General features: G+C 75.1%; 113 protein-coding genes and 3 tRNA genes (1 of these 116 cut by a window edge). 35 read left to right on the top strand and 81 right to left on the bottom strand.

All coding sequences use genetic code 11. The annotated features are described in order from the left end of the window. The 4 genes from MY520_RS09370 to dxr form a co-directional block, all read right to left on the bottom strand. Positions 1-330 carry the 5' portion of a GNAT family N-acetyltransferase gene (locus tag MY520_RS09370; RefSeq protein ID WP_436691816.1) on the bottom strand. The gene continues 522 nt to the left of window position 1, outside the view, so the window shows 330 of its 852 coding nt (coding positions 1-330); its start codon is at positions 328-330; its stop codon lies beyond the left edge, outside the window. An 8-nt stretch (positions 331-338) separates the two neighbouring features. Further along, positions 339-1,499 carry a flavodoxin-dependent (E)-4-hydroxy-3-methylbut-2-enyl-diphosphate synthase gene (gene ispG / locus MY520_RS09365; RefSeq protein ID WP_436691815.1) on the bottom strand — a complete coding sequence of 387 codons (1,161 nt, stop codon included), beginning with the start codon at positions 1,497-1,499 and terminating at the stop codon, positions 339-341. Positions 1,500-1,564: 65 nt separating this feature from the next. Then, entirely contained in the window at positions 1,565-2,995 is a 1,431-nt protein-coding gene (locus MY520_RS09360) for a M50 family metallopeptidase (protein WP_436691814.1), read from the bottom strand. After that, positions 2,934-4,130: a 1-deoxy-D-xylulose-5-phosphate reductoisomerase gene (gene dxr, locus MY520_RS09355; protein ID WP_436691813.1), complete on the bottom strand. Its 1,197-nt coding sequence runs from the start codon at positions 4,128-4,130 to the stop codon at positions 2,934-2,936. Before dxr ends, MY520_RS09360 begins: the two co-directional genes overlap by 62 nt. A 90-nt stretch (positions 4,131-4,220) precedes the next feature. Between dxr and MY520_RS09350 the strand changes: the two genes are divergently transcribed. The 3 genes from MY520_RS09350 to MY520_RS09340 all read left to right on the top strand — a co-directional run bounded on the left by MY520_RS09350 (position 4,221) and on the right by MY520_RS09340 (position 6,603). Next, entirely contained in the window at positions 4,221-4,547 is a 327-nt protein-coding gene (locus MY520_RS09350) for a DUF2631 domain-containing protein (RefSeq protein WP_436691812.1), read from the top strand. A gap of 115 nt (positions 4,548-4,662) precedes the next feature. Next, positions 4,663-5,553 carry an LCP family protein gene (locus MY520_RS09345; RefSeq protein ID WP_436691811.1) on the top strand — a complete coding sequence of 297 codons (891 nt, stop codon included), beginning with the start codon at positions 4,663-4,665 and terminating at the stop codon, positions 5,551-5,553. Positions 5,554-5,682: 129 nt separating this feature from the next. Continuing rightward, positions 5,683-6,603 carry an LPXTG cell wall anchor domain-containing protein gene (locus tag MY520_RS09340; RefSeq protein WP_436691810.1) on the top strand — a complete coding sequence of 307 codons (921 nt, stop codon included), beginning with the start codon at positions 5,683-5,685 and terminating at the stop codon, positions 6,601-6,603. Positions 6,604-6,679: 76 nt separating this feature from the next. Here the strand turns inward: MY520_RS09340 and MY520_RS09335 are convergent, their stop codons facing one another. From MY520_RS09335 to MY520_RS09325, 3 genes are all read right to left on the bottom strand, one after another. Then, positions 6,680-7,396, bottom strand: a complete 717-nt coding sequence (locus MY520_RS09335) for a VIT1/CCC1 transporter family protein (RefSeq protein ID WP_436691809.1) — start codon at positions 7,394-7,396, stop codon at positions 6,680-6,682. Then, positions 7,393-8,568 carry a 23S rRNA (adenine(2503)-C(2))-methyltransferase RlmN gene (gene rlmN / locus MY520_RS09330; RefSeq protein WP_436691808.1) on the bottom strand — a complete coding sequence of 392 codons (1,176 nt, stop codon included), beginning with the start codon at positions 8,566-8,568 and terminating at the stop codon, positions 7,393-7,395. The genes MY520_RS09335 and rlmN overlap by 4 nt, the downstream gene beginning before the upstream one ends. Before the next feature lie 64 nt (positions 8,569-8,632). After that, positions 8,633-9,616: a hypothetical protein gene (locus MY520_RS09325; RefSeq protein ID WP_436691807.1), complete on the bottom strand. Its 984-nt coding sequence runs from the start codon at positions 9,614-9,616 to the stop codon at positions 8,633-8,635. 162 nt (positions 9,617-9,778) lie between these two features. Here MY520_RS09325 and MY520_RS09320 point away from each other — a divergent pair, with 162 nt between their 5' ends. Then, entirely contained in the window at positions 9,779-10,441 is a 663-nt protein-coding gene (locus tag MY520_RS09320) for a TrmH family RNA methyltransferase (RefSeq protein ID WP_436691806.1), read from the top strand. Positions 10,442-10,464: 23 nt separating this feature from the next. Beyond that, a complete protein-coding gene (locus MY520_RS09315) occupies positions 10,465-11,235 on the top strand; it encodes a polyphosphate kinase 2 family protein (protein WP_436691805.1) in 771 nt (256 codons plus the stop codon). 11 nt (positions 11,236-11,246) lie between these two features. Here MY520_RS09315 and MY520_RS09310 read toward each other — a convergent pair whose 3' ends face one another. The 5 genes from MY520_RS09310 to rpsB all read right to left on the bottom strand — a co-directional run bounded on the left by MY520_RS09310 (position 11,247) and on the right by rpsB (position 15,713). Continuing rightward, a complete protein-coding gene (locus MY520_RS09310; RefSeq protein ID WP_436691804.1) occupies positions 11,247-12,257 on the bottom strand; it encodes a phosphatidate cytidylyltransferase in 1,011 nt (336 codons plus the stop codon). Positions 12,258-12,277: 20 nt separating this feature from the next. Then, the gene (gene frr / locus MY520_RS09305) at positions 12,278-12,835 is read right to left on the bottom strand and encodes a ribosome recycling factor (RefSeq protein ID WP_436691803.1); all 558 of its coding nucleotides are present in this window, start codon (positions 12,833-12,835) and stop codon (positions 12,278-12,280) included. Between the two features lie 74 nt (positions 12,836-12,909). Then, positions 12,910-13,695, bottom strand: a complete 786-nt coding sequence (pyrH, locus tag MY520_RS09300; RefSeq protein WP_436691802.1) for a UMP kinase — start codon at positions 13,693-13,695, stop codon at positions 12,910-12,912. Between the two features lie 160 nt (positions 13,696-13,855). After that, complete coding sequence (gene tsf / locus MY520_RS09295) at positions 13,856-14,671, bottom strand: translation elongation factor Ts (protein ID WP_436691801.1); 816 nt, start codon at positions 14,669-14,671, stop codon at positions 13,856-13,858. 112 nt (positions 14,672-14,783) lie between these two features. Then, entirely contained in the window at positions 14,784-15,713 is a 930-nt protein-coding gene (gene rpsB, locus MY520_RS09290; RefSeq protein ID WP_436691800.1) for a 30S ribosomal protein S2, read from the bottom strand. A gap of 304 nt (positions 15,714-16,017) precedes the next feature. On the opposite strand from rpsB, the gene MY520_RS09285 reads away from it, so the two are divergent. Then, entirely contained in the window at positions 16,018-16,509 is a 492-nt protein-coding gene (locus MY520_RS09285; RefSeq protein WP_436691799.1) for a murein hydrolase activator EnvC family protein, read from the top strand. A 71-nt stretch (positions 16,510-16,580) separates the two neighbouring features. Here the strand turns inward: MY520_RS09285 and whiG are convergent, their stop codons facing one another. The 15 genes from whiG to rpsP all read right to left on the bottom strand — a co-directional run bounded on the left by whiG (position 16,581) and on the right by rpsP (position 27,959). Further along, a complete protein-coding gene (gene whiG, locus MY520_RS09280) occupies positions 16,581-17,375 on the bottom strand; it encodes an RNA polymerase sigma factor WhiG (protein WP_436691798.1) in 795 nt (264 codons plus the stop codon). A 116-nt stretch (positions 17,376-17,491) separates the two neighbouring features. Then, positions 17,492-18,427, bottom strand: coding sequence for a tyrosine recombinase XerC (locus MY520_RS09275; RefSeq protein ID WP_436691797.1), 936 nt, complete (start codon positions 18,425-18,427; stop codon positions 17,492-17,494). An 85-nt stretch (positions 18,428-18,512) separates the two neighbouring features. Beyond that, positions 18,513-19,757, bottom strand: a complete 1,245-nt coding sequence (gene dprA, locus MY520_RS09270) for a DNA-processing protein DprA (protein WP_436691796.1) — start codon at positions 19,755-19,757, stop codon at positions 18,513-18,515. Beyond that, positions 19,754-21,274, bottom strand: a complete 1,521-nt coding sequence (locus tag MY520_RS09265; RefSeq protein ID WP_436691795.1) for a YifB family Mg chelatase-like AAA ATPase — start codon at positions 21,272-21,274, stop codon at positions 19,754-19,756. Before MY520_RS09265 ends, dprA begins: the two co-directional genes overlap by 4 nt. Further along, on the bottom strand, positions 21,271-21,630 hold the full coding sequence (locus MY520_RS09260; RefSeq protein ID WP_436691794.1) for a YraN family protein: 360 nt from the start codon (positions 21,628-21,630) through the stop codon (positions 21,271-21,273). Before MY520_RS09260 ends, MY520_RS09265 begins: the two co-directional genes overlap by 4 nt. Before the next feature lie 131 nt (positions 21,631-21,761). Further along, positions 21,762-22,082: a DUF2469 domain-containing protein gene (locus tag MY520_RS09255; RefSeq protein ID WP_091445653.1), complete on the bottom strand. Its 321-nt coding sequence runs from the start codon at positions 22,080-22,082 to the stop codon at positions 21,762-21,764. After that, positions 22,079-22,855 (bottom strand): ribonuclease HII, encoded by a 777-nt coding sequence (locus tag MY520_RS09250; protein WP_436691793.1) that lies wholly within the window; start codon positions 22,853-22,855, stop codon positions 22,079-22,081. Before MY520_RS09250 ends, MY520_RS09255 begins: the two co-directional genes overlap by 4 nt. Positions 22,856-23,020: 165 nt before the next feature. Then, positions 23,021-23,725, bottom strand: coding sequence for a LuxR C-terminal-related transcriptional regulator (locus MY520_RS09245; RefSeq protein WP_436691792.1), 705 nt, complete (start codon positions 23,723-23,725; stop codon positions 23,021-23,023). Between the two features lie 259 nt (positions 23,726-23,984). Beyond that, a complete protein-coding gene (lepB, locus tag MY520_RS09240) occupies positions 23,985-24,932 on the bottom strand; it encodes a signal peptidase I (protein WP_436691791.1) in 948 nt (315 codons plus the stop codon). A gap of 65 nt (positions 24,933-24,997) precedes the next feature. Continuing rightward, positions 24,998-25,354: a 50S ribosomal protein L19 gene (rplS, locus tag MY520_RS09235; protein ID WP_436691790.1), complete on the bottom strand. Its 357-nt coding sequence runs from the start codon at positions 25,352-25,354 to the stop codon at positions 24,998-25,000. A gap of 146 nt (positions 25,355-25,500) precedes the next feature. Continuing rightward, a complete protein-coding gene (locus MY520_RS09230) occupies positions 25,501-26,001 on the bottom strand; it encodes an NUDIX hydrolase (protein ID WP_436691789.1) in 501 nt (166 codons plus the stop codon). Next, positions 25,998-26,741, bottom strand: coding sequence for a tRNA (guanosine(37)-N1)-methyltransferase TrmD (gene trmD / locus MY520_RS09225; protein WP_436691788.1), 744 nt, complete (start codon positions 26,739-26,741; stop codon positions 25,998-26,000). The genes MY520_RS09230 and trmD overlap by 4 nt, the downstream gene beginning before the upstream one ends. Next, on the bottom strand, positions 26,738-27,271 hold the full coding sequence (rimM, locus tag MY520_RS09220) for a ribosome maturation factor RimM (protein ID WP_436691787.1): 534 nt from the start codon (positions 27,269-27,271) through the stop codon (positions 26,738-26,740). The genes trmD and rimM overlap by 4 nt, the downstream gene beginning before the upstream one ends. A 13-nt stretch (positions 27,272-27,284) precedes the next feature. Further along, on the bottom strand, positions 27,285-27,521 hold the full coding sequence (locus MY520_RS09215) for an RNA-binding protein (RefSeq protein ID WP_091329504.1): 237 nt from the start codon (positions 27,519-27,521) through the stop codon (positions 27,285-27,287). A gap of 3 nt (positions 27,522-27,524) precedes the next feature. Beyond that, the gene (rpsP, locus tag MY520_RS09210; protein WP_436691786.1) at positions 27,525-27,959 is read right to left on the bottom strand and encodes a 30S ribosomal protein S16; all 435 of its coding nucleotides are present in this window, start codon (positions 27,957-27,959) and stop codon (positions 27,525-27,527) included. A gap of 159 nt (positions 27,960-28,118) precedes the next feature. Between rpsP and MY520_RS09205 the strand changes: the two genes are divergently transcribed. Beyond that, on the top strand, positions 28,119-28,517 hold the full coding sequence (locus MY520_RS09205) for a VOC family protein (protein ID WP_436691785.1): 399 nt from the start codon (positions 28,119-28,121) through the stop codon (positions 28,515-28,517). Here the strand turns inward: MY520_RS09205 and MY520_RS09200 are convergent. Next, a complete protein-coding gene (locus MY520_RS09200) occupies positions 28,514-30,250 on the bottom strand; it encodes a proline--tRNA ligase (protein WP_436691784.1) in 1,737 nt (578 codons plus the stop codon). The two genes, MY520_RS09205 and MY520_RS09200, sit on opposite strands and share 4 nt — an antisense overlap. 103 nt (positions 30,251-30,353) lie before the next feature. Continuing rightward, entirely contained in the window at positions 30,354-31,025 is a 672-nt protein-coding gene (locus tag MY520_RS09195) for a hypothetical protein (RefSeq protein ID WP_436691783.1), read from the bottom strand. Between the two features lie 124 nt (positions 31,026-31,149). On the opposite strand from MY520_RS09195, the gene MY520_RS09190 reads away from it, so the two are divergent. Together MY520_RS09190 and MY520_RS09185 are read left to right on the top strand one after the other, a co-directional pair. Beyond that, on the top strand, positions 31,150-31,836 hold the full coding sequence (locus MY520_RS09190) for a response regulator transcription factor (protein WP_436691782.1): 687 nt from the start codon (positions 31,150-31,152) through the stop codon (positions 31,834-31,836). Next, positions 31,833-33,089 (top strand): sensor histidine kinase, encoded by a 1,257-nt coding sequence (locus tag MY520_RS09185; protein ID WP_436691781.1) that lies wholly within the window; start codon positions 31,833-31,835, stop codon positions 33,087-33,089. The genes MY520_RS09190 and MY520_RS09185 overlap by 4 nt, the downstream gene beginning before the upstream one ends. Here the strand turns inward: MY520_RS09185 and MY520_RS09180 are convergent. From MY520_RS09180 to MY520_RS09155, 6 genes are all read right to left on the bottom strand, one after another. Further along, positions 33,061-34,185 (bottom strand): amidohydrolase family protein, encoded by a 1,125-nt coding sequence (locus tag MY520_RS09180; RefSeq protein WP_436691780.1) that lies wholly within the window; start codon positions 34,183-34,185, stop codon positions 33,061-33,063. The genes MY520_RS09185 and MY520_RS09180 overlap by 29 nt on opposite strands. Further along, complete coding sequence (gene ffh / locus MY520_RS09175; protein WP_436691779.1) at positions 34,182-35,774, bottom strand: signal recognition particle protein; 1,593 nt, start codon at positions 35,772-35,774, stop codon at positions 34,182-34,184. The genes MY520_RS09180 and ffh overlap by 4 nt, the downstream gene beginning before the upstream one ends. Positions 35,775-35,938: 164 nt before the next feature. After that, entirely contained in the window at positions 35,939-36,076 is a 138-nt protein-coding gene (locus MY520_RS09170) for a hypothetical protein (RefSeq protein WP_436691778.1), read from the bottom strand. A 165-nt stretch (positions 36,077-36,241) separates the two neighbouring features. Beyond that, positions 36,242-38,608, bottom strand: coding sequence for a [protein-PII] uridylyltransferase (locus MY520_RS09165; RefSeq protein WP_436691777.1), 2,367 nt, complete (start codon positions 38,606-38,608; stop codon positions 36,242-36,244). A gap of 146 nt (positions 38,609-38,754) precedes the next feature. Next, the gene (locus MY520_RS09160; protein WP_436691776.1) at positions 38,755-39,093 is read right to left on the bottom strand and encodes a P-II family nitrogen regulator; all 339 of its coding nucleotides are present in this window, start codon (positions 39,091-39,093) and stop codon (positions 38,755-38,757) included. Beyond that, complete coding sequence (locus MY520_RS09155) at positions 39,090-40,445, bottom strand: ammonium transporter (RefSeq protein WP_436691775.1); 1,356 nt, start codon at positions 40,443-40,445, stop codon at positions 39,090-39,092. The genes MY520_RS09160 and MY520_RS09155 overlap by 4 nt, the downstream gene beginning before the upstream one ends. Positions 40,446-40,785: 340 nt before the next feature. On the opposite strand from MY520_RS09155, the gene MY520_RS09150 reads away from it, so the two are divergent. Genes MY520_RS09150 through MY520_RS09135 form a run of 4 tightly spaced genes read left to right on the top strand, consistent with a single transcriptional unit; the run spans position 40,786 to position 43,335 of the window. Then, on the top strand, positions 40,786-41,487 hold the full coding sequence (locus tag MY520_RS09150; protein WP_436691774.1) for an energy-coupling factor ABC transporter permease: 702 nt from the start codon (positions 40,786-40,788) through the stop codon (positions 41,485-41,487). Beyond that, the gene (locus tag MY520_RS09145; RefSeq protein WP_436691773.1) at positions 41,484-41,807 is read left to right on the top strand and encodes a PDGLE domain-containing protein; all 324 of its coding nucleotides are present in this window, start codon (positions 41,484-41,486) and stop codon (positions 41,805-41,807) included. Before MY520_RS09150 ends, MY520_RS09145 begins: the two co-directional genes overlap by 4 nt. 2 nt (positions 41,808-41,809) lie before the next feature. Further along, positions 41,810-42,592, top strand: a complete 783-nt coding sequence (gene cbiQ / locus MY520_RS09140; protein ID WP_436691772.1) for a cobalt ECF transporter T component CbiQ — start codon at positions 41,810-41,812, stop codon at positions 42,590-42,592. Continuing rightward, positions 42,589-43,335, top strand: coding sequence for an energy-coupling factor ABC transporter ATP-binding protein (locus tag MY520_RS09135; RefSeq protein WP_436691771.1), 747 nt, complete (start codon positions 42,589-42,591; stop codon positions 43,333-43,335). The genes cbiQ and MY520_RS09135 overlap by 4 nt, the downstream gene beginning before the upstream one ends. A gap of 51 nt (positions 43,336-43,386) precedes the next feature. Here the strand turns inward: MY520_RS09135 and ftsY are convergent, their stop codons facing one another. Further along, positions 43,387-44,595, bottom strand: a complete 1,209-nt coding sequence (ftsY, locus tag MY520_RS09130) for a signal recognition particle-docking protein FtsY (protein WP_436691770.1) — start codon at positions 44,593-44,595, stop codon at positions 43,387-43,389. 72 nt (positions 44,596-44,667) lie between these two features. On the opposite strand from ftsY, the gene MY520_RS09125 reads away from it, so the two are divergent. After that, complete coding sequence (locus tag MY520_RS09125) at positions 44,668-46,347, top strand: alkaline phosphatase D family protein (RefSeq protein WP_436691769.1); 1,680 nt, start codon at positions 44,668-44,670, stop codon at positions 46,345-46,347. A gap of 4 nt (positions 46,348-46,351) precedes the next feature. Then, positions 46,352-47,152, top strand: coding sequence for an endonuclease/exonuclease/phosphatase family protein (locus MY520_RS09120; protein WP_436691768.1), 801 nt, complete (start codon positions 46,352-46,354; stop codon positions 47,150-47,152). A 69-nt stretch (positions 47,153-47,221) separates the two neighbouring features. On the opposite strand, the gene smc is transcribed toward MY520_RS09120, so the two are convergent. The 12 genes from smc to MY520_RS09060 form a co-directional block, all read right to left on the bottom strand. Then, entirely contained in the window at positions 47,222-50,785 is a 3,564-nt protein-coding gene (smc, locus tag MY520_RS09115; protein ID WP_436691767.1) for a chromosome segregation protein SMC, read from the bottom strand. 86 nt (positions 50,786-50,871) lie between these two features. After that, a complete protein-coding gene (locus MY520_RS09110) occupies positions 50,872-51,063 on the bottom strand; it encodes a hypothetical protein (RefSeq protein WP_436691766.1) in 192 nt (63 codons plus the stop codon). Positions 51,064-51,213: 150 nt separating this feature from the next. Further along, the gene (locus tag MY520_RS09105; protein ID WP_436691765.1) at positions 51,214-51,483 is read right to left on the bottom strand and encodes an acylphosphatase; all 270 of its coding nucleotides are present in this window, start codon (positions 51,481-51,483) and stop codon (positions 51,214-51,216) included. Further along, a complete protein-coding gene (gene mutM / locus MY520_RS09100; protein WP_436691764.1) occupies positions 51,480-52,373 on the bottom strand; it encodes a bifunctional DNA-formamidopyrimidine glycosylase/DNA-(apurinic or apyrimidinic site) lyase in 894 nt (297 codons plus the stop codon). Before mutM ends, MY520_RS09105 begins: the two co-directional genes overlap by 4 nt. Positions 52,374-52,379: 6 nt before the next feature. Beyond that, the gene (gene rnc, locus MY520_RS09095; RefSeq protein WP_436691763.1) at positions 52,380-53,171 is read right to left on the bottom strand and encodes a ribonuclease III; all 792 of its coding nucleotides are present in this window, start codon (positions 53,169-53,171) and stop codon (positions 52,380-52,382) included. A 20-nt stretch (positions 53,172-53,191) separates the two neighbouring features. Continuing rightward, positions 53,192-53,371 (bottom strand): 50S ribosomal protein L32, encoded by a 180-nt coding sequence (gene rpmF, locus MY520_RS09090; protein ID WP_436691762.1) that lies wholly within the window; start codon positions 53,369-53,371, stop codon positions 53,192-53,194. A 2-nt stretch (positions 53,372-53,373) separates the two neighbouring features. Beyond that, positions 53,374-54,021 carry a YceD family protein gene (locus tag MY520_RS09085; protein WP_436691761.1) on the bottom strand — a complete coding sequence of 216 codons (648 nt, stop codon included), beginning with the start codon at positions 54,019-54,021 and terminating at the stop codon, positions 53,374-53,376. A 143-nt stretch (positions 54,022-54,164) separates the two neighbouring features. Beyond that, positions 54,165-54,854 (bottom strand): hypothetical protein, encoded by a 690-nt coding sequence (locus tag MY520_RS09080; protein WP_436691760.1) that lies wholly within the window; start codon positions 54,852-54,854, stop codon positions 54,165-54,167. Then, complete coding sequence (coaD, locus tag MY520_RS09075; RefSeq protein WP_436691759.1) at positions 54,851-55,333, bottom strand: pantetheine-phosphate adenylyltransferase; 483 nt, start codon at positions 55,331-55,333, stop codon at positions 54,851-54,853. Before coaD ends, MY520_RS09080 begins: the two co-directional genes overlap by 4 nt. Beyond that, positions 55,330-55,884 carry a 16S rRNA (guanine(966)-N(2))-methyltransferase RsmD gene (rsmD, locus tag MY520_RS09070; RefSeq protein WP_436691758.1) on the bottom strand — a complete coding sequence of 185 codons (555 nt, stop codon included), beginning with the start codon at positions 55,882-55,884 and terminating at the stop codon, positions 55,330-55,332. Before rsmD ends, coaD begins: the two co-directional genes overlap by 4 nt. Beyond that, positions 55,881-58,064, bottom strand: a complete 2,184-nt coding sequence (recG, locus tag MY520_RS09065) for an ATP-dependent DNA helicase RecG (protein WP_436691757.1) — start codon at positions 58,062-58,064, stop codon at positions 55,881-55,883. The genes rsmD and recG overlap by 4 nt, the downstream gene beginning before the upstream one ends. Then, the gene (locus tag MY520_RS09060) at positions 58,064-59,668 is read right to left on the bottom strand and encodes a DAK2 domain-containing protein (protein WP_436691756.1); all 1,605 of its coding nucleotides are present in this window, start codon (positions 59,666-59,668) and stop codon (positions 58,064-58,066) included. The genes recG and MY520_RS09060 overlap by 1 nt, the downstream gene beginning before the upstream one ends. Positions 59,669-59,849: 181 nt before the next feature. Between MY520_RS09060 and rpmB the strand changes: the two genes are divergently transcribed. Beyond that, on the top strand, positions 59,850-60,041 hold the full coding sequence (gene rpmB / locus MY520_RS09055) for a 50S ribosomal protein L28 (RefSeq protein WP_012950027.1): 192 nt from the start codon (positions 59,850-59,852) through the stop codon (positions 60,039-60,041). Between the two features lie 94 nt (positions 60,042-60,135). Here rpmB and MY520_RS09050 read toward each other — a convergent pair whose 3' ends face one another. The 3 genes from MY520_RS09050 to MY520_RS09040 are packed head-to-tail and all read right to left on the bottom strand — an operon-like array spanning position 60,136 to position 62,304. Further along, positions 60,136-60,762 carry an AAA family ATPase gene (locus tag MY520_RS09050; protein WP_436691755.1) on the bottom strand — a complete coding sequence of 209 codons (627 nt, stop codon included), beginning with the start codon at positions 60,760-60,762 and terminating at the stop codon, positions 60,136-60,138. Then, positions 60,750-61,280 carry a GNAT family N-acetyltransferase gene (locus MY520_RS09045; protein WP_436691754.1) on the bottom strand — a complete coding sequence of 177 codons (531 nt, stop codon included), beginning with the start codon at positions 61,278-61,280 and terminating at the stop codon, positions 60,750-60,752. The genes MY520_RS09050 and MY520_RS09045 overlap by 13 nt, the downstream gene beginning before the upstream one ends. Further along, entirely contained in the window at positions 61,264-62,304 is a 1,041-nt protein-coding gene (locus tag MY520_RS09040) for a thiamine-phosphate kinase (RefSeq protein ID WP_436691753.1), read from the bottom strand. The genes MY520_RS09045 and MY520_RS09040 overlap by 17 nt, the downstream gene beginning before the upstream one ends. Positions 62,305-62,396: 92 nt before the next feature. On the opposite strand from MY520_RS09040, the gene MY520_RS09035 reads away from it, so the two are divergent. Beyond that, positions 62,397-62,630, top strand: a complete 234-nt coding sequence (locus tag MY520_RS09035; RefSeq protein WP_436691752.1) for an Lrp/AsnC ligand binding domain-containing protein — start codon at positions 62,397-62,399, stop codon at positions 62,628-62,630. Continuing rightward, positions 62,609-63,250 (top strand): DUF3515 domain-containing protein, encoded by a 642-nt coding sequence (locus tag MY520_RS09030; RefSeq protein WP_436691751.1) that lies wholly within the window; start codon positions 62,609-62,611, stop codon positions 63,248-63,250. Before MY520_RS09035 ends, MY520_RS09030 begins: the two co-directional genes overlap by 22 nt. A 2-nt stretch (positions 63,251-63,252) precedes the next feature. On the opposite strand, the gene MY520_RS09025 is transcribed toward MY520_RS09030, so the two are convergent. Both MY520_RS09025 and MY520_RS09020 read right to left on the bottom strand, forming a co-directional pair. Further along, the gene (locus MY520_RS09025) at positions 63,253-63,915 is read right to left on the bottom strand and encodes a hypothetical protein (protein ID WP_436691750.1); all 663 of its coding nucleotides are present in this window, start codon (positions 63,913-63,915) and stop codon (positions 63,253-63,255) included. Next, positions 63,912-65,060: a D-alanine--D-alanine ligase family protein gene (locus MY520_RS09020; protein WP_436691749.1), complete on the bottom strand. Its 1,149-nt coding sequence runs from the start codon at positions 65,058-65,060 to the stop codon at positions 63,912-63,914. Before MY520_RS09020 ends, MY520_RS09025 begins: the two co-directional genes overlap by 4 nt. Before the next feature lie 101 nt (positions 65,061-65,161). Between MY520_RS09020 and MY520_RS09015 the strand changes: the two genes are divergently transcribed. Then, a complete protein-coding gene (locus MY520_RS09015; protein ID WP_436691748.1) occupies positions 65,162-65,935 on the top strand; it encodes a CDP-alcohol phosphatidyltransferase family protein in 774 nt (257 codons plus the stop codon). 2 nt (positions 65,936-65,937) lie between these two features. Here the strand turns inward: MY520_RS09015 and MY520_RS09010 are convergent, their stop codons facing one another. Genes MY520_RS09010 through MY520_RS08995 form a run of 4 tightly spaced genes read right to left on the bottom strand, consistent with a single transcriptional unit; the run spans position 65,938 to position 70,578 of the window. Further along, positions 65,938-67,596, bottom strand: coding sequence for a TIGR03767 family metallophosphoesterase (locus tag MY520_RS09010; RefSeq protein WP_436691747.1), 1,659 nt, complete (start codon positions 67,594-67,596; stop codon positions 65,938-65,940). Then, positions 67,593-68,744, bottom strand: a complete 1,152-nt coding sequence (locus tag MY520_RS09005; protein ID WP_436691746.1) for a cystathionine gamma-lyase — start codon at positions 68,742-68,744, stop codon at positions 67,593-67,595. The genes MY520_RS09010 and MY520_RS09005 overlap by 4 nt, the downstream gene beginning before the upstream one ends. Next, a complete protein-coding gene (locus MY520_RS09000; protein ID WP_436691745.1) occupies positions 68,741-69,769 on the bottom strand; it encodes an NAD(P)H-dependent glycerol-3-phosphate dehydrogenase in 1,029 nt (342 codons plus the stop codon). Before MY520_RS09000 ends, MY520_RS09005 begins: the two co-directional genes overlap by 4 nt. Next, on the bottom strand, positions 69,766-70,578 hold the full coding sequence (locus MY520_RS08995; protein ID WP_436691744.1) for a lysophospholipid acyltransferase family protein: 813 nt from the start codon (positions 70,576-70,578) through the stop codon (positions 69,766-69,768). The genes MY520_RS09000 and MY520_RS08995 overlap by 4 nt, the downstream gene beginning before the upstream one ends. Before the next feature lie 132 nt (positions 70,579-70,710). Between MY520_RS08995 and cofC the strand changes: the two genes are divergently transcribed. Genes cofC through MY520_RS08980 form a run of 3 tightly spaced genes read left to right on the top strand, consistent with a single transcriptional unit; the run spans position 70,711 to position 74,393 of the window. Next, positions 70,711-71,361: a 2-phospho-L-lactate guanylyltransferase gene (gene cofC, locus MY520_RS08990; protein WP_436691743.1), complete on the top strand. Its 651-nt coding sequence runs from the start codon at positions 70,711-70,713 to the stop codon at positions 71,359-71,361. Positions 71,362-71,400: 39 nt separating this feature from the next. Continuing rightward, positions 71,401-73,476 (top strand): RNA degradosome polyphosphate kinase, encoded by a 2,076-nt coding sequence (locus tag MY520_RS08985; RefSeq protein WP_436691742.1) that lies wholly within the window; start codon positions 71,401-71,403, stop codon positions 73,474-73,476. Further along, positions 73,476-74,393 carry an NUDIX hydrolase gene (locus tag MY520_RS08980; protein WP_436691741.1) on the top strand — a complete coding sequence of 306 codons (918 nt, stop codon included), beginning with the start codon at positions 73,476-73,478 and terminating at the stop codon, positions 74,391-74,393. Before MY520_RS08985 ends, MY520_RS08980 begins: the two co-directional genes overlap by 1 nt. A 64-nt stretch (positions 74,394-74,457) precedes the next feature. Here the strand turns inward: MY520_RS08980 and leuD are convergent, their stop codons facing one another. After that, positions 74,458-75,063 (bottom strand): 3-isopropylmalate dehydratase small subunit, encoded by a 606-nt coding sequence (gene leuD / locus MY520_RS08975; protein ID WP_436691740.1) that lies wholly within the window; start codon positions 75,061-75,063, stop codon positions 74,458-74,460. A gap of 4 nt (positions 75,064-75,067) precedes the next feature. Next, a complete protein-coding gene (gene leuC, locus MY520_RS08970) occupies positions 75,068-76,492 on the bottom strand; it encodes a 3-isopropylmalate dehydratase large subunit (protein ID WP_436691739.1) in 1,425 nt (474 codons plus the stop codon). A 110-nt stretch (positions 76,493-76,602) separates the two neighbouring features. Between leuC and MY520_RS08965 the strand changes: the two genes are divergently transcribed. Then, the gene (locus MY520_RS08965; protein WP_436691738.1) at positions 76,603-77,280 is read left to right on the top strand and encodes an IclR family transcriptional regulator; all 678 of its coding nucleotides are present in this window, start codon (positions 76,603-76,605) and stop codon (positions 77,278-77,280) included. Positions 77,281-77,323: 43 nt separating this feature from the next. Beyond that, on the top strand, positions 77,324-78,430 hold the full coding sequence (locus MY520_RS08960; protein WP_436691737.1) for a sulfite oxidase: 1,107 nt from the start codon (positions 77,324-77,326) through the stop codon (positions 78,428-78,430). Positions 78,431-78,490: 60 nt separating this feature from the next. Here the strand turns inward: MY520_RS08960 and galK are convergent, their stop codons facing one another. The 8 genes from galK to MY520_RS08920 form a co-directional block, all read right to left on the bottom strand. Further along, positions 78,491-79,648 (bottom strand): galactokinase, encoded by a 1,158-nt coding sequence (gene galK / locus MY520_RS08955; protein ID WP_436691736.1) that lies wholly within the window; start codon positions 79,646-79,648, stop codon positions 78,491-78,493. Then, on the bottom strand, positions 79,648-80,733 hold the full coding sequence (gene galT / locus MY520_RS08950) for a galactose-1-phosphate uridylyltransferase (protein ID WP_436691735.1): 1,086 nt from the start codon (positions 80,731-80,733) through the stop codon (positions 79,648-79,650). The genes galK and galT overlap by 1 nt, the downstream gene beginning before the upstream one ends. A gap of 139 nt (positions 80,734-80,872) precedes the next feature. Further along, positions 80,873-80,945 (bottom strand) — tRNA-Glu (locus MY520_RS08945). Positions 80,946-81,043: 98 nt separating this feature from the next. Further along, positions 81,044-81,116, bottom strand: a tRNA-Glu gene (locus tag MY520_RS08940). 32 nt (positions 81,117-81,148) lie between these two features. Continuing rightward, positions 81,149-81,220, bottom strand: a tRNA-Gln gene (locus MY520_RS08935). Continuing rightward, a complete protein-coding gene (locus MY520_RS08930) occupies positions 81,206-82,549 on the bottom strand; it encodes a CPBP family intramembrane glutamic endopeptidase (RefSeq protein WP_436691734.1) in 1,344 nt (447 codons plus the stop codon). Before MY520_RS08930 ends, MY520_RS08935 begins: the two co-directional genes overlap by 15 nt. A 10-nt stretch (positions 82,550-82,559) precedes the next feature. Beyond that, complete coding sequence (gene gltX, locus MY520_RS08925; protein WP_436691733.1) at positions 82,560-84,035, bottom strand: glutamate--tRNA ligase; 1,476 nt, start codon at positions 84,033-84,035, stop codon at positions 82,560-82,562. Beyond that, complete coding sequence (locus tag MY520_RS08920) at positions 84,032-84,844, bottom strand: fumarylacetoacetate hydrolase family protein (protein WP_436691732.1); 813 nt, start codon at positions 84,842-84,844, stop codon at positions 84,032-84,034. Before MY520_RS08920 ends, gltX begins: the two co-directional genes overlap by 4 nt. An 80-nt stretch (positions 84,845-84,924) precedes the next feature. Between MY520_RS08920 and MY520_RS08915 the strand changes: the two genes are divergently transcribed. From MY520_RS08915 to MY520_RS08900, 4 genes are all read left to right on the top strand, one after another. Further along, positions 84,925-85,308, top strand: a complete 384-nt coding sequence (locus MY520_RS08915; protein WP_436691731.1) for a VOC family protein — start codon at positions 84,925-84,927, stop codon at positions 85,306-85,308. A 63-nt stretch (positions 85,309-85,371) separates the two neighbouring features. Continuing rightward, positions 85,372-86,490, top strand: a complete 1,119-nt coding sequence (locus tag MY520_RS08910; protein ID WP_436691730.1) for a sensor histidine kinase — start codon at positions 85,372-85,374, stop codon at positions 86,488-86,490. Next, positions 86,487-87,143, top strand: a complete 657-nt coding sequence (locus tag MY520_RS08905) for a response regulator (RefSeq protein ID WP_436691729.1) — start codon at positions 86,487-86,489, stop codon at positions 87,141-87,143. Before MY520_RS08910 ends, MY520_RS08905 begins: the two co-directional genes overlap by 4 nt. Positions 87,144-87,223: 80 nt before the next feature. Next, positions 87,224-87,631: a hypothetical protein gene (locus MY520_RS08900; RefSeq protein ID WP_436691728.1), complete on the top strand. Its 408-nt coding sequence runs from the start codon at positions 87,224-87,226 to the stop codon at positions 87,629-87,631. A gap of 50 nt (positions 87,632-87,681) precedes the next feature. Here MY520_RS08900 and cimA read toward each other — a convergent pair whose 3' ends face one another. From cimA to serA, 3 genes are all read right to left on the bottom strand, one after another. After that, positions 87,682-89,268, bottom strand: a complete 1,587-nt coding sequence (cimA, locus tag MY520_RS08895; RefSeq protein ID WP_436691727.1) for a citramalate synthase — start codon at positions 89,266-89,268, stop codon at positions 87,682-87,684. A gap of 192 nt (positions 89,269-89,460) precedes the next feature. Beyond that, the gene (locus MY520_RS08890; RefSeq protein WP_436691726.1) at positions 89,461-90,483 is read right to left on the bottom strand and encodes a 3-isopropylmalate dehydrogenase; all 1,023 of its coding nucleotides are present in this window, start codon (positions 90,481-90,483) and stop codon (positions 89,461-89,463) included. 16 nt (positions 90,484-90,499) lie between these two features. Next, positions 90,500-92,101 carry a phosphoglycerate dehydrogenase gene (serA, locus tag MY520_RS08885; protein ID WP_436691725.1) on the bottom strand — a complete coding sequence of 534 codons (1,602 nt, stop codon included), beginning with the start codon at positions 92,099-92,101 and terminating at the stop codon, positions 90,500-90,502. Between the two features lie 183 nt (positions 92,102-92,284). On the opposite strand from serA, the gene MY520_RS08880 reads away from it, so the two are divergent. Together MY520_RS08880 and MY520_RS08875 are read left to right on the top strand one after the other, a co-directional pair. Continuing rightward, on the top strand, positions 92,285-93,049 hold the full coding sequence (locus MY520_RS08880) for a hypothetical protein (RefSeq protein WP_436691724.1): 765 nt from the start codon (positions 92,285-92,287) through the stop codon (positions 93,047-93,049). A gap of 65 nt (positions 93,050-93,114) precedes the next feature. Continuing rightward, a complete protein-coding gene (locus tag MY520_RS08875; protein ID WP_436691723.1) occupies positions 93,115-93,510 on the top strand; it encodes a hypothetical protein in 396 nt (131 codons plus the stop codon). A gap of 70 nt (positions 93,511-93,580) precedes the next feature. On the opposite strand, the gene ilvC is transcribed toward MY520_RS08875, so the two are convergent. The 6 genes from ilvC to ilvD all read right to left on the bottom strand — a co-directional run bounded on the left by ilvC (position 93,581) and on the right by ilvD (position 104,521). After that, positions 93,581-94,609, bottom strand: coding sequence for a ketol-acid reductoisomerase (gene ilvC / locus MY520_RS08870; protein WP_436691722.1), 1,029 nt, complete (start codon positions 94,607-94,609; stop codon positions 93,581-93,583). 65 nt (positions 94,610-94,674) lie between these two features. After that, entirely contained in the window at positions 94,675-95,202 is a 528-nt protein-coding gene (ilvN, locus tag MY520_RS08865) for an acetolactate synthase small subunit (RefSeq protein WP_436691721.1), read from the bottom strand. Between the two features lie 14 nt (positions 95,203-95,216). Next, positions 95,217-97,085, bottom strand: coding sequence for an acetolactate synthase large subunit (locus MY520_RS08860; RefSeq protein ID WP_436691720.1), 1,869 nt, complete (start codon positions 97,083-97,085; stop codon positions 95,217-95,219). 282 nt (positions 97,086-97,367) lie between these two features. Further along, positions 97,368-100,088 carry a putative bifunctional diguanylate cyclase/phosphodiesterase gene (locus tag MY520_RS08855; protein ID WP_436691719.1) on the bottom strand — a complete coding sequence of 907 codons (2,721 nt, stop codon included), beginning with the start codon at positions 100,086-100,088 and terminating at the stop codon, positions 97,368-97,370. After that, positions 100,085-102,718 (bottom strand): putative bifunctional diguanylate cyclase/phosphodiesterase, encoded by a 2,634-nt coding sequence (locus MY520_RS08850; protein WP_436691718.1) that lies wholly within the window; start codon positions 102,716-102,718, stop codon positions 100,085-100,087. The genes MY520_RS08855 and MY520_RS08850 overlap by 4 nt, the downstream gene beginning before the upstream one ends. A 105-nt stretch (positions 102,719-102,823) precedes the next feature. Further along, positions 102,824-104,521 carry a dihydroxy-acid dehydratase gene (gene ilvD / locus MY520_RS08845; RefSeq protein WP_436691717.1) on the bottom strand — a complete coding sequence of 566 codons (1,698 nt, stop codon included), beginning with the start codon at positions 104,519-104,521 and terminating at the stop codon, positions 102,824-102,826. 90 nt (positions 104,522-104,611) lie between these two features. On the opposite strand from ilvD, the gene MY520_RS08840 reads away from it, so the two are divergent. Beyond that, the gene (locus MY520_RS08840; RefSeq protein ID WP_436691716.1) at positions 104,612-105,430 is read left to right on the top strand and encodes a helix-turn-helix transcriptional regulator; all 819 of its coding nucleotides are present in this window, start codon (positions 104,612-104,614) and stop codon (positions 105,428-105,430) included. A gap of 24 nt (positions 105,431-105,454) precedes the next feature. Continuing rightward, positions 105,455-105,823, top strand: a complete 369-nt coding sequence (locus MY520_RS08835) for a PH domain-containing protein (RefSeq protein ID WP_436691715.1) — start codon at positions 105,455-105,457, stop codon at positions 105,821-105,823. Here MY520_RS08835 and MY520_RS08830 read toward each other — a convergent pair. Then, positions 105,820-106,776: a 2-hydroxyacid dehydrogenase gene (locus MY520_RS08830; protein WP_436691714.1), complete on the bottom strand. Its 957-nt coding sequence runs from the start codon at positions 106,774-106,776 to the stop codon at positions 105,820-105,822. The genes MY520_RS08835 and MY520_RS08830 overlap by 4 nt on opposite strands. A 77-nt stretch (positions 106,777-106,853) precedes the next feature. Here MY520_RS08830 and MY520_RS08825 point away from each other — a divergent pair, with 77 nt between their 5' ends. Then, positions 106,854-107,978: a PQQ-dependent sugar dehydrogenase gene (locus tag MY520_RS08825; RefSeq protein ID WP_436691713.1), complete on the top strand. Its 1,125-nt coding sequence runs from the start codon at positions 106,854-106,856 to the stop codon at positions 107,976-107,978. A 32-nt stretch (positions 107,979-108,010) separates the two neighbouring features. Here the strand turns inward: MY520_RS08825 and gatB are convergent, their stop codons facing one another. From gatB to gatC, 4 genes are read right to left on the bottom strand one after another with little or no spacing between them, the layout of a single operon-like run. Continuing rightward, positions 108,011-109,525 (bottom strand): Asp-tRNA(Asn)/Glu-tRNA(Gln) amidotransferase subunit GatB, encoded by a 1,515-nt coding sequence (gatB, locus tag MY520_RS08820; RefSeq protein WP_436691712.1) that lies wholly within the window; start codon positions 109,523-109,525, stop codon positions 108,011-108,013. After that, positions 109,522-109,725, bottom strand: a complete 204-nt coding sequence (locus MY520_RS08815) for a hypothetical protein (RefSeq protein WP_436691711.1) — start codon at positions 109,723-109,725, stop codon at positions 109,522-109,524. The genes gatB and MY520_RS08815 overlap by 4 nt, the downstream gene beginning before the upstream one ends. Then, on the bottom strand, positions 109,722-111,239 hold the full coding sequence (gatA, locus tag MY520_RS08810) for an Asp-tRNA(Asn)/Glu-tRNA(Gln) amidotransferase subunit GatA (RefSeq protein ID WP_436691710.1): 1,518 nt from the start codon (positions 111,237-111,239) through the stop codon (positions 109,722-109,724). Before gatA ends, MY520_RS08815 begins: the two co-directional genes overlap by 4 nt. Further along, complete coding sequence (gene gatC / locus MY520_RS08805) at positions 111,236-111,571, bottom strand: Asp-tRNA(Asn)/Glu-tRNA(Gln) amidotransferase subunit GatC (RefSeq protein ID WP_436691709.1); 336 nt, start codon at positions 111,569-111,571, stop codon at positions 111,236-111,238. Before gatC ends, gatA begins: the two co-directional genes overlap by 4 nt. Positions 111,572-111,787: 216 nt before the next feature. On the opposite strand from gatC, the gene MY520_RS08800 reads away from it, so the two are divergent. Both MY520_RS08800 and MY520_RS08795 read left to right on the top strand, forming a co-directional pair. Then, complete coding sequence (locus MY520_RS08800; protein WP_436691708.1) at positions 111,788-112,456, top strand: ACT domain-containing protein; 669 nt, start codon at positions 111,788-111,790, stop codon at positions 112,454-112,456. Between the two features lie 184 nt (positions 112,457-112,640). Continuing rightward, positions 112,641-112,937 (top strand): hypothetical protein, encoded by a 297-nt coding sequence (locus MY520_RS08795; protein ID WP_436691707.1) that lies wholly within the window; start codon positions 112,641-112,643, stop codon positions 112,935-112,937. Positions 112,938-113,092 lie beyond the last annotated feature (155 nt).

Genomic DNA, 113,092 nt, shown 5'->3' with positions numbered 1-113,092 from the left:
CCACAGCGGCTCGACGGCGCCGGCCGGGCCGACGATCGTCGAGCAGCGCCGGCCGGCCCTCCGGGCCCGCTCGGCGAACGCCGCGGCGGCGGCCCGCTCGGCGCCCGGGGCCGTGAAGGGGATGAGGTTGGCCCCGGCCAGGCACACCCCCTCCAGGGAGCGGCCGGTGCCGAAGCCCCACAGCGGCGCGCCGAGGGAGGCGGCCGCGGTGCCGGCGGCCTCCACCCGGGCGGCGATCACGCAGGCGGCGACGGGGTCGGTGGCGAGGAGCCGGCGGACGGCCGGCTCGTCGCCCTCGTCGAGGACCCGGGCCGTCGGCGTGCGGAGCACCGGCGCGGTCAGCCGACGGTGACGACGGGCGAGCCGGAGGGGGTGCCGGCGTCGGTGTGCTCGCCGGCGAGACGCATGGCCTCCTCGATGAGGGTCTCGACGATCTGCGACTCCGGCACGGTCTTGACGACCTCGCCCTTGACGAAGATCTGGCCCTTGCCGTTGCCCGACGCGACGCCGAGGTCGGCCTCGCGGGCCTCACCCGGGCCGTTGACGACGCAGCCCATGACGGCGACCCGCAGCGGCACCTCGAGCCCGTCGAGGCCGGCGGTCACCTCGTCGGCCAGCTTGTAGACGTCGACCTGCGCGCGGCCGCAGGACGGGCAGCTGACGATCTCCAGGCCGCGCTGGCGCAGGTTGAGCGACTCGAGGATCTGGTTGCCGACCTTGACCTCCTCCACCGGAGGGGCCGAGAGGGAGACGCGGATGGTGTCGCCGATGCCCTGGCTGAGCAGGGCGCCGAAGGCGACGGCGGACTTGATCGTGCCCTGGAACGCCGGCCCCGCCTCGGTGACGCCCAGGTGCAGCGGGTAGTCGCACTGCGCGGCCAGCAGCTCGTAGGCGCGGACCATCACGACCGGGTCGTTGTGCTTGACCGAGATCTTGATGTCGCGGAAGTCGTGCTCCTCGAACAGCGAGCACTCCCAGAGCGCCGACTCGACCAGCGCCTCCGGGGTGGCCTTGCCGTACTTGGCCAGCAGCCGCTTGTCGAGGGAGCCGGCGTTCACGCCGATCCGGATGGGGATGCCGGCGTCCCTGGCCGCCTTGGCGATGTCGCCGACCTTGTCGTCGAACTTCTTGATGTTGCCGGGGTTGACCCGGACCGCGGCACAGCCGGCGTCGATCGCGGCGAACACGTAGCGCGGCTGGAAGTGGATGTCGGCGATGACCGGGATCTGCGACTTCCTGGCGATCGCCGGGAGCGCCTCGGCGTCGTCGGTGTCGGGGACGGCGACCCGCACGATCTGGCAGCCGGCGGCGGTCAGCTCGGCGATCTGCTGGAGCGTGGCGTCGACGTCGGCGGTCTTGGTCGTCGTCATCGACTGCACGCTGACGGGCGAGTCGCTGCCCACCCCGACGCCGCCGACGTCGAGCTGGCGGGTCGTCCGGCGCGGGGCCAGGACGGGTGGAGGTGCAGCGGGCATGCCGAGACTGACGGGGGTCGCCATGACGCCCAGTATCGCCCGGCGTGCACGGCGCTGCCGCCGCCGCGGCTGTGACCCCGCCCGCGTGGCTACTGCAGCGTGATCGGGTTGACGATGTCGGCGACCAGCAGCAGGCCGGACAGCACGATGAACAGCCCGGCGACGGCGTAGGCCACCGGCATGAGCCGGGCGATGTCGAACGGGCCGGGGTCGGGGCGGCCGCGGAGCCGGGCGACGACCGAGCGCGCCTTCTCGTACAGCGCCCCCGCCACGTGCCCGCCGTCGAGCGGGTAGACCGGCAGGAGGTTGAACAGGAAGAGCACCAGGTTGACGCTGGCCAGCAGGCTGAGGAAGAAGCTGAGCTTCTCCATCCCGGAGAACTGCTCGATCGCGAACACCTCGCCGGAGATCCGGCCCACGCCCACGACGCCGATCGGCCCGTTCTCGTCCCGCTCCTCCCCGAGGAACGCGGCGCGGAACAGCTGGGGGATCTTCTCGGGGATCTCGACCAGCCGCTCCACCGAGTTGACCACGATCATCCCGAAGTAGCCGGGCAGGTCGCCGGCCGACTGCCGGGCCAGCTCGACCGTCGGGGAGACGCCGAGGTACCCGGCGGTGGTGGTCTCGTCGCTGCCGCCCTCGACGTAGACGGTGTTGGGGATCGGGGTGACGGTGAGCTCGCGCCGCTCGCCGTCCCGGTCGATGGTCAGCGCGACCGGGACGCCGGGGTTGCTGCGGATCGCCTCCTGCACCACCGTCCAGCTGTCGTACGCCGTCCGGTCGACGGTGGCGCCGTCGATCGCGACGATCGTGTCGCCGGGGCGCAGCCCGGCCGCCGCCGCCGGGCTCTGCTGCGGCAGCCCGCAGCCGTCCGCGCCGGCCTCGCACAGCGCGCCGTCGGCCGTGATCGGCACGGCGCACGGATCCTCGGCGCCGGCGCTGGCCGCGCCGGCGGGCAGCACGCAGGCGGGCACCTGGCCCACCGTCGTGGTCAGGACGTTGGTGCCGATGGCGCTGAGGGTGATCGTGAAGAAGACGGCGGCCAGGACCAGGTTGTGGAACGGGCCGGCGAACATCACGACGACCCGCTGCCACCACGGCTTGCCGTAGAAGACCCGGCCGGCGTCGCTGGGCAGGACGTCGTTGAGCGCCTGGCCACGGACCTCGGCGATGAAGCTGCGCATCCGGGTGGCGCGCTTGCTCTCGCCCTCCTCGGCCGGGGGGATCATCCCGACGATCCTGATGTAGCCGCCGAGCGGGACGGCCTTGAGGCCGTACTCGGTCTCGCCGGTGCGCCGCGACCAGATCGTCGGGCCGAAGCCGACCATGAACTGCGGCACCCGCATGCCGAACTTCCGGGCCCAGTAGAAGTGCCCGGCCTCGTGGAAGGCGATGGAGAACAGCAGGCCGACGGCGAACGCGGCGATCCCCAGGACGGTCAGCAGGAACCCGCTCAGCTCAGCCTCCGGCGATGGCGGCGCGGGCGTGCTGCCGGGCCCACCGCTCAGCGGCCAGGACATCGTCCACGCAGGTGGGGGCGCCGAGGTCCGGCGCGTCGTCGAGGGTACGCGCGACGAGGTCGACGATGCCGGGGAAACGCAGGCGGCCGCCCAGGAAGGCGGCGACCGCCTCCTCGTTGGCCGCGTTGAACATCGCCGGCACCACGCCACCGGCCGCACCGGCCGACCGGGCCAGCCCGACGGCGGGGAAGGCCTCGGCGTCCAGCGGCGCGAACTCCCAGCTGCTGGCCGTCGACCAGTCCAGCGCGGGCTGGACGACCGGCAGCCGGTCGGGCCACGCCAGCGCGAGGGCGATCGGCAGCCGCATGTCCGGAGGGCTGGCCTGGGCGATCGTCGCGCCGTCGGTGAAGGTCACCATCGAGTGCACGATCGACTGCGGGTGCACCACGACGTCGATGTCGGCGTACGGGACGCCGAAGAGCAGGTGCGCCTCGATGAGCTCCAGCCCCTTGTTGACCAGCGTCGCGGAGTTGATGGTGACCACCGGCCCCATCGCCCAGGTGGGGTGGGCGAGGGCCTGGTCGACGGTGACGTCGGCGAGGTCGGCGGCGCTGCGGCCGCGGAACGGGCCGCCGCTGGCGGTGAGCACCAGCCGGGCGACCTCGTCGCGGGCGCCGCCGCGCAGGCACTGGGCGAGCGCGGAGTGCTCGGAGTCGACGGGCACCAGCTGCCCGGGAGCGGCTGCAGCGGTGACCAGGTCGCCTCCGGCCACCAGGGACTCCTTGTTGGCCAGGGCGACGGTGCGGCCGGCCCGGAGCGCGGACAGGGTGGGGCCGAGCCCGATCGACCCGGTGATGCCGTTGAGGACGACGTCGGCGGGGCGGGCGGCGAGCTCCTCGGCGGCCCGGGGCCCGGCGAGGATCTCCGGGAGGCTGTACTGGCCGGTGGCCCATCCGCGCTGCGACGCCGCCGCGTAGAAGGCCAGCTGGAGGTCCTGCGCGGCGGTGGCCCGGGCCACCGCGACGGTGCGGACGCCGAGCGTGAGCGCCTGCTCGGCGAGCAGGGCGATGTCCCCGCCGCCGGCGGCCAGCCCGGTGATGCGGAGCCGGTCGGGGTTCTGCGCGGCCACCGCGATCGCCTGCCGGCCGATCGAGCCGGTCGACCCCAGGACGGTCACCTCTCGCAGGTCGCTCACGGGTCCATCCTCCCCGACGGCGCCCCCCGTCGCGGCGCGCCGTCCCACCTCGACGGGTGCCCGGGAACCGGGGCTGCCAGAATGCGCATCGTGAGTGAGCAGACCCACCGCGAGCGGATCGCCACGGACAACCCCGCGACCACGCGGGTCAACCAGCCCGGGCGCGAGGAGGCCGTCGTCCGCCACGACGCCCACCCCGTCGAGCACGAGCGCCCGGAGGACTGGGGCTGGCACGGCGAGACCGGCCGCGCCGGGCGGATCGCCTCCTGGATCGCGATCCTCTTCCTGCTCGCCTACCTGGTGGGCAACCACGAGGGCCGCATGGAGGACTACTGGCTCATCGCCATCGCGGCCCTGATGATCCTGCTCAAGGTCTACGACTACTTCCGGCGGAAGAACGCCTGGCGCAGCCAGTGACCGCCCGCTGCGTCTGACGAGAGGCCCGCTCCCCACGGAGCGGGCCTCTCGTCGGTCGGGGGCAGCCCGCCGCGGACGACCGTCGTGCGGACACCTGGCGAGACCGGAGACCACCATGACCGCCCTGCGCGTCGCCCTGGTCGCCCTCGTGGCGGCGGTGGCAGTGCTCGCCGGGGACGCCGCCCTGCTCGTCACGCGGATCGACCGGGTGACCGTCGACCTGCACCCCGGGACCGGGACGACGTGGGTGCTCCTCGGCCTGGACTCCCGGGCCGCGCTGCCCGAGGGGGCCGCGGCTTCGGAGTTCGGGACGACCGAGCAGGTGCCCGGCAGCCGGGCCGACGTCGTCCTCGTCGTGCACGACGGCGGCGTGCTCTCGATCCCCCGCGACCTCCTCGTCCGGGGCGCGGGCGGCCCCGGCCGGCTGGCCCTGACCTGGCTGGACGGCCCGCAGTCGACCGTCGACGCGCTCTGCGACCTCGGCGTCCCGACCGACCACCTCGTGACCGTCGACCTGGCCGGCTTCGCCGCCGTCGTCGATGCGGCCGGCGGCCTCGACCTCGACGTCCCGCGGCCCGTGCGGGACCCGGCCGCGGGGCTGCTCATCGCGGAGGCGGGCAGGCAGCACGTCGACGGCCGGACCGCCCTGGCCCTGGTGCGGTCCCGGCACCCCGAGCACCTGGTGGACGGCGCGTGGCAGCCGGCACCGGTCGACCCCGACGGCCGGGCGACCGCGGCAGGGACGGTGCTGACCGCCCTGGTCGGCGCGGTGCGGGAGGCCGGGCTGCGGCCCTGGCTGCTCCAGCGCGTCGCGTGGGCGGCGTCCGGCTCGCTCACCGTGGACGCCGCGACCTCGGCGACCGACCTGGCGTCCCTCGCCGGGGCCGACCTCGGGGACATCGAGGTGCTCCCGGCCGGCGAGCCGAACCCCCAGGTGCCGGTGCGGATCGCCACCGCCGGGACGGCGGCGGCGCTCGCCGCCGCTGGGCTCTCCTGCTCCCGCTGAGCGTTACTGAACCGTTACGTCCCGTTGTCGAGAACTGCCCGCTTCCAGCTCCATCTCGGCCAACTCCCTGCCGATAAGCAGCTCAGAGAAGTCCGGAGCACCGGACTCCTGACGAGCGGAGAGCCGCCGATGTCCCGCACCACGACCCGTATCGCCGCCGGGGCCCTCCTCGGCCTGGCCGTCACCGGCTCCACGCTGGTCGCCGCGCCGGCCGCCCTCGCCGTGCCCACCCCCGCCGCGCCCGTCGTGAACCCCACGTCGGTCAAGGCGGGCGAGGACTTCACCGTCTCCGGCGTCGACTGCGACCAGAGCTCCGACCCCGCCAACCCGATCGGCGCGGTGGCGTTCCTCGACCTCGGCCCGGACGCCCAGATGGGCATCGGCAACGGCGGCGAGGCCGACCCCGACGGCGCGTGGACCCTCACCCTCGGCATCCCCGAGGGGTTCGCCCCGGGTGTCTACGACGTCATCTCGCTGTGCGTGTCGTACATGGGTGACTACGAGGTCGAGTACCCGACCACCACGGTGACCGTCGTCGACCCGGCCGCCAAGCCCTCGACCCCGGCCACGAGCACCCCGGCCGCCCCGGCGGCGACGCCGGCCGTCGGCGCGATCCGCGGCACGGCCGCCAACACCGCCGGGGTGACCAGCCCGGACACCGGCGCCGCCACCGGTGACCGCTCCGCCCCCGGCGCCGTGGTCGTGAAGGTCCTCCGCGGCTTCAAGCCCTTCGAGAAGGTCACCGTCACCCTGCACTCCACCCCGTGGGTCGCGGGCACGTTCACCGCGGACGCCCAGGGCGTCGTCCGGGTGCAGTTCACCGTCCCGGCCGGGACGCCGGTGGGCCAGCACACCCTGGTCTACAACGGCGACCAGAACACCTACTTCCAGGAGGCGTTCACCGTCGCCCGCACCGGCTCGGGCTCCCAGCTGGCCTACACCGGCGCTGACGTGAAGCTCCCGCTGTTCGCCGGCGCCGGCCTCGTCGCCCTCGGCGGTGCCACCGTCTTCGCCGCCCGTCGTCGCAAGGCCGAGGCCACCCAGGCCTGACCTCCCTCACCGCACCACCGGCGGACGCCGGCCAGGACCTCCTGGCCGGCGTCCGCTGCGTCGTGCCCGGGAGCGGTCAGCTCGCGGCGACGCCGATCGCCGTTCCGACGAGGTACGTGGCGCCCGCCGCGGCCGCGCCGAACAGCAGCTGGCGCAGCGCGGCGAACCACCACGGCCGGGGCGTGAAGCGCGACGACAGCGCCCCGGCCAGCGCGAGCCCCACCCCGCCGCAGACCAGGGCCACCCACAGCAGCGAGAAGCCGAGCAGGTACGGCAGCAGTGGGATGACCGCGCCGGTCGCGAAGGTGAGGAACGAGGAGACCGCCGCCGTCCACGGCGACGGCTTGTCCGCCGGGTTCAGCCCGAGCTCCGCGACGACGTGCAGCCGCAGCGCGGTGTCCGGGTCGCGGTGCAGCTGGACGGCGACCTGCTGGGCCAGCTCGGGCTCCACCCCGCGCACCCGCAGCATCTCGACCAGCTCGGCGAGTTCCCCGCGCGGGTTGCGCTGGAGCTCGCGGCGTTCCTTGTCGACCTCGAGGTCGAGCTGCTCGTTCTGCGTCTTGACCGAGGTGTACTCCCCCAGCGCCATCGAGATGGCACCGGCGACCAGGCTGGCCACCCCGGACAGCACGATCGCCCGCGGCGCGGCCCCGCCGCCGCCCACGCCCGCGACCAGGGCGGTGTTGGTCACCAGGCCGTCCATGGCGCCGAAGACGGCGGCCCGCAGCCACCCGCCGGAGACGTCGGCGTGGCTGTGCTCGTGCGCCTCGGCCGCCGGGGCCTCCGAGGTCACTCGTCCGCCTCGGCGCCCAACTCCACCGGCGGCTCCAGGGACGGCACCGGGACGGCGACGCTGGGGACACCCGCCACCCGGTCGGCCGCGGCCAGCTGACCGCAGGCGCCGTCGATGTCCTGCCCCCGGGTGTCGCGGACCGTCGTCGGCACCCCGGCCGCGCGCAGCCGGGCGACGAACTCGCGCTGCGCGGGCAGCGGGCTGGCGTCCCAGGGACTGCCCGGGGTGGGGTTGAGCGGGATGAGGTTGACGTGCGCCCGGCGCCCGGCCAGCAGCCGGCCGAGCAGGTCGGCCCGGTGCGGCTGGTCGTTGACGTCGCGGATCAGCGCGTACTCGACCGAGTAGCGGCGGCCGGTGCGCTCGGCGTAGGCGTCGGCCGCGGCGACGACCTCGCCGACCTTCCAGCGGGTGTTGATCGGCACGAGGGTGTCGCGCAGCTCGTCGTCGGGCGCGTGCAGGCTCACCGCGAGAGTGACGTTGAGGCCCTCCTCGGTCAGCCGGCGGACGGCCGGGACGACGCCGACCGTGGACACGGTGATCGACCGCTGGGAGAGGCCGAGCCCGTGCGGGGCGGGGGTGACCAGCGCGTCGAGGGTCTTGCGCACCCGCGCGTAGTTGGCGAGGGGCTCCCCCATCCCCATGAAGACGACGTTGGACAGCCGCCCCGGCCCGCCGGGGATCTCGCCGTTCGCCATCGCCGCGGCGGCCGCGACCGCCTGGCCGATGATCTCCGCGGCGGACAGGTTGCGGGTGAGCCCGCTCTGACCGGTGGCGCAGAACGGGCAGGCCATGCCGCAGCCCGCCTGGCTGGAGATGCAGACGGTGGCGCGGTCCGGATAGCGCATGAGCACGCTCTCGACCAGCGCGCCGTCGTGCAGCCGCCACAGGGTCTTGCGGGTGCGCCCGGCGTCGGCGGACTGGTGCCGGACGGGCGTCAGCAGCCCGGGGAGGAGCTCGCCGGTGAGGGTCGCCCGGACGCCGGCCGGCAGGTCGGTCATCTGCGCCGGGTCGGTGACGCCGCGGTAGAAGTGCCGGGCGAGCTGGTCGGCGCGGAAGGCCGGCTGGCCGAGTTCGGCGACCGCCGCGCGGGCCTCCTCGCGGCTGAGGTCGGCGAGGTGGCGCGGCGGCTTGCCCCGGCGGGGGGCGTCGAAGACGAGCGGCAGGGCAGTCATGGCGGCTCCCATGGTCCCACCCCCACCGGCCCGGCCGCAGTGACGTCGCTCCCTCGCAGCCCGCCTACGCCCGGGGTCCGGGGCGGGCCGCCGCCGGGGGAGGTGTGGCCGGGTCCTGCCCGTCCGTCGCGGTGGGCGGGATGACGGAGGTCGGCGGAGACGTGTCCGTCGGTGTGGGCTGAGGGTCCTCTGCCGGATCGCCGGTGGGGTCGTCGGCCGGGTCGCCGGGGGTGTCGTCGGCCGGGTCGCCGGTCCCCGTGGGCGTCGGCGTCCCGGTCGGCACCGGGGTGACGGTGTTCGGGGACGTCGGTTCCGCCGTGGGCAGGGCGGTCGGCGCCGCCACGGCGACGGCGTCCGGCGCCGGGACCTCGGCCGGCACCGTCACGGGGTCCGGGAGGACGTCGCCGGGCGGCGGCTCGTCGGCCGGCCGAGCGGCCGCGACCGCGGCCGGTGGCACCGTCTCGACCGGCGGGGGATCCGGCGTGGGGGCCTCGGGCCTGGGTGGCAGGGGGCTCGGGACCGGCACGACGGTCGGAGCGGCCGCCCAGGCGGCGTCCCCGATGCCGGCGGACCGCGGGGTCGAACCGGCCCGGGTGGGGACGGAGATCTCGGCGTCGGCGGAGTGCCGGTCGGCGGCGGCGACCGCGCCGGGCGAGGACGTCGCCAGGACGGCCGCGCCCGCGATGCCGCCCGCGGCGAGGAGGCCGATGCCCAGGGCGAGCCCGGCCCGGCGCCGCGGCCGCACCCGTGGCCCGACGACGACCCGCGGCAGGAGCCCCTCGTCGACGGCTCCGGCGCCGGCGGGGAGGTCCGCCTCGGCGGCGGGCGCCGGCTCTCGCTCCGGCGTCGTACCGCCGGGGACCGCCTCCTTCCCGGCGTCCGCCGCCGTGGGGGTCACCCAGCCCGGGAGCCAGGCCCGGTCCCAGTCCCCCACCTCGGACCGCTCCGCGGTCTCCGGGCCGGGAGCCGCGTCGGCCGGCGGTGCGCCGGAGGCGTTCCCGGGCACGGTCGGCAGGTCGGTGTCCCGCCCGTCTTCCAGGTCAGCCACTCAGTGTTGCTCCTTGCTGACAGAGAGTGCAGTCGGGCCATGGTGACGGACCTGTCCTGGCGATGGGCGGAGGCGCGGCCGGGTGTCGCGCGCGAGTCCGCCCACACGGCCCACGGGCCGGGCCGCGGAGCGGCTGCAGGGAGCGGCACTAGCGTCGGCCCGGTGACCGAGGCCGAGAGGGAAGCCGCGCCGCTGGACAGCGTGGGCGTCGGCCCCTGGGCGGGGCCCTGGCCCGACGACCCCCGCTACGACCCCGAGCTGCTGACCGCCGGCGACCGCCGCAACGTCGTCGACCGGTACCGGTACTGGACGGTCGAGGCGATCGTCGCCGATCTCGACACCCGCCGGCACCCGTTCCACGTCGCGATCGAGAACTGGCGGCACGACCTGAACATCGGCACCGTGGTGCGGACCGCCAACGCGTTCCTCGCCTCCGCGGTCCACGTGGTCGGGCGCAAGCGGTGGAACCGGCGCGGGGCGATGGTCACCGACCGCTACCAGCACGTGCGCCACCACCCCGACGTCGGCGCGCTCGCCGCGTGGGCGCGGACCGAGGGCCTGCCGCTGCTCGCCGTCGACAACCTCCCCGGCGCCCGGCCGCTGGAGACCGAGCCGCTCCCCCGCGCCTGCGTGCTGGTCTTCGGCCAGGAGGGGAGCGGGCTCACGCCCGAGGCGCGGGCGGCCGCCGACGGGGTGCTGTCCATCGCCCAGTTCGGCTCGACGCGGTCGATCAACGCCGGTGTCGCGGCCGGCATCGCCATGCACGCCTGGATCCGCCAGCACGGGAGGGGAGGTCAGGGCACCTTCGACACCGCGCCGCGCTGACCGGCTCCTGTCAGGCTGCACGCATGAGCCGTCTCGCCGACGCCGACCTCAGCGCCCGCCTGTCCAAGTCCGACGCCAAGAAGCAGCTCGCGGAGGCCCAGCGGCGCCTGGTGCACCTGCGACTGCTGCTGGGCGGTCAGATCGGCAGCGGGGAGCTCGGGCCGCCGCTGTGCGTGCTCTTCGAGGGCTGGGACGCCTCCGGCAAGGGCGGGGCGATCAAACGGCTGGTCGACGAGCTGGACCCCCGGCACGTGCGGGTCGCCCAGTTCGCCGCCCCCACCTACGACGAGAAGCGGCACCACTTCCTGTGGCGGTTCTGGCCGGTGCTGCCCGGCTGGGGCGGCATGGCCGTCCTCGACCGCACCTGGTACGGCCGGGTGCTGGTGGAGCGGGTCGAGGGCTTCGCCTCCGAGGACGCCTGGCAGCGCGCCTACGAGGAGATCGTCGACCTGGAGACCACGCTGGCCGCCGAAGGCATGATCCTGGTCAAGTTCTGGATGCACGTCTCCCCCGAGGAGCAGCTGCGCCGCTTCGAGTCGCGCCGCCGCGACCCCTACCGGGCGTGGAAGCTCACCGACGAGGACTGGCGCAACCGGGAGCAGCGGACCGCCTACGAGGCCGCCGTCGAGGAGATGCTCGAGCGCACCGACCACGACGGTGGGCGCTGGCACGTGGTCGCCGGCGACGACAAGCGGTCGGCCCGCGTGGAGGTGGTCCGCACCGTCTGCGAGCAGATCGAGGCCGCGCTCGCCGCCGCCGGCATCGACCCGGATCCGCCGCTGGCCGGCGCCTGACGGCGCAGCCGTCAGGCCGGCGCCACCCAGGTGAGCAGCAGGTAGGCCACCGCGGCCGAGGGCAGCAGCGAGTCCAGCCGGTCCATGATCCCGCCGTGGCCGGGCAGCAGCGCGCCCATGTCCTTGATCCCGAGGTCACGCTTGATCAGCGACTCCCCGAGGTCGCCGGCGGTGGCGGTGACCGCCAGTGCGGCGCCGAAGGCGACCCCGCCCCACCACGGGCCGTCGAGGGCGAGCGTGACGATCGGGGTGGCGACGAGCACGCAGGCCAGCACCGAGCCCGCCATGCCCTCCCACGACTTCTTGGGGCTGACCGTGGGGGCCATGGGGTGCTTGCCGAACAGCACGCCGGCGGCGAACCCGCCGACGTCGTTGCCGACCACGGTGGCGATGAACAGCAGCACGCGCGCGACACCGTCGTCCGGGACCAGGAGCAGCACGGCGAAGCCGGCCAGCAGCGGGACGTAGAGGACGACGAGGACGCCCGCCGAGGCGTCTCGGAGGTAGCCCTCGGGCCCGTCCCCCAGCCGCCACAGCAGCACGGCCAGGACGGTGAGCAGGAACGCCACGACCAGGCCCGAGGTGCTGCGGGTCCAGGCCAGGCCGAGCATCGCCACAGCGCCCACGAGCACCGGGGCCAGCGGAGCGCGGGCGCCGCCGGCCTCCAGGGCGCGGGTGAGCTCCACGATGCCGACCAGGATCGCGGCCAGCACCACCAGCAGGAACGCCGGCCGGTAGACCAGCAGCGAGGCGACGATGACCGCGGCGAGCCCCACGCCCACGCCGACGGCGGCGACCATGTCCCGCCCGGCGCGCGAGGACTTCCGGGCCTCCGGGACGAGCGTGGGCCCGATCGACTCGGTGGTGGACGTCGGCACCGGCGCCTCAGTGGTCGCCGGCTCGTCCACGCCGAGCTCCGCCGTCCGGAGGTCGGCCTCCGATCGCGCCGCCTGCGGCGGTGGCGGTGGTGCGGGACGCCGGCCGGTGACGGGGATCGGCCCGGTGTCGGGGTCGGGAGTCATCAGCGGGGATGCGGTCGCCCTCAGACCTCGAGGAGCTCGGCCTCCTTGTGCTTGACCGCCTCGTCGATGGCGTGGGTGTGCTTGGAGGTGAGGTCGTCGAGCTCCTTCTCCGCGCGGCGCACGTCGTCCTCGCCGGCCTCGCCGTCCTTGGCGATGCGGTCCAGCTCCTCCTTGGCCCGGCGCCGGACGTTGCGGATGGCGACCCGCGCGTCCTCCCCCTTGGACCGGGCCACCTTCACCAGGTCGCGCCGGCGCTCCTCGGTGAGCTGCGGGAACACCACCCGGATGATCTGGCCGTCGTTGGTCGGGTTCACGCCGAGGTCGCTGTCGCGGATGGCCTTCTCGATCGCCGAGAGCTGGCCGGTGTCGTAGGGCTTGATGACCGCCATGCGCGCCTCGGGCACGGTGATCGAGGACATCTGCGGCACGGGGGTCGGGGTGCCGTAGTAGTCGACCAGGACCTTGTTGAACATCGACGGGGCGGCGCGGCCGGTGCGCACCGAGCCGAGGTCCTCCCGCGCGACCGACAGGGCCTTGTCCATCCGCTCCTCGGCGTCGAGCAGGGTGTCGTCGATCACGGGTCTCTCCTCCTGGGGCGGCGGACGGGTCCGCCGCGGGTGTCGCGGGTCTGCGGGCTCTCTGCCCCGACGGGTCAGGCCGGGTCGCTGATCAGCGTCCCGATCCTCTCACCTGCCACGGCGCGCGCGATGTTGCCGTCGCTCAGCAGGTTGAAGACGACGATCGGCATGCGGTTGTCCATGCAGAGGCTGATCGCGGTGGCGTCGGCCACCTTGAGCTGCTTGGCCAGGACGGTGGCGTAGTCGAGGTCGTCGTACATGACGGCGGCCGGGTTGTGCCGCGGGTCGTCGTCGTAGACGCCGTCCACCCCGTTCTTGCCCATGAGCAGCACCTGGCACTCGATCTCCAGGGCCCGCTGGGCGGCCACGGTGTCGGTGGAGAAGTACGGCATGCCGGCGCCGGCGCCGAAGATGACCAGGCGCCCCTTCTCCAGGTGCCGGATCGCCTTGCGGGGGATGTAGGGCTCGGCGACCTGGCCCATCGTGATCGCCGACTGCACGCGGGTCTCGAGGCCGGCCTTCTCGCAGAAGTCCTGCAGCGCCAGGCAGTTCATGACCGTGCCGAGCATGCCCATGTAGTCGGCCTTGGTGCGGTCCATGCCGGCCTGGGACAGCTCGGCGCCGCGGAAGAAGTTCCCCCCGCCCATGACGACGGCGACCTGCGCGCCCTTGCCGACGACCTCGGCCAGCTGGGTGGCGATGCCCCGGACGATGTCGGCGTCGACGCCGACCTTCCCGCCGCCGAAGGTCTCCCCCGACAGCTTGAGCAGGACCCGCTTGTAACCGGCCCGGTCGGCGGGCTGGAAGGCGGTCGGCGCGGAGAGGGGCACGGCGGCGCCCGTCGTGGCGGTCTCGGTCAACGGTTCTTCCCTCGCTCGGCGGCGTTCACCTGATCCTGCCGCATGGGCGTGCGGCCGGTGGTCGCGGGCGGGGGTACCCGCGCCCGGCCCCGGACAGACCACTGGCCCCGTCCCACGAGCGGGACGGGGCCAGAGGTCGGCGTGCTGCGGTGGTGCTCGTTCAGGCCTGGCCGACCTCGAAGCGGGCGAACCGCTCCACGGTCAGGCCGGCCTCGTCGACGATCTGCTTGACCGTGCGCTTGGGCTCGGTGATCGACGGCTGCTCGAGCAGGACGAAGTCCTTGTAGTAGGCGTTGACCCGCCCCTCGACGATCTTGACGATCGCCTGCTCGGGCTTGCCCTCCTCCTTGGCCGTCTGCTCGGCGACGCGCCGCTCGGTCTCGACGGCCTCGGCCGGGACCTCCTCGCGGCTGAGGTAGCGCGGGCGCGCGGCGGCGATGTGCATCGCCAGGCTGCGCGCGGCGTCCTCGCTGCCACCGCTGTACTGCACCGCGACACCGATGGCCGGGGGCAGGTCGGTGGCCCGCTTGTGCAGGTAGGTGGCGGTGGTGCCCTCGAAGACGGCGAAGCGGCTCAGCACCAGCTTCTCGCCGATGCGGGCGGACTCGGACTCGACCAGCGCGGCGACGGTCTGGCCGTCGACCTCGGTGCCCAGCAGCGCCTCGACGTCGGCCGGGCGCTTGTCCAGGACGATGTCGAGCAGGCGGTCGGCGAGCGTCACGAAGTCGGCGTTCTTGGCGACGAAGTCGGTCTCGCAGTCCAGCTCGAGCAGCGCGCCGTCCTTGCTGACGACGACACCGTTGGTCGTCGAGCGCTCGAGGCGCTTGCCGACGTCCTTGGCGCCCTTGATGCGGAGGAACTCGACGGCCTTGTCGTAGTCGCCGTCGGCCTCGGTGAGGGCCTTCTTGCAGTCCATCATCCCGGCGCCGGTGGCGTCACGGAGACGCTTGACGTCGGCAGCGGTGAAGCCAGCCATGTCACTTCCCTCTGGGTCTGGAGTGGGTGTGGTGCGCGCGTCTGTGGGTTCCGGACGGGGTCCGGACGTGCCGGGGCGCCGTCCCCGCACCAGCGGGGACGGCGCCACGCGGTCAGCCGTTCTGGGCGCCCTGCGTGCCGGTGGACGCGTCGCCGGTGGCGGGGACGCCCTCGACCGGGGCGACCTCGTCCGCGGTGACCTCGGGCGGCGCGGCCGGGGTCTCGGGCAGCTCGGTGGCGCCGGCGGCGTCACCCTGCTGACCGGTGAGGAGCTCCCGCTCCCAGTCGGCCAGCGGCTCGTCGCCACCGATGGCCGGCTGCTCGCCGGCCTCGCGGCCGGCGTTGGCCTGCGCGGCCGAGCGGGCCATGAGGCCCTCGGCGACGGCGTCGGCGATCACGCGGGTCAGCAGGGCGGCGCTACGGATGGCGTCGTCGTTGCCCGGGATCTTGTAGTCGACCTCGTCGGGGTCGCAGTTGGTGTCGAGGATCGCGACGACCGGGATGTTGAGCTTGCGGGCCTCGCCGACGGCGATGTGCTCCTTCTTGGTGTCCACGATCCAGACGGCGCTGGGCACCTTCTGCATGTCGCGGATACCGCCGAGGCTGCGCTCCAGCTTGGCCTTCTCCCGGGTCAGGCCGAGCTGCTCCTTCTTGGACAGGCTGACCAGCACGCCGGTCTGCTCCATGTCCTCGAGCTCCTTGAGCCGCTGGAGGCGCTTGTGCACGGTCTGGAAGTTGGTGAGCATGCCGCCCAGCCAGCGCTGGTTGACGTAGGGCATGCCGACGCGCTGCGCCTGCTCGGCGATGACCTCCTGCGCCTGGCGCTTGGTCCCGACGAACAGGATCGAGCCGCCGTGCGCGACGGTCTGCTTGACGAACTCGTACGCGTTGTCGATGTACCCGAGCGTCTGCTGCAGGTCGATGATGTAGATGCCGTTGCGCTCGGTGAAGATGAACCGCTTCATCTTCGGGTTCCACCGTCGGGTCTGGTGCCCGAAGTGGACGCCGCTGTCGAGCAGCTGCTTCATGCTGACGACTGCCATGGTCGCCCTTCTGTCGCGCGCGGCCGCCGGGCGGCCGCGCTCCTCGGTTGTCGCGGGCACCGGGTGGTGCACCGCCCTGGCGTCCGAGGCGCCACACCACCCCGCGGGGAGCTCCCGCGGGGACCGAGGTGGCGACTGACCCGCCGGACCGGCGGGACTGAGGACGCGCGAAGTCGACCCGTTCGAGACGGATCGCACCGAGCAGCATACGCCTCGTGGGACGTCGACCTCCCCAGCGGCCGGCGTCGTCCACAGCCACCGGCCGACGGGGCGCCGCCGGCTGTCGCGGCTGCAGGCTCCTCGCATGCGTGCGCTCGCCGTCCTGCTGCTGGTCACCGCCTGGGGGTCCGCCCCGGCGGCCGCGGTCGCCGAGCCCGCCGCGGGGGTCGGCGCGCTGTGGGTGCGGCCGGTCGACGGCCCGGTGACCCGGCCGTTCGACCAGCTCCCGGACCCCTATGCGGCCGGGCACCGCGGCGTGGACGTCGCCGGTCCCCCCGGCGCCCCGGTGCTCGCCGCCGGAGACGGCGTCGTGGTCTTCGCCGGGATGGTGGCCGGGCGCCCGGTGGTCAGCGTCGACCACGCCGGCGGGCTGCGGACGACGTACGAGCCGGTCGAGCCCGCGGTGGGCGCCGGCCAGGTGGTGGCCCGGGGGTCGCCGATCGGCACGCTGGCCGCGGGGCACGAGGGCTGCCCGGTCGCGGCCTGCCTGCACTGGGGACTGCGCCGGGGCGAGGTCTACCTGGATCCGCTGGCGCTGCTCGAGCCGCCCGAGGTCCGGCTGCTGCCGATGAGCTGACGCCTCAGCCCTGGGCGGCGACGTCCCGGGCGCGACCCCGCGCCGTCGTCATGCGATGGCCCGCGCGCGACTCACGCGATGTCGGCGAGCTTGGTGCGCAGGTGCAGCACGGCCTTGGTGTGCAGCTGGCAGATGCGGCTCTCGGTCACCCCGAGCACCCGGCCGATGTCGGCGAGGGTCAGGCCCTCGAAGTAGTAGAGGCTGACGACGACCTTCTCGCGCTCGGGCAGCTGCTCGACCGCGCGGGCCAGCAGCTGCCGCGCCTCACCGTGCTCGGCCATCGCCTGCGGGTCCAGCGCGCTGGTGTCCTGCAGGGTGTCCACCAGCCGGGGGGCGCCGCCGTCGTCGTCGGACAGCAGCTCGTCCAGCGCGACGACGTTGACCAGGGAGAGCTGGCCGAGGAACTTGCGGACCTCCTCGACGTCCATGTCCATCTCGGCGGCCACCTCCTCCTCGCTGGGGCTGCGCTGCAGCCGGCTCTCCAGGTCGGCGACGGTGCGCTCGAACTGCCGGGCCTTCATCCGCACCGACCGCGGGATCCAGTCCGTGCTGCGCAGCTCGTCGATGATCGCGCCGCGGATGCGCGCCATCGCGTAGCTCTCGAACTTGACCTCACGGGAGGGCTGGTACCGGGTGATGGCGTCGATGAGCCCGAACGTGCCGTAGGACACCAGGTCGGCCTGCTCGACGTGGGCCGGCAGGCCGCTGCCGACCCGTCCGGCGACGTACTTGACCAGCGGCGCGTAGTGCAGGATCAGCCGGTCCCGCAACGCCGGGTCCCGGTCCTCGACGTAGGTGGCCCAGAGCGCGGCCAGCGCGGCGTCGGCATCGGCCTCGTCGAGCCGGTGGATGGTGGCCTCGGGCACGGTCTGCACTCCCGTACGTCGGAGGCCTGCCGTGGGAGGCCTCGGGGTGGGCACTGCGGCGGTGGTCGATTGCATCGCGCGCACGACCACTGTCTCAGACACCGGCGGTACTCCTGTCAGGCGCGCGGGTGCGCCTGGGCGTGGACCGCCCGCAGCCGGTCGACGGTCACGTGCGTGTAGATCTGCGTGGTGGCGAGGCTGGCATGCCCGAGCAGCTCCTGCACCGAACGCAGGTCGGCGCCGCCCTCCAGCACGTGCGTCGCCGCCGAGTGCCGCAGGCCGTGGGGGCCGATGTCCGGCGCGCCGGGGGCCGCGGCGACCGCGGTGTGCACGGTGCGCCGCACCTCCCGCGGGTCCAGCCGGCCCCCGCGCAGGCCCAGCAGCAGCGCGGGGCCCGACCGGTCGGTGGCCAGGGCCGGCCGCCCGCGGGTGAGCCACGCGTCGAGGGCCCGCTCGGCCGGGGCGCCGTAGGGCACGCTGCGCTCCTTGCGCCCCTTGCCGAGCACCCGCAGCAGCCGGCGTCCCCGGTCGACGTCGTCCACGTCGAGTCCCACCAGCTCGCTGACCCGGATGCCGCTGGCGTACAGCAGCTCGAGGACGACGGCGTCGCGCAGTCCGACCGGCTCCTCGGCGCCGGCCGCGGACTCGACGACGGCGCGCGCCTGGTCCGGGGCCAGGACGTCGGGCAGGGTGCGCCGGGCCTTGGGGCTGACCAGCCGCAGGCCGACGTCCTCGGGGATGAGCCCCGCCCGGCGCAGCCAGGCGGTGAACGACCGGGCGGAGGCCGCCCGCCGGGCGGTGGTGGCCCGCTCGGCGCCCCGGGTGCGCCCCTGTGCGAGCCAGCTGCGCAGGGTGCCCAGGTCGAGCTCGCCGACCCCGGTGCCGCCGCGCCGGACGAGGTGGTCGAGGAGCCACACGACGTCGGTCACGTAGCCGCGGACGGTGTGCTCGGACAGGTCCCGCTGGGTGCGCAGGTGCTCCTCGTAGCCGGCCAGGGCCTCGGCCAGCGGCGGCGGCAGGGCCGCGCGCGCGTCAGCTGTCCGGGCGGTCACCGGGGAACCGTCCGACGGCGGGCGCCGGGGGTCAAGCCGCCGCGCCGCCCGTCGAGCGGGCCCACCCGGCCCTCGGGTCCACCGGTCACCCCCGCGTCTGCTGCTCCGGCGGTCTCAGCCGCCAGCCGGTCCCGGTCCACTGGACCAGGTCCGCCAGCTCCAGCGCCGGCAGCACCCGAATCACGTCGAGCACGTCGCAGCCGGCGATCGCGGCCAGCCGCTCCGGGCCGACCCCGACGCGGACCGGACAGGCGTCGAGCACCCGGCAGGCCAGGTCGGAGAGGCCGTCCCGGGGGCCGGAGGGGCGGTCCGGCGGATCGGCCAGGCCCTCCCCCACCCGGCCGACCTCCTGGACGACGTGGGCCGCGCTGCCCACCAGCACCGCGCCGAGCTCCGCCTCGCGCAACAGCTCGTGGCAGCCCACGGACATCGCCGACGTCACCGGACCCGGGACGACCATCACCGGCCGGCCGAGCTTCTGCGCGCGGCGGGCCGTGGCCTGGGCGCCGGACCGGGCCGCGGCCTCCACGACGACCGTTCCCCGCGTCAGCGCGGCGATCAGCCGGTTGCGCACCAGGAAACGGTGCTTGTGCGGCGCGGCACCGGGTGGCCACTCGCTGACCAGCAGCCCCTCCTCCGCGATGCGGTGGAACAGGGCGCTGTGCGCGGCGGGGTAGGCCCGGTCGACGCCGCAGGCGAGCACGGCGATGGTCGGTGCGTCGGCAGCCAGGGCACCGCGGTGGGCGGCGGCGTCGATGCCGAAGGCCCCACCGGAGACCACCGTCCAGCCCCGCTCCCCCAGCTGGTGCCCGAGCTCGCCCGAGACGTGCTCTCCGTAGGCGGTCGAGGCGCGGGACCCGACGATCGCCACCGACCGGTCGGCCAGCTCGTCGAGCCGACCCGGCCCGCGCACCCACAGCGCCAGGGGCGGCACCGGGGCGGTCGTCCGCGGCGAGTGGTGCCGCGGGTCGTCCGGCTCCTCGCTGGTGGCCACCGTCAAGCCGTGCAGCAGGAGTCCGGGCCACTCGTCGTCCTCCGGCACCACCAGGCGCGCACCGCTCCGCTCGGCACGGAGGAGGTCGGCCGGCGTGGCGTCCTGCTCGGCCCGGGCCCCCACCATCGCCCGGACGACGTCCGGCGCCCGGCCGGCGCGCAGCCGGCGCACCGCCTCCACCGGGCCGGCGTCCTCGACGAAGCGCCAGAAGGCGACGCTGCCCGGTTCCGCGGCTCGGCTCAGCCAGGCCCGGGCCCGCCGCACCGCCGGCGAGGCCGCCGCACCGTCCACCAGCCCCTGCTCCATGTCCTCGTCGAGGCTCGGCACGGCGCTCATGCCGCCGCCCGCTGCAGGCGCATCCCGAGGGCCTCGGCCACGTCGTCGGAGCCGGGCAGCGGGCGGCCGGCCAGGTCGGCGAGGGTCCAGGCCACGCGCAGCACCCGGTCGTAGCCGCGCACCGACAGGACGCCCCGTTCCAGCGCCCGCTCGACCAGCCGGAGGGCCGGGCGGGGCGGCGACCAGCGCTCCCGCAGCATCCGGCCGGGCACCTGGCTGTTCACGGTGAGGCCGGTGCCACGGAGGCGCTCCGCCGCGGCGTCCCGGGCGTGCTGCACCCGTCGGGCGACCATCGACGTCGGCTCGGCGACGGTCCCGGCCTCCAGCCAGGCCGCCCGCGTGACCGCCGGGAGGTCCACCCGGAGGTCGATGCGGTCGAGCAGCGGCCCGGACAGCCGCGACTGGTAGCGGCGTCGTTCCACCGGGCTGCAGGTGCACGCGGCATCGCCGGCCGCGCTCGCGCACGGGCACGGGTTGGCGGCCAGCACGAGCTGCGCGCGGCACGGGAAGGTGCTCGCGCCACTGGCCCGGGAGATCGTCACCTGGCCCCGCTCGAGCGGCTGGCGGAGGGTGTCGAGCACCGCGCGGGGGAACTCCGGTGCCTCGTCGAGGAAGAGCACGCCGCGATGGGCCCGGCACAGCGCGCCCGGCCGGATCAGCCCCGAGCCGCCCCCGACCAGCGCCGCCATCGTCGCCGAGTGGTGCGGCGCCTCGAACGTCGGCCGGGTCACCAGCGGCGCCCCGGGCGGCAGCGTCCCGGCCACGGAGTGGATCGCGGTGACCTCCAGGGCCGCCTGCTCGTCCAGCGCCGGGAGGAGGCCGGGCAGCCGCTCCGCCAGCATCGTCTTGCCCGCCCCCGGCGGACCGGTGAGGAACAGGTGGTGCGCGCCGGCGGCGGCGACCTCCACGGCCCGGCGGCCGACCGCCTGACCCACCACGTCCCCGAGGTCCGGCCCCGGGGGTGGCGGGGGCAGCGGGCTCCGCGTGTGCCGGGGCAGCGCCGCCGCACCCCGGAGGTGGGTGACGAGCTCGGCCAGCGTGCCCGCGGCCAGCACCTCGACGCTGTCGACCAGCGCCGCCTCGTCGGCGTTGCCGGCCGGGACGACCACCGTCGGGTGCCCGGCCCGGGCCGCGGCCAGCACGGCGGGGAGGACGCCGCGGACCGCCCGGACCGAACCGTCGAGGCCCAGCTCGCCCAGCAGCACGAGGCGACCGACCGACTCCGCGGGCACCGCGCCGTCGGCGGCGAGCACGGCCGCGGCCAGCGCCAGGTCGAAACCGCTGCCCTGCTTGGGCATCGCCGCCGGGGACAGGCCGATCGTGATCCGCCGCAGCGGCCACCGGCCGCCCGCGTTCGCCACGGCCGCGCGCACCCGGTCCACCGACTGGCGCACGACCGCGTCGGGCAGACCGACCAGCACGACCTGCGGAACGCCGGCGGACATGTCGACCTCGACGTCGACCATCGCCCCGAGCACCCCGGAGAGCCCGACCGACCACGTCCGCGCCAGCGTCATGAGAACGCTCCCCGGAGATGGGTGACCAGCGCCGGCCCCTCGGGCCGCACGAGCACGCCGACGACGTCGAAGCGGAGGTCGGGAGCGTGTTCGTCGTGGGTGGCCAGCCAGCGCTGCGCCAGCGCCCTCAGGCGGCGCTGCTTGACCCGGCCGACCGCCTCGACCGGGTGCCCGAAGCCCACGGCGCGGCGGGTCTTCACCTCGCAGAAGACGAGGGCGTCGCCGTCGCGGGCGACGATGTCGAGCTCGCCGTCGCGGCAGCGCCAGTTCCGGTCGAGGACCCGCAGGCCCACGTCGGTGAGGTAGGCGGCGGCGATGCGCTCCCCGCGGGAGCCGAGGTCCGATGTCGTTGGCACCGGCCGACCGTCGGCCCGCGGCCGCCCGGGCACCAGGCCCGGGCGCGGTCTGTGGACGGACGGCCGACCTGTGGACGCTCAGCCGGAACCGGACACCGGGACGGTGCAGGCTGCCCGGCGTGGCACGGAGATCAGGTGAGTCGGGGACCCTCGGGCAGCTCGAGGTCGGGCTTGTCCAGCTCCTCGACGTTGACGTCCTTGAAGGTCAGCACCCGCACGTTGCGCACGAAGCGCGCCGGCCGGTACATGTCCCAGACCCACGCGTCGGAGAGCTTGAGCTCGAAGTAGACCTCGCCCCCGGCCTCGCGCACCTGCAGGTCCACGGAGTTGGCCAGGTAGAAGCGCCGCTCGGTCTCCACCACGTAGGTGAACTGCCGCACGATGTCCCGGTACTCGCGATAGAGCTGCAGCTCCATCTCGGTCTCGTACTTCTCCAGGTCCTCGGTGCTCATCGTGGCTCTCCGGACACAGGGCGCATGGCCCCATCATCGACCATGAGCGCCGAGCCGGTCAGGTGGGATACCCGCCGGGTGTGTGCGGCGTGAGCGCGGGCGACGTTGATGAACCGCATGCGGTGCTCGGGACAGGGCCCGTGACGGTCGAGCGCGGCGCTGTGGGCCTCGGTGATGTACCCCTTGTGGACGGCGAAGTCGTACTCCGGCCACCGCTCGTGCAGGTCGACCATGATCCGGTCCCGGGTGACCTTCGCCAGCACGGACGCCGCCGCCACGCACGCCGCCACCCGGTCGCCCTTCCACACCGCCAGGGTCGGCCGCGCCAGGCCCGGCACGGGGAAGCCGTCGGTGAGCACGTAGTCCGCGCCCGGCTCGAGGTTCCACACCGCCCGGCGCAGCGCCTCGATGTTCGTCACGTGCATGCCGCGGGCGTCGAGGTCCTCGACGGGGATGACGACGACCGACCAGGAGACGGCGCGGTCGAGGACCTCCTCGTAGACCCGCTCGCGCGTGGCCGGGGTCAGCAGCTTGGAGTCGGCCAGGCCCGGCACCCGCCCCCTGCGCCCCGCGGGGAGCACGCAGGCGGCCGCCACGAGAGGGCCGGCGCACGCGCCGCGCCCCGCCTCGTCGGCGCCGGCCACGGCGGAGAAGCCGCGGCGGCGCAACGAGCGCTCCATGTCCCACAGGGCGTCGGAACGGTCGTCGGCGAGCGGGACGGACCGGGTGCGGACGGTCCGCTCGACGGGAGGAGTGGTGGTGCGGACGGCCATCGGGATTCGACAGTACGACGGCCCGGTGACCGGACGGCGCACCTCCCGCCACGGGTCCGCCAGACGCCGCAGGCCGGCCCCCGGGGTCAGAGGGGACCGGCCTGTGGCGGTGGCCGCGGAGCGGCCGGCTCACCGTGCCGCGGTGCGGCCCGGAGTCGGGATCGATCAGACCTCGGCGGCGGCCAGGCTGTGCGCACCGCAGGAGCAGCCCGGGGTCCGCGAGGAGAGCACCAGGGAGACCGCGTGGGCGCGGTCCCGGGCACCCAGCTTGCGCAGGATGGCCTTGACGTGGGACTTGACGGTGTCCTCGCTGATGAACAGGTTGCGGCCGATCTGCCGGTTCGACTGACCCTGGATCAGCTCGTCGAGCACGTCGGACTCCCGCCGGGTGAGCGGCACCTCCGGCGCGAACGGCTTCGCGGCCGGGGTCGCGGAGGGCTCAACGCGGCGGATCTGCGGGTCGACCACGGTGCGGCCGGCGCGGGCGGCGAGGATGGCCCAGCCCAGCAGGGTCGGCGACGTGTTGATCAGGAGGTAACCGCGGACACCGGCGGCCAGCGCCTCGTTCACGATGGCGGGGTCCTCGGAGGTGCCCAGCGCCACGATCGTGACCTGCGGGAACCGGCGACGGAGGTCCCGGCAGGCGTTGAGGGTGGCGGCCCGGCCGGAGCCCAGCTCGACCACGACGGCGTCGGGGCGGGCGGTCTCGGCGAGGGTGAGCGCGCGGCGCAGCTCGCCCGGCGTACCGACCGACTGCATGCCGGCGGTCTCGTTGATCATGCTGACCAGACCGCGGCGCAGGACCGGGGCGTCGGCGAGGATGAGCACGCGGGTGACGCCGCGGGGGGCACTGGCCAGGGGTGCGGACACAGCTGACTCCGTTTCACACAATCGGGGGGGCTTACACCATCTCCATCGGACGAGTGAGACCATTGCTTAACGCTTTGCGGAGATTTCTTTTTCGAATGCCGTCCCGTTACTCAGTCACCGGTCGCGCCCCACTGGAAACACCGTGAATGTCCGGTCGCACTCATTGTCGACATGGCGACGCCATTCCGGACATCGGTGGAAACGACTCGACCCGCACTCCCCGGTCGGGGACGTGCGGGTCGAGGGGCAGCGGAGAGCCTCAGCGGGATCGTCGTCGGCGTCGCCGCCAGGCGGTCAGTGGCACCGCGCCCACCAGGCCCAGGGCGTACGGGGCCGCCACGGCTGCGGCCCCGGTGTCCTGGACGACGACGCCGGCACCCCCGGGGACAGCCGCCGCCTCCACTCCCTGGATGTCGGGTGAGTCGAGCAGGCCGAAACGGTCGAGCGGCCAGACGATCAGCGCGGCCTTGCCGATGACGTCGTCCACACCGATGGTGCCGTCGTACGTGTCACCGGCGTGCGATCGGGAGTCCGCCGACGCGGAACGGTGGTCTCCCATCACCCACAGCCGGCCCTCGGGCACCGTGACCGGGCCGAAGACGCGGCGCTCGAGCGGCGAGTCCTCGAAGATGTACGGCTCGTCGAGCGGCACGCCGTCCACCAGGACCCGGCCCTGGGCGTCGCAGCACTCCACGGTCTGCCCCTCGGTGGCGATCACCCGCTTGACGAAGTCGTCCTCGCTGGGCGGCGCGACGCCGACCGCGCGGCCGAGCCACAGCAGCCCGCCGGCGAACCAGTTGGTGGGCTCGGTGACGCTCACCTCGGGCGACCAGGTGTCCGGGCCCTCGAAGACCACGATGTCGCCCGGTTGGGGCTCGCCGAACCAGTACGGCACCTTGTTCACCAGGACCCGGTCCCCCGTGCACCCGGGGCAGCCGTGCAGCGTCCGCTCCATCGAGCCGGACGGGATGAAGAACGCCTGCACCAGGAAGGTCTTCACCAGCAGCGCGAGCACGAACGCCACGAGCAGCAGGACGGGCAACTCCCGGAGCAGCGACCCCTTCTTCTGCTCCTTCTGCCGGTCCAGCCGTCGCCGGCGCCGGGACGGCGCGGAGACGGGGCCGGTGTCGTCGCTGCCGGCCTCAGGACGGGGCTCCTCACCGTCTGGAACGACATCGGCGGGCCCCCCGGGCCGGTCGCTGCTCATCGGAGCCAGCGTACGGCCGTGGGGGACCCGCCGTGGTCAGGCCGGGAGGACCGGCCCGGAGCGTGTCAGCGAGAGACGGTCTCGCGCTTCTCCTTGATCTTGGCGGCCTTGCCGCGCAGCTCGCGGAGGTAGTACAGCTTCGCGCGGCGCACGTCACCGCGGGTGACGACCTCGATCTTCTCGACGACCGGGGTGTGCACCGGGAAGGTGCGCTCCACGCCCACGCCGAAGCTGACCTTGCGCACGGTGAAGGTCTCGCGGATCCCCCCGCCCTGGCGGCGGATGACCACACCCTGGAAGACCTGGATGCGGGAGCGGTTGCCCTCGATGACGCGCACGTGCACCTTGACGGTGTCGCCCGGGCGGAACTCGGGGATGTCGGCGCGCAGCGAGTCGGCGTCGAGTACGTCCAGGGTGTTCATCGCGGCAGTCCTGTCCTAGCGGTTGCGTCGTTCACGGTGCGGACAGCGAGCGGCCCCGGCTGTCCGATCCGGGGAGCTGCACTCCGGGAGGAGTTCGGAGTCGAACGGGCCGACGGTCCGCAGCAGCTCTCTACTGTGCCACATCTTCAGCCGACGAAGCGCGGCGGCCCCGTCCACGGGCCGTCGAGCAGCTCCGGCAGGAGCGAGGCCAGTTCGCGGGGCGCGAACTCGACCGGGTCCGAGGCGATCTCCGCGGCGCTCCACCAGCGGTGCGGCTCCTCCCCGAGGACCTCCAGCTCCGTGCGGCCACGGGGGTCGACCTCGTGCACGACGTCGCGCAGCACGAAGAAGGTCTCCCGGGAGTCGATCTCGATGCCGGCGAACGGTCCGACGTGTCGCCGGAACCACACCGGGCCCTCGAGCGCGGCGGGCGCCACGTCCAGCCCGATCTCCTCGGCCAGCTCCCGGACGGCGGCCTCGCGCACGCTCTCCCCCGGCTCCACGCCGCCACCGGGCGTGTACCAGAACAGCACGTCGCCGGGTGGCACGGCGGGGTCGGTCAGGCGGGCGCCGAGCAGGAGGACCCGCCGGGAGGGGTCCAGCACCACGACCCGCGCCGTCGGCCGCACCCAGGGCCGGTCGGTCACGGGCCGCCCAGCGCCGCCCGGTCGGCGGGCGAGAGCGCGTCCTCCGGCAGGGCGGCGAGCAGGTCGGGACGTCGGACCGCGGTCCGCCGCAGCGACTCCGCGCGCCGCCACCGGGCGATCGCCGCGTGGTCGCCGGACAGCAGCACCGGCGGCACGTCGTGGCCCCGCCACGACGCCGGACGGGTGTAGGAAGGGCCCTCCAGCAGGCCGTCGGCGTGCGAGTCGAACTCGACGGACTCGCTGTTCCCCACGACGCCGGGCAGCAGCCGGGTCACCGCCTCGACCATCACGAGCACCGCGGACTCCCCACCGGCGAGCACGTAGTCGCCGATCGAGACCTCCGACACCGGCCCGGCGTCGGCCGCCCAGTCGGAGACCCGCTGGTCGATGCCCTCGTACCGGCCGCAGGCGAAGACCAGGCCCGGCTCCCGCGCCCACTGCGCGGCCACCGCCTGGGTGAACGGGCGGCCGGCCGGGGTCGGCACCACCAGGCGAGTGCCGGGCGGGCGGACGGCGTCCAGCGCGCGGCCCCAGGGCTCGGGGCGCATGACCATCCCGGGGCCACCGCCGTACGGCGCGTCGTCGACGGTCCGGTGGACGTCGTCGGTCCACTGCCGCAGGTCGTGCACGCCGATGCTGACCAGGCCGCGCTCGGCGGCCCTGCCCAGCAGCGACTGGCCCAGCGGCGCCAGGTACTCGGGGAAGATCGTGACGACGTCGATGCGGAAGCCGGAGCTCACAGGTCCAGCAGCCCCTCGGGCGGGTCGAGCACGACGAAGCCGCCGGCGACGTCCACGGTCGGCACCATCGCGGTCACGAACGGGACCAGCAGCTCCCCACCTCCAGAGCGGCGGACGACGAGCAGCTCGGAGCCCTCGTGGCGGACGGCGGACACCTCGCCGACGACGGTGCCGTCGGTCAGGCGGGCGGTCAGGCCGACCAGCTGGTGGTCGTAGAAGACGTCGGGGTCCTCGAGCTCGGGGAGGTCGGCGAGCGGGACGTGCAGCTCGGTGTTGCGGACCGTCTCGGCCGCCTCACGGCTGTCGATGCCCTCGAGCTGCAGCAGGAGCACCTCGCGGTGCCAGCGGCGGCCGGCGACGGTCAGCGGGCCCCGGTCGGCGGGTTCGGTCAGCAGCACCGCGCCGGGGACGAACCGGAGGTCGGGGTCGTCGGTGCGGACCTCGACGGTCACCTCACCACGGACACCGTGGGGCCGGCCGATGCGGCCGACCACCACGGTGTCGGTGGGCTCGTCGGCGTGTGCGCTCAACGAGGGGAAGGACTCAGCGCCCGTCGGTGTCGACGACGTCGACCCGCAGGCCGCGCCCCCCGACCCCGGTCATGACGGTGCGCAGCGCCTTGGCGGTCCGGCCGCCGCGGCCGATGACCTTGCCGAGGTCGTCGGGGTGCACCCGGACCTCGAGGGTCTTGCCACGACGGCTGTTGAGCAGGTCGACCGTGACGTCCTCGGGGTGGTCGACGATGCCCTTGACCAGGTGCTCGAGCGCCTCTTCGAGCACGTCTTACTCGGCGGGCGTCTCGGCGGCGGGCGCCGCGTCGTCGGCCTTGGGAGCCGCCTTCTTCTTCGGCGTGGTCGCACCGGCGGCCGGCTCGTCACCACCGGAGTTGCGGACGGCCTCCTCGTAGAGGGCCTTCTTGTCCGGCTTCGGGGCGGCGACCTTCATGGGCGGCGGGGCCGGCTCGCCCTTGAACTTCTGCCAGTCACCGCTCACCCGGAAGATGGCGGCGACGGCCTCGGTCGGCTGCGCGCCGACACGCAGCCAGTACTGCGCGCGCTCGCTGTTCACCTCGATGAAGGACGGGTCCTCCTTCGGGTGGTACTTGCCGATCGTCTCGATCGACCGGCCGTCCCGCTTGGTGCGGGCGTCGGCGACGACGATGCGGTAGTACGGCGCGCGCATCTTGCCGAGGCGCATGAGCTTGATCTTGGTGGCCACGGTGTGTGGTGTTCTCCTCGAACGCAGGTCGTGTGCCCGCCCGGGGCGACGCGTGGGGGTACGTCAGGGGCGGTGCGGCTGGACACGGCCGGCAACGGTGAGAGGGCCGACCACCGCCGTGTTCGACCGTCCATTGTGCCAGATCCCCGAGGAGGGTCCGTGCCGAGCTCCGGACTGGTGCACCACATCGAGCTCTGGGTGCCCGATCTGGCCCGCGCCGAGCGGTCCTGGGGGTGGTTGCTCACCGCCCTGGGCGCCCGGCCGTACCAGTCGTGGCCGCACGGGCGCTCCTGGCGGGCCGGCGAGGTCTACGTCGTCGTCGAGCAGTCCCCGGCCCTCGTCGGCGACCGGCACGAGCGCCGCTCCCCCGGCCTCAACCACCTGGCGTTCCACGCCGGGACGGCGGCCGCGCTCGACGCCCTCGTGGCCGAGGCACCGGCGCACGGCTGGCGGCTGCTGTTCCCCGACCGGCACCCGTACGCCGGCGGCCCGGAGCACCGGGCCGCCTACCTCGAGGACGAGGACGGCTTCGAGGTCGAGCTGGTCGCCTCGACCTAGCGGCCGACGGCGGCCACCACGCGGGCGGCCGCCTCGGCGACCGGCACCTCCACGCGCTCGCCCGAGGCACGGTCGCGCAGCTCGACGACGCCGTCGGCCAGCCCGCGGCCGACGGTGACGATGGTCGGCATCCCGAGCAGCTCGGCGTCCTTGAACTTCACACCGGGCGAGACCTTCGGCCGGTCGTCGTAGAGCACGGTGAGCCCGGCGCCGACCAGGTCGGTCGCCAGCGCCTCGGCCGCCTGGAACACCGCGGCGTCCTTGCCGGTGGCGAGCACGTGCACGTCGGCCGGTGCGATCTCGCGCGGCCAGACCAGGCCGAGCTCGTCGTGGGTGGACTCGGCGATCGCGGCGACGGCGCGGGAGACGCCGACGCCGTAGGACCCCATCGTCACCGTGACCAGCTTGCCGTTCTCGTCGAGCACCTTGAGCTCGAGCGCCTCGGCGTACTTGCGGCCCAGCTGGAAGATGTGACCGATCTCCACCCCGCGCGCGAGCTCCAGGGGGCCGGAGCCGTCCGGCGCCGGGTCGCCGGGCAGCACCTCGGCGGCCTCGATGACGCCGTCCCAGGTGAAGTCCCGGCCGGCGACGAGGTCGAAGACGTGCTTGCCCGCCTCGTTGGCGCCGGTGACCCACCGGGTGCCGGGCACCACCCGCGGGTCGACGAGGAAGCGGATCCCCGAGGGGCTGTCGGCGCCGAGCACCTGTGGACCGATGTAGCCCTTGACCAGCAGGGGGTGGGAGTCGAAGTCGGTGAACGGCTCGACCTCGGCGGGGGCGACCTGCGCCTCCAGGCGCTTGGCGTCCACCTCGCGGTCACCGGGGACGCCGATCACCAGCGGCTCGCGGGTGCCGTCGGGGTGCACGAGCGTGACGACGACGTTCTTCAGCGTCGACGCGGCGGTGTAGCCGGCGTCCGGGAACAGCTGCCGGGCCACCGCGACGAGGGTCTCGATCGTCGGGGTGTCCGGGGTGTCCTCGACGTGCGCCTCCGGCAGCCCCTCGAGCGGGACGGCGTCGGGGACGACGGTGCTCACGGCCTCGACGTTGGCGGCGTAGCCGCCGGGCGAGCGCACGAAGGTGTCCTCGCCGATGTCCGTCGGGTGCAGGAACTCTTCGCTCTTCGAGCCGCCCATCGCCCCGGACATCGCCGAGACGATCACGTACTCCAGGCCCAGCCGGTCGAAGATCTTGATGTAGGCGTCGCGGTGCGCGGCGTAGGACTTGTCCAGCCCGGCGTCGTCGACGTCGAAGGAGTAGCTGTCCTTCATCGTGAACTCGCGGCCGCGCAGCAGCCCGGCCCGCGGCCGCGCCTCGTCCCGGTACTTCGTCTGGATCTGGTACAGCGACAGCGGGAGGTCCTTGTACGACGAGTACAGGTCCTTCACCAGGAGCGTGAACATCTCCTCGTGGGTGGGCCCGAGCAGGTGGTCGGCGCCGCGGCGGTCCTTGAGCCGGAAGAGGCTGTCGCCGTACTCGGTCCACCGGCCGGTCGCCTCGTAGGGCTCACGCGGCAGCAGCGCCGGGAAGTGCACCTCCTGCGCGCCGATCGCGTCCATCTCCTCGCGGATGACCCGCTCGACGTTGCGGAAGACCCGGTAGCCCAGGGGCAGCCAGGTGAAGCCGCCCGGCGCGGCCCGCCGGATGTAGCCGGCCCGCACCAGGAGACGGTGACTCGGGACCTCCGCGTCGGCCGGGTCGTCGCGCAGGGTGCGCAGGAACAGGGAGGACATCCGCAACAACACGGTGCCATTGTCGGCCTACCGGCAACTGCGAGACACCGCCGGGCCCGGGGCACGGGGCTCGCCGGGTCGTGCGGTCCGCCGACGGGGGGGCTCAGCCGTCGTCGCCGCCGCGGCCTCGGCCGCGGCCGGAGTCGTCGTCCGAGTCGTCGCTGCGGCCGGCCGAGTCGTCACCGGGGCCGTCGTCGGAACCGTGGCCGCCGCCGACCCGGCCGTCGGAGTCGTCGCCCCCGGACGAGCCGGTCGACGGCGCGGTGCCGGCCGGCGCGGTGCTCACCGGGGTGCCGGAGGAGTCGTCGCCGCCACGCCCGCGGCCGCTGCTGTCGTCCCGGGGCCCCTCGACGAAGAACTGGGGACGCCCGTCGACGCAGGAGATCGTCACCTCGAGCTTCTGGCTGCCGTTCTCGAACTCCACCTCGCCCGGGTCCTGCGAGTCGTCCAGCCACCACCCGGCGGCGGGGGCGCTGACCAGCGACAGCCCGCCGGCGTCGCAGGAGGCGTAGACGGTGCCGGCCACCGTGACCTGCTCGTCCGACGTCGGCGCCGGGGCCGGAGCCGGAGCCGGGGTCGAGGAGTCGGTCGGCGTCGACGGGGTGGTCGGGGTCGTCGACGTCGCGGACCCGGACTGCTGGCTGTCGGTGGCCGAGGCCAACTGGGTGTCCAGCGGCGTCCCGGCGTCGACGAAGGAGACGGCGAGCAGCCCCAGCCCGACGGCCGCCGCCGCGGACGCGGTCCACAGGGCTCCGAATGCGACGGTGCGGTTCATGGGGCCGACCTTGTCGCCGCCCTGGTTAAGGCCACGCCAAGAGGGTGACAAGGGAAGGTGCGGATCTCATCCCCCCGAGTGGGGGACGCATCGGATCGGCGCCGGACGGCGTTAGCTTCCAGCCGTGGCACAGCTCCTGGTCGTGGAGGACGACGAGCGCATCCGCACCGCCCTGATCCGGGCGCTGCGCGAGCGCGGGCACGCGGTGAGCTCGGCCGGAACCGCCCTCGCCGGGCTGCAGCAGGCCGTCGAGGACCGCCCGGACCTCGTCGTCCTCGATCTCGGCCTGCCCGACCTGGACGGCAGCGAGATGCTGCGCATGCTCCGCGCCGTCTCGGCGGTGCCGGTCATCGTCGCCACCGCCCGGGACGACGACGGCAGCGTGGTGCAGGCCCTCGACGCCGGCGCTGACGACTACGTGGTCAAGCCGTTCTCGGCCGGGCAGCTGGAGGCCCGCATCCGCGCCGTCCTGCGCCGCGCCTCGGGGGTGGACGGCGGCCCGGCCCCCGTCACCGTGGGCGACCTCACCGTGGACCCGCGCAGCCGCCGGGTCACCCACGCCGGCCAGGTCGTGGAGCTCTCCCCCAAGGAGTTCGACCTGCTCGCCTACCTCGCCGCCCGCGCGGGCACGGTGGTGTCCAAGCGGGAGTTGCTCAGCGAGGTCTGGCAGCTGCCCTACGGCGGGTCCGACAAGACCGTCGACGTCCACCTGTCGTGGCTGCGGCGCAAGCTCGGCGAGTCCGCCGCGGAGCAGCGGCTGCTGCAGACCGTCCGCGGGGTGGGCGTGCGGCTGGCCGAGCCCGAGCCGTGAGGCAGCGCATCACGCTGCTGGTGGCGGCCACCACGTCGGTGGTCCTGCTCGCCTTCCTGCTGCCGGCCGCGCTGCTCGTCGAGCGGGTCGCCGAGGCCCGCGCCCTGGACACCGCCCAGGCGCAGCTGCAGCTGCTGGCCCCCACCGTGGGCTTCGACGACCGCGACGAGGTCGCGGCCGCCCTGGTGGGCTCCTCCCGCGACGGCCGCAGCGTGGCGGTGCGCTGGACCGACGCGCAGTGGCTCGGCACGGAGGGCCGGCTCGGCGACGACGCCACCCCCGCCAGCGCCTCGGTCGTCACCGCCGACGACGGCACCCAGCTGCTCCAGCCGGTCCGCCGCCCGGACGGCGGCACGGCGGTCATCGAGGTGTTCGTCCCGGAGGCACAGCTGCGCGCCGGCGTCACCCGCACCTGGCTGGTCCTGGCCGGCCTGGGCCTCGTGCTGCTGGTGCTGGCCCTCGTGATGGCCGACCGGCTGGCCCGCTCCCTCACCCGGCCGATCACCGACCTCGCCGGCACCGCGCACCGGCTCGGCAGCGGTGACCTCGACGCGCGGGTGACGCCGGACGGGCCTGACGAGGTCCGCGAGGTGGGCACCGCGCTCAACCGGCTGGCCGGCCGGATCGGCGAGCTGCTGACCGCCGAGCGGGAGGCCGCGGCCGACCTCGCGCACCGGCTCCGGACGCCGCTCACCGCCCTCCGGCTGGACGTCGAGTCGCTGCCCCCGGGGGACCGCGAGCGGCTGATGGACGACGTCGACGCGCTCAGCCGCGGCGTCGACGAGGTGATCAACGAGGCGCGGCGCACGGTGCGGGAGGGCCTGGGCGCCGGCTGCGACGCGGTGGACGTCGTGGGCGAGCGGATCCGCTTCTGGTCGGTGCTGGCCGAGGAGGAGCAGCGCGCGGTCGGCGTGGCGCTCGCCGAGGGGCCGCTGCCGGTACGGGTGGCCGCCGCCGACCTGGGCGCCGCCGTCGACGCGCTGCTCGGCAACGTCTTCGCGCACACCCCCGAGGGCACCGGGCTCCGGGTCGCCGTCCGGCCGCGGGAGGGCGGGGGCGCCGAGGTGTCCGTCGCCGACGCGGGTCCGGGCCTGCCGTCGTCCGCGCTGGACCGGGGGCACAGCGAGGGTGGCTCCACCGGCCTCGGCCTGGACATCGCACGGCGCACCGCCGAGGGCTCCGGCGGCGCGCTGCGGGCCGCGTCCTCCCCCGGCGGCACCGAGGTCACCCTGGTGCTGGGTCCCCCTGCCTGACCGGGACGTCGGCCCCGAAGACCCGCCCCCGGAGCAGGGTCAGTCGGGGACGGGCGAGCACGTCGAGGTCGGCCCGCGGGTCGCCGTCGTAGACCACGAGGTCGGCGGGTGCGCCCTCCTCGAGGCACGGCAGGCCGAGCCAGTCGCGGGCCGCCCACGACGCCGCGGCCACCGCCGCCTCGGCCGGCAGCCCGGCCGCGGCCAGCGCGCGCACCTCGTCGGCGATCCGGCCGTGGTCGATGCCGCCGCCGGCGTCGGTGCCGGCGAACACCGGCACGCCGGCCTCGTAGGCCGCCCGCACGACCGCCCCCGACCGCGCGTACAGCCGCCGCATCGTGCTCGCGTACGCCGGGAACCGCGACTCCCCCGCGGCGGCGAACCCGGGGAAGTTCTCGACGTTGATCAACGTCGGGACGACGGCGGTGCCCCGCGCGGCCATCTCGCCGATGAGCTCCTCGGTCAGCCCGGTGCCGTGCTCGATGCAGTCGATCCCGGCCCGGATGAGCGCCGGCAGCGCGTCGGTGCCGAAGGTGTGCGCGGTGACCCGCGCGCCCTCCTCGTGGGCGGCGGCGATCGCGGTCGCGACGGCCTCGGCGGGCCACTCCGGGGCGAGGTCGCCGACCCCGCGGTCGATCCAGTCGCCGACCAGCTTCACCCAGCCGTCCCCGCGCCGGGCCTGGACCCGGGTCTCGGCGGCGAGGGCCTCGGGCTCCAGCTCGACGGCCAGACCCGGGATGTAGCGGCGGGGTGCGGCCAGGTGCCGCCCCGCCCGGATGATGCGCGGCAGGTCCGGCTCGCCGTCCAGCGCACGGGTGTCCACCGGGGACCCGCAGTCGCGCAGGGCGAGCACGCCCGCCGCCCGCTCGGCCAGCGCCTGCTCGCGCCACCCGGCGAGGTCGGTCACCTGCTCACCGCCGCGGCCGATGCCCACGTGGCAGTGCGCGTCGACCAGGCCGGGCAGCAGCCAGCCGCCGCGGTCGACGGTCTCGGCGCCGGGAACGGGGTCGAAGGTGATCCGCCCGTCGCGCACCCACAGGTCGCGGTGCTCCTCCTCGGGCAGCACCACCCCGGCGAGGTGCAGCGCCGGCGCGCTCATCGACCGGGCCGCTCGTCCCCGGGCTTGTCGAAGTTCAGCTTGGTGAGGTCGGGCAGCCCCTGGCCGTTGGCCAGGCCCGGCGGCAGCGACGGCATCCCGCCGGGGAGCCCCCCGGGGAGCCCGCCGCCGGGGAAACCGGCGCCCGGCGGGAGCCCGGGGGCGCCCATCGGCCGGCGCGCGGGCCCGCCCTTCTTGCCGCCCTTGCCCTTCTTGCCCTTCTTGGACTGGGCCTGCATCTGGCGGCCGCGGGCCTTCTTCGACATCGGGCCCATCCCGGGCAGGCCCATGCTGCCGGCCATCTGACCCATCATCTTCTGGGCCTGGGCGAAGCGCTCCAGCAGCTGGTTCACCTCGGTGACGGTGACGCCCGAGCCGTTGGCGATGCGCACCCGCCGCGACGAGTTGATGATCTTGGAGTTGACCCGTTCCTCCGGCGTCATCGAGCGGATGATCGCCGCGGTGCGGTCCAGGTCGCGGTCGTCGACCTGCTTGAGCTGCTCCTTCATCGCCCCGGCGCCGGGCAGCATGCCCAGCAGGTTGGCGATCGGGCCCATCTTGCGGATGGCCATCATCTGCTCGAGGAAGTCCTCGAGGGTGAACCCCTCGCGGGAGGCCAGCTTCCCGGCCATCTTCTCGGCCTGCTCGGCGTCGAAGTGCTGCTCGGCCTGCTCGATGAGGGTGAGCACGTCCCCCATCCCGAGGATGCGCGAGGCCATCCGCTCGGGGTGGAAGACGTCGAAGTCGGTCAGCTTCTCGCCGGTGGAGGCGAACATGATCGGCTGGCCGGTGACGTGGCGGACCGACAGCGCGGCGCCACCGCGGGCGTCGCCGTCGAGCTTGGTGAGGACGACGCCGCTGAAGCCCACGCCGTCGCGGAAGGCCTCGGCCGTCGTCACGGCGTCCTGGCCGATCATCGCGTCGACGACGAACAGCGTCTCGTCCGGCCGGACGGCGTCCCGGATGCCGGCGGCCTGGGCCATCAGCTCGGCGTCGATGCCCAGCCGGCCGGCGGTGTCGACGACGACGACGTCGTGCATCGTGCGCCGGGCGTGCTCGATGGAGTCCGCCGCCACCCGGATGGGGTCGCCGATGCCGTTGCCCGGCTCGGGGGCGAAGACGTCGACGCCGGCCTGGCCGGCCACGATGGACAGCTGGTTGACCGCGTTGGGCCGCTGCAGGTCGGCCGCGACCAGCAGCGGGGTGTGCCCCTGGGACTTCAGCCAGCGGCCGAGCTTGCCGGCCAGCGTGGTCTTACCGGAGCCCTGCAGGCCGGCCAGCATGATGACCGTGGGCGACTGCTTGGCGTAGCGCAGCCGCCGGGTCTCCCCGCCGAGGATCTCGATGAGCTCCTCGTTGACGATCTTGATGACCTGCTGGGCCGGGTTCAGCGCCTGGGAGACGTCGGCGCCGCGGGCGCGCTCCTTGACCGCGGTGATGAACGCCCGCACCACCGGCAGCGCGACATCGGCCTCCAGCAGCGCGATGCGGATCTCGCGCGCGGTGGCGTCGATGTCGGCGTCGGTGAGCCGACCCTTGCCGCGCAGGCCGCTGAAGACCTTGTCGAGGCGATCGGAGAGGGTCTCGAACACAGCACGTCCTCGCAGAGCTCGTGGGCGCGGCCCGCCGGTCGGACCGACCGGCTGCTCGGCGTGCGACAGCCGGGGACCCCGGTGCCGCCGCGCCACCTCCGGACCAGCCTAACGAGCGCAGCGCCCGAGCCGGTGGCACGCTCTGCAGGACCCCGCCGCGAGCCTCAGGCCGCCAGGCGGGTGAGCACCTCGACTGCCGTTCCGCCGCCGGCGGTGACGACGGCGGCGCCGCAGCCGGCACACGCCCACTCGGGGCACTCCCCGCCGTCCTCGGTGTGGCCGTCGACGCACGCGGGCTGCACGAACTCCCGGTCGTCGCCGCAGGCCGAGCAGCGCTAGACGCGCCCCTGGGCCGTCGCGATCTCGAAGGACCGGTCGGACATGTGCAGTTCCCCTCCCCGTGCCGGTGGACCGTTCCGTTCCACTGCCCTCGACGGTGACACGGGGTACCGACAGAACCGCGCACGTCAGCCCGGCGTGTCCCCCGGCACGGGGTCGGGGACCGCGCCGCGGACGGCGGCGGCCAGGGCGGCCTCCACCCGCGAGCGCTGCTCGACGTCGATCGGCGTGCCGGAGGGGTTGCAGACGTAGAAGTGGTCGGCGGCGTCGGCGCCCAGCGTCTCGATCCGTGCGGAGGTCACGTCCAGCCCCTCGGCGGCCAGCGCGGCGGTGAGCCGGTAGAGCAACCCGGCGCGGTCGCCGGCGCGGACCTCGACGATGCCGGTCGCGTCGCCGGTCACCTCGTTGTTGTGCCAGGAGATGCGCGGCGGCGCGGCGCGGACGCCGTCCTGCCGGTAGTCCACCTCCCGCTGGCGCAGCCGCTCGGCCAGCGGCAGCGTCCCCTCCAGGGCCGCGCGGACGGCGTCGGCCAGGATCGAGGGCACCGGGGCGCGGCCGAAGCGCGGCCGGACGGCGAAGACCGCGGTCGCCCGCCCCTCGACGACGTTCACCTTCGCGGCGCGGACGTCGAGCTGGTTGAGCGCGAGGACCCCGGCCAGGCAGCTGAACAGCCCGTGCCCGTCCGGGGCGACGATCGTCACCTGCTGGCCGTCGGCGACCTCCTCCACCCCCACGGAGACGCCGGCGACACCCCCCGGCACGTCGGTGCTCACCTGCGGCGCCCCAGGGTTCAGCACCGGCTCGGGGTCGTGGCTGACGACGCCGCCGAGCCGGGCCTGCACCCGCGCGACGAGGGCGGCGACCAGGTGCGCCTTCCACGGTGACCAGGCCGAGCTGCTCGTCGCCGCGCCGTCGGCCTGCGCGAGGGCGTGCAGCAGCTGCAGCAGGGCGGGGTCCGAGCCGATCGTCGCCGCGACCCGCTCGATGGTCGCCGGGTCGTCGATGTCGCGACGGGTGGCGGTGTCGGGCAGCAGCAGGTGGTGGCGCACCATCGCGGCGAGGGTGGCGACGTCGGCGGCCGAGAAGCCCATCCGGGCGCTGATCGCGGCGGCGATCGGCTCCCCCACCGCGCTGTGGTCGCCGGGCCAGCCCTTGCCGATGTCGTGCAGCAGCGCCCCCACCAGCAGCAGGTCGGGCCGGTCGACGTCCCGGGTCAGCTCCGCGGCGGCGGCGGCGGCCTCGACCAGGTGCCGGTCGACGGTGAACCGGTGCCAGGGGTGCCGCTGCGGCAGCGAGCGGACCCGGTCCCACTCCGGCAGCAGGCGGGCCAGCAGCCCCTCCTGGTCCAGCTGCTCCAGGACCGGGACGGCCGACCGGCCGCTGGCCAGCAGCCGCAGGAAGGACCAGCGCACCTCCGCCGGCCACGGCTCGGGCACCGGCGGCGAGTGCACCGCGAGCACCTTGAGCGTGTAGGGCGACAGGAGCAGGTCGGCCCGCGCGGCCGCGGCGGCCCCGCGCAGCGCGAGGCCGGGGTCGGCGGCGGGGCGGGCGTCGCGGGCGAGGACGACCTCGTCGCCCTGGCGCACCACGCCCTCGGCCAGCGGCTCGCGGCGCACCCGGCGGTACCGGCCGCGGGGACGGCGGACGAGGGTCGCCTCCACCCGCCGCCACGTCTCGTCGGCGACGAACGCCAGCCGCCGTCCGGCCAGGCTCACCTCGCGGAGCAGGGCGTCCTCGTCGGGCAGGCCGAGCGCGACGGCGACCGGCCGCTGCTCCTGCCGGACCAGCACGTCGCCGGCCCGGGCGGAGCGGCGGCGCAGCTCGTCGCGGACGTCGAGCAGGAACGCGTATGCCTCCTCGGACTCCGCGGACGGCTCGTCGGCCAGCTGCGCGGCGGCCACCGCGCGGAGCACCTGGCCCTCGCGCAGCCCGCCGTAGGCCTCCTTGAGGTCCGGCTCGAGGAGGAAGGCCAGCTCGCCCACCTGCCGGGCGCGGCCGCGGCGCAGGTCCCGCAGCTGGGGCAGCAGCCGGGACGCCGACTGCCGCCAGCTGGCCAGGGTCGCGGCGCGCAGCGTGGCGGCGAGGTCGGCGTCCCCGGCCACCAGCCGGGCGTCCAGCAGCCCCAGGCCGGCCTTCACGTCCGTGGAGGCGACGCCGACGGCCTCGGACACGGTGCGCACCGAGTGGTCCAGCCGCACGCCGGCGTCCCAGATCGGGTACCAGACGGCGTCGGCGAGCGCGGCGATCTCCGGCCGACCGTCGTGGACCAGGACGAGGTCGAGGTCGCCGTGCGGCGGGAGCTCCTGCCGGCCCAGGCTGCCCACGGCCACCAGGGCGATGCCCTCGGCGCCGGTGCGCGGCGGCGGTCCCCCGCGCTTCGTGCGGGGCGGGGGCGTGCCCGCGACCGCGTCGTCCAGCAGCCCGGCGAGCCAGGACTCGATCTCCGCGACCCGCCGTTCCCGCGGCAGTGCGGGCAGCGACCCGGTGTCCAGCACGTGTCCCCCTCCGGTTGCTCCTCAACGAGAAACGGCGTCGGCCGGGGTGGCGGACCCTCCCACCACCCCGGCCGACGAGAAAGGACCTCCCTGCCCCCACCGCTCGCAAGCTCGCGGCGGGACCCTGCAGGGGGGCCGCCGGGGCCCTACAGGGCGTCGGCGCCGCGCTCGCCGGTGCGGACCCGGACGATCTCGTCGATCGTCGTCACCCACACCTTGCCGTCGCCGATCTGCCCGGTGGAGGCGGCCTCGACGATCGCGTCCACCACGCGGGCGGCCTCGATCTCGCTCACGACGACCTCGATGCGCACCTTCGGGACGAAGTCCACCTGGTACTCCGCGCCGCGGTAGACCTCGGTGTGGCCGCGCTGCCGACCGAAGCCCTGGACCTCGCTGACGGTGAGCCCGGCGATGCCGATGAGCTCGAGGGCGTTCTTGACGTCGTCCAGCTTGAACGGCTTGACGATGGCGGTGACGAGCTTCATGCCCGGATCCCTTCCGTGTTGCGGGCCTCGGCTCGCGCCTGGGTGCCCAGAGTCGGAGCGCCGCCGCCGCCCCCGAGGGAGGCGAAGTCGTACGCGGTCTCAGCGTGCACGACGCCGTCGATGCCCCGGACCTCCTCGTCCTCGGTGATCCGGAAGCGCATCGTCTTGGAGATGACGAACCCGATCACCAGCGTGAGGACGAAGGAGTAGACCAGGACCGCGAGGGCGCCGATCGCCTGCCGCCAGAGCTGGTCGACGCCGCCACCGTAGAACAGGCCGTCGACACCGGCCGTGGTGGCCGCGGAGGCGAACAGACCGATGGCGAGGGTGCCCCAGAGGCCACCGACGAGGTGGACGCCGACGACGTCGAGCGAGTCGTCGTAGCCGAGCTTGTACTTGAGGCCGACCGCCAGGGCGCACAGCACACCGGCGCCGAGGCCCACGGCGATGGCCCCCAGCGGGGTCACCGAGGAACAGGCCGGGGTGATGGCCACCAGGCCGGCGACGACGCCGGAGGCGGCGCCCAGCGAGGTGGCGTGGCCGTCACGGATCTTCTCGGTGAGGAGCCAGCCGAGGGTGGCCGCACCGGTGGCGACCAGCGTGGTCACGAAGACCTCCGCGGCCTGGCCGTTGGCCGACAGCGCGGAGCCCGCGTTGAAGCCGAACCAGCCGAACCACAGGATGCCGGCGCCGATCATGACCAGCGGCAGGTTGTGCGGGCGCATCGGGTCGCGGCCGAAGCCCCGCCGCTTGCCGAGCACGAGGGCCAGCGCCAGGCCGGCGGCACCGGCGTTGATGTGCACCGCGGTCCCGCCGGCGAAGTCGATGGCCAGCAGGTTGTTGGCGATCCAGCCACCGGTCTCGGACTCCGCGCCGTTGAAGGCGAAGACCCAGTGGGCGACCGGGAAGTAGACGACGGTCGCCCAGATCCCGGCGAACACCATCCACGGGCCGAAGCGGGCACGGTCGGCGATCGCGCCGGAGATCAGCGCGACGGTGATGATCGCGAAGACCGCCTGGAAGCCGACGAAGGCCAGCGACGGGATGGTGAAGACGAGGTTGTCCGGGGCGAACGCCGCGTCGAGACCGCCGGTCCCGATCAGCGAGGACAGGCCGAAGAACTCGAACGGGTCGCCGAGCAGGCCGGAGCCCACGTCGTCCCCGAAGGCCATCGAGTAGCCGTAGAGCACCCAGAGCACGGCGATCAGGGCGATCGCGCCGAAGCTCATCATCATCATGTTCAGGACGCTCTTCGCGCGGACCATGCCGCCGTAGAAGAGCGCCAGGCCGGGAGTCATGAACAGCACCAGGGCGGCGCTGGCCAGGACCCACGCGGTGTCGCCGGTGTCCACGGCAACCTCCTTGACGGATCGGTGTGGCTGGGCCACGGGGTGGGACCGGGGCGCCATGGGCGCCCGGGGCGGGGGGCTGGACCGGCACCCCTCCACAGGGAGGGGCGACGTGGCGTTCACCGTGCCGTCGTCCTGTTTCCGCCGATGACGCGACGCTGTTTCCGGACGGTGAACTCCGACCCGCGTGTCCGCCCCTCGTGTTCCAACCGTGTTGCGCGGGCCTCCCGGATGACGCGCGTCACACGCGGGCGGGCTTGTTGCGACCCGTGTGCACTTGCCAATCGTCTGCAATAAGGTCGCTGCTGGTCCGCCCATCCCCGGGCGGTCGCGAGGAGGCAGCGTGCACGTACCCGACGGGTTCCTCGACGCGCCGACGTCGGTGGCGACCGGCGCGGTGGCCGCCGGCGTGGTGGCCGTCGCCCTGAGGGGCGCGCGCCGGGAGCTGGACGAGCGCACCGCTCCCCTGGCCGGCCTGACCGCGGCGTTCGTCTTCGCCGTGCAGATGATGAACTTCCCGGTCGGTGCGGGCACCAGCGGCCACCTCATCGGCGGCGCGCTCACCGCCGTCCTCGTGGGGCCGTGGACGGCGGTGCTCTGCATGACCGTCGTCCTGCTGGTGCAGGCAGTCCTGTTCGCCGACGGCGGGATCACCGCGCTCGGGACCAACGTCACGCTGATGGCCCTGGTCGCCGTCGGCGTGGGCTACGGCGTCTTCCGGCTGCTCTCGGCGGTGCTGCCGCGCACCCGCACCGGCGTGCTGACGGCGGCCGGCGTGGGCGCCTTCCTCTCCGTGCCCGCCTCGGCGCTGGCCTTCGTCGGGCTGTTCGCCGTCGGAGGTGTCGCCGACGTCCCGCTGGGCGCGGTGGCCGCCACGATGGGCGGCATCCACCTGCTCATCGGGCTGGGCGAGGCGGCGATCAGCGTCGCCGTGCTGGGCGCGGTCCTCGCCGTCCGGCCCGACCTGGTGCACGGGGCGGCCGCACTGCGCCGTCCCGCCGACCTGGCCCGCCGCTCCGCGCCGGCGCAGGCGGGTGCCCGGTGAGCGCCCCCCGCCGCCGCGGCCTCTGGATCGCCGGCCTGGTCGTGGCCCTGCTCATCGCCGGGGTCGGCAGCTGGTACGCCAGCGGCTCCCCCGACGGCCTGGAGTGGGCCGCGGAGCAGACCGGCTTCGCGCACACCGCCGAGGACAGCGCGGCCGCCGGCTCCCCGCTGGCCGACTACGGCGTGGATGGCGTCGACTCGGAGCGGCTCTCGGGCGGGCTGGCCGGCGTCGTCGGCGTCGCGGTGACGCTGCTCCTCGCCGGCGGCCTCACGCTGCTCGTGCGCCGCCGCGGCCGCGACTCCGCCCCGACCGGCAGCTGACCGTGGGCGCCGGGCACGGCGGTCTCCTCGGCGCCGCCTACGTCGCCGGGGCCGGCCCGGTGCACCGGATGGAGCCGCACCTCAAGCTGGTCGCCGTCCTCGGGTTCGCCCTCGTCGTCGTCGCGACCCCCGTGCACGCCGGCTGGGCGTGGGCCGCCTACGCGGGGTACCTGGCGCTCGTCCTCGCGGTGGCGACCGTGGCGGGTGTGGGCCCGGCCCGGCTGGCCCGCGGGCTGGCGGTCGAGACCCCGTTCGTCGTGTTCGCCCTGCTGCTGCCGTTCGTGGCGCAGGGCCCGCGGGTGGACGTCGCCGGGCTGTCCCTGTCCGAGAGCGGCCTGGCCGCCGCCGGGGGGCTGCTGGCCAAGGCGACGCTGTCGGTGCTGGCCGCCACCGTGCTGGCCGCCACCACCGAGCCCCGGGCGCTGCTGCGCGGTCTGGAGCGGCTGGGGCTGCCCACGGTGCTCGTCCAGATCCTGATGTTCATGATCCGCTACGCCGACGTCGTCGGCGGCGAGCTGCGCCGGATGCGGGTCGCCCGGGAGTCGCGGGGGTTCCGGGGCCGCCACCTCGGCGCGCTGCGGGTGCTCGGCCCGGCGGCCGGCTCGCTGTTCATCCGCTCCTACGAGCGCGGCGAGCGGGTGCACCTGGCGATGCTGTCCCGTGGCTACGCGGGCCGGATGCCCACCGGACCGACCGCGGCCGTACCCGCCCGGGCGTGGCTGACCGCGCTCGCGCTGCCGCTGGCCGCCGGCGCCGTCCTGGCGTCCGGTCTGCTGCTCGGGTGAGCACACCCCCCTCGCTGCTCGTCGAGGACCTGGCCTTCGCCTACCCCGACGGGCACCAGGCGCTGTTCGGCGTCGACCTGCGCATCGAGCGCGGCGAGCGGGTGGCGCTGCTCGGGCCCAACGGCGCGGGCAAGACGACCCTCGTGCTGCACCTCAACGGCATCCTGCGCGGCGGGCGCGGCGCGGTCGCCGTGGCCGGCCTGCCGGTGGACCGGTCGCACCTGCAGGAGGTCCGGCGGCGGGTCGGGGTGGTCTTCCAGGACCCCGACGACCAGCTGTTCTTGCCCACGGTCGGCGAGGACGTCGCCTTCGGCCCGCGCAACCTGGGGCTGCCCGAGGCCGAGGTCGGGGCGCGGGTCGCCGCGGCGCTGGAGCAGGTCGGCATGACCGACGCCGCCGACCGGCCGCCGCACCACCTCTCCTTCGGCCAGCGCCGCCGGGTCGCCGTCGCCACGGTGCTGTCGATGCACCCGGAGATCCTGGTGCTCGACGAGCCGTCGTCGAACCTCGACCCGGCCGGCCGCCGGGAGCTCGCCGAGGTCCTGCAGGCGCTGCCGGTGACCATGCTGATGGTCACCCACGACCTGCCCTACGCCGTGCAGCTGTGCCCGCGTGCGGTGGTGCTCGACGACGGGGTCGTCGTCGCCGACGGGCCGACCCGCGCGCTGCTCGCCGACACCGAGCTGCTCGCCCGGCACCGGCTGGAGCTGCCATACGGGTTCGACCCGGCCGCGATCCGCTAGCCGACGACGTCCCCGGTCCGCTCCTCGCTCGCTGCGATGCTCCCGCGGCTGTCAGCCGACGAGCGCCTCGGCGAACGCCTCCGGCTCGAAGGGCGCGAGGTCGTCGGCCCCCTCCCCCAGCCCGACGAGCTTCACCGGGATGCCCAGCTCGCGCTGCACGGAGACGACGATGCCGCCCTTGGCGGTGCCGTCGAGCTTGGTGAGGACGACGCCGGTGACGTCGACGGCGTCGGTGAAGACGCGGGCCTGGACGACGCCGTTCTGGCCGGTCGTCGCGTCGAGGACCAACAGCACCTCGGTGACCGGGGACTGCTTCTCCACGACCCGCTTGATCTTGCCGAGCTCGTCCATGAGGCCGCCCTTGGTGTGCAGCCGGCCGGCGGTGTCGACGACCACGGTGTCGACCTCGGCCTCCACTCCCGTACGCACCGCCTCGAAGGCGACCGACGCCGGGTCGGCCCCCTCGCGGCCGCGCACGGTGAGGACGCCGACCCGCTCCCCCCACGTCTCCAGCTGGTCGGCGGCCGCCGCGCGGAAGGTGTCGGCCGCGCCGAGGACGACGCTCCGGCCGTCACCGACCAGCACCCGGGCGATCTTGCCGACCGTCGTCGTCTTGCCCGCGCCGTTGACGCCGACCACGAGGACGACGCCGGGCCGGCCCTCGCGGCGCTCGACACCGAGGCCGCGGTCCAGGTCCGGGCCGAGGACGGCGGTGAGCTCGCGGACCAGCAGCCGGCGCAGGTCCTCGCCGGACGCGGTGGCCAGCACCATCGACTGGGTGCGCAGCCGGTCGACGATCTGGGTGGTCGCGGCGACGCCGACGTCGGCGGCGAGGAGGGTCTCCTCGATCTCCTCCCAGTCGTCCTCGGTCAGCTTCTCCCGCGCCAGCACCGTCAGCAGGCCGCGGCCCAGCGACGACTGCGAGCGGGCCAGCCGCGAGCGCAGCCGCACCAGCCGGCCCGCCGACGGCGGCGGCGTCTCGAAGAGCAGGCCGGGCTCCGGCTCGGCGGGGGGCAGCTCGGTCGGCGGCGCGGCGGGCTCGACCGTCTCCGGTGGCAGCCCGAGCCCGGTGGCGGTGGACCCGGAGGGCCGCGGCTCCTCCGTCGGAGTCGGCGCCGGCGGGCGCGGCCGGGTCAGCGTCGTGCCGGAGACCGCGTCGTCGTCCAGGCGGGTGGTGCGGCGGCCGCGACCGACCAGCAGGCTGATCCCGAGGACCAGGGCGACGACGAGGATCGCGACCGCGATCAGCACGAACTCCATGGCCGTCAGTCTCCCAGGAGCCGCACAGCGGGGGCTGGGCGGAACACAGGTGCGTGGGCCACGCTGGTCGGCATGCCCCTGCCCCGCCGCGAGTCCCCGGTCCTCCTGCTCGGTCCGCTGCTCCGGCACGTCGACCCCGTGTCGGCCACCATCTGGGTGGAGGTCGACCGGCCCTGCGAGGTCGAGGTGCTCGGCCGCCGCGCGCGCACGTTCGCCGTCGGCGCGCACCACTACGCCCTGGTGCTGGTCGAGGGGCTGGAGCCGGGCAGCACCACGCCCTACGAGGTCCGCCTCGACGGCGAGCGCGCGTGGCCGGACGCCGCCTCGCCGTTCCCGCCCAGCCGGATCCGGACGCCGGGCCGGCCCGGGCCCTTCCGGATCGCCTTCGGCTCCTGCCGCTACGCCACGCCCAGCACGGTCGACCTCAGCGAGGGCATCCCACCCGACGCGCTGGACACCTATGCCGCCCGGCTGACCGGCCAGCCCGAGGACCAGTGGCCGGACGCGCTGGTGCTGCTCGGCGACCAGGTCTACGCCGACGAGCTGACCTGGCAGACCAAGCAGTGGCTCACGCTGCGCCGCGCGCAGCCGGCCGACCCGAAGACGCAGGTCGCCGACTTCGACGAGTACACCCGGCTCTACGCCGAGTCCTGGAGCGATCCCCAGGTGCGCTGGCTGCTGTCGACCATCCCGTCGTCGATGATCTTCGACGACCACGAGATGATCGACGACTGGAACACCTCGGCCGCCTGGCGCCGGGAGGTCACCGGCCAGCAGTGGTGGGCCGAGCGGATCGTCGGCGGCCTGGTCAGCTACTGGGTCTACCAGCACCTGGGCAACCTCAGCCCGCAGGAGCTGGCGGAGAGCGAGGTGTGGGCAGCGGTCCGGGAGTCGACCGGCGACGCGATGCCGGTGCTGCGGGCGATGGCGCAGGCGGCCGACGCGGATCCCCGCTCGACCCGGTGGAGCTACGTGCGGCACTGGGGCGAGGTCCGGATGGTGATGATCGACAGCCGGGCCGGCCGGGTGCTCGAGGAGCACGGCCGCCGGATGGTGGACGACGCCGAGTTCGCCTGGGTCGAGGCCGCGGTGCGCCGAGCGGTCGAGGAGGGCGTCGAGCACGTCGTGCTGGGCACGTCGCTGCCGTGGCTGCTGCCGCACGCGATCCACCAGATCGAGCGGTGGAGCGAGACGCTCAACGGCCGGCACCTGGGCGGACCGGTCGGCCGGCTGTCGGAGAAGCTGCGGCAGGCCGCGGACCTCGAGCACTGGGCGGCGTTCGGCGACTCCTTCGAGCGGCTGGGCCGGCTGCTCGTCGCCGTGGGCCGCGGCGAGCACGGCCGGCCGCCGGCGACCGCACTCGTCCTCTCCGGCGACGTCCACCACGCCTACGCGGCGGAGCTGGTGCACCCCGGCGGCCTGGCCACCCGCGTGCACCAGCTGACCGTCTCCCCGCTGCACAACCAGGCACCGCACCCGATCAAGGTCGGTTTCCGGATCGGCTGGAGCGGCTGGGCGCGACGGCTCATGACCGGCATGGCCCGGCTGGCCCGGGTCCGGCCCTCCGCGCTGTCGTGGGAGAAGGCCGCCGGCCCGTACTTCGGCAACCAGCTCGGCGAGCTGGAGCTCGACGGACGCGAGGCCCGGTTCCGGCTGTTCGTGAGCGAGCGGCGTCCTGAACCCGAGAAGTCCCTGGAGGAAGTCCTGGACCTGCCGCTGTCGGCGCCGGCCCCGGCGGAGGTGACAGGCTGAGGCGGTGACGCGACCCGCCCCCGGTCCAGGCCAGCCGCCGATCCCCGTCCGGCTGATCACGTTCAACACCCACCACGGGGTGGGCCGCGACGGACGGCACGACCTGCCCCGGCTGGCGAAGGTGCTCGCCGCCGCCGACGCCGACGTCATCTGCCTGCAGGAGGTCGACCGGTACTTCGGCGGCCGCAGCGAGGACGTCGACCAGGCGCTGCTGCTGTCGCGGGCCCTGGACATGCAGCTGGCGTGGGGACCGGCGATCGACGAGGCCAGCGCCGCCGCCGCCAAGCCGCGTCAGTACGGCAACGCGCTGCTCTCCCGGCTGCCGATCCTGGTCAGCGACGTCCACCCGCTGCCCGGGTCCGGTGAGCCGCGCAGCGCGCTGCGGACGATGGTCGAGCTGGACGGGGGTGCGCTCTGGGTGATGACGACCCACCTGAGCACCCACTCCGTCGACGAGCGGTCGGCCCAGGTGGAGATGATCGCCGGGCTGCACACCGACCCGATGGCGACCGGCGTCCTCGTCGGCGACTTCAACGCCGACCCCGACGGCCCCGAGCTCGCGGTGCTGCGGGAGCGGTTCACCGACGCGTGGGAGCTCGCCCCCGAGCGGGACGACCAGGCGGGCTGGCGGTTCTGGCACCACCAGCACGGCGAGACCCACCCCGCGGGCCGGCCGCACCGGCGGATCGACCAGGTGTGGGTCTCCCCCGGCATCGGCGTGGCCCGCGCGCACGTGCTGGACGGCGCCGGCGCCTCCGACCACCTGCCGCTCGTCGTCGACCTCGAGGTCACCTCCGGCGTCTGACGAGGCATAGGAAGCTCTTCCCACGTCCTCGGCTCGACGACGTGGGAAGAGCTTCCTATGCCTCGGGTCTCAGGCGGGTTCGGCCTCGCGGAGGCGCTGGCTGATGACGCCGGTGATCCCGTCGCCGCGCATGCTGACGCCGTACAGCGCGTCGGCGATCTCCATCGTGCGCTTCTGGTGCGTGATCACGATGAGCTGCGACGTCGACCGCAGCTGCTCGACGAGGGTGAGCAGCCGGCCGAGGTTGACGTCGTCGAGCGCCGCCTCGACCTCGTCGAGCACGTAGAACGGCGAGGGCCGGGCGCGGAAGATCGCCACGAGCAGCGCGACGGCGGTCAGCGAGCGCTCGCCGCCCGACAGCAGCGACAGCCGCTTGACCTTCTTGCCGGGCGGGCGGGCCTCCACCTCGACGCCGGTGGTGAGCAGGTCCTCCGGGTCGGTGAGGGTGAGCCGGCCCGAGCCGCCGGGGAACAGCGTCGCGAAGACCTGCTCGAACTCCCGCTGCACGTCGGCGAAGGCGGAGGCGAAGACGTCGTGGATCCGCTCGTCGACCTCGCGGACGACGGTCAGCAGGTCGCGGCGGGTGGCCTTGAGGTCCTCCAGCTGGGTGGCGAGGAACCCGTGCCGCTCCTCCAGGGCGGCGAACTCCTCGAGCGCCAGCGGGTTGACCTTGCCGAGGGTGGCGAGGTCGCGTTCGGCCTGGGCGGCCCGGCGCTCCTGCGCGGCGCGGTCGTAGGGCACCGGCTCGGGCTCGGGCTCCCCCGCGTCCTGGGCGGCCGCCACCTGGGCGGGGGTGGGCGGCACCGGCGCGCCGGGCCCGTACTCGGCGAGCAGGGTCGGCAGGTCGACGCCGTACTCCTCGGCCGCGCGGCCCTCCAGGCTCTCGATCCGGTAGCGCTGCTCGGCGCGGGCCACCTCGTCGCGGTGCACCTCGTCGGTCAGGCGCTCCAGCTCGGCGGTCGCCGCACGCACGGCCGCCCGCACCTCGAGCAGCTCGGCCTCCCGGCCGGTGCGCACCCGCGCCAGCTCGTCGCGCTCGGCGGCCGCCCGGGACAGCGAGCCGGCGAGCGCCGCGAGCGCCGCCTCGGCCTCCGCCCGCACGCGGGCCGCGACCTGCGCGCCCTGCTCACGGGCCAGCCGAGCGGCGGCGGCCCGTTCCCGCGCCGCGCGCTCCTGCCGCGCCTGGCGGCGCAGCGACTCCGCCCGCCCGGCGAGCGCGCGCGCCCGCTCCTCGGCGGTGCGGACGGCCAGGCGCGCCTCGGTCTCGGCCTGCCGGCCGGCCGCGGCCTCCAGCCGCAACCGGTCCCGCTCGGCGGGGTCCGGCTCGTCGGCGACCGGCGCGGCCTCGGCCTCGGCCAGCCGCTCCTCGAGCCCGGCCAGCGCCAGGTGTGCCTGCTCCAGCGCCTGCTCGGCGCGCACCCGCGCGGCGACGGACCGCTCGGCTTCGGCGGCGGCGGACCGGGCAGCGGCGCCGAGTTCGGCCAGCTGCGCGGCGACGGCGGACCGGCTGCGGTCGGCGGCCTGCCGGGCGGCCAGTGCGGCCTCCACGTCGGCCGACCGGGCGCGGGCGACCTCGCGGGCGGCGACCAGCCGGTCGGCCAGCTCGGCGGCACGGTCGACGGCCGCGGCCAGCTCCCGGTCGGCATCGTCGACCCGCGCGCGGACCTCCAGACCCGACGGTGCGTCCGCGGAACCGCCGACCGCCCAGTCCGCGCCGACCAGGTCACCGTCTCGGGTGACCGCCCGCACGCGCGGGTGCGTGCCGACCAGGGCGACGGCGGCGTCCAGGTCGGGCACGACGGCGACCCGGTCCAGCGCCCGGGCCAGCGCGGAGCGCAGCTGCTCGGGAGCCGTGACCAGGTCGAGGGCCCACCGCGCACCGTCGGGCAGCTCGGGCCACCCGTCGCGCGGCAGGGCCGGCAGGCCGGCGGTCACCAGCAGCCCGGCCCGCCCGCCGCCGCCGTCCCGCAGGCGGGCCAGCGCGGCGGCGGCCTCGGCCACGCCGGAGACGACGACGGCGTCGGCCATCCCGCCGAGGGCGGCGGTGACCGCGAGCTCGGCCCCGGGCGTGACGCCGAGCTGCTCGGTCACCGGCCCGAGCACGCCGGGGAGGCCCGCGGCGAGGACCTCGGCGGCACCGTCGGCCGGTGTCAGGCCGAGGGCGAGGGCGTCGCGGCGGGCCTGCCAGGAGGCCCGGTCGCGCTCGGCGGCGCGCTCGGCGGCGGTCAGCTCGGTCACGTCCCGGGCCGCCTCGGCGTGCGCGGCCACGGCGTCCTGGTGCGCGGTGACCAGGGCGACGTCGGCGTCGGCGGCGCCGGCCACCTCGTCCCGCCGCGCGGCCAGCCGCTCGGCGGCTCCGTCGGCGCGGTCGGTGGCCTCGCCGGCGGCGAGCGTCAGCCGCTCGATCTCGGCCTCGCCGGCCGCCACCCGGGAGCGCGCGGCGGCGACCTGCCCGGAGAGCCGGGCCAGCCCCTCCCGGCGGTCGGCCAGGGCCCGTGCCGCGGCGACCCACGCCCGCTCGGCGTCGGCGAGGGCGGACTCGACCTCGGTGCGGGCGGCGACGGCGGTGGCCAGCCGCCCGCGCTCGGCCGCCAGACCGGCAGCGAGCTCGGCCTCGGTGGCGGCGATCCGCTCGGCCTCGGCCTCGAGCTGGTCGGGGTCGCGGCCCGCGGCGGCAGCGGGCGGAGCGGCCGACAGGTGCCGGTGCCGCTCGGCGGCCAGCTGCGCGATGCCGCGGAAGCGCTCGGTCAGCGCGGAGAGCCGGTACCAGGTCTCCTGCGCCGAGCCCAGCAGCGGCGCGTTGGCGGCCAGCTCCGCCTCCAGCCCGGACTCGCGCCGCGAGGCCTCGCCGAGCCGGTCCTCGACGACGGCGCGCCGGCGGCGGGCGGCGGCCTCGTCGGCGACCTCGTCCAGGGCCTCGCGCAGCCGGACGAGGTCGTCGGCGAGCAGCCGCAGGCGGGCGTCGCGCAGGTCGGCCTGCACGCCCGCAGCCCGGCGGGCCACCTCCGCCTGGCGGCCCAGCGGCTTGAGCTGCCGGCGCAGCTCGACGGTCAGGTCCCCCAGCCGGTCGAGGTTGAGCTGCATCGCGTCGAGCTTGCGGAGCGCCTTCTCCTTGCGCTTGCGGTGCTTGAGGACGCCGGCGGCCTCCTCGACGAAGGCCCGCCGGTCCTCCGGCCGCCCGGAGAGGACCGCGTCGAGCTGCCCCTGGCCGACGATGACGTGCATCTCGCGGCCGATGCCGGAGTCGCTGAGCAGCTCCTGGACGTCGAGCAGCCGGACCTTGTCGCCGTTGATCTCGTACTCGCTCTCCCCGGAGCGGTACATGCGCCGGGTGATCGAGACCTCGGTGTACTCGATCGGCAGGGCGCCGTCGGCGTTGTCGATGGTGAGGGTGACCTCGGCCCGGCCGAGGGCGGGGCGGCCGGCGGTGCCGGCGAAGATCACGTCCTCCATCTTGCCGCCGCGGAGGCTCTTCGCGCCCTGCTCGCCGAGGACCCAGGCGATGGCGTCGACGACGTTGGACTTGCCCGAGCCGTTGGGCCCGACGACGGCGGTGATGCCCGGCTCGAGGCGGAGGGTCGTCGCGGACGCGAAGGACTTGAAGCCCTTCAGCGTCAGGCTCGACAGGTGCACGAGATCAAGACCCTAGCCCCGCAGGGCTCCGCCGCCCGCGACCTGCGGAGCGGGCGGGAAGGGTGGTGTCGTTGTGGCGGAGCCGTTCAGGCGAGCGCCGGCTCGGCGTTCTCGCCGGCCATGCTCAGCAACTCGTGGGCGATCGCCGCGTCGCGCTGCGCGCGCAGCTCCTGCAGTTCCTGCTCCAGCCGGCGCACCCTGGCCCGCAGCACGGCGTTCTCCTCGACTACTCGGAGCTCCGCGGGGGGGACGACGTGACCGAACAGGGCCTTGGCCATGGCTACTACGGCCTTTCGACTGCGTTGAGGGAACGACCTGCGCCCCGTTCGACGGTCGGCGCGGTCTGTGTGTTCCCAGGGTGACAGGCCCCGACACGCAGGTCAACGGCCACACTGCACACCACCCGTGTCGGGCGTGTGTCACCTTCGTCACGCCGTCGTGAAGCCGGTCCCACCCTGCCCCGCCTCGTCCCGCACGTCGACCCGCCGCACGGCACCCGGGGCCTCGGGGCCTCCCAGAGCGGCCAGGACAGCGGCCACGGCGGCGTCCGGGCCCTCGAGCACCACCTCGACCCGGCCGTCGGGGAGGTTGGTCGCCGAGCCGGCGAGCCCGGCGGCCTCCGCGCGCCCACGGACGAACCAGCGGTAGCCGACCCCCTGGACGGCGCCCGACACCAGCGCGACCACCCGGCGGCTCACGAGCGGCGGGCTCTCGGGCGCGGCTGGCAGCGCGGGCAGCTGTAGCTGGACCGGTTCATGAACGACTCGCGCACGATCGCCGTCCCGCAGCGGGGGCAGGGCCGGTCGGCCTGGCCGTACACGGCGAGAAACCGGGAGAAGTAGCCGCTCTGCCCGTTGACGTCGACGTAGAGCGAGTCGAAGGAGGTGCCGCCCTGCGCGAGGGCCTCCCCCAGCACGTCGCGGACGCCGTCGAGCAGGTCGCTGACCTGCCCGCGGGACAGCCGGTCGGTCGGCCGGTTGCCGTGCAGCCGGGCCCGCCACAGCGCCTCGTCGGCGTAGATGTTGCCGACGCCGCCGATGAGCGTCTGGTCGAGCAGCGCCCGCTTGACCTCGGTGTGCCGCCGGCGCAGGGCGGCACTGAACGCGTCGGCGTCGAAGGAGTCGTCGAGCGGGTCGATCGCGATGTGCGCCAGGCGCGGCGGCAGCCCGCCAGGGTCTCCACCCCCGACCGGGTCGCCGTCCTCCACGGCCAGGCCCCCGAAGGTGCGCTGGTCGACGAAGCGCAGCTCCCGGCCGCCGTCGGTGAAGGTGAACCGGGCGCGCAGGTGCGTCTCGTCCGGCGCCGACGGCTTCTCCACCAGCAGCTGGCCGCTCATCCCCAGGTGCGCCACGAGCGCCCGGCCCGACGCCGTGCCGTCCGGTTCGGCGAGCGGCAGCCACAGGTACTTGCCCCGCCGGCGGGCCTCGGTGAGCGTGCGCCCGGTCAGGGTCTGCACGAAGTGGTCGGTGCCCTCGAGGTGCCGGCGCACGGCGCGCGGGTGGTGCACCTCGACGGCGGCGACGGTGCGACCGGCGACCCAGCGCTCGAGTCCGCGCCGGACCACCTCGACCTCGGGCAACTCGGGCACGGCCGGTCAGCTCCGGACGGCGGCGGGTTCCGCGGTCTCCGTCAGCGCCTGCCAGGCGGCCTCGGCGGCCTCCTGCTCGGCGGCCTTCTTGGTCCGCCCGGTGCCGCGGCCACGGACGGTGTCGGCCAGGACGACCGCGGCGGTGAAGGTCTTGGCGTGGTCGGGACCGTCGTCCTCGACCAGGTAGGTCGGTGCGCCCAGCCCCAGCGCGGCGCCGAGCTCCTGCAGGCTGGTCTTCCAGTCCAGACCGGCGCCGCGGGTGGCGGCCTGGTCCAGCAGCGGGTCGAACAGCCGGTGGACGACGCCGCCGGCGGCGTCCAGGCCCAGCCCGACGTGCACCGCGCCGATCAGCGCCTCCAGTGCGTCGGCGAGGATCGAGTCCTTCTCCCGCCCGCCGGTGGTCTCCTCACCGCGGCCGAGCAGCAGGTGCGGGCCCAGCCCGCCGGCGCCGAGACGGCGGGCCACCCCGGCCAGCGAGGTCATGTTGACCACGGAGGCCCGCAGCTTGGCCAGCCGGCCCTCCGGCAGCTCGGGGTGGCGGCGGTACAGCTCGTCGGTGACCACCAGGCCGAGCACCGAGTCGCCGAGGAACTCCAGGCGCTCGTTGGTGGGCAGCCCGCCGTTCTCGTAGGCGTAGGACCGGTGGGTCAGCGCCAACGCCAGCAGGCCGCCGGGCAGCTCCACGCCGAGGGCGTCGGAGAGCCAGGCGGCCGCGCGGATGGCGTGTGCCTCCCCCGCCGGGGAACGCCGGGGCGGCCCGCCCGGAGCGGGCTGGGTGCTGGCCGGCGACGTCCCCACGACGGTCTGCCCCTGCCGGATCAGACGGAGAGGACCTGGCGGCCGTCGTACTGACCGCAGCTCGGGCACGCCTGGTGCGGGGGCTTGAGCTCGCCGCAGGCGCGGTTCGGGCACGGCGAGAGGGTGGGCGCGGTCGCCTTCCACTGCGAGCGCCGGGAGCGGGTGTTGGCGCGGGACATCTTCCGCTTCGGGACGGCCACGGTCAGTTCTCCTCTGGGTTGTCCGTACCGGGGGTACCCGGTTCGGAAGCGAAACGGTCGGCCGGCGGGGCGCCGAAGCGCTCCGCCAGACCGGCCCAGCGCGGGTCGAGCACCTCGTGGGTGTGGTCGGCCGGCAGGTCGTCGAGCCGCTGCCCGCAGTCTGCGCACAGCCCGGCGCAGTCCTCGTCGCAGGTGGGGGCCAGCGGCAGGCTCAGGACGACGAGGTCACGGACCATCGGCTCGAGGTCGATGTGGTCGGCCTCGACGGTGCGGACCTCGTCCTCCTCGCTGGTGGCCTCGGTGGTGCTGCCCGCGTAGGCGAACAGCTCCTGGACGTCGAGCTCGAGGGTGTCCTCGATCGGCTCCAGGCACCGCGCGCACGAGCCGGCGACGGGCACCTCGACCTCACCGGAGACGAGCACGCCCTCCATGACCGACTCCAGCCGCAGCCGCAGCCGGACGTCGGCGCCCGCGGGGACGCCGATCAGCTCCACCCGCCAGTCGCCCGGCGCCGGGAGAGTCCGCTGCAGCTCCAGCATCGAACCGGCCCGGCGGCCGAGCTCCCGCAGGTCGACCCGCCAGGGGTCGGCGGCGGGACGCCGGGCCTCGGGGGCCGCGGCGCCTCTGCGGGGCTGAGGTGCGGAAGGCATGTCGGTACTCGCGGTAGGCAGCTGGGGAGGGCCGGCCGAGGTGCGGGACGCCCGCGGTCGGACCGGATGACCAGACTACCCGATGCCCGGACCGCGCCGTCCGGGCCGACCGGGTGGGCAACGCCACCCCGCAGGGGGTCCTCCTACTCGCGGAGCGTGGAGCGGGCCTTCTCCACCGACCGCAGCATCCGCTCCAGCGTGGTCCCGAAGTCGGCCAGCCGGCTGTCGACGTACTCGTCGACCTCGGCGCGCATCCGGTTGACGTCGGCGATCGTCTGGGCGCCGAGCTCGTCGGCCCGGGTGACCGCGCCCTGGTAGACCTCGGTCTCGCTGATCATCCGCTCGTGCTCGGCCTGGGCGGCGGCGAGGATCTCGGCGTGCTGGGCGTGGCCGTCGGCGATCAGCGCCTCACGGTGCTGGCGGGCCTCCTCGAGGATGCGCTCGGCCTCCTCCTCGGCCTGCGCGAGCAGCTCCTCGGCCTCGGCCTGTGCCCGGGCGAGCAGGTCGTCGCGCTGTCGGCGGGCGGTGCCGAGGATCTCCTCGCGCTGCCGCCGCGCCGCCCCGACCACCTGCTCGCTCTCGCTGCGGGTGCGACCGGTCAGCCGCTCGGCCTCGGCCTGCGCCTGCTGGAGGATCTCGGTGCGCTGCTCGACGATCGCCCCGGCCTTGTGCACGTCCTCGGGGAGGTTCTCCCGCAGGTCGTCGAGCAGGTCCAGGAGGACGTCGCGGGGCACCATGCAGGAGCCGCCGGACATCGGCACGTTGCGGGCGTTCTCGATGACCGTGCTCAGCTCGTCGACGGTCTCGTAGAGCCGGTAGACCACCTCTGTCATGACCCCTGCTCCCGGTGCGCGACCAGCCGGTCGTGGACGGCCTTGGGCACGAGGCTGGACACGTCCCCGCCGAAGGTGGCGATCTGCTTGACCAGGCTCGAAGAGAGGTGCCCGACCTGCGGGGCGGTGGGCACGAACAGCGTCTCGATGCCCGCCAGCTCTCGGTTCATCTGCGCCATCTGCAGCTCGTACTCGAAGTCGCTGACCGCGCGCAGTCCCTTGACGATCACCGGGATGCCGCGGGCCCGGCAGTAGTCGACGAGCAGCCCCTGGAAGCTGTCGATCGTGACGTTGGGCAGGCCGGCGACCGCGTCGCGGAGCAGCTCCATGCGCTCCTCGACGGTGAACAGCCCGGCCTTGCCGGGGTTGACCAGCACCGCCACGACGAGCTCGTCGTACAGGGCCGCCGCCCGGTTGATGACGTCGACGTGCCCGTTCGTGACCGGGTCGAACGAACCGGGGCAGACCGCGCGCCTCACGGAGAGCGACCGTACCGGAGCACGGCCTCGCCGTAGCGGCGATCGCGCAGTCCACGCAGGGGTGTCGGCCACTCCCAGGGCTCCTCGCGGCTGGAGCGCTCGACGACGACCACGGCCTCCTCGGCCAGCCAGCCGCCCGTGGCCAGCGAATCGAGGACGCCGAGGACCTCGGCGACCGGCGTGGCGTACGGCGGGTCGGCCAGCACCAGGTCGAACCGGGCCGGGGGCCGTCCGGCGACGACGGTCGGGACCGACCCGGCCACCACCCGCCCGCCGGGGAGCCCGACGGCCGCGAGGTTGGCCTTGAGCACCGGCAGCACGCGCGGGCCGGACTCGACGAAGACGACGGTCTGGGCACCGCGGCTGAGCGCCTCCAGGCCGAGCGCGCCGGAGCCGGCGTAGAGGTCGAGGACGGTGGCGCCCTCGAGGTCCAGCAGCGTGCCGAGGCTGTTGAACAGGCCCTCGCGGGCGCGGTCGCCGGTCGGCCGGACGCCGGAGGACGGGACCGCGATCCGCCGTCCGCCGGCGACTCCGGAGATGAGTCGCGTCATGCCTTCTCGAGGTACTCGGCGCGCTCGTCGGTGGCCAGCGCGGCGACCTCCATCGCCAGCCCGGGGAAGTCGGCCAGGCCGCGGTCGCCGGCCAGGAGGTCGGTGGCCTCGGTCCGGGCCTCGGCGATGAGCTCCTCGTCCTCGAGCAGCGAGAGCATCCGGACGCCGGAGCGGCGGCCGGACTGGGCGGCGCCGAGCACGTCGCCCTCGCGGCGGGTCTCGAGGTCCAGGCGGGCCAGCTCGAAGCCGTCGGAGGTGGCGGCGACCGCGGCCAGCCGCTGCCCGGTGGCCGAGCTCGTGGCCGCCTCGCTCACCAGCAGGCACAGCCCCTGGTGCTTGCCGCGGGCGACCCGGCCGCGGAGCTGGTGCAGCTGGCTGACGCCGAAGCGGTCGGCGTCCATGACGACCATCACCGTGGCGTTGGGCACGTCGACGCCCACCTCGACGACCGTGGTGGCGACGAGGACGTCGACCTCGCCGGCGGCGAAGCCCCGCATCCGGGCCTCCTTGTCCTCCGGCGTCATCCGGCCGTGCAGGACCTCCAGGCGGAGTCCGGCCAGCGGCCCCTCCCGCAGCGCCTCGGCGACGTCGAGCACGGCCAGCGGCGGGCGGCGGTCCTCCGACTCGGCCGCGGGGGCGCCGTCGGCGTCGTCGGGCTCCTCCTCGGCGCCGGCGTCCTCGCCGATGCGTGGGCACACGACGTATGCCTGCCGCCCGGCGGCGACCTCCTCGCGCAGCCGCTCCCACGCCCGGTCCAGCCAGTTCGGCTTCTCCCGCACCGGGACCACCGAGCTGGCCACTCCCCCGCGGCCGCTGGGCAGCTGGCGCAGGGTGGAGGTCTCCAGGTCGCCGTAGACGGTCATCGCCACGGTGCGCGGGATCGGGGTGGCGGTCATGACCAGCACGTGCGGCGGCCGGTTGCCCTTGGCCCGCAGCGCGTCGCGCTGCTCGACGCCGAAGCGGTGCTGCTCGTCGACGACGACCAGGCCGAGGTCGGCGAACTCCACGGTCTCCTGCAGCAGCGCGTGGGTGCCGACGACGATGCCGGCGTGCCCCTCGGCGACCTCGGCGAGGGCCGCGCGGCGGGCGGCGGCCTTGAGCGAGCCGGTGAGCAGGGTGACCCGGGTGCCGGCCGGGTCGCCGTCGAGCTCGCCGGCCCGGCCGAGCGGGCCCAGCAGCGCGCGGATGCCCCGGGCGTGCTGCGCGGCGAGCACCTCCGTGGGCGCGAGCAGCGCGGCCTGGCCGCCGGCGTCGACGACCTGGGCCATGGCGCGCAGCGCGACGACGGTCTTGCCCGAGCCGACCTCGCCCTGCAGCAGCCGGTGCATCGGCTGCTCGCGGGCCAGCTCGGCGGCCAGCTCCTCCCCCACCTCGCGCTGGCCCTCGGTGAGCGCGAAGGGCAGCGCGGCGTCGACCGCGTCGAGCAGCCCGCCGGGCCGCCGGGGCCGCGCGATGCCGGGCTCCAGGGCGGCGGCCTTCCGGCGGCCGGCGAGGGTGAGCTGGAGGGTGATCGCCTCGTCCCACTTGAGCCGGTGGGAGGCGCGCTCGACGTCGTCCATCGTGGTGGGGCGGTGGATGTCGAGCAGCGCCGCGGGCAGGCTCAGCAGGCCGTGCCGGGCGCGGATCTCCTCGGGCAGGGGGTCGTCGACCAGGTCGGCGAGGTTGCCCGAGTGGTTGAGCAGCAGCTTGACCGAGCGCTGGATGACCCAGCTGGAGACGTCCCTGGTCGCCGGGTAGAGCGGGATGAGGGCGCGGGCCCAGTCCTCGTCGTCGTCCCCGGTCATCAGGTGGCAGTCGGGGTGCGCGAACTGCTTGGACTTCCGGTACTCGCCGACGGTGCCGGCGAACAGCCCCCAGGCGCCCTCGCGCAGGCCGGCGTGCTTGCGGTTGAAGAACACCAGCTGCATGGAGTTGGCGCCGTCGCCGACCGTGACCTCGGTGAGCGAGCCGGGCCGGTTGCGCATCTTCCGCGTCGACACCTTGCGCACCTGGGCGAGCACGGTGACCCGGTCGCCGACCTGGAGGTCCTCGAGCTTGGTCATCTCGCCGCGGCGGGCGTACTTGCGGGGGTAGTGCCGCAGCAGGTCGCGCACGGTGTGCAGGGCGAGCTGCTCGGCCATGACCTTGGCCGTCTTCGCGCCGAGGACGCGGTCCAGCCGGGTCGACATGTCGACCGCCATCACTCGACCCCCACCTGGAGCGGGATGTCGCGCGGGCCGTCGTCGTAGCGGGTGACCTCGACGGTCGGGTGCACCGACGACAGGTGCGCGCAGACCGCGTCACCGAGGACGGTGTCGGGGCCGACGACCAGCGTGACCAGCTCACCACCGGCCGACAGCATCCGGTCGAGCAGGTCGCAGGAGACCGCCGCGGGGTCGCCGCCGATGACCACGACGTCCCCCTCGGCCGAGCCCAGGACGTCGCCGGGCTGGCAGCGCCCGGCGCTGGTCAGCGCCTCCTGGGCCGCCCGGGTCACCTCGGCCCAGCGGGTGGCCGCGGCGGCCTCGGCCATCGTGATGACGTCGTCGTGGAACCGGCGGGTGGGATCGGCGACGGCGAGCGCGGCCAGCCCCTGCACCGGCGACCGGGTGGGGACGACGGCGACGTCGCGCTCCTCCTCCCGGGCCCGCTCGGCGGCGCGCGCCGCGGTCGCCGTCAGGTCGGGGTCGTTGGGGAGGACGACGACGTCCGCGGCGCCCGACCCGATGATCTCGGCCAGGACGTCGTCCTCGGTGACGCCGTCCGGACCGGCGGTCACCACGCGCGCACCCTCCCCGGCGAACAGCTCCGCGAGCCCGTCGCCGGGGACGATCGCCACGACGGCCCGCTCCCCGGCGACCGGCGCCGGCGGCCGGACGGGGGCCAGCGGGCTGACCGAGATCCGGTACGGCCGCCCCGCCTCGATGCCCGCCTCGATGGCGGCCCCGACGTCGGAGGTGTGCACGTGCACGTTCCACTCCCGGCCGGCGGGCGTGTCCACACCGACGACGACCAGGCTGTCGCCCAGCGCGGCGAGCCGGTCGTGCAGGCGGGCCACGGCCGCGTCGTCGCTGCCGGCCAGCAGGTACTGCACCTCGCTGCCCGGCCCGGCGGGCGGCTGGTGCGGCAGGTCGTGCGCGTGCTCGTGCGGCCGGGCGGGACGGCGGGTCAGCGGCGGACGGGCCGGCTCGATCCCGGTCACCGTGGTGACCAGCGCGTCCAGGAGCAGGCACAGGCCGGCGCCCCCGGCGTCGACCACACCGGCGTCCCGGAGCACCGCCAACTGCCCGGGCGTGGCCTCGAGGGCCTCCCGGGCGCCGTCGGCCGCGGCCCGCACCACGTCGGCGAGCTCGATGCGGTCGGCCGCGACCGCGGCCATCGCGGCCTCCCCGCCGGCGCGGGCCACGGTGAGGAAGGTCCCCTCCTCGGGGTCGGCGACCGCGGCGTACGCGGTGTCCGCGGCCTTCTGCAGCGCGGCCGCGAAGGACGCGCCGTCGGCGGGCGGGGCGTCGGCCAGCTGGTCGGCCAGGCCGCGCAGCAGCTGGGCGAGGATCGTGCCGGAGTTGCCGCGCGCGCCGAGCACCGCACCGCGGGCGATGACCTGCCACGCCGGCTCGGCGCTCCCCCTGGCCGCCTCCAGCGCCGCCAGCGCCGCCTCGGCGGTGTGCAGCAGGTTCGTGCCGGTGTCGCCGTCGGGTACCGGGAAGACGTTCAGGTCGTCGAGCCGGCTGCGGGACCCGGACAGGGCCGAGACCGCGGCGCGGCACCATCGACCGACCGCGGCGTCGTCCAGCGCCGGCAGCACGGGCGGAGGGTACCCAGCCGCGGCGACACGACCGGGGCAACGACGGGCGGGGACGGTCCTGTCGCCGCCGATCCGCGGCCGCTGCGACGCCGTCCGCCGGGAGCGGTTAGACTGTCGGACGGTCTGTATGCGGTCGTGTCTGCGCACCGCCTTGTGAACGATTCTCTGGGAGTGATCCACCGTGGCTGCCGTGTGCGATGTCTGTGGCAAGGGGCCCGGTTTCGGTATGTCGGTGTCGCACTCGCACCGCCGCACGCCGCGCCGTTGGAACCCGAACATCCAGTCCGTGCGGGCGCTGGTCGCCCCCGGCAACCGTCGCCGGATCAACGCCTGCACCTCGTGCATCCGCGCCGGCAAGGTCGTCCGCGCCTGACAGGGGCTCCGCCGCACTCCTGCGGCCTCCTCCCTGCTCCTGCGGTCGTGCAGCACCGCAGGAGCAGGCGGGACACCGCGGGAGCGGCGCGGACCTAGCGCCCGATGCCGCGCGCCCGGGCCGCGTCGACGACGAGGTCGACCACGGTGTCCAGCCCGAACGCGGTGCTGTCCACCACCAGGTGGTAGAGGCGGGACGCGGCGGGTTCGCACCGGTAGAAGTGCCGCACGTAGCCCTCCCGGGCGGCGTCGTTGGCCTCCAGGTCGCGCCTGACCTCCTCCCGCGAGCGGCCGGTGCGCGCCACCGCCGCCTCGAGCCGGCGTTCCCGCGAACCGTCGAGGCGGACGTGCAACGCGTCCGGGCGGTCCCCCACCACGAGCGCGGCCGCCCGCCCGAGCACGACCCCTCCCGGCCCGTCGGCGATCTCGCGGACGATGCGCTCCGTCTGCTGGCGGAACGCCCGCTCGTCGGGCTGCGGGGTCATCGGCACGACGCCGCCGACCGGGTCGGGCATCGTGCCCAGCGAGGCGACGATCCGCCACAGCCCGCGGGCCACCCGCTCGTCGTTGGCCTCGGCCTCGGCCACCGGGACGCCCAGCCGGCCGGCCACCTGCGCGGGGATGGCGCGGTCGTGGAAGTCCAGCCCCAGCCGCTCGGCGACCGCGGGGCCCACGTCCGCTCCCCCGGCGCCGTACGACGCCGAGATCGTCACGATGCCCATGCCCGCTCCTCGCTCCCTGCCGCCGGCAGGAGGTCCTTCCCCAGGAAGACCGCCCCGGGCGCCTCGGCGTACACGCCGTACCCGGGCACCGGTGTGTAGCCCAGCGCGGCGTAGAGGGCCAGTGCCTCGGGCTGCCGGCTGCCGGTGTTCAGCACGACCGCCCGGTGTCCCGCCGCAGCCGCGCTGCCCTCGAGCGCGGCCATGATCAGCTGCGCGAGGCCCATGCGGCGGGCGGCCGGCTCGACGTAGACCCGCTTGACCTCCACGACTCCGGGCTCGTGCACCCGCCACGCCCCGCACCCGGCCGGTGTCCCGCCGGCCTCGGCGACCAGGAACAGGCCGGCGGGTGCGGCGAACTCGGCCGGGTCGACGACGGCCTCGTCGGGGCCGCCGTAGCGCGCCACGTACTCCTGCTGCACGCGGGCGACCAGCGCCCGCGCCACGGGGTCGTCGTAGGGCACCGCCCGCAGGACGACGGTCCGCCCGTCGGGCAGCCGGTGCTCAGCGGAAGTGGACATGCCCGGTCCCCTCCGCTCCGACGGCCGCGGCGACCGCGTCCGCCGGCTCGCCGCCGACCAGCACGCCCGGGCTGTCGCCGGCCGCGCGCACCGCCCCGATCGCCGCCCAGCCCGCCGGCAGGGCGGCGCCGGCCGGGAACGTGGCGAGCAGCGCGTGGTCCTCGCCGCCGGTGAGCACCCAGGCCAGCGGGTCCGCGCCCAGGGCCGCGGCGACCTGCTGCATCGGCCCCGGCGACTCCAGCGTGGCCCGCACCAGCGCGGCGCGGTCGAGGTCGACGAGCACGCTGCTGTCCGCGGCGATGTGCCCGGCGTCGGCGAGCAGGCCGTCGCTGACGTCGCACATCGCCGTCGCTCCCGCGTCGGCCGCGGCGGGCCCGGCCGCGTAGGGCGGTGCCGGGCGGCGGTGGGCCGCCACCGCCGCGGCCGGGCTGCTGAAGCCGCGGCGCAGCACCGCCAGCCCGCAGGCCGACCAGCCCAGCCGGCCGGCGAGCGCGACGACGTCTCCCGGGCGCGCGCCGGAGCGCAGCACGGGCGCCCGCCCGGCGAGGTCGCCCAGCGCCGTCACCGACAGGACGACGGCGCCGCTGTCGGGCGCGGCGGACACGGTGTCCCCGCCGATGACCGCGGCGCCCAGCGGAGCGCACTCCGCCGCCAGGCCTGCGGCGACCCCCTCCAGCCAGGCGGTGGAGGTGTCCGGCGGGCAGGCGAGCCCGACCAGCAGCGCGGTGGCCACGCCGCCCATCGCGGCGACGTCGGCGAGGTTGGCCGCCGCCGCCTTGTGGCCGACGTCCTCCGCCGACGACCAGTCGCGGCGGAAGTGCCGGCCCTCCACGAGCACGTCGGTGGTCGCCACCACCCGGCCGTCGGGCACGCGCAGCACGGCGGCGTCGTCCCCGGGCCCGACGTCGGAGAGCCGCGCGCTGCCGGCCCGGGCGAGCACCCGGGCGATGACGCCGAACTCCCCGACGACCCGCACGCTGTCGGCGGGGTCGCCCCGGGGCACGAGGGGTCGGGGACGAGTCACCGGTCACCCCGCAGGGCTGGGGTAGGTTGCCGAACTGTCCGCCCACCGGCGCGGACGCCGCACCGGCAGCGCTGCCCGAGGAAAGGTCTCCCGTGGTCCATGCCTACATCCTCATCCAGACCGAAGTCGGCAAGGCCGCCCAGGTCGCGTCGACGATCAGCCAGATCTCGGGCGTCTCCACGGCCGAGGACGTCACCGGCCCCTACGACGTCATCGTGCGCGCCGAGGCCGACACCGTCGACGAGCTCGGCCGCCTCGTCGTGGCCCGCGTGCAGTCGGTCGACGGCATCACCCGCACCCTGACGTGCCCCGTCGTCAACATCTGACGCTGCTGACCGAGAACCCCCCTCCGACCGAGACCGCCCCCGCCGGGGAGCGGCCGCGGCCGGACGACCCGCTGCGCCGCGCCGCGCTGCTGGTCACCGCCGTCGTGCTGCCGGTCGTCGTCGTCCTGCTGGTGCTCGTCCGGGTCCTCGGGGACGACGGCGGGCCGGACGGAGGACAGCCGGTCGCCGACGTCGAGGAAACGCCCACCCCCGCCCGGGCCGACCTGCCGCCGCTGCCCGTGGACGCCCCGCCGGTGACCCCCGAGGCGGAGGCGGCCTGCCCCGCGCTGATCGCCGCCCTGCCGCTGGAGCTCACCGGCGAGCCGTCCCGCCCGGTGCGGTCGGAGTCCCCGTTCGCCTACGCCTGGGGCGACCCGCCGATCGTGCTGGTGTGCGGCGTCGAGCGTCCCGCCGGCCTCGAGCCGACGTCGCCGCTCATCCAGATCAACGGCGTCTCCTGGCTCGTCGACACCACCGACCCCGACGAGATCGTCTGGACCGCCGTCGACCGGCCGGTGTTCGTGCAGGTCACCGTCTCGGCCGACACCGACAGCGCCGCGGTGACCGCGCTCGGGCCGGTCATCAACGACGCCCTGCCGCTGCAGCAGCCCGCGGCCTGACCTCAGGACGGCGGCAGCCGCTCCAGCTGGGCGGCGATCACGGCGTGCACCTCGTCGGACGCCGCCGACACCGAGTCCGCGACGGCGACCACGCCGACGCTGAACACGCCGTGCCCGCACCAGGCGAACGCCGCCGGCCCGGCCAGCCCGGTCGCCGGGTCGGCCGTCTCGACGGTGAGCAGCCGGCAGCCGCCCGGCAGGTGCGGCGGGTCGTCGCGGAGGACGCCGTCGTAGAACTCCGCGTCGTTCTCGGCGAGGTCGCGGGCGTAGGCGCCGGCACCGGCCCGGGTGTCGAACTGGTCCACGAAGACGCTGGTCAGCGGCCCGGACCCGGACCCGGACCGCCAGAAGCGCTCCCAGCCGTAGCGGTAGCCGTAGTCGTCGAGGACGTCCCGCTCCCGGCCCGGGTCCGCGGCGTACTCCGCGACGTCGTCGGCGGTCTTCTCCCCCGCGGGCGGGGTCAGGTGCTCGTCGGGCACCCGCGGCAACCCGGAGGGCACCTCGGTGACCAGCAGCTCCTCCAGCAGCGCGGCGGAGGACGGCGTCGGGTCCGCCGGCGCGGCAGAGGCGGCCCCCTCCACCGCGGAGGTGCAGCCGGACAGCACCGGCAGGGCGGCCACCAGCAGCGCCGCCCCGCCCCGCCGGACCGGCCGCCGCCGGGTCACGCCCGCGCGCCGCCGTCCAGGGCCGGGTCGTCCACCGGCCGGGTCCCCGCCAGGGCGGCGTCGAGCAGCCGGTCCACCAGGTCGGCGGAGGTCACCCCGCTGACCGCCCACATCCGCGGGTACATCGAGATCGGGGTGAAGCCGGGCATGGTGTTGACCTCGTTGATCACCAGCCGGTCCGCGCCGTCGGGACCGGTCCCGAGGAAGAAGTCGACGCGGGCCAGCCCCTGGCAGTCCATCGCCAGGTAGGCCCGGCAGGCGGTCTCCTGGACGGCCCGCGTCTGCTCCGGGGTGAGGGCGGCGGGGACGTCGAAGTCCGCGGCGTCCTCCAGGTACTTGGCCGTGAAGTCGTACCAGTCGGTGCCCGGCCGCAGCCGGATCTCGGCCGGCAGGCTGGCCTCGGGCAGCCCACCGCCGGGCCCGGCCAGCACCCCGCACTCGATCTCGCGGCCGGGGACGGCGGCCTCCACGACCACCTTGGCGTCCACCGCGGCCGCCGTCGCCACGGCCTCGGGGAACTGCGCCCAGTCGGTGACCCGGCTGATCCCGATGCTCGACCCGGCGCGGGACGGCTTGACGAACACCGGGAGGCCCAGCCGGTCGCGGGTGGCGGCGTCGAGGACGTCGGGGTCCGCCGACAGCGCGCCGGCCGCGTCCCGGAGGACGACGTGGTCGCCCTGCGGCAGCCCGGCGGCGGCCAGCAGCTTCTTGGTGAACTCCTTGTCCATCGACGCCGCGCTGGCGAAGACCCCGGAGCCGACGTAGGGCAGCCCGCACATCTCGAGCAGACCCTGGATGGTGCCGTCCTCGCCGTAGGCGCCGTGCAGGACGGGGAAGACGACGTCGACCTCGACCAGCGGGCCGCCGGCCAGGGGCAGCAGCCCGCGGCCGGAGGGGTCGCCGGCCAGCGTCACCGGCGTCCCCCCGGTGACCTCCGGGAGCGCGCCGTCGACGATCGCCAGGCGCAGCCCGGGGTCGGGCAGCACCCACCCGCCGTCGCGGGTGATGCCGACGGGGACCACGTCGTACCGGTCCGGGTCCAGCGCCGCGAGGACCGCCCCGGCGGAGACGCAGGAGATGGGGTGTTCCGCGCTCCGGCCGCCGAAGACGACCGCGACGCGCAGCTTGCCTGCCTGTCCGCTCATCGCGGCCGACACTAGTGGAGCCTCCGCCCGCCGCCCGGCCGACGGGCGGACGCCCCCGCTCGCGGAGCCGGGCACCCGCCGGTGTGGGAGCCTCGACGCCGATGCACGAGAACGTGATCGCCCCGCCCGCCGGACCGGGTTCCGACGCCTCCCGGACCTTCCCGCTGCAGCTGCGGCTGGCCGGGGCGGCGGTGCACGCCTACACCGCCAGCGGGTCGGTGCTCGCGCTGCTGATCGTGCTGGCCGCCGTCGAGGGCGACCCGGTCACCGCCCTCTGGCTCGGGCTGGCCGCGCTCGTCGTCGACGGCACCGACGGGATGCTGGCCCGCCGGCTGCGGGTCAAGGAGACGATCCCGTGGTTCGACGGGGCGCGCCTGGACGACATCGTCGACTACCTCACCTACGTCTTCGCGCCCGTCGTCCTGCTGTGGACCACCGGCTCGCTGCCCTCGGGCGCCGCCGGCTGGGTCGTCGCGGCGCTGCCGCTGCTCGCCTCGAGCTACCAGTTCTGCCGGGTCGACGCGAAGACCGACGACCACACATTCCTCGGCTTCCCGAGCTACTGGAACGTGGTGGCCTTCTACGCCGTCGTCCTCGACGCGTCCCCGGTCGTGGTCGCCGCTTTCGTCGTGGTCTTCTCGGTGCTGGTCTTCGTGCCGGTGCGCTACCTCTACCCCTCGCGCACGCCGGCGCTGCAGGGCGTGAGCCTGGTGCTCACCGCGGTCTGGCTGGCCACCTACGCCGTGCTGCTCTTGCAGTACCCCGACCCGCACCCGGTCGTGGTGGCGCTGTCGCTGTCCTACCTCGTGTACTACCTCGCCGTCAGCGGCTGGCTGACCGCCCGGGCCGCGCACCGGCGCCGGACCGCCGGCTGACCTCACCGGAGCGGGTGGCGCAGCACCAGCTCCACGTTCCGGTCGGCCGGCCCGCCGGCCAGTCCGGCGGCCAGGCCGGCCCACGGCACGTTGGCCGACAGCTCCCGGTGCAGCGAGGCCAGCGCGGCCGGCTCGCGGGCGGCGGGCTCGAGCGGGTCCGGCGGCCGGGCCGGGCTGTCGTGGTCGACCATCGTGCAGACCATCGACAGCGTGCCGTCGCCGTTGTCGAGGAACTCCACCAGCCGGGCCTGCCCCGGCCAGTCGACGACCGCGCAGGTGGTGACCTCCCAGAAGCCGCGCCCGGCGGCGGCCGCCGAGGCCCACGACCGCACCTCGCTGACGTGGGTGTGCCCGTTGAGCCACAGGACGACGTTCGGGAACCGGTGCAGCAGCGCGACCAGCTCCGGCCCGCCGAGGACGCCGGTGTCGGCGCTCGGGCGAGGGCGCCGGAAGGGGTCCTCCCGCGCCAGCGTGCTGAACCCGTGGTGGGAGATGACGACGACGAGCCGGTCGTCGTTCCCGGTGACCACGCGGGTGCCGTCGGGGGCCAGGTGCGTGGACGAGACCTCGGCCAGCCGGTCGGCCAGCCAGCGGGCCTGCGCGGCGTCCAGGGAGCCGTCCCCGCCGCCGGTGACCCGGGTGGTGTCGAGGCAGACCACGCGGATGCCGGGCAGCCCGTCCCAGACGTAGTACGCCGTCCCGTCGCGCAGGTTCTGGTCGGTGAACCCGTGCCCGGCCGGCTCCCCGCCGTCGGCCAGGTGCGCGGCGACGAAGTCGCGGCGGTCGATGAACCGGCGGCCGGCCAGGGGCGTCACGGTCCGCGCGCCGGCGGTCGTGAACACCTCCGACGAGTGCGTGAACAGCCGCAGCGCGTCGTCCAGCGGCACGTCCGCCGCGAAGTCCACCGGCTTGCGGTCGGCCAGCAGCAGGCCCTGCAACGCCGGGGTGGGGACGCCGACGCCCTGGATGAGCGCCTCGTGGTTGCCGTGGCAGCCCAGCCAGGGCAGCCGCAGGCCCTCGGCGCGGAACGACGCGAACGCCGCGGCCAGCAGCCCCGGGCGGTCGGGGAACCCGTGCCGCGACCGGTAGAGGTCGGGCTCTCCCCCGCCGTCGCACTCCGGCCGCCAGAACAGGTCGTGCGGCCAGCCGGCGGCCTGCACCCCGTCGTAGGCGGTGAGCCCCGCCCCGGGGGAGACCGGCCCGCCGCCGAGGATGGCCAGCAGCAGCTCCAGCTCGTTCCACTGGGCGTTGTCGATGGCGTCGCCGGTGGTGACGACGACCTGCACCGGGTGCCCGGTGCGCGGCCCGCCGCGCACCCCGTTGAGGGTGCGGACCAGCGCGTCGATCGCGTGCGCGGTGATCGCCTCCTGCGGCCGGTGCATCGGCACCAGCGCGCGCATCCGCGGGTCGGCGAAGTGCCCGTTGAAGAACTCGAACCGGGCCGGGGAGCAGACGTCGGCCAGCTGCATGTCGGTGACGTGCGCCAGGCAGGCCAGCGCGCGGACCCCGGCGCGCGGGCGCTCCCACGCCGGGCCGACCAGCTCGCGGCGGGTGCGGTGCGGCTCGCCGGGGTGCCAGGCCAGCGCGTGGTAGTCGGTGGCGCGGCCGCGACCCACCACCGGGCCGGCGCCGAGCACCCGCTCGAGGGTCGTCCCGCTCACCGGACGTCGAGCGCGGCGGCCAGGTCGGCGACGAGGTCCGCGGTGTCCTCGATGCCGCAGGAGAGCCGGACGAATCCCGGTGCGACGGCGTCCCCACCCCACTGCGCGCGCCGGTCGACGGTCGAGTGCACGCCGCCGAAGCTGGTCGCCGCCGTCCACAACCGGCTGGCCGCGAGCAGCCGCGTCACCGCGGCCTCGTCGGCCAGCTCGGCGGAGACCACCCCGTTGGGCCGGCGCATCTGCCGCGCGGCGAGCGCGTACGACGGGTCCCCGGGCCGCCACGGCCACCGGACGCCGCTGACCGCCGGGTGCTCGGCCAGCAGGTCGGCCACGGCCTCGGCGGTCGCGGCCTGGCGGGCCAGCCGCAGGTCCAGGGTGCTCATCGACCGGTGCCCGAGCCACGCCTCGAACGGCCCGGGCGTGCCGCCGGTGTGGTCGCGGAAGGCCTTGATGCGGGCGTGCAGCTCGTCGTCGCGGGTGCTCACGTGCCCGAGCAGCAGGTCGCTGTGGCCGGTCAGCGCCTTGGTGTCGCTGCCGATCGTCAGATCCGCGCCGAGCTCCAGCGGCCGCTGGCCCAGCGGGGTGGCGGTCGTGTTGTCGACGGCGAGCACCGCGCCGGCCGCCCGGGTGGCGCGGGCCACCGCGGCGATGTCGCAGACGTCGAGCTGGGGGTTGCTCGGGGTCTCCAGCAGCACCAGCCGGGCGCCGTCGAGGTCGCCCCGGGCGGCGACCGTCGCGATCTCCGGCGTCGGCACGTACTCCACCCGGACACCGAACCGCTCGAGCTCCTCGCGGGCGAGCAGCCGGGTCGTGTAGTAGCCGTCCGAGGGCAGGACGACGCGGTCGCCGGCCCGCACCGGCGCGAGCACCGCGGCGGTGATCGCCGCCATCCCGGTGGCGAAGGACAGGCACCGCCCGCCGTCCAGCTCCCCCACCGCCGCCTCGAACGCCCGGAACGTGGGGTGCTCGGTGCGGGCGTAGGCGTCGGCGCCGCCGGCGCGGGGCGGCTGGTCGCCGAGGTGGTACGGGGCGGCGAAGACCGGCGAGGGCCGCAGCGGCGCACCGGGCACCGCCGGGGCGTCACCGGCCCGCACCGACCGGGTGCCGTCCCCCCAGGACCCCCGCCGGCCCCCTGTCGCCTCGCTCACTCGGGCTTTGCCTCGCGGGACATGATCTCCTTGACCATCTGGGCGGCCGGCACGCCGTCGTGGCAGACCCGGACGACGGCCTCGGTGAGCGGGACGTCGACCCCGTGGGCATGGGCCAGGTCGAGCACCGGCCGGCAGCTCTTGACGCCCTCGGCGACCTGCCGGGTGGTGCGCTGCACCTCCTCCACGGTCATGCCGCGGCCGAGCTTCTCGCCGAAGGTCCGGTTGCGCGACAGCGGCGAACTGCAGGTCGCGACCAGGTCGCCGAGGCCGGCCAGGCCGGCGAAGGTGGTCGGCTCCGCGCCGAGCGCGACGCCCAGCCGGGCGGTCTCGGCCAGCCCGCGGGTGATCAGCGAGGCCCGGGTGTTGTCGCCGAACCCCATCCCCTCGGTGATCCCGCAGGCCAGCGCGATCACGTTCTTCACCGCGCCGCCGAGCTCGCAGCCGACCAGGTCACGGTTGGTGTACGGCCGGAAGTACGCGGTGTGGCAGGCGGCCTGCACCTGTCCCGCGCGGAACTGGTCGGAGCAGGCGATGACGGTCGCGGCCGGCTGTTCCTCGGCGATCTCCCGGGCCAGGTTCGGCCCCGACAGCGCCGCGACGCGGTCGGCGCCGGCACCGGTGATCTCGCAGATCACCTGGCTCATCCGCTTGGTGCTGCCGAGCTCGATGCCCTTCATCAACGACAGCAGCACCGCGTCGCCCGGGAGCAGCGGCGCCCACTCGGTGAGGTTGCTCCGCAGCGACTGGGAGGGGACGGCGAGGACGACGATGTCGGCGTCGTGCAGCGCCTCCGCAGGGTCGGTCGTCGCCCGCAGCCCGTCGGGCAGCCGGATGCCGGGGAGGTAGTCGGGGTTCTGGCGGGTCTCGGTGATGGCCGCGGCGAGCTCCGGACGGCGGGCGTGCAGGGCGACCGTGCAGCCGGCGTCGGCCAGCACCTTGGCGAACGTGGTGCCCCAGGAACCGGCGCCGAGGACGGCGGCCCGCGTGCGGTGCCCACCGGGGATGCCCGCGGGTTCGCTCACGCAGCGCTCCCCGGGAGGTCGCCCGGCAGGATGCGCGCCGGCCGCGACGCGAACGCCGTCGGCGCGGGCTCACCCCGGAGTTCGGCCAGCTGGTCGCGCACGGCGCCCATCATGCGGTCGGTGACCTCGCGCAGCAGCTCCCCGGTGAGCGGGCGCCCGTCGCGCACCTGCGCCCGCAGGTCGGCGAGGTCGAGCGGCTCCCCGACCAGGTAGTCCGCCGGCGTCCGCAGCCGCAGGTGCAGCTTCTTCGCGTGGTAGTCGTGCACCCGCTGCGGCCCCCACTGGGCCACCGGCAGGACGACGGCGTCGGTGGTCAGCGCCAGCCGCGCCACCCCGGTGCGGGCCTGCATGGGCCACCAGTCGGGATCGCGGGTGACCGAGCCCTCGGGGTAGATGACCACGACGTTCCCCGCGGCCAGGTCGGCCTGGGCGGCGGCCAGCGAGCTGCGGGCGTCGGCCGACCCGCGGGCCACGGGGATCTGCCCGGCCGCCCGCAGGATCCGCCCGGCCGGCCCCTTGAACACCGACTGCTTGGCCAGGAAGTGCGGGATGCGGCCGCAGTCCCAGACCAGCCGCGCGCAGGCCAGCGGGTCGAGGATCGAGACGTGGTTGGCGACCACGATCACCGGCCCCGTGCGCGGGAACCGCTCGGGGTTCCGGTACCGGAGCCGGAACACCAGCGACGCCACGGGGTAGACGACGAGGAAGCACAGCCACAGCGCCGGGGGGACCGGCCCGCGGGTGCGCCACCTGGACGGCGGCCGGCGGGGGCACGCTCCCCCGGTCTCCGGGGACCGGTCGTGGCTCACCGGCGCCCTCCCTCCTGCCGATCCCGCGCACCGTCGCGCCGGATGTGGTCTGCGCCCATGATCGGGCCTGCGCCGGTCCCGCGCGTGCACCGGGGTCCCCACCGGCCCCCGCGAGCGCTCCGGTGTGCTCACATGGGCGGCGTGCGCAGGTGGTCGGTCGTCGTCCCGGCGAAGCGGCTGGCCGTGGCCAAGACCCGGCTCGCCCCGCTGACCGACGCCCTCGGGGGGTCGCCGGGCGGCGCGCACGGCGAGCTGGTCCTGGCGCTGCTGGCCGACACCGTGGCCGCCGCTCTGGCCTCGGCCGCGGTCGAGGGCGTGCTCGTGGTCACCGACGACCCCGCTGCCGCCGCCGTCGTCACCGGCCTGGGGGCGCGCACCGTGCCCGACGAGCCCGACCGCGGACTCAACCCGGCTCTGGCCCACGGCGCCCGGGCCGCCGGCCGGCCGGCGGTGGCGGCGCTCTCCTCCGACCTGCCCGCGCTCCGCCCCGAGGAGCTCACCGCCGCGCTCGCCGCCGCCGGGGCCGCGCCGCGCTGCTTCGTGGCCGACGCCGAGGGCACCGGCACGACGCTGCTCACCGCGCACGGCACCGACCTCGCGCCGGCGTTCGGCGCCGGCTCGGCCGGGCGGCACCGCGCCGGCGGTGCGCGGCAGCTCACCGGGGAGTGGCCGGGGCTGTCCCGTGACGTCGACACCGCCGCGGACCTCGACGCGGCTCTCGCCCTCGGCGTCGGCCCCGCGACGGCCGCCCTGCTGTCGGGGCACCGTCGCGGGCCCGGCTGAGAGCACCCGCCGTTCACCTGCCTGCGGCACGATGAGCGTGTGGCCTCCACCCGTTCCGGCATCCCGGCCGACAGGTACCTCAACCGCGAGCTGTCGTGGCTCGACTTCAACTCCCGCGTGCTGGAGCTGGCCGAGGACGAGTCCCTCCCGCTCCTGGAGCGGGCGAAGTTCCTGGCGATCTTCGCGGGCAACCTCGACGAGTTCTACATGGTGCGCATCGCCGGGCTGAAGCGCCGGCAGAGCACCGGGCTCACGGTCCGCTCGCCCGACGGGCTGACCATCCGCGAGCAGCTGGCGCGGGTGACCGAGCGGACCCGCGAGCTGGTGCACCGGCACGCCGACGTCTTCCTCAAGGACATCACCCCGCGGCTGGAGGAGGCCGGCATCCGGATCGTGCACTGGGACGAGCTGGAGGACACCGAGGCCAAGCGGCTGCGGGAGTACTTCCGCGACCAGGTGTTCCCCGTGCTGACCCCGCTGGCGGTCGACCCGGCGCACCCCTTCCCCTACATCAGCGGGCTCTCGCTCAACCTCGCCGTCTCGGTGCGCGACCCCGACACCGGGGCGCCGCGCTTCGCCCGGCTCAAGGTGCCCAACAACGTGCCGCGGTTCGTGCCGGTGGGCCCCACGGACACGACGTCGGAGGCGACGTTCCTCCCGCTCGAGGACCTCATCGCCGCGCACCTGCCGGCGCTGTTCCCCGGGCTCGACGTGCTCGACCACCACCTGTTCCGGGTCACCCGCAACGCCGACCTCGAGGTCGAGGAGGACCGGGACGAGGACCTGCTGCAGGCCCTGGAGCGCGAGCTGGCCCGCCGCCGGTTCGGTCCGGCGGTGCGGCTGGAGGTCGCCGAGTCCATGGACCCGCGGATCCTCCAGGTCCTGATCAACGAGCTGGAGGTGGACAAGGGCGACGTCGTCCAGGTGCCCGGCCTGCTCGACCTGGCCGCGCTGTGGGCGCTGTACGACCTCGACCGGCCCGAGCTCAAGGACGACCCCTTCGTGCCGGCGACCCACCCGCGGCTGTCGGAGGGCGAGACGCCGAAGAGCGTGTTCGCCACGCTGCGCGAGGGCGACGTGCTCGTCCACCACCCCTACCACTCGTTCGCGACCAGCGTCCAGCGCTTCATCGAGCAGGCCGCCGCCGACCCGGACGTACTGGCGATCAAGCAGACGCTGTACCGCACCTCCGGTGACTCCCCGATCGTGAACGCGCTCATCGACGCCGCCGAGGCCGGCAAGCAGGTCGTCGTCCTCGTGGAGATCAAGGCCCGCTTCGACGAGGAGGCCAACATCACCTGGGCCCGGTCGCTGGAGCGGGCCGGCTGCCACGTCGTCTACGGGCTGGTCGGCCTGAAGACGCACTGCAAGACCGCGCTGGTGGTCCGCCGGGAGGGCAGCGTGATCCGCCGGTACTGCCACATCGGCACCGGCAACTACAACCCGAAGACCGCGCGCACGTACGAGGACCTCGGCATCCTCACCGCCGACCCGCGGGTCGGCGCCGACCTCACCGACCTGTTCAACACGCTGACCGGCTACTCCCGGCAGACCGCCTACCGGACGCTCATGGTCGCCCCGCACGGCGTCCGGGCGGGGCTGGTCGAGAAGATCCGCCGGGAGGCGCGGCACGCCGCCGACGGCCACCCGGCGGGCATCCGCATCAAGGTCAACAGCCTGGTGGACGAGCAGCTCATCGACGCGCTCTACGAGGCCTCGGCGGCCGGGGTGCCGGTGGAGCTGTTCGTCCGCGGCATCTGCTCGCTGCGCCCGGGGGTGCCGGGGATGTCGGAGAACATCCGGGTGCGCTCGATCGTGGGCCGCTTCCTCGAGCACTCGCGGGTGATGAACTTCTGCAACGACGGCGAGACCGAGTGGTGGATCGGCAGCGCCGACCTCATGCACCGCAACCTCGACCGCCGGGTGGAGGTGCTGCTGCGGGTGTGCGACGAGCCGTCGCACCGGCTGCTGCAGAACGTCTTCGACCAGGCGATGGCCGAGGACGTCCGCTGCTGGGAGCTCGGGCCCGACGCCACCTGGACCCGCCGGCACGGTCGCGACTACCAGGCCGGGCTCATGGCGCTGGCCGCCGAGCCCGCCGGTGGAGCGGGCTGATGGTCATCCGGGCGGCCGGCGGGGCGCTGTGGCGCCCGGCATGCGACGGCATCGAGACCGCGGTGGTGCACCGGCCGAAGTACGACGACTGGTCCCTGCCCAAGGGCAAGCTCCACGACGGCGAGCACCTGCTGACCGCGGCGGTCCGGGAGGTGGCCGAGGAGACCGGCCTGAGCACCGTCGCCGGACGGCGCAGCGTGCGGACCGAGTACGAGGTCGACGAGGGGCCCAAGCGGGTCGACTACTGGCTCATGCGGGTGGTCGGCGGGGAGTTCGTGCCCAACGCCGAGGTCGACGAGCTCCGCTGGCTGCCGCTGGCGGACGCCGCCGACCTGGTCGACCACGAGGCGGACCGGGCGGTGCTGGCCGACCTCGCCCGGGACGACGTCCCGCGCGAGCCTGCGCTGCTGCTGGTGCGGCACGGCCGGGCCGGTGACAAGTCGGAGTGGAACGGCCCCGACGACCTGCGGCCGCTGGACGGCAAGGGACGCCGGCAGGCCGCACGGCTGGCGGAGGTGCTGCCGCTGTTCGCCCCGACGTCGGTGCGCACCGCGCGGCGGACCCGCTGCCGGCAGACGGTGGAGCCCCTGGCCGAGCGGCTGGGCCTGCCCGTCGAGGAGCAGCCGGAGCTGGGCGAGGAGGAGTTCTCCGACGACCCGCAGGCCGGCCTGGCCGTGGTGGAGCGGCTGCTCGCGCGCGCGGGGGACGACGTGGGGGTGACCGTGGTCTGCAGCCAGGGTGGGGCGATCCCGTCGGTGCTGATGGGCCTGGGCGTGCGCTGGGCCGGCGTGGCCGGGGCGCCCTGGCCGCCCGCGGCCAAGGGCAGCGTCTGGGCCCTCGGCGGGCGGCCGGGCGCCCTCGCCGCGGACTACTACCGCGACTTCTCCCCCGAGTCCGACGACGCCGGCCCCCGTTGAGGCATAGGAGGCTTTGCATACGGATGCGGCGCCGGAACCACAGGCAAAGCCTCCTATGCCTGGGTCAGGCGGGGAGGACGGGCAGCGCCCTGGGCAACCAGGGCTGCCGGGTGTTCTCGTAGGCCTCGATGTCGGCCAGGTGGCGCTCGGTGAGGCCGACGTCGTCGAGGCCCTCGAGCAGCCGCCAGCGGGTGTAGTCGTCGATGTTGAACGGCACCGTGACGTCCGCGTAGCGGACCTCCTTGGCCTGCAGGTCGACGGTCACCTCGGTGGTGGGGTCGGCCTCGATCGCCGTCCACAGCGCCTCGACGTCGGCCTGCGGGAGCAGCACGGTGAGCAGCCCGGCCTTGGTCGAGTTGTTGCGGAAGATGTCGGCGAACCGGGAGCTGATGACCACCCGGAAGCCGCCGTCCATCAGGGCCCAGACGGCGTGTTCGCGGGACGAGCCGGTGCCGAAGTCGGGGCCGGCGACGAGCACCGAGGCGGTCGCGTACTCCGGCTTGTTGAGGACGAAGTCCGGCTCGTTGGTGCGCCAGGCGACGAACAGGCCGTCCTCGAACCCGGTGCGGGTGATCCGCTTGAGGTACTCGGCCGGGATGATCTGGTCGGTGTCGACGTTGGTCCGCCGCAGCGGGGCCGCGGTGCCGGTGTGCGTGGTGAAGGCGTCCATCGGGTCAGACTCCAGTGCTCGCGAGAGCCGGCTCGAGGTCGGCCGGGGCGGTCAGGTGGCCGGTCAGCGCGGTCGCCGCGGCGACCGCCGGGCTGACCAGGTGGGTCCGACCGCCCTTGCCCTGCCGGCCCTGGAAGTTGCGGTTGCTCGTGGACGCCGAGCGCTCCCCCGGCTTGAGCTGGTCGGGGTTCATGCCCAGGCACATCGAGCACCCGGCGCCGCGCCACTCGGCGCCGGCCTCGAGGAAGACCTGGTCCAGGCCCTCCGCCTCGGCCTGCGCCTTCACCGCGACCGAGCCCGGGACGACGAGCATCCGGGTGTCGCCGTCGATGTGCCTGCCCCGCAGCAGCTCGGCGGCGGTCCGCAGGTCCTCGATCCGGCCGTTGGTGCACGAGCCCAGGAAGACGGTGTCGACCTTGATCTCGCGCAGCGGGGTGCCCGGCGTCAGGCCCATGTAGGCCAGCGCGCCCTCGGCGTCCCGGCGGTCGTTCTCGTCGGCGAAGTCGGCCGGGTCCGGCACCTGACCGGAGATCGGCAGGCCCTGGCCGGGGTTGGTGCCCCAGGTGACGAACGGCGTCAGCGTGGCGGCGTCGATGTGCACCTCGCGGTCGAAGACGGCGCCCTCGTCGGTGCGCAGCGTCCGCCAGTACTCGACCGCGGCGTCCCAGTCGGCGCCCTGCGGGGCGTGCGGCCTGCCCTGGAGGAAGTCGAACGTGGTCTGGTCGGGGGCGATCAGCCCGGCCTTGGCGCCGGCCTCGATCGACATGTTGCAGATGGTCATGCGGGCCTCCATCGAGAGCTTCTCGATGGCGTCGCCGCGGTACTCGATGACGTGGCCCTGGCCGCCGCCGGTGCCGATCTGCGCGATGACGGCCAGGATGACGTCCTTGGCGGAGACGCCGGGGGCCAGCTCGCCGTCCACCGTGACCGCCATCTGCTTGGGGCGGTACTGCGGCAGCGTCTGGGTGGCCAGCACGTGCTCGACCTCGCTGGTGCCGATGCCGAACGCCAGCGCACCGAACGCGCCGTGGGTGGAGGTGTGGCTGTCGCCGCAGACGATGGTCGTGCCGGGCTGGGTGAGCCCCAGCTGCGGGCCGATGACGTGCACGATGCCCTGGTCGCGGTCGCCCATCGGGGCCAGCCGGATGCCGAACTCGGCGGCGTTGTTCCGGAGCGCCTCGACCTGCGCCCGGCTGACCGGGTCGGCGATCGGCGCGAGGATGTCCAGCGTCGGGACGTTGTGGTCCTCGGTCGCCATCGTGAGGTCGGGCCGGCGCACGGTGCGTCCGGCGGCCCGGAGCCCGTCGAAGGCCTGCGGGCTGGTCACCTCGTGCACGAGGTGCAGGTCGATGAAGAGCAGGTCCGGCTCGCCCTCGGCACTGCGCACGACGTGGGCGTCGTAGACCTTCTCCGCCAGGGTCTTCGGCACGGCTGGTCCCTCCTGGTTCGCGGCTCGTCCACCCATGGTGCGCCTCCTGCTGGCCATCTCATGCTGTGGGATGCGAGTATTGCTCTGTGGGACAGCCTAACCCGGTCGCCGTGCTGGACAAAGCAGTGGCCATCCTCCGTGCCGTCGCCGCCGAGCCGGCGACCCTGGCCGAGCTGGTCGAGCGCACGGGGCTGCCCCGCGCGACCGCGCACCGGCTGGCCGTCGCGCTGGAGGGCCACCGCCTGGTCCGCCGGACGACGGCCGGGGCCTGGGCGCCGGGCCCCGGGCTCGCCGAGCTGGGCCGGGGCACCGCGGACCTCGCCGGGATCGCCGGCCGGCACCTGGTGACGCTGCGGGACAGCAGCGGGGAGAGCGCGCAGTTCTACGTGCGCGACGGCGCCACCCGCGTGTGCGTGGCCGCCGCGGAGCGGACCAGCGGCCTGCGCGACACCGTCCCGGTGGGGGCGCGGCTGCCGATGACCGCGGGCTCGGCCGCGCACGCGCTGCTCGCCTTCGCCCCGGCCGACGAGGTGACGCCGCTGCTGCCGGCCGCGAGCTTCACCGCCCGCACCCTGCTCGACGTCCGCCGGCGGGGCTGGGCGCACAGCGTCGCCGAGCGCGAGCCCGGGGTGGCCTCGCTGTCGGCGCCGGTGCGCGACGCCGCCGGGGGCGTGCTGGGCGCGGTGTCGATCTCGGGGCCGGTCGAGCGGCTGGGCCGCCGTCCCTCCCCCGAGATCGTCGGCGCGGTGCTCGAGGCGGCCGGCGCCATCTCCCGCGCCGCCCGCTGAACGACTCTTCCCCCCGGGTGACGGGCGGGCGTACACACCTCCCATGAGCCTGACCGAGGTGTCCGCCCGCGGCCGCTTCCGCATCGCCGAGCCCGGGGAGGGCATCGGCCTGGACGAGCTGGCGCTGGCCACCCGCAACCACGGCATGCCGCTGGAGGCCCTGCGGTACGACGTCACGCCGCCCGGCCTGCACTACGTGCTCACGCACTACGACATCCCGGCGGTCGACACCGCCGGCTGGCGGCTGGAGGTCGGCGGGGCGGTCGAGCGGCCGCTGCGGCTGGACCTGGACGGCCTGCGCGCCCGGCCGGCGGTCACCTCGCGGGTGCTGCTGGAGTGCGCGGGCAACGGCCGCGCCCGGCTCGAGCCCCGGCCGGTCAGCCAGCCGTGGCTGCTGGAGGCGGTCGGCTCCGCGGAGTGGACCGGCACCCCGCTGGCCCCGCTGCTCGAGGAGGCGGGGCTCCGGCCGGACGCCGTCGACGTCACCTTCACCGGCGCCGACCACGGGCTCGAGCGCGGTGTCGAGCAGGACTACGCCCGCGGCCTGCCGCTGGACGAGGCGCTGCGTCCCGACGTGCTGCTGGTGTGGGCGATGAACGGCGCCGACCTGCCGCCCCAGCACGGCGCCCCCCTGCGGCTGCTGGTCCCCGGCTGGTACGGCATGGCCCAGGTGAAGTGGCTGACCCGCATCGACGTCCTCGACCGGCCCTTCGACGGCTTCCAGAACGCCACCGCCTACCGGCTCAAGGTCGACCCCGACGACGCCGGCGTGCCGGTGACCCGGATCGCCCCGCGGGCGCTGATGACCCCGCCCGGCTTCCCGGACTTCATGACCCGCGAGCGCTTCCTCCGCCCGGGGGCGGTGACACTCACCGGCCGCGCCTGGTCCGGCCGGGGGCCGGTGACCTCCGTGGAGGTCAGTGCGGACGGCGGGGCGAGCTGGACCGCGGCCGACCTGGCTCCCCCGGACCCGGCGCACCCGTTCGCCTGGCGGGCGTGGGTGCTGCCGTGGACCGCCGCACCGGGCAGCTACGAGTTCGTCGTCCGGGCGAGCGACGAGGCGGGCCCGCAGCCGGTCGACCAGCCGTGGAACCGGCAGGGCATGGCCAACAACCTCGTGCAGCGGGTGCCGGTGACCGTGCTGGACTGATCGGGACCCTGCCGGGCGGTCGCCGTCCGGCACCTCCCGCGGTCGGTCGGACGGTGCGGGTCAGGCCAGCCGCTGCGCCCCCGCGGAGGGGACGGCCACGAAGGTCCGCGGTGCCCCGAACCGCGCCTCGGCGAACCGCGTGGTCACGGCCCCGGTGACGGCGTCCACGGCGTCGGCGGGCACGAGCGCGATGGCGCTCCCGCCGAAGCCGCCGCCGACCATCCGCGCGCCCAGCGCTCCGGCGTCCAGGGCAGCGGCGACCGCGGCGTCCAGCTCGGTGGTGGAGATCTGGAAGTCGTCGCGCAGCGAGGCGTGCCCGGCGGTCAGCACCGGTCCGATCGCCGCCGGCCCGGCGGCTCCCCGCAGCGTGGCCACGACCTCGAGCACCCGGGCGTTCTCCGTGACGATGTGCCGGGCCCGGCGCAGGAGCACCGCACCCTCGGCCGTCCCGTCGTCCAGCACCGCCAGCGCGGCCACGTCCGGGACGTCGCGCAGCGCCGCCACCCCCAGGCGCCCGGCGGCCTGCTCGCACTCGCGGCGGCGGTCCCCGTAGCCCCCGGTCGCGTGGTCGTGCGTGGTGCCGGTGTCGACGACGAGCAGCGCCAGCCCGGCCGCGGCCAGGTCGAAGGGCACCTGCACGGCCGACCGGTCCCTGGTGTCGAGGAACAGCGCGTGGCCGGCGGTGCAGAGCATCGACGCCGACTGGTCGAGGATGCCGGTCGGGGCGCCGACGAAGTCGTTCTCCGCCCGCCGGGCGACGTCGACGAGGTCGGCCGGGGTCAGCCCGGGCGCGGCGAGGTCCCGCAGCGCCAGCGCGACGGCGCACTCCAGGGCCGCCGACGAGGACAGCCCGGCGCCGGAGGGGACGTCGCCGTCGACCAGCACGCTCACCCCGCCGGGCACCCGGTCCCGCAGCTCGTGCACGACGCCCGCCGGGTACCCCGCCCAGCCCCCGGGGCGGCCGGGCGCGAGGTCGGCGACGGGCAGCTCGACCCGGTCGCCGGGGTGCTGCACCGAGGCGAGGGACACCAGGCCGTCGTCGCGCAGGGCGACAGCGGCGCGCGTGGTGTGCGGCAGCGCGACCGGCAGCACGAAGCCCTCGTTGTAGTCGGTGTGCTCGCCGATGACGTTCACCCGCCCCGGCGCCGCCCACACGCCGTCGGGGTCGGCCCCGAACGCCGCGGCGAACGCCGCCCGAGCCCGCTCGACGACGGTCATCAGACGTTCCTCAGCTGCTCGGCCACGTCCTCGGGGGTGGTGTCGCTGATGAAGGCGCCCATCCCCGACTCCGAGCCGGCCAGGTACTTGAGCTTGCCGGGCGCCCGGCGCAGCGAGAACAGCTGCAGGTGCAGCCACCAGTCCTCGCGGCCGCGGTGCACCGGCGCCTGGTTCCACGCGGCGATGTAGGGCATGGGCGTGTCGAAGCGGCGGGCGAACCGGCCGAGGGCGTCGAGGTAGATCGCGGCCAGCGCGTCCCGCTCGGCGTCGTCCAGGGCCGGGAGGTCCGGCACCCGCCGGTGCGGGAACAGCTGCAGCTCGTACGGCCAGCGGGCGGCGGCCGGCACGAACGCCGTCCAGTGCTCGTTGGCCGCCACCACGCGGGGCCCGCCGCGCTCGGCGGCCAGCACGTCGGCGAACAGGTCCCCGCCGGTGTCACGGCGGTGCCGCTCGACCGAGTCCAGCACCTTCGCCACGCGCGGCGTCACGAACGGGTAGGCGTAGATCTGCCCGTGCGGGTGGGAGAGCGTCACGCCGATCTCCTCGCCGGAGTTCTCGAACGCGAAGACCTGCTCCACGCCCTCGATCCCCGACAGCTCGGCGGTGCGCTCGGCCCAGACGTCGACGACCAGCCGGGCCCGCTCGGGGCCCAGCGTCGCGAACGACCGGTCGTGCTCGCTGGTGAACACCACGACCTCGCAGCGGCCGAAGCCGGGCCGCAGCTCGGTCAGCGGCGCGCCGGAGGCGGCCGGCGGGACGTCGAGCTCCACCGCGGTCGCCAGGGAGGGGAAGCGGTTCTCGAAGACGACGACCTGGTAGTCGGCCTCGGGGATCTCCGTGGGCTCGCGGTCCGGGCGCGCCGGGCACAGCGGGCACTGGTCGGCCGGCGGCAGGAAGGTGCGGGTCTGCCGGTGCGAGGCCAGGACCACCCACTCGCCGAGCAGCGGGTCCCACCGCAGCTGCGAGCGGGTGCTGACCGGCGGGAGGTCGCGCGGGTCCTCGGCCGTCCGCTGCGGGGCGGCGTCCCCCGCGTCGAAGTACAGGACCTCCCGGCCGTCGGCCAGCCGACGACTCGTCCGGATCACGATGGCCCTCCCGCCTCTCCGCCGCCCGTCACTGTCCGTGAGCGGCGTCCAGACGGTAGCGGGGCCGCCGATCGACCGGCCAACCGGTGCCGGGACGGCGAGAGCCCCCGGCCGGTGGCCGGGGGCTCTCGCGCGGGCGTAGCCCCGAAGGGATTCGAACCCTCGCTACCGCCGTGAGAGGGCGGCGTCCTGGGCCGCTAGACGACGGGGCCGTGCACTGCCATCCTGCCACGCCCTCGAGGGCCCGGGTGCACCGGGTCCGGGAACGACGAGAGCCCCCGGCCGGTGGCCGGGGGCTCTCGCGCGGGCGTAGCCCCGAAGGGATTCGAACCCTCGCTACCGCCGTGAGAGGGCGGCGTCCTGGGCCGCTAGACGACGGGGCCGTGCGGTGGTGCTGAGGAACCAGGCTTCCTCGCTGGGGTACCAGGACTCGAACCTAGACTAACGGAACCAGAAACCGTCGGGCTGCCAATTACCCCATACCCCAAGGGTCGTGCTGCGCCTCGCGGCGCCGGGAACCACCATACCCGACGCCCTCCTGCCCGGTCGGCACCCCCCGGGGTGACGGTGGTCGCAGATCCTGCGCGAGGGTCAGGGTCTCCGGTTCCAGCCGCCGGCGGGAGCGGGCCACCAGGAACACGTACGCCCCCATGGCAAGCAGGTCGAGGGCCACCACGAGCAGCCCGGTGCCGGCCGGCACGGAGTCGGTGGTCACGCCCTCCCCCAGCCCGCCGGCCAGCAGGAAGACCAGCACGTTGTTCACCGCGTGCAGCACGATGGCCGCCTCCAGGCCGCCGGTCAGCCAGACGACGGCGGAGGCGGCGAGACCGAAGGCGAACCGGTCGAGGAAGGTCCAGACGTCGGGCGGGGCGTGCGCCGCGGAGAACAGCGCCGCCGTCAGCACTCCCGCGACGACCGCCCCGGCGCGCGGGCCGCGGATCCACCCGGCGATCGCCTGGCTCAGGTAGCCGCGGAAGACGTACTCCTCTGCCGCGGACTGCAGCGGTGTCGTGAACACCACGACCAGCACCAGCCAGACGTAGGACGACGACGGCCCGGTGAGCGCACCGCCCTCCAGCAGGTACCCGAGCAGGACGCTGAGCAGGATGCCGGCGCCGAGTGTGGGCAGGGACAGCAGCGTGTACGGCAGGAACAGCCGCCAGCGCAGCCGGGCCAGCACCGACGACGACCAGCCGGGCTCCATGCCGTGCGCGGCCACCCAGGCCAGCCAGACGATCGGGATGGCGACGATCAGCGACACGTTGGTGATCAGCAGCACCCCGGGGTCGACCAGGTCGAGGAACTGCAGGTCCGGGAAGGCGCCGGTGACGACGGCGACCAGGACCACGACGGTCGCGGCCACGGCGTAGACGACGGTGATCAGCAGCAGCCCGAGCAGCGGCCGCCACCACCGCCAGTCCCGCGCGCGCATGGCGTGCAGGAAGGACACCGGCTCGTCGTGCGGCGGGGTGCCCGGCGGAGGTGCCCAGCGCACGCCGGGCGGCGGCCCGACCGGCGGCGGGGGCCCGGGCCGCCAGTCGAGCAGCGCACGCTGCCAGGGCGGCGGGTACGGCGGGAACGGCCCGGGCGGGTACGGCGGGTACGGCGGCCCGAGCGTGTGCGGGCCGGCCTGCAGCGGCACCGGACCGAGCGGCCACGCCACCGGCCCCGCCCACGCCCCGGTCGCCGGCAGCGAGTGCACGCCGTGCAGCGCCCCGGGGACGTACGGCGGCGCCGCGTAGGGGCCGGTCGGCGGCGGCCCGCTGTAGGGCTCGTCGTCGGCCGGCTCGGGCGGGCCGGGCACCGGGTCGCTCACGGCCGGCCGATCACCCGGGGACGGCCGCCCGGGCCGCGCCCAGACGGGCCAGCGTGCGCTCGCGGCCCAGCAGCTCGATCGACTCGTACAGGGGCGGGGAGACGGTGCGGCCGCTGACCGCGACCCGCACCGGCCCGAAGGCCTGGCGCGGCTTGCGCCCCAGCCCCTCCACGAGCGCCTCCTTGAGCGCGGCCTCGATGTCGGGCGTGCTCCAGTCCGGCAGCTCGCGCAGCGCGGTGGTGGCGGCGTCGAGCACCTCGGCGGCGTCGGGGCCGGCCAGCTGCTTGGCCGCGGCCGCCGGGTCGATCTCCACCTCGTCGACGAACAGGAACCGCACCATGTCCACGGCCTCCGAGAGGACCACCACGCGCTCCTGGACCATCGGCGCGATCGCCCGCAGCACGCGGTCCTGCTCCGGGGTGGGCGGATCGGCCACCAGCCCGGCACCGGCCAGGAACGGGACGACGCGGGCGACGAAGTCCTCCACCGGCAGGGCGCGCAGGTGGGTGGCGTTGATCGCCTCGGCCTTCTTCACGTCGAAGCGGGCGGGGTTGGCGCTCACCCGGGTGACGTCGAAGGCCTCGGTCATCTCGGCCATCGAGAAGACGTCGCGGTCCTCGGCGATCGACCAGCCCAGCAGCGCCAGGTAGTTGGCGAAGCCCTCGGGCACGAAGCCGCGCTCGCGGTAGACGTCGACGTTGGACTGCGGGTCGCGCTTCGACAGCTTCTTGCTGCCCTCCCCCGTCACGTACGGCAGGTGACCGAACCGCGGGGTGCCCGACGCGACGCCGATGTCGGTGAGCGCGGCGTAGAGGGCGAGTTGCCGGGGTGTGGACGGCAGGAGGTCCTCCCCGCGCAGCACGTCGGTGATCTGCATGAGGGCGTCGTCCACGGGGTTGACGAACGGGTACAGCGGGACCCCGTTGCCGCGGACGAGCACGAAGTCGGGCACCGAGCCCGCCCCGAAGCGGACCTCGCCGCGCACCAGGTCGGTCCAGACGAGGTCCTCGTCGGGCATGCGCAGCCGCAGCACCGGCTGGCGCCCCTCGTCCCGGAACGCGGCCTTCTGCGCCTCGGTCAGGTCGCGGTCGGCGTTGTCGTAGCCGAGCTTCGCGTCCTGCCCGGCCGCCAGCCGGCGGGCCTCGACCTCCTCGTTGGTGGAGAAGGACTCGTAGGCGTGCCCGGCGGCCAGCAGTTTCGCGGCGACCTCGCGGTAGACCTCGTGCCGCTCCGACTGCCGGTACGGACCGTGCGGGCCGCCGACCTCGGGACCCTCGTCCCAGTCCAGCCCGAGCCAGCGCAGGCTGTCGACCAGGTGCCGGTAGGACTCCTCGGAGTCGCGGGAGGCGTCGGTGTCCTCGATGCGGAAGACGAAGGTGCCGCCGGTGTGCCGGGCGTGCGCCCAGTTGAACAGCGCCGTCCGCAGCAGGCCGACGTGCACCGTGCCCGTCGGCGACGGGCAGAAGCGGGTGCGGACGCCGGTCACCGCGTGCCGCCGGCGGTGGAGGTGGTGTCGGCGCCGGTCACCGTGTTGGCCAGCGTGCCCAGGCCCTCGACGGTCACCTCGACCCGCTGGCCGGGGCGGATCGGCCCGACGCCGGACGGGGTTCCGGTCAGCACGACGTCGCCCGGCAGCAGCGTCATGACCTGCGAGATGTGCGAGACCAGCGTCGGCACGTCGAACAGCAGCTGGCTGGTGCGCCCCTGCTGGCGCAGCTCGCCGTCCACCGTGCAGGTGATCTCGAGGTCGGCCGGGTCCTTGCCGAGGCCGGCCAGGTCGGTCTCGATCCACGGGCCGAGCGGGCAGAAGCTGTCGAAGCCCTTGGCGCGGGTCCACTGCCCGTCGCTCTTCTGCATGTCCCGCTCGGTGACGTCGTTGCCGATCGTGTAGCCGAAGACGCTCGACAGCGCCTGCTCCGGGCTGACGTGCCGGGCGCCGCGGGCGCCGATGACCACGGCCAGCTCCGCCTCGTGGTGCACGTTGGCGCTGCCCGGCGGGATCCGGATGGCGTCGCCGGGGCCGATCACCGACGTCGACGGCTTGAGGAACAGCAGCGGTTCCGCCGGGGCCTCGCCGGTCTTCATCTCCTCGATGTGCGCGGCGTAGTTCTTGCCGACGCAGACCACCTTGCTGGGGAGGATCGGCGACAGCAGCCGGACGTCGGCCTGCGCGAAGCGCTGACCGGTGAAGGAGATGGTGCCGAACGGGTGGCCCTCGATCTGGGCCACGTGGCCGTCCCCGTCGAGGACTCCGAAGGACATGCCCGAGGGCGAGGCGAAACGGACGATGCGCACGGGTCGAGGCTACTGACCCGCACCGGCCGGCCCGCGCCCGCGCCGTCGCGGCCGTGCGGCCGGGGCCCTACCGTCGCGGCATGGCGTGCCGGCTCAGCGAGATCGTCGTCGACTGCCGCGACCCCGAGGCGCTGGCCGCCTGGTGGGCACAGGTCCTCGACTACCGGGTGCTCTCCCGCGACGACGACGGCGCGGTCGAGATCGGCCCCGAGGCCGGCTTCGGCGGCCCGGCACCGACCCTCGTCTTCGGCCCGGTGGCCGACCCCAGCCCCGGCAAGCCCCGACTGCACCTGGACCTCAACGCCACCGACCGGGACCAGGACGCCGAACTCGAGCGCCTGCTGGCCCTCGGCGCCACCCCGGCCGACGTCGGCCAGACCGGCGACGAGGGGTGGCACGTGCTGGCCGACCCCGAGGGCAACCCCTTCTGCCTGCTCAAGCGGCGGTTGGACCCCCTGGGGTGAGGTGTCGGCCGGCCGGCCGACCACGTCGTTGACCGGCCGGTCCCGGCGGCGGACAGTGTCCGCGTGACCCGCGCCCTCGCGGTGCTGACCTGCGTCGCGCTGCTCACCGTCGCCGTCGAGGCCACCGACGACGCCCACCCGCTCCTCGCCGTCGGCCTCGGCACCGTGTTCGCCGCGCTGGCCGTGCCCGCCCTCCCCTGGCTCTCCCGCCGGCCCGCGCCGCGCCGGTACTGGCTGACCGCCGCGTACGTCTGCGTCGCCCTGCCGCTGGGCGTGCTGGTGTTCGGGGCGGCGCAGGCCGGCGTCGGTGCGACGCTCCTGCTCCTGGTCCTCGTCGCCCAGTGCGTCCTGCTGCTCCCGCTGCCCGCCGCCGCCGGGGTGACCGCGCTCGTGCCCCTCGTGCACCTCGGCATGGGGTGGGCCGACTTCCTCCGGAACGGGCTGGGTCTGCTCGGGGCGGCGGTGTTCACCGCGGTGGTCACCGCGCTGCTCCGGCAGGCGCAGCGGGCCCGGGCCGAGCTGGCCGCGGCCAACGAGCGGCTCCGCGGGTACGCGGCGCAGGCCGAGGAGCTGGCCACCACGCAGGAGCGCAACCGGCTCGCCCGCGACATCCACGACGGCCTGGGCCACCACCTGACGGTGGTCCAGATGCAGGTGCAGGCGGCCCGCGCGGTGCTCCCGACCGACCCGGGCCGCGCCGACGCCGTCCTGGCCAAGGCCCAGCAGCAGGCCGGCGAGGCCCTCGCCGAGGTGCGCCGGTCGGTCGCCGCGCTGCGCGAGCAGCGGACGGCCCCGCCGCTGCGTGCGGCACTGGAGGAGCTGACCGCGCAGGCCTCGGCGGCGGGTGTCCCGGCCACGCTGGAGGTGTCCGGTGTCGAGCGCCGCCTCCCGGCACCGACGGAGGAGTCGCTGTACCGGTCGGCCCAGGAGGGCCTGACCAACGTGCGCAAGCACGCCGACGCCACGTCCGCGCGGGTCACCCTGACCTTCGGCGACGACGGCACGGTGCGGCTGGCGGTCCGGGACGACGGCCGGGGCCTCCCCGATCGTCCGGCGGACGACGGCCGGCGCGCGTTCGGCCTGCTGGGGCTGGAGGAGCGGGCCGCGCGGGTGGGCGGACGGCTGCGGGTCGAGTCCCAGCCGGGCGGCGGAACGGCGCTGCTCGTCGAGGTCCCCGGGTGAGCTGCCCCGTCCGCGTGCTGGTCGTCGACGACCAGGCGCTGTTCCGCGAGGCCCTGGTCACGCTGCTGGGCGCCCGGCCGGAGGTCGCGGTCGTCGGCGAGGCCGGGAACGGGCAGCAGGCCCTGGAGCTGGCGGCCGCGCTGGCGCCGGACGTCGTCCTGATGGACCTCCACATGCCGGTGCTCGACGGCATCGCGACGACGAGGCGCCTGCGGGTCGAGCAGCCCGGCGTCGCGGTGCTGGCGCTGACCACCTTCGACGACGACGAGGACGTCTTCGCCGCGTTGCGCGCCGGCGCGCTCGGCTACCTGCTCAAGGACGTCTCCTCCGAGCGCCTGGTCGAGGCCGTGCTGTCGGCGGCGCGCGGCGAGTCGGTGCTGCAGCCGTCGGTGGCGGCCAAGGTGGTGGCGCGGTTCGCCCAGCTGGACGACGTCCCGCGGCCCCGTCCCCAGCCCCTGGTCGTGCCGCTGTCGGACCGGGAGCTCGACGTGCTGAGGCTGCTCGCCGACGGGCTCAGCAACCGGGAGATCGCCGGGTCGCTGTTCCTCGCGGAGGGGACCGTCAAGAACCACGTGACCAACGTCCTGGCCAAGCTCGGCGCCCGGGACCGGACCCAGGCGGCGCTGCGGGCCCGGGCGCTCGACCTGCTCTGACGGGGGTCATGCCGGGTCGTGACCCGTCGTCGTGACCTCCGGCACGTGGCACCGGCACCGCGCCGCCCGACCCTTGCCGCATGTCGACGCAGATCCGCACCCCGCACGAGCACTCCCGCACCCGGCACGCCTGGCACTACGTCCGGCACTACCTCGAGATGGTCGTCGCGATGGTCGTCGGGATGATGGCCCTGGGCCCACTCGAGGCCCTGGTCTGGCCGGGCCTGGACGACCGGGTCGACGTCCACGCCATGGTCATGGCGACCAACATGGCGATCGGGATGGGCGCCTGGATGCGCTTCCGACGGCACTCGTGGCCCGCGATCCTCGAGATGTCGGCGGCGATGTACCTGCCGTTCGTCGTCCTGCTGGTGCCGTACTGGGCGGGGGCGGTCTCCGGGGACTTCCTCTTCACCGCCGGCCACGTGCTGATGCTGCCGCTGATGGCGCTGGCCATGGTGTGGCGCCGCAGCGAGTACGCCCACTGACCGCCGGCCGAGGACCGCGTCCCGGAGGACCCGGGACGCGGTCCTCGCGCTCAGCGCAGCCGGACGGCGTAGGTGAGGGCGTCGACGAGGGCGTGCCAGGAGGCCTCGACGACGTTGTCGTGGACGCCCACGGTGGTCCACTCGCCCACGCCGTCGGTGGTGCTGACCAGCACCCGCGTGGTCGCACTGGTGCCGCCCTTCCAGCCCAGGATGCGGACCTTGTAGTCGGCCAGCGAGACGTCGGCCAGCCGCGGGTACCGGCTGACCAGTGCCTGGCGGAGCGCGTTGTCCAGGGCGTTGACCGGGCCGTTGCCCTCCCCGGTGCTGATGATCCGCTCGCCGTCCACGTGCACCTTGACCGTGGCCTCGCTGACCACGACGCCGTTGCTCCAGTGCTCGACGGAGGTCTTGTAGCTCTCCAGCTCGAACAGCGGGGCCGGCGCGTCGGGCAGCTGGGCGCGCAGCAGCAGCTCGAAGGAGGCGTCGGCGGCCTCGAACGACCAGCCGTCGGCCTCGAGCACCTTGACCTGGTCGACGACCCGGCCGATCGCGTCGGCCTGGCCGTCGAGGTCCACGCCGAGCTCGCGGCCCTTCAGCTCGACCGAGGCCCGGCCGGCCATCTCGGTGACCAGGATGCGCATGTCGTTGCCGACGACGGTCGGGTCCAGGTGGTTGTACAGCTCCGGGCTGACCTTGATCGCGGAGGCGTGCAGGCCGGCCTTGTGCGCGAACGCCGACACCCCGACGAAGGGCTGGTGGTCGTCGGGGGCGATGTTGGCCAGCTCGGCGATCGCGTGGCTGACCCGCTGCAGCTCGGGGAGGCACTCCGCCGGCACGACCGGCAGGCCCATCTTGGTGACCAGGTTGGCGATCAGCACGAAGGTGTCGGCGTTGCCGGCCCGCTCCCCGTAGCCGTTCGCCGTCCCCTGCACGTGGGTCACCCCGGCCTCGACGGCGGCCAGGCTGTTGGCCACCGCGCAGCCGGTGTCGTCCTGGCAGTGGATGCCCAGCCTGCCGCTGGTGCGCGACCGGACGTCGGCGACGACCCGCGCGACGTCCATCGGCAGCATCCCGCCGTTGGTGTCGCACAGGACGCCGACCTCGGCCCCGGCGCCGAACGCGGCCTCGAGCACGCGCACGCCGTAGTCGCGGTCGGCCTTGTAGCCGTCGAAGAAGTGCTCGCAGTCGAGGAACACCCGGCGGCCGTGCGCCACGAAGAAGGCGACGGTGTCGGCCACCATCGCGAGGTTCTCCTCGAGCGTCGTCCGCAGCGCCTCCCGCACGTGCCGGACGTCGGACTTCGCGACCAGGCAGACCACCGGGGTCTCGGCGTCCAGCAGGGCGCGCACCTGGGCGTCCTCCTCGACCCGGACGCCGGCCTTGCGGGTGGCACCGAAGGCGACCAGCTGGGCGTGCCGCAGCTTGAGCTCGGAGCGGGCGCGGGCGAAGAACTCGGTGTCCTTGGGCAGCGCCCCGGGCCACCCGCCCTCGATGAAGCCGACCCCGATCTCGTCGAGCAGGCGGGCGACCGCGAGCTTGTCGGCGACCGAGTAGCTGACGCCCTCGCGCTGGGCGCCGTCGCGCAGGGTGGTGTCGAAGACGTGGAAGTCGAGGTCGGTGGCGGGATCGAGGGACATCGGTTCTCCGGGGGTGTCGGCAACGGCCCGAACACGAAAAAGACCCCCCGGGTACGGGAGGTCTGCGCGCAGTCGGGAGGGTGACTGCGCGCTAGGCGATGATGATCAGGCCGGTGGGGTGCATCACGTCGAGTAAAGCACGTCGTCCGCCGTCCTCGGCACTCCCGTACCGGGGACGGCGGCGGTGACCGCTCAGCCGCTGGCGAGCGCCGCGAGGCGGTCGCCGACCTCCTGGGTGCGCACCGGGCCCTGCGGCTCGCGGGTGGACAGGTCGAAGGCGACCGCGGCGTTGACCTTCTTCGCCTGGTCGGTGCGGCCGAGGTGCTCGAGCAGGAGGCCCACCGACAGCACGGTCGCCGTGGGGTCGGCCTTGCCCTGGCCGGCGATGTCGGGCGCCGAGCCGTGCACCGGCTCGAACATGCTCGGGTTGGTGCCGGAGGCGTCGAGGTTGCCGCTGGCGGCCAGGCCGATGCCGCCGGTGACCGCCGCGGCGACGTCGGTGACGATGTCGCCGAAGAGGTTGTCGGTCACGATGACGTCGTAGCGGCCGGGGTCGGTGATGAAGAACATCGTCGCGGCGTCGACGTGCTGGTAGGCGACGGTGACCTCGGGGAACTCCGCCGCGACCTCCTCGACGACCCGTGACCACAGCGAGCCGGCGTGGGTGAGCACGTTGGTCTTGTGGATCAGCGTGAGGTGCCGGCGGGGGCGGGCCGTCGCCCGCTCGAACGCGTACCGGACGACCCGCTCGACGCCGAAGGCGGTGTTGAGGCTGACCTCGGTGGCGATCTCGTGCGGGGTGTCCTTGCGCAGGACGCCGCCGTTGCCGACGTAGGGCCCCTCGGTGCCCTCGCGCACGCACAGCATGTCGATCGGGCCGGGGTCGGCCAGCGGGCTGCGCACGCCGTCGAAGAGCCGGGCCGGGCGCAGGTTGACGTGGTGGTCGAGCTCGAAGCGCAGCCGCAGCAGCAGCCCCCGCTCGAGGATCCCCGGCGGGACGCTGGGGTCACCGATGGCCCCGAGCAGGATCGCGTCGTGCCCGCGCAGCTCGTCGAGCACCGTGTCGGGGAGCAGCTCCCCCGTCCGCTGCCACCGCATGGCACCGAGGTCGTACGGGGTGCTCTCCACGTCGGGAGCCACCTCGCGGAGGACCTTGAGGCCCTCGGCCACCACCTCGGGGCCGATGCCGTCTCCAGGGATCACTGCCAGGCGCATGGGGAGAGACCCTATTTCAGCGCGGGGTGAGGTCCGCCGAGCGGGCCTCGCGCGCGCCGATCCGGCCGGCGATGTCGCCGAGCAGCTCGGCCGGCACGGGGCTGTCCACGGTCACCGCCATGAGCGCCTCGCCGCCGCGCTGCGTGCGGCTTACCTGGGCACCGGCGATGTTGATGCCGGCCTCCCCCAGCGCGGCGCCGACGGTGCCGACGACGCCGGGCCGGTCGGTGTAGACGAAGAACAGCAGGTAGCCCGACGGGTCCAGGTCCATGTCGAAGCCGTTGATCTCGACGAGCTTGGGCACCTGGTTCTTGCCGAACAGCGTGCCGGAGACGGTGACCTCCGTGCCGTCGGCCATCGCGCCGTGCACGCTCACGAGGTTGCGGTAGTCGGGGCTCTCCTCGTCGCTGGTCAGCGCGACGTCGAGGCCGCGCTGCTCGGCGAACAGCGGGGCGTTGACGTAGGTGACCTGCTCCTCGATGACGTCGGAGAACACGCCCTTGAGGACCGCGAGCTGGAGCACCGAGTCGTCGAACTCGGCGATCTTGCCCCGGACGTCGACGGTGACCGACTGGGCCAGCCCGCCGGCGACCGCGGTGAACAGCCGGCCGAGCTTCTCGGCCAGGGGCAGGCCCGGCCGCACGTCCTCGGCGACGACGCCACCGGCCTGGACGTTCACCGCGTCGGGGACGAACTCGCCCTGCAGCGCCAGTCGCACCGAGTGCGCCACCGCGGTGCCGGCCTTGTCCTGCGCCTCCGTGGTCGAGGCGCCCAGGTGCGGGGTGACCACCGTGTTGGGCAGGCCGAACAGCGGGCTGTCGGTGCACGGCTCCTTGGCGTACACGTCGATGCCCGCGGCACCCACCTGCCCGGAGCGCAGCGCGTCGGCCAGCGCCGCCTCGTCGACGAGCCCCCCGCGGGCCGCGTTGACGATGATCACCCCGCGCTTGGTGGTGGCCAGCTCCGCGGCACCGATCAGCCCGAGGGTCTCCGGCGTCTTCGGCAGGTGGACGGTGATGAAGTCCGCCTCGCGGAGCAGCTCCTCCAGCGACACCATGCGGACACCGAGCTGCGCCGCCCGACCGGGCTGGATGTAGGGGTCGTAGGCGATGAGCGTGACGCCGAAGGCGGCCAGCCGCTGGGCGACCAGCTGACCGATCCGGCCCAGCCCGACGACGCCGACGACCTTGTCGGTCACCTCGACGCCGCTGAACTTCGAGCGCTTCCAGGTGCCCTCGCGCAGCGACGCGTCGGCGGCGGGGATGTGGCGGGCGGCGGCCAGCAGCAGGGCCACGGCGTGCTCGGCGGCGCTGACGATGTTCGACGTCGGCGCGTTGACCACCATGACCCCGCGCTCGGTGGCGGCGGCGACGTCCACGTTGTCCAGGCCGATCCCGGCGCGCGCGACCACCTTCAGGTTCGGCGCGGCGGCCAGCGCCTCGGCGTCGATCTGGGTGGCGCTGCGGATCATGACGGCCGCAGCGTCGGCGAGCGCCGGAAGCAGGGCGGACCGGTCGGCGCCGTCGACGTGACGGATCTCGACCTCGTTCCCGAGTACCTCCAGCACGCTCGGGGCGAGTTCTTCGGCGATCAGGACGACGGGCGCGCTCGTGGACACGGGTCCACAGCCTAGGGACGGAGCCCCGCGCTGCCCCGGCCAGCCCCTCCCGCGCACGCTCCGTGGCGAGGTCACCCCGGCGCGACACCCCCCGCCGAAGGGGTGGGCGTGCTTGCCGGGCGGTGGTCCGGCCGAGATGCTGCTCACGCAGAGTCGGCACAGCCGGCGCCGACGGAGGAGATCATGAGCACCCAGGACAACGAGCACGGCTCGGGCTCCGGCTCGCAGTACGGCCAGCCGCAGCAGTACGGGCAGCCCCAGGGCAGCCCGGGGTACGGCCAGGAGTACGGCCAGCCGCAGGGCCAGGAGTACGGCCAGGGGTACGGGCAGCAGTACGGGCAGCCCCAGCAGCCGTACGGCCAGCAGTACGGGCAGTACGGCCAGGGCCAGCCCTACGGCCAGCAGCCGGGTTACCCGCAGCAGTACGGGCAGCCGGGCGGCTACGCGCAGCAGTACGGGCAGTACGGGCAGTCGGCGGTGCCCGCCAAGCCCGGCGGCGTCATCACCGCGGCGGTCCTCGGCTTCGTCTTCGGCGCCATCGGCGTCGTCTTCAGCCTGATCCTGCTCGTCTTCGTGGCGGCGGTCGGCGGCGCGTCCGGCGACCTGGACGACCTCGTCCCGGGCATCGGGTCGGCGGCCGGCGCGGCCGTGGGCGTCGGGGTCGTCATCGGCCTGCTGATGCTGGCCTGGACCGTCGTGATGATCTGGGGCGCGATCTGGGCGCTGACCGGCCGCAGCCGCGTCATGCTCCTCGTGGGCGGGTCGATCGCGGTCTTCTTCACCGGGCTGGGCCTGATCGGGAGCCTCGCCGACGCCGACGTCAACGGGGCCGGCGGCGTCATCTGGAGCCTGCTGTTCTTCCTGGCCGCGGTGGCGATCGTCGTCCTGCTCGCCATGAAGCCGGCCGCCGCGTTCTTCGCCGCGCACCGCGCGCGCCGCGGTCGCTGACCGCCGGCCGTCCGATGACCGGTCCCAGCGGATCCCAGCCGGAACCCCTCGCGCCGGGTGCGCCGGTGCCGTCCGGCCCGGTCGCCCGGCGGCCAGCCCAGGTGCTCGGCGCGGTCCTGCTCGGGTTCCTCGTCGCGTTCTTCGCGTTGCTGAACGCGCTCGTGCTCCTGGCCGCGGCCTCGGTCATCCCGGTGTTCGGCGTCTTCGGGGCGCTCTACCTGGCGATCGCCGCCGTGAACATCTGGGGCGGCGTCCAGGCGCTGACCGGCCGGGGCGGCCGGGTGCTGACCATCGGCGGCGGGGTCACCGCCGGCCTGGGTGTCCTCGGGATCGTCACGTCGCTGGTCCAGGGGCAGTTCGCCTTCTGGTCGGTCGTGCTCGCCGCCGTCGGCGCCGGCATGGTCGTGCTGCTCAGGCAGCCGGCGTCCACCCGGTTCTTCGCCGCCCGCGGCGGGCGGTAGTGAGAGGACCCCGTCCCGACAGACCGAGGCCCCCGCTGCCGAACCGGCAGCGGGGGCCTCTCGTCGGTCGTCAGTTGCGGGCGGCGGTCCCGGTGTAGTCGTCCGACGCCGACACCCAGCTCATCAGGCCGCGCAGCTTGCGCCCGGTCTCCTCGATCGGGTGCGCCTCGGCCTCGGCCCGGCGGCGCTTGAAGTCCGGCGCGCCGGCGTCCTGGTCGGCGATGAACGCGGCGGCCCAGGAGCCGTCCTTGATGGCCGCGAGGACGTCCTTCATCGTCGCCTTGACGTGCTCGTCGACGATCTTCGGGCCGGTCGTGTAGTCGCCGTACTCGGCGGTGTCGGACACCGACCAGCGCTGCTTGGCGATGCCGCCCTCGTACATGAGGTCGACGATCAGCTTGAGCTCGTGCAGGCACTCGAAGTAGGCGATCTCGGGCTGGTAGCCGGCCTCGATGAGGGTCTCGAAGCCCGCGGCCACGAGCGCCGACATGCCGCCGCAGAGCACGGCCTGCTCGCCGAACAGGTCGGTCTCGGTCTCCTCGGCGAAGGTGGTCTTGATGACGCCGGCCCGCGCGCCGCCGATCGCCTTGGCGTAGGACAGCGCCAGCGGCAGCGCCGAGCCGCTGGCGTCCTGCTCCACGGCGACCAGGCAGGGCACGCCCTTGCCGTTCTCGAACTCGCGGCGCACGAGGTGGCCCGGGCCCTTCGGGGCGACCATGGCGACGTCCACACCGGCCGGGGGCTTGATGTAGCCGAAGCGGATGTTGAAGCCGTGGCCGAAGAACAGCGCGTCGCCGTCCTGCAGGTTGGGCTCGACCGACTCCTTGTACAGGTTCCGCTGCACGTGGTCGGGCGCCAGGATCATGATCAGGTCGGCCTCGGCGGCGGCCTCGGACGGCGTCACGACCCGCAGACCCTCGGCCTCGGCCTTGGGCCGGCTCTTGCTGCCCTCGGGCAGGCCCACCCGGACGTCGACGCCCGAGTCGCGCAGCGACAGCGCGTGGGCGTGCCCCTGGCTGCCGTAGCCCAGGACGGCGACGGTGCGCCCCTGGATGATCGACAGGTCGGCGTCGTCGTCGTAGAAGATCTCGGCGGCCATGCGGTGGTGCTCCTTCGATAGCGGGAGGGCCAAAGTGGCCACTTCGGCCCTGACGGGGCTGGGGTCTAGGCGGTGCGCTCGACCGGGCGCAAGGTACCGGCGCCCGACATCGACCGCGGACCCCGCCCCAGGGCGACTGTGCCCGACTGCGCCATCTCCTTGATCCCCAGCGGGGCGAGGACGGCGAGCAGGGCCTGGAGCTTGTCCGGGGTGCCGGTCGCCTCCAGCGTCACGGTCTCGGTGTTGACGTCGACGACGTGCGCGCGGAACAGCTCGGCGGTCTGCAGCACCTGCGTGCGGTCGGCCATCGGCGCGCGCACCTTGACCAGCAGCAGCTCGCGCTGGACCGCGGCGGTCGACTCGAGCTCGACGATCTTGATGACCTCGATGAGCTTGTTCAGCTGCTTGGTGATCTGCTCCAGCGGCGCGGTCTCCGCGTCGACGACGATCGTCATCCGGGACAGGTCGGGGTTCTCGGTCGGGCCGACGGCCAGCGACTCGATGTTGAACGCGCGCCGGCTGAACAGCGCCGAGACCCGGGCGAGGACGCCGGACTTGTTCTCGACGAGGACCGACAGGGTGTGGCGGGTCATCTCTCGCTGTCTCCTCAGACCTGGCCGTCGCCGAAGACCGGGCGGATGCCGCGCGCGGCCATGATGTCGTCGTTGCTGGCGCCGGCGGCGACCATCGGCCACACCTGGGCGTCGTGGCCGACCACGAAGTCGATGACCACCGGGGCGTCGTCGATCGCCATGGCCTTCTCGATCACCGCGTCGACGTCGTCCTTGGTCTCGCAGCGCAGCCCGACGCACCCCATCGCCTCGGCGAGCAGGACGAAGTCGGGGATGCGCACCGGCTTGGGGGTGCCGTCCTCGTTGAGCGCGTGCAGCTTGGTGTTGGAGTAGCGGCCCTCGTAGAAGAGGGTCTGCCACTGGCGGACCATCCCGAGGTTGCCGTTGTTGATGACGGCGATCTTGACCGGGATGCCCTCGATGGCGCAGGTGGCCAGCTCCTGGTTGGTCATCTGGAAGCAGCCGTCGCCGTCGATGGCCCAGACCGTGGTCTCCGGGCGGCCGTACTTGGCGCCCATCGCCGCGGGGACGGCGTAGCCCATCGTCCCGAGGCCGCCGCTGTTGAGCCAGGTGCCGGGCTTCTCGTAGCGGATGAACTGCGCGGCCCACATCTGGTGCTGGCCGACGCCGGCGGTGTAGATCGCGTCCGGCCCGGCGATCGCGCCCAGCCGCTCGATGACGTACTGCGGCGAGAGCGTGCCGTCCTCGGGCCAGTCGTAGCCCAGCGGGTAGGTCGAGCGCCACTGCTCCAGCTGCGCCCACCAGGCGGCGAGATCGGGGGTGCGGCCCGCCTCGTGCTCGGCGCGCAGCGCGGTCACGAGCTCGGCGATGGTCTCCCGCGCGTCGCCGACGATCGGCACGTCGGCCCGGCGGTTCTTACCGATCTCGGCCGGGTCGATGTCGGCGTGCACCACCTGCGCGTCGGGGGCGAACGAGGAGAGCTGGCCGGTCACCCGGTCGTCGAAGCGCGCGCCCAGGGCGACGATGACGTCGGACTTCTGCAGCGCGGTGACCGCGGCGACCGTGCCGTGCATGCCGGGCATGCCCAGGTGCTGCGGGCTGCTGTCCGGGAACGCGCCGCGGGCCATGAGGGTGGTGACCACCGGTGCGCCGGTCAGCTCGGCCAGCTCGGCCAGCTCCGCGGTGGCCTGCGCCTTGAGGACGCCGCCTCCGACGTAGAGCACCGGCCGGCGGGCGCCGGCGATCAGCGTGGCGGCCTCGCGCACCTGCTTGCCGTGCGGGCGGGTGGTCGGCTTGTAGCCGGGCAGTTCCAGCCGCGGCGGCCAGGAGAAGTCGGTGGTCGCCTGCAGAACGTCCTTGGGGATGTCGACGAGGACGGGACCGGGCCGGCCGGTGGAGGCCAGGTGGAAGGCCTCGGCGATCCGCTGCGGGATCTCGCGGGCGTCGGTGACCAGGAAGTTGTGCTTGGTGATCGGCATCGTGATGCCGCGGATGTCGGCCTCCTGGAAGGCGTCGGTGCCGATCGCGGCGCTGGGCACCTGGCCGGTGATGGCCACGATCGGGACCGAGTCCATGTGCGCGTCGGCCAGCGGGGTCACCAGGTTGGTCGCGCCCGGCCCGGAGGTCGCCATGCAGACGCCGACCCGCCCGGTGGCCTGCGCGTAGCCGGTGGCCGCGTGGCCGGCGCCCTGCTCGTGGCGGACCAGGACGTGGCGCACCTTGGAGTCGAACAGCGGGTCGTAGGCGGGCAGGATCGCCCCGCCCGGGATCCCGAACACCACCTCGACGCCGACCGCCTCGAGCGACCGGACGAGGCTCTGCGCCCCCGTGATGCCGGTCGCCGGCTCGGCGGCGGCCGCGACCGAGCGGGCGGTCGTCTCGACACCGGTGAGCGACGCGGCCGCTTCGCGGGTGGCGGACTCGCCCGGGGTGGTGCTGTTCATGGCGTCTCCTGGCAGTGCCCCGGTCGGGGCCTCGGTTCGGGGGCCGTGCGGTGTGCGGCGCGGGTGCCTGCGGGCGCGAGTGGCCGTCGTCCGGCGGGGTGTCCGGGGCCCGCAAACGAAAGACCCCTCGTGCCTGCGGGCACAGAGGGGTCAGCGCGTCGGTCGGGCCACCGACGCGCTAGGCGACTACGAGGAGCAGGCAGGCCGAGCGCACCCGCCCACTGTGCGCCTCGGCGGTCCGGTCGTCAACCATGTCGTCCCACTGTGTGGGCGTGGCGGCTGTCAGACGTGGGACGGGATGCCCGCGCCGTCGAGCACCGCGGGGTCGAACCCGGCCAGCAGCGCCGACAGCTCCCCGGCGGGCACCGGCTCGCCGAGCAGGAAACCCTGCAGGAACCGGCAGCCGAGCCGGTCGAGCGCGGCCAGCTGGCCGGCGGTCTCCACGCCCTCGGCCACGACGTCCATGCCGAGCGTGCGCCCGAGCTCGATGACGCTGCCGACGAGCACGGCGGTGCGCGGGTCGTCCTCGATGTGGGCGACGAAGGCGCGGTCCATCTTGAGCACGTCGACCGGCAGCCGGGCCAGCCGCGCCAGGGAGGAGTGGCCCTTGCCGAAGTCGTCGAGGGAGAGGACGCAGCCCATCTCCCGCAGCGCGGCCAGGTCGCCCTCCATCCGGTCGCCCGCGCCCATGAGCACCGACTCGGTGATCTCGAGCATCAGTCGGTGCGCCGGCACGCCCGAGTCGGCCAGCGCCCGCGCGACGTCGGCGGCCAGGCAGCCGGCCTGCAGGTGGCGGATGGAGATGTTCACGCCGAGCTGCACGTCGTACCCGGCGGCCAGCAGCGGAGCCAGCGCAGCGGTGGCGGCGCCGAGCACCCAGCGCTGGAGGGGGACGACCAGGCCGTCGTCCTCGGCCAGGCCGACGAACTCGTCGGGCGGGACGGCGCCGTACTCCGGGTGCTGCCACCGGACGAGGGCCTCCAGGCCCAGGATGCGCCGCTCGAGGACGCCGACCACCGGCTGGAAGGCCACCGTCAGGTGCCCGTCGGCGATCGCCGCGGGCAGGTCGCGCGCCAGGCCGGCCCGCCGGTCGACGGCGCGGTCGAGGGCCTCTCCCGACGAGCGGACGCAGTTCTTCCCGTCGGACTTCGCCGTCCGCAGCGCGAGGTCGGCGCGGCGCAGGGCCTCCGAGGGGTCGGTGCCCGGGCGCAGCTCGGCCAGGCCGACGCTGCCGGAGACCGCGAACACCGGCCCCTGGGACGTCGTCCCGCCGGGCGTGGCCGGGCGGTGCTCCCGGTCGAGCAGGTCCACCAGGCGCTCGGCCAGAGCCGTCGCCTCCGCGCGGTCGGCGCGCACGAGGACGGCGAACTCGTCGCCACCGAGCCGCGCCACGACGTCCTTCTCGCGGGCGGCCGCGCGCAGGCTCTCGGCCACCTCGCACAGCAGCCGGTCGCCGGCGTCGTGGCCGGCCACGTCGTTGACCGCCTTGAACCCGTCGAGGTCGATGAGCAGCACGCACGCCTGGGCGGTGTCCTGGTCGGCCAGGGCGGCCATGAACCGGGCGCGGTTGGGCAGGCCGGTGAGGAAGTCGGTGTAGGCCAGCCGCTCGAGCTCCCGCTGGGTGCGGCCGCGGGCGCTGACGTCGCGCAGGTGCAGGACCAGCCCGTCGTCCTCTCCCCCGGTGCGGGCCGCGCCGGAGACCTCGACGTCGCGCCAGTCGCCGTCGCGGGTGCCCAGGCGCAGCGTCGCGGGCAGCTCCACCGGCTGCCCTCCGGCGCGCACCGCGGCCGCCACGCGCCCGAGGAGCTCCCGGTCGCCGGGGTGGACCAGGGCGAGCAGGGCACGGCCGGAGAGATCGCGGGCGGCCCAGCCGAGCTGGTCGCGCACCGGCCCGGTGGCCCAGGCGACCCGGCCCTCGCCGTCGAGCAGGACGGTGACCGCCTCGCCGCTGTGCAGCAGCGCCCGCAGCCACCCCTCGGTGCGGCGGACGCGGCGGGTCAGCCGCTCCCCGTCGGCGGCCCAGAGGAGGCAGCGCACGAAGGTCAGCAGCATGAGCACGGTGATGCCGACCCCCTCCACCGCGGAGACGGAGCGCCCCACGGCGACCCCGACGGCGAGGAACAGGGCGACGCCGAAGGCCGCGCAGTTGCTGAAGACCACGCCGGCCAGCGGCAGCGCGCCCGGCTGCTCGGGGTCCTCGCGGAGCCGGCCGGGGTCGGCGTCGACCGCCCGGATCCCGGCGCCGAGCATGGCCAGCCAGGCCAGGCCGGTGACGACGTCGAGGCCGGTGCTGCGCAGGGTGACCGCGAGGGCGCCGCTGACCACCACGACGGCGAGCGCCACGAAGGCGGTCAGCAGCCAGGCGGCCGCGGGGCGCCGGGCGTCGTCGACGGCGGCCACCGTGACCAGCCCGACGCCGCAGAGCAGGGCGCCCACGGCCGGGTAGCCGACGGAGACGAGCGCGTCGGCGACGCCGCCCGAGCGGGCGGCGGCGTCGGCCAGGAGCGCCTCGCCCAGCAGCGCGACCGCCACGAGCACGATGCCGCCGTCGAGCAGCGCGCGGGACCCGATGGGCCGGCGACCGGCGGCGGGCAGCAGCCGGGCGCACGCGGTGAGGGCGACGGGCACGGCGGCCACCAGCGGCAGGTCGTGCCAGCCCGCCTCGCTGGTGTTGACCCCGACGCCGACCAGCGCGCTGGCCGCCTGCCCCAGGCCCAGCAGCCCGGTGGCGAGGGCGAAGGCGCGCCACGGCCCGGTGGAGCCGGCAGGCAGCCGGGCTCCGTGCCGCGCCACGACGAGGGCGGCGACCCACGAGCCGGCCGCGAGCAGGGCCGGGCCGACGCTCAGGGCGGCGTCCGCGGCCGTCGTCTCGACCACCGCGATCGCCACGCCGAGGACGGCCAGCAGGCCGAGCGCGGCCGCGGTGTCGCGGCGCCGTCCCCGGGCGCGGCCGCCGGCCGGCCGGTCGGAGGTGCGCCGCCCGGCCGGTGCCCCGGTCGTCATCGGGAGCCGACGAGGCCGGGCCACAGGAGGCCGGCGCCGTCGCAGAGCAGGTCGGTGAGCTCGCCCAGCCGCATCGGCCGGGCCAGCAGGAAGCCCTGGGCGAACCCGCAGCCGGCGCCGCGCAGGGCACCGAGCTGGGCCGGGGTCTCCACGCCCTCGGCCACGACGTCGAGGCCCAGGGCGCGGCCGATGGCCACGACCGACTCGAACAGGGCCCGGCTCTTGGGGTCCCGGTCGATCCGGGACACGAAGGAGCGGTCCAGCTTGAGGACGTCGATCGGCAGCCGGGTCAGGTGCGCCATCGACGAGTGCCCGGTGCCGAAGTCGTCGAGGGCGACGTGCACGCCCATGAGCCGCAGCGCCTCGATGTCGACGGCCACGTGGTCGCCGTCGGCGTCCACCGTCGCCTCGGTGATCTCGAGGACCAGCCGCTCGGGGGCCAGGCCCGTCGAGCGCAGCACCGCGGCCACGTCACCGACGAGGGTGCGGGCGGCGACGTGCGACGCGGAGATGTTCACGCCCAGCCGCAGCGGGGCGCCGGTCTCCGGGAGCAGGACCGCCGCGGCGGCCGCCTGCTCGAGGGCCCACCGCTGCAGCTCCCCGATGACGCCGGCGCGCTCGGCGATCGGCACGAACTCGGCCGGGGGCACCTCCCCGAGCTCCGGGTGCCGCCAGCGCAGCAGCGCCTCGACGCCGGTCACCCGCTGCTGCTCGAGGCAGACCACGGGCTGGAAGAGGACCGAGAGCTCGCCGCGGGTCCAGGCGCCGGGCAGGTCGTCCCGCAGCCGGGTCCGGCGGTCGGCGGCGGAGCCGAGGGCCTCGCGGTAGCGCAGGGCGCTCCCGGGACCGCTGGCCGCCGCCGCGCGCACGGCGAGCTCGGACCGCACCAGCAGCCCGGCGACGGTCAGCCCCGGCTCCAGCTCGACGACGCCCACGCTGCCGCTGAGGTCGAAGATGCCGCCGCGGGTGTCCAGGGGCTGTTCGAGGACCGACAGCAGGCGGTCGGCGAGCAGGTCGACGACCTGGGGGGTGCCCTCGGCGAGGACGGTGAACGCGCCGCCGCTGACCCGGGCGACCATGTCCCCGCCGCGGACGGTGGCCCGCAGCCGGCGGCCGATCTCGACCAGCACGTCGCTGGCCACGTGCAGCCCGGCGTTCTCGCGGACCTCCTCGAGGCCGGCCAGCTCGATCAGCAGCAGGCTGCGGCACGGCGCGCCGGGGGTCCCCGCCGCGGCGAGCGCGTCCTCGACGGCACGCTCGCTGCCCGCCCGGTTGGGCAGGCCGGTGAGGGGGTCGGTGAAGGCCACCTGCTCCAGGGCGCGCTCGCGCTCGACGCGGTCGGTGGTGTCCCGGCAGTGCAGCACGACCGCGCCGACGGACGCGTCGCGGCGCAGGTCGGAGACGCTGGCCTCCAGCTGCCGCCAGGTGCCGTCGGCGTGCCGCACCCGCAGCGGCAGCAGCCCGGTCGCCGGGGCTCCCGCGTCGGCCGGCTGCAGCGCGCGGGCGACCGGCAGCGCGTCCTCCGGGTGGACCAGCTCCAGCAGGTCCCGGCCGGCCACCACGCGGCCGGTTTCGCCGAGCGCCGTCCCGAGGGTCGGCGAGGCCCAGGTGACCCGCAGGTCCTCGTCGAGGATGAGGACCGCGTCGCCGCTGGAGGAGACCAGCGAGCGGAAGTAGGCCTCGCTGCGCCGCAGCCGCGCGCCCAGGCGCTGCTCGTCGCGCGCGGTCACCCAGCGGTGCACGGCGGTGAGGACGGCGCAGAGCAGGACACCGGCGAGCACCACGGGGTTGGACCGGCCGGTGATCAGCCCGGCGATCGCCCCGCTCAGCAGCGCGACGACCATGGCGAGGTGCGGGAGCAGCTGCCCGAGCTGGGTGGAGCGGCCGCTGCGGGGCCGGGGACAGTCCTGCCCGTCCGCGCAGGGCCCGGGGTCGGCCAGCGCGGCGGCGCCGAGCAGGGCCAGGCCGCCGGTGACGAGGAAGCGGCTCAGATCGGTCGCGCCGAGGGAGTCGGAGAGGAGCGCGGAGGTGGCCAGCGCGCGCCCCGCGGTCGTGAGGATCATGCCGGCGAGCAGCACCAGCGCCATGGTCTGCCGGTGGCTGTCGATGACGCCCACCAGCACCAGGGCCGCGGTCATCGTGGCCGACGTGGTCAGGACGGCGGCGCCCAGCACGAGCGCCTGGGCCGGTCGCAGGTCCAGCCAGCTGCGGCCCGGGCCGAGGACGAGCAGCTGGACCGCGAGCACGCAGGCGGTGCCGAAGAGCGCGAGCTCGACGCCGGACCGGGCACCGCGGCGCAGCCGCTCCCGGTCGACGAGCGTGAGCGCGCCGAGGATCACGAGCAGGTAGCCGGCCGTCGTGGGCAGCCAGCGCAGCAGCGCCTGCTGCATCGGGTCGGCGGGGGCCACGACCGCGACGGCGAGGAAGCCGGCGACGGGCAGGACCGGGGCGACGGCGATCAGCCGCCACCCCCGCGCGCCCGACTGCCGCGAGCGGCCGGCGCACCAGATCACCGCGGCCGCGGCCAGGCCCATCACGGCGACGGCCACGTCACCGGCGGACCGGGGACCGGCCGTGCCCGCGGACACCGCGCACACGGCCCCCACCACCACGGCGCTCGCGAGGAGCACCCACCTCAGCCTGTCCACACCCGCTGTCTCGGCACCGGCCGCGGGTGGGAACAGCGCAGCAGGGCGGGCCTCACCCCAAGGGGGTGCCTGCCCTGACCAGCGCCTTCAGTCGCAGATGGCGCCCTTCGAGGCCGAGCCGACGAGCTTGGCGTACTTGCCGAGCACCCCGGTCGTGTAGCGCGGGGGCAGCGGCTGCCAGGTCTGCCGCCGGCGGTCCAGCTCGTCGGCGTCGACGAGCAGGTCGAGCGTGCGGGCGGCGAGGTCCAGCCGGATCCGGTCGCCGTCGGCCACCAGCGCGATCGGGCCGCCGTCGGTGGCCTCCGGCGCGACGTGGCCCACGCAGAGCCCCGTCGTCCCGCCGGAGAACCGGCCGTCGGTGAGCAGCAGGACGTCCTTGCCCAGCCCCGCGCCCTTGATCGCGCCGGTGACGGCGAGCATCTCGCGCATGCCCGGGCCGCCCTTCGGGCCCTCGTAGCGGATCACGACGACGTCGCCGGGCTGCAGCGTGCCCTCGGTGACCGCGTCCATCGCGCCCTGCTCACCGTCGAAGACCCGCGCGGTGCCCTCGAAGACGTCGGCGTCGAAGCCCGCCGACTTCACCACGGCGCCGTCCGGCGAGAGGGAGCCGCGCAGGATGGTCAGCCCGCCGGTGCGGTGGATCGGCTCGTTCATCGCGTGGATGATCGTGCCGTCCGGGTCCGGCGGGGCGATCTCGGCGAGGTTCTCGGCCATCGTCCTGCCGGTGACGGTCAGGGCGTCGCCGTGCAGCAGACCGGCGTCGAGCAGCGCGCGGAGCACGACCGGGACGCCGCCGATGCGGTCGACGTCGGTCATCACGTACCGGCCGAACGGCTTGACGTCGGCCAGGTGCGGCGTGCGGTCACCGATCCGGTTGAAGTCCTCGAGGGTGAGGTCGACCTGGGCCTCGTGGGCCATGGCCATGAGGTGCAGGACGGCGTTGGTGGAGCCGCCGAGCGCCATGACCACGGTGATGGCGTTCTCGAAAGCCTCCTTGGTCATGATCTGGCGGGCGGTGATGCCCTTGCGGAGCAGGTTGACCACGGCCTCGCCCGAGGCGACCGCGAAGGCGTCGCGGCGGCTGTCGGGCGCCGGCGGGGCGGCGCTGCCGGGCAGCGCCATGCCGAGCGCCTCGGCGACGCTGGCCATCGTGTTGGCGGTGTACATGCCGCCGCACGAGCCCTGCCCGGGACACGCGGCCTTCTCGATGTCGCCGAGCTCCTCGCGGGTGATCAGACCGCGGGCACAGGCGCCGACGGCCTCGAAGACGTCGATGATCGTCAGGTCGCGGTCCCCGAGCCTGCCGGGCAGCGTCGAGCCCGAGTAGAGGAACACGCTGGCGAGGTCGAGCCGGGCGGCGGCCATGAGCATCCCGGGCAGCGACTTGTCGCAGCCGGCCAGGAGCACCGTGCCGTCGAGCCGCTCGGCGAAGACCACCGTCTCCACCGAGTCGGCGATGACCTCCCGCGAGACCAGCGAGGCGCGCATGCCCTCGTGGCCCATGGAGATGCCGTCCGAGACCGAGATGGTGCCGAACTCCAGCGGATAGCCACCGGCGGCGTGCACGCCCTCCTTGGCCCGCTTGGCCAGCCGGTCGAGGGAGAGGTTGCAGGGGGTGATCTCGTTCCACGACGACGCGACGCCGATCTGCGGCTTCTCCCAGTCGTCGTCCCCCATGCCCACGGCGCGCAGCATCGCCCGCGCCGGGGCCTTGGCGATGCCGTCGGTCACCTCGCGGCTGCGCGGCTTGACGTCTGCGGTCCTGCGGTCATCGACGGTCGTCACGATCGGGGATCGTAGGCCGGTTCCCGGGAACCACCCGAGAGACCGTTGATACTGGTACCGACACCACCACCGACGTCGCAGGAGCCGCCGTTGTCCGCGACCGCGCGCCGCGAGCTGGCCGACTTCCTCCGCTCGCGCCGCCGCCAGGTCGACCCGCGGGTCGCCGGGCTGCCCGCCGGCGGCGCCCGCCGCACCCCCGGGCTGCGGCGCGAGGAGGTCGCGCTGCTGTCCGGGGTGGGCCACACCTGGTACACGTGGCTCGAGCAGGGCCGCGACATCCGGCCGTCGCGGCAGGTGGTCGACGCCCTGGCCCGCACGCTGCGGATGTCCCCGGCCGAGCACGAGTACGTGCTGCGGCTGGCCGGGCACGGCGCCGTCCCGGCCGGTGCCGCCGACGGCATGCCAGCGCACGTGCAGCGGCTGCTCGACGCGCTGGGCCCCTCCCCCGCCTACGTGATCACCGCGAGCTGGTCGATCGTCGGCTGGAACCGCGCCTACGAGCGGCTCTACCCGGGCGTGGCCACCGTGCCGGCCGCGGACCTGAACCTGCTGTGGCTGGTCTTCGCCGATCCCGCCGTCCGCGAGCTGCTGGGCGACTGGACCACCGACAGCCGGCGCTTCCTCACCCAGTTCCGCGCCGAGGTCGGGCCGCGGCTGGCCGACCGGGAGGTCGTCGACCTGGTCGCCCGGCTGGAGGTGGCCAGCCCGCACTTCCGCGCCGGGTGGGCCAGCCACGACGTCGACCGGTTCAGCTCCGGGGAGCGCCGTTTCCGCCACCCGGACGTCGGCGAGCTGCTGCTCGAGCACCACCAGCTCACCCCGGCCGACGCACCGGGCCTGCAGCTCGTCGTCTACACCGCCGCGGCGGGCAGTGACACGGCGGCCCGGCTGGACCGGCTGACCGGCTGAGCGGGTCTGGGAGGATCGGCAGACGTGGCTGACCCCGTCCGGATGCGGATGAGCCGGACGGCGTTGCTCCCCGTCGTCCTGCTCGTCGTCTGCGTCGTCCCGCTGGCCTTCGCCGCCACCTGGACGCTGGTGTTCCTGCTCGTGCCCGTGCTCGTCGGCGCCTGGGTGGTCCGGGTGGGCGTGGACGTCGGCGACGAGGGGATCACCGTGCACTCCCTGACCGGGCGGCGGCTCGTGCCGTGGCCGGAGCTGGCCGGCATCCGGATCGGCCGGCGCGCCGACCTCTGGCTGGTCACCACGGCCGGCACCGAGGTGCGGCTGCCGGTGCTGCGGGTCGGCGACCTCCCCCGCCTGGCCGCGCTCTCCGGCGGCCGGATCCCCGATCCCGCTTAGTACGCGTCGACGACGTTCTGCAGCGGCTTGCCGGCCAGGACCCGCCGCACCTGCGCGACGACGGCGGCGGCCGCGCGCTCGTTGGTCTCCGGCACCATGCCCGCGACGTGCGGGGTGAGCAGCAGCCCCGGGGCCTCCCACAGCGGGTGCCCCTCCGGCAGCGGCTCGGGATCGGTGACGTCGAGGGCCGCGCGCAGCCGGCCGGCCCGCAGCTCGGCCAGCAGCGCCCCGGTGTCGACGACGACGCCCCGTGCGGCGTTGACCAGCAGGGCGCCGTCCGGCATCGCGGCGAGGAAGGCGGCATCGACCAGGCCGGCCGTCCCGGGGGTCACCGGGACGATGACGACGACGACGTCGGCCTGCGGCAGCAACCGCGGCAGCTCGTCGGTGCCGTGGACGCCCTCGCGCGCGGTGCGGGCCACGTAGGTCAGCTCGACGTCGAAGGGCGCCATCATCGCGCCGACCGTGCGGCCGATGTCCCCGGCACCGACGACCAGCACCCGGGCGCCGACGAGGGAGCGGTACGTGACCGGAGTCCAGCGGCCGGCGGCCTGCTCGCGGACCAGCTCGGGGAGGCCGCGCTGCGCGGCGAGGACCGCAGCCATGATCCACTCGGCCGTCGAGGGTGTGTGCGCGCCCCGGGCGTTGCACAGGACGACGCCGTCGGGCAGCCGGCCGGCGAACCGCTCGGCTCCGGCGCTGAGCAGCTGCACCAGCCGCAGCCGGGGCAGCGCCTCCACGAACCCGTCCTGCGGGCCGGTGCCGCCGCCGGGCACCCACACCTGGGCCTGCGCGGCCTCCCCGGACGGCGGGCCGTCGGCGGGCCGCACGCGGTGCGCCCGCACCCGCGGCGAGATCCCCTGCACCGCGGTGGCCAGCGCCGTGGAGGGGACCAGGACGTGCAGCGTCTCGTCCGGGCCGACGATCCTGTCACCGGTGATCTCGGGAGGCACGGGCTCCGACTGTAGGCCCCCTCCCAGCTCGCGCACGTACTGTGCTGGGGGTGGGACGGCGCGGGCGACGGGCGGGCGTGGGAGCCGGCACCCTGCTGCTCGGCGCCGTCCTGACCGGGTGCGGCGCGGACGGCTACGAGCCCGCCGGCCCGTTCCGCCCGCTGCCCGAGGACCCGCCGCCGCAGGTCGGCCCGCCCGCGGACCCGACCCAGCCGCCGGCGCCCGGCGACCCCGCCGACCCGAACTCCGGCGAGCAGGCCGGCGACCCCAACGTCGTCGCCTCCGGGCTCACCGTACCGACCGGACTGGTCGTGCTGCCCGACGGCACCGCGGTCGTCGGCGAGCGGGACAGCGGCCGGCTGCTGCAGGTCTTCCCGGACCGCTCCCCCGCCCAGGAGCTCATGACCGTCCCCGGCATCGACGCCGCCGGCGACGGCGGCCTGCTGGGGCTGGCGCTGTCGCCGACCTTCGACGAGGACGGCCTGTTCTACGCCTACGTCTCCACCGCCACCGACAACCGGGTGGTGCGCTTCCCCATCGGCGGCACCCCGAACCCGGTGCTCACCGGCATCCCGCGCGGCGAGGTGCACAACGGCGGCGGGCTGGTCTTCGGCGTCGACGGCAGCCTGTACGTCGGCACCGGCGACGTCGGCGACCCCGCGCTGGCCGCCGACCCGGCGTCGCTGGCCGGCAAGGTCCTGCACGTCGACGTCTTCGGCCAGCCGGTCGGCGGAGGCCCGGTGCACAGCCGCGGCCACTCCGACGTCACCGCGCTGTGCCTCGGCGGGGAGGACGCCCTGTTCGCCACCGACGAGGCGGCCCAGGGCCCCGACGCCCTCGACCGCGTGGTGTTCGGCGGCGACTCGGGCCCCGGCCCGGGCACCACCGACCCGGTGGTGGACTTCCCGGCCGAGGAGGGCGGCCTCGGCGGCTGCGCGATCGGCGGCCGCACGGCGTTCCTCGGCGCGATGGACGGCCGGCGGGTGCACGTCGTCGAGCTGGACGGTGCCGGTGCTCCCGTCGGCGAGCCGGCCGAGTTCCTCACCGAGCGCTACGGCCGGCTGCGCACCGTCGTCCAGGACGGCGACGGCGCCCTGTGGATCACCACGTCGAACCGGGACGGCTTCGGCACCCCGGTCGAGGAGGACGACCGCGTGCTGCGGGTCCTCCCGCCGGGCGGCTCGGCCGACTCCCCGCTCTGACCTCGCGGTCCTCCGGGGAGGACCGCAGCTGTTCAGCCGGCGAGGACGCGCTCCTCGAGCATGCGCTTGACGGTCGCCGCGTCGGCCTTGCCGCGGGTGGCCTTCATGACCGCGCCGACCAGCGCGCCGAGGGCCTGGACCTTGCCGCCCTGCACCTTGGCGACGACGTCCGGCGCCCCGGCGATCGCGGCCTCGACCGCGGCGACCAGCTCGTCGGACTCGCCCATGACCGCCAGTCCGCGCGCCTGCACCACCTGGGCGGGGTCGCCCTCGCCGGCGAGCACGCCGTCGAGCGCCTGACGGGCGAGCTGGTCGTTCACCGTTCCCTCGGCCACCAGCCGGGTCAGCTCGGCCACCTGCCGCGGGGTGACCGGCAGCTCGGCGAGCTCCACGCCGGCGTCGTTGGCCCGCCGCGCCAGCTCGCCCAGCCACCACTTGCGGGCGTCCGCGGGCGAGGCGCCGGCGGCCACCGTGGCGTCGACCAGGCCGAGGGCACCGGCGCCGGTGAGCCACGCCATCTCGGTCGCCGACAGGCCCCACTCCTCCTTGAGCCGCGCGCGCCGGGCGGCCGGCAGCTCCGGCAGCTCGGCGGCCAGCTTCTCCACCCACTCGGCGTCCGGCGCGACGGGGACGAGGTCGGGCTCGGGGAAGTACCGGTAGTCGGTGGCCTCCTCCTTGCTCCGCCCCGGCGACGTGCTGCCGGTGTCCTCGTGGAAGTGCCGCGTCTCCTGCAGCACCCGCCCGCCGTCGTCCAGGACGGCGGCCTGCCGGCGCATCTCGTAGCGCACCGCCCGCTCGACCGAGCGCAGCGAGTTGACGTTCTTGGTCTCGGTGCGGGTGCCCCACTCCAGGCTGCCGATCGGCGCCAGGGAGGTGTTCACGTCGCAGCGCAGGCTGCCCTGCTCCATCCGGACGTCGGAGGCACCGAGGGTCTGGATGATGTCGCGCAACTCGGTGACGTAGGCGCGGGCCACCTCGGGGGCCTTGGCGCCGGTGCCGGGGATCGGCCGGGTGACGATCTCGACGAGCGGGATGCCGGCGCGGTTGAAGTCGACCAGCGAGTAGTCGGCCCCGTGGATGCGCCCGGTGGCGCCACCCACGTGCAGGTTCTTCCCGGTGTCCTCCTCGAGGTGCACGCGCTCGATCTCCACCCGGTAGGTCTCGCCGTCGACCTCGACGTCCAGGTGGCCGGCCGTGCACAGCGGCTCGTCGTACTGGCTGGTCTGGAAGCCCTTGGGGATGTCCGGGTAGAAGTAGTTCTTCCGGGCGAAGCGGCACCAGCCGGCGATCCGGCAGCCGAGCGCCAGCCCGATCCGGATCGTGGCCTCGATCGCCGCGGCGTTGGCGACCGGCAGGGAGCCGGGCAGCCCCAGGCAGACCGGGCAGGTCTGGGTGTTGGGCTCGGCGCCGAAGGTGGTGGCGCAGCCGCAGAACATCTTCGACGCGGTGCCCAGCTCGACGTGGGTCTCCAGGCCGATGAGCGGCTCGTACCGGGTGAGGACCTCGTCGACGTCGACCAGGCGGTCGCCGGTCTGGGTGGTGGTCACGGGGTGGTGTCCTCCTTCGAGGCGGGGCGGCCGGGACCGGAGGGGCTGGTGCGGCCGGAGAACCACGCACCGGCGGCGGTCACCAGGCCGAGGACGATGAAGACGGCGAAGAACACCTCGCCGGTCGCGATCCAGCCGACCAGGCCGACGAGGACGACGAACCCGGTGAGGGCCCAGGCGGCCTTGAGTGCCCCGTTCACGCCGCGGCCCGGTTCGTGAGCTCGTCGAGCAGCCGGTGCCCGCGGGCGGCGTCCAGCGCGGCCTCGACGGCGGCGGCGACCCGGTAGCAGCGGTCGTCGGCCAGCGCGGGAGCCATCACCTGGAAGCCGACCGGCAGACCGTCGGACAGCCCGCACGGCACCGAGATGGCGGGCAGCCCGGCGAGGCTGGCCGGCAGCGTGCACAGGTCGGCGGCGTACATGGCCAGCGGGTCGTCCACGCGGGCACCGATCGGCCAGGCGACGGTCGGGCTGGTCGGGCTGACCAGCACGTCGACGTCGTCGAACGCGGCGGTGAAGTCGCGGGTGATCAGCGTGCGCACCTTCTGCGCCTGCCCGTAGTAGGCGTCGTAGTAGCCGGCCGACAGCGCGTAGGTGCCCAGGATGATCCGGCGCTTGACCTCGGCGCCGAAGCCCTGCTCGCGGGTGAGCGACATGACCTCGTCGAGGTGGTGGGTGCCGTCGTCGCCGACCCGCAGGCCGAAGCGCATGCCCTCGAAGCGGGCCAGGTTGGACGACGCCTCGCTGGGGGCGATCAGGTAGTAGGCCGGCAGCGCCAGGTCGAAGGACGGGCAGGAGACCTCGCGGACCTCGGCGCCCATCCCCTCGAGCAGCGCCACGGTCTCCTGCACCCGGGCGAGCACGCCGGGCTCATAGCCCTCGGCGTGCCCGTCGCCACCGAGCTCGCGGACGACGCCGACGCGCAGCCCGGCGAGCTCCCCGCGGGCCCCCTCGCCGGCGGCCTTCACCACCACGGGCACCGGCGCGTCGATGCTGGTCGAGTCGCGGGGGTCGTAGCCGCCGATCGCCTCGTGCAGGACCGCGGCGTCGAGCACGGTGCGCGCCATCGGGCCGGCCTGGTCCAGGCTGGAGGAGAACGCGATGAGGCCGTACCTGGAGACCGAGCCGTAGGTGGGCTTGTGCCCCACCAGCCCGGTGACGGCGGCCGGCTGGCGGATCGAGCCGCCGGTGTCGGTGCCCAGCGCCCACGGCGCGAGGTGGCCGGCGACCGCCGCCGACGACCCGCCCGAGGAGCCGCCGGGGATGCGCTCGGGGTCCCACGGGTTGCGGGCCGGCCGGTAGGCGGAGTTCTCGGTCGAGGAGCCCATGGCGAACTCGTCCATGTTGGTCTTGCCGAGCAGCACCGTGCCGGCGTCCTTGAGCCGCGCGGTGACGGTGGCGTCGTACGGCGGCCGCCAGCCCTCGAGTATCTTCGAGCCGCTTGTGGTCGGCACGCCCTCGGTGACGAAGACGTCCTTGAGCGCCACGGGGATGCCGGCCAGCGGCCCGAGCTCCTCGCCGGCGTTGCGCGCGGTGTCGATCGCGGCGGCGCGGGCCAGCGCCGCCTCGGCGTCGACGTGCAGGTAGGCGCCGAGGACGTCGTCGGCGGCGGCGATGCGGTCGAGGTGCGCCCGGGTCAGCTCCACGGAGCTCACCTCGCCGGCGGCCAGCAGCCGGCCGAGCTCGGCGGCGTCGAGGCGGGTCAGGTCACTCACTCCGCGTCCCCCAGGATCTGCGGCACGCGGAAGCGGTCGTCCTCCGCGGCAGGCGCACCGGCGAGGACGACGTCCCGCGGCAGGCTCGGGGTGACGACGTCGGGGCGCGTGACGTTGGTCAGCGGGACGGCGTGCGTCATCGGCGGCACGTCCTCGGCCTCGGCCTTGCCGACCTGCGCCACCGCGTCGAGCACCGCGGACAGCTGCCCCGCGAAGTGGTCGAGCTCCTCGTCGGTCAGGGACAGCCGGGCGAGGCGGGCCAGGTGGGCCACGTCCTCCCGCCCGAGTGCGGCGGCGTCCTCGCGGGATTCCTTCGGGGAGGGGGTGCTCATGTCGGGGCGGGACTCCACTTCGGCGGCTCCGGGTGAGCGTTCCTCACCACGTCTGCAACCCAGCCACTGTACGTGGGGCACACCGCGGCCCGGTCCGGTGGCGGAGGCCTCACCCGGCCCCGGCGGGGGCCGCTCGACCGCCCGCACGTCGATGCGGGAAGCTGGTGCCGCCCACGATCGACGGAGATCGGCCCGTACCTCGCCTCGGAGGGAACCGTGTCCTTTCTCCTGCGTCTGGTCGTCCCTGACCGCCCCGGCATCCTCGGGGCGGTCGCCACGGCCCTCGGCACCGCCGGCGTCGACATCGTCTCGGTGGACGTGCTCGAGCGCGGCGGCGGTGTCGCCGTCGACGACATCGTGGTCGACCTCCCCGCCGACCGGCTCCCGGACAGTCTCATCACCGCCGCCCAGGCGGTGGACGGCGTGCAGGTGGAGTCGCTGCGGCCGTTCGCCGGCCCGCTGGACACCCACCGCGAGCTCGAGCTCCTGGAGTCCCTGGCCCGGGCCGCCGAGGGCACCGCGGTGAAGCTGCTCGCCGCCGAACTGCCGCGGGTCTTCCACAGCGGTTGGGCGGTGGTGCTGCACGGCGGCGACGACCGGCCGTGCGAGGTGCTGGCCGCCTCCGACGCCGCGCCCACGTTCGACGGCATGGTCCTGCCGTGGCTGCCGATGCCGGCGCCGCGACTGCTGCCCAGTGACGAGGAGTGGCTGCCCGACCGGTGGCGCGACATGGCCATCGAGATGATGGCCGCGCCCTTCGGTACCGACCGGACGGCGGTGGTGCTCGGCCGGTCCGGGGGGCCGGTCTACCGCCGGTCGGAGCTGCTGCGGCTGGTGCACCTCACCGGGATCGCGGCCAGCGTGGCGCACCTGCCGCCGGCCTGACCTCCGGGTCGCGGGCCTCGCGCCGCCGGTCCCCTGCTGCGGCCCGCGACTCGCGCCTCGGCACTTCCGGGATCGATGGTCCCGCCGCGCCGAGCCTCGCCCGTCGGTGGTCACGAGGCCCTGACCGGGCGTTACGTGTCCACAGGCCTTGCCCGGTCGGGTGTTCGAACATATGATCGAAGACATGGAGCGGGAGCCGGGACTCGGGGTGCTCGAGCCCGACTGCCCGCCTCGCCCCGACGCCCCTTCGGTGGGCTGGGCGTCCGGGCCGCTGGGCGCGGTGCAGGCCGCCGACCGGGAGATCGCCCGGCAGACCGCGCGGCGGGCCCGGGCGGTGGCCGCGTTCGCCGCCTCCCGGCCGGCCTCGGCCGACCGGGCCCAGGGCGAACCCGGCGCGATGAGCCCGGACCGCTGGGCCGCCCGCGCCGAGCCGCTGCGCGCGGTCGGCGCTGGGCCACCCCGGAGCTGGCGCTGGCGCTGAACCTCACCGCGCAGGCCGCCGAGGCGCTGCTGGAACGGTCGCTGACCCTGGTGCACCGGCTGCCGGGCACGCTGGCCGCCCTGGAGACCGGCCTGCTGCACGCCGGGCACCTGTGGCACCTGCTGGACAAGGTCGCGCCGATCGCCGACGACGCG

This window comes from Geodermatophilus sp. CPCC 205506, from assembly GCF_051383635.1.
Taxonomy (GTDB): Bacteria; Actinomycetota; Actinomycetes; order Mycobacteriales; family Geodermatophilaceae; genus Geodermatophilus.
The sequence above is the reverse complement of the archived record's forward strand: the minus strand, read 5'-3'. Positions and strand labels throughout refer to the sequence as shown.

What these genes read in the sequence shown, in the direction of transcription:
- ispG (WP_436691815.1), bottom strand. Translation starts at nt 1,499, where the DNA reads ATGGCGACCCCCGTCAGTCTCGGCATGCCCGCTGCACCTCCACCCGTC.
- MY520_RS09360 (WP_436691814.1), bottom strand. Translation starts at nt 2,995, where the DNA reads ATGTCCTGGCCGCTGAGCGGTGGGCCCGGCAGCACGCCCGCGCCGCCA.
- MY520_RS09345 (WP_436691811.1), top strand. Translation starts at nt 4,663, where the DNA reads ATGACCGCCCTGCGCGTCGCCCTGGTCGCCCTCGTGGCGGCGGTGGCA.
- MY520_RS09340 (WP_436691810.1), top strand. Translation starts at nt 5,683, where the DNA reads ATGTCCCGCACCACGACCCGTATCGCCGCCGGGGCCCTCCTCGGCCTG.
- rlmN (WP_436691808.1), bottom strand. Translation starts at nt 8,568, where the DNA reads ATGACTGCCCTGCCGCTCGTCTTCGACGCCCCCCGCCGGGGCAAGCCG.
- MY520_RS09315 (WP_436691805.1), top strand. Translation starts at nt 10,465, where the DNA reads ATGAGCCGTCTCGCCGACGCCGACCTCAGCGCCCGCCTGTCCAAGTCC.
- MY520_RS09310 (WP_436691804.1), bottom strand. Translation starts at nt 12,257, where the DNA reads ATGACTCCCGACCCCGACACCGGGCCGATCCCCGTCACCGGCCGGCGT.
- tsf (WP_436691801.1), bottom strand. Translation starts at nt 14,671, where the DNA reads ATGGCTGGCTTCACCGCTGCCGACGTCAAGCGTCTCCGTGACGCCACC.
- rpsB (WP_436691800.1), bottom strand. Translation starts at nt 15,713, where the DNA reads ATGGCAGTCGTCAGCATGAAGCAGCTGCTCGACAGCGGCGTCCACTTC.
- MY520_RS09285 (WP_436691799.1), top strand. Translation starts at nt 16,018, where the DNA reads ATGCGTGCGCTCGCCGTCCTGCTGCTGGTCACCGCCTGGGGGTCCGCC.
- dprA (WP_436691796.1), bottom strand. Translation starts at nt 19,757, where the DNA reads ATGAGCGCCGTGCCGAGCCTCGACGAGGACATGGAGCAGGGGCTGGTG.
- MY520_RS09265 (WP_436691795.1), bottom strand. Translation starts at nt 21,274, where the DNA reads ATGACGCTGGCGCGGACGTGGTCGGTCGGGCTCTCCGGGGTGCTCGGG.
- MY520_RS09255 (WP_091445653.1), bottom strand. Translation starts at nt 22,082, where the DNA reads ATGAGCACCGAGGACCTGGAGAAGTACGAGACCGAGATGGAGCTGCAG.
- MY520_RS09250 (WP_436691793.1), bottom strand. Translation starts at nt 22,855, where the DNA reads ATGGCCGTCCGCACCACCACTCCTCCCGTCGAGCGGACCGTCCGCACC.
- lepB (WP_436691791.1), bottom strand. Translation starts at nt 24,932, where the DNA reads ATGAGCAGCGACCGGCCCGGGGGGCCCGCCGATGTCGTTCCAGACGGT.
- rplS (WP_436691790.1), bottom strand. Translation starts at nt 25,354, where the DNA reads ATGAACACCCTGGACGTACTCGACGCCGACTCGCTGCGCGCCGACATC.
- MY520_RS09200 (WP_436691784.1), bottom strand. Translation starts at nt 30,250, where the DNA reads ATGTCCTCCCTGTTCCTGCGCACCCTGCGCGACGACCCGGCCGACGCG.
- MY520_RS09195 (WP_436691783.1), bottom strand. Translation starts at nt 31,025, where the DNA reads ATGAACCGCACCGTCGCATTCGGAGCCCTGTGGACCGCGTCCGCGGCG.
- MY520_RS09180 (WP_436691780.1), bottom strand. Translation starts at nt 34,185, where the DNA reads ATGAGCGCGCCGGCGCTGCACCTCGCCGGGGTGGTGCTGCCCGAGGAG.
- MY520_RS09160 (WP_436691776.1), bottom strand. Translation starts at nt 39,093, where the DNA reads ATGAAGCTCGTCACCGCCATCGTCAAGCCGTTCAAGCTGGACGACGTC.
- ftsY (WP_436691770.1), bottom strand. Translation starts at nt 44,595, where the DNA reads ATGGAGTTCGTGCTGATCGCGGTCGCGATCCTCGTCGTCGCCCTGGTC.
- MY520_RS09125 (WP_436691769.1), top strand. Translation starts at nt 44,668, where the DNA reads ATGCCCCTGCCCCGCCGCGAGTCCCCGGTCCTCCTGCTCGGTCCGCTG.
- MY520_RS09110 (WP_436691766.1), bottom strand. Translation starts at nt 51,063, where the DNA reads ATGGCCAAGGCCCTGTTCGGTCACGTCGTCCCCCCCGCGGAGCTCCGA.
- MY520_RS09085 (WP_436691761.1), bottom strand. Translation starts at nt 54,021, where the DNA reads ATGCCTTCCGCACCTCAGCCCCGCAGAGGCGCCGCGGCCCCCGAGGCC.
- MY520_RS09080 (WP_436691760.1), bottom strand. Translation starts at nt 54,854, where the DNA reads ATGACAGAGGTGGTCTACCGGCTCTACGAGACCGTCGACGAGCTGAGC.
- rsmD (WP_436691758.1), bottom strand. Translation starts at nt 55,884, where the DNA reads ATGACGCGACTCATCTCCGGAGTCGCCGGCGGACGGCGGATCGCGGTC.
- recG (WP_436691757.1), bottom strand. Translation starts at nt 58,064, where the DNA reads ATGGCGGTCGACATGTCGACCCGGCTGGACCGCGTCCTCGGCGCGAAG.
- MY520_RS09050 (WP_436691755.1), bottom strand. Translation starts at nt 60,762, where the DNA reads ATGGGCATCGTGACGATCTCGGCGTCGTACGGCGCCGGGGGAGCGGAC.
- MY520_RS09045 (WP_436691754.1), bottom strand. Translation starts at nt 61,280, where the DNA reads ATGTCCACTTCCGCTGAGCACCGGCTGCCCGACGGGCGGACCGTCGTC.
- MY520_RS09020 (WP_436691749.1), bottom strand. Translation starts at nt 65,060, where the DNA reads ATGAGCGGACAGGCAGGCAAGCTGCGCGTCGCGGTCGTCTTCGGCGGC.
- MY520_RS09015 (WP_436691748.1), top strand. Translation starts at nt 65,162, where the DNA reads ATGCACGAGAACGTGATCGCCCCGCCCGCCGGACCGGGTTCCGACGCC.
- cofC (WP_436691743.1), top strand. Translation starts at nt 70,711, where the DNA reads ATGGGCGGCGTGCGCAGGTGGTCGGTCGTCGTCCCGGCGAAGCGGCTG.
- MY520_RS08980 (WP_436691741.1), top strand. Translation starts at nt 73,476, where the DNA reads ATGGTCATCCGGGCGGCCGGCGGGGCGCTGTGGCGCCCGGCATGCGAC.
- leuD (WP_436691740.1), bottom strand. Translation starts at nt 75,063, where the DNA reads ATGGACGCCTTCACCACGCACACCGGCACCGCGGCCCCGCTGCGGCGG.
- MY520_RS08960 (WP_436691737.1), top strand. Translation starts at nt 77,324, where the DNA reads ATGAGCCTGACCGAGGTGTCCGCCCGCGGCCGCTTCCGCATCGCCGAG.
- galK (WP_436691736.1), bottom strand. Translation starts at nt 79,648, where the DNA reads ATGACCGTCGTCGAGCGGGCTCGGGCGGCGTTCGCCGCGGCGTTCGGG.
- MY520_RS08915 (WP_436691731.1), top strand. Translation starts at nt 84,925, where the DNA reads ATGGCGTGCCGGCTCAGCGAGATCGTCGTCGACTGCCGCGACCCCGAG.
- MY520_RS08900 (WP_436691728.1), top strand. Translation starts at nt 87,224, where the DNA reads ATGTCGACGCAGATCCGCACCCCGCACGAGCACTCCCGCACCCGGCAC.
- cimA (WP_436691727.1), bottom strand. Translation starts at nt 89,268, where the DNA reads ATGTCCCTCGATCCCGCCACCGACCTCGACTTCCACGTCTTCGACACC.
- MY520_RS08890 (WP_436691726.1), bottom strand. Translation starts at nt 90,483, where the DNA reads ATGCGCCTGGCAGTGATCCCTGGAGACGGCATCGGCCCCGAGGTGGTG.
- MY520_RS08880 (WP_436691724.1), top strand. Translation starts at nt 92,285, where the DNA reads ATGAGCACCCAGGACAACGAGCACGGCTCGGGCTCCGGCTCGCAGTAC.
- ilvC (WP_436691722.1), bottom strand. Translation starts at nt 94,609, where the DNA reads ATGGCCGCCGAGATCTTCTACGACGACGACGCCGACCTGTCGATCATC.
- ilvN (WP_436691721.1), bottom strand. Translation starts at nt 95,202, where the DNA reads ATGACCCGCCACACCCTGTCGGTCCTCGTCGAGAACAAGTCCGGCGTC.
- MY520_RS08860 (WP_436691720.1), bottom strand. Translation starts at nt 97,085, where the DNA reads ATGAACAGCACCACCCCGGGCGAGTCCGCCACCCGCGAAGCGGCCGCG.
- MY520_RS08855 (WP_436691719.1), bottom strand. Translation starts at nt 100,088, where the DNA reads ATGACGACCGGGGCACCGGCCGGGCGGCGCACCTCCGACCGGCCGGCC.
- gatC (WP_436691709.1), bottom strand. Translation starts at nt 111,571, where the DNA reads ATGAGCACCCCCTCCCCGAAGGAATCCCGCGAGGACGCCGCCGCACTC.
- MY520_RS08795 (WP_436691707.1), top strand. Translation starts at nt 112,641, where the DNA reads ATGGAGCGGGAGCCGGGACTCGGGGTGCTCGAGCCCGACTGCCCGCCT.